Annotated in this window: 114 protein-coding genes and 2 riboswitches (2 of these 116 running past the window's edge); of the genes, 43 read left to right on the top strand and 71 right to left on the bottom strand. The window is 64.3% G+C overall.

Features of this window, described 5'->3' with window-relative positions; translation table 11 throughout:
• The 6 genes from ACFULT_RS12690 to ACFULT_RS12665 form a co-directional block, all read left to right on the top strand.
• A protein-coding gene (locus ACFULT_RS12690; protein WP_037113971.1) for a VOC family protein crosses the window boundary here: on the top strand, nt 1–113 show its final stretch. Its footprint begins 292 nt before the window's first position; 113 of the gene's 405 nt are visible here — the last part of the coding sequence; the start codon falls outside the window, past its left edge; it ends in the stop codon at nt 111–113.
• 119 nt (nt 114–232) lie between these two features.
• A complete protein-coding gene (locus ACFULT_RS12685; protein ID WP_037113969.1) occupies nt 233–691 on the top strand; it encodes an SRPBCC family protein in 459 nt (152 codons plus the stop codon).
• A 67-nt stretch (nt 692–758) separates the two neighbouring features.
• Nucleotides 759–1031 carry a GlsB/YeaQ/YmgE family stress response membrane protein gene (locus tag ACFULT_RS12680; RefSeq protein WP_037113967.1) on the top strand — a complete coding sequence of 91 codons (273 nt, stop codon included), beginning with the start codon at nt 759–761 and terminating at the stop codon, nt 1029–1031.
• A 103-nt stretch (nt 1032–1134) separates the two neighbouring features.
• On the top strand, nt 1135–1851 hold the full coding sequence (locus tag ACFULT_RS12675; protein WP_037113964.1) for a phosphatidylserine decarboxylase: 717 nt from the start codon (nt 1135–1137) through the stop codon (nt 1849–1851).
• A gap of 6 nt (nt 1852–1857) precedes the next feature.
• Nucleotides 1858–2718, top strand: a complete 861-nt coding sequence (pssA, locus tag ACFULT_RS12670; protein WP_037113963.1) for a CDP-diacylglycerol--serine O-phosphatidyltransferase — start codon at nt 1858–1860, stop codon at nt 2716–2718.
• Nucleotides 2719–2731: 13 nt separating this feature from the next.
• Nucleotides 2732–4900, top strand: coding sequence for an AAA family ATPase (locus tag ACFULT_RS12665; RefSeq protein WP_378481622.1), 2169 nt, complete (start codon nt 2732–2734; stop codon nt 4898–4900).
• Here the strand turns inward: ACFULT_RS12665 and ACFULT_RS12660 are convergent.
• The 5 genes from ACFULT_RS12660 to ACFULT_RS12640 all read right to left on the bottom strand — a co-directional run bounded on the left by ACFULT_RS12660 (nt 4897) and on the right by ACFULT_RS12640 (nt 7476).
• Entirely contained in the window at nt 4897–5649 is a 753-nt protein-coding gene (locus ACFULT_RS12660; RefSeq protein ID WP_378481621.1) for an isocitrate lyase/phosphoenolpyruvate mutase family protein, read from the bottom strand. The genes ACFULT_RS12665 and ACFULT_RS12660 overlap by 4 nt on opposite strands.
• A gap of 61 nt (nt 5650–5710) precedes the next feature.
• Entirely contained in the window at nt 5711–6064 is a 354-nt protein-coding gene (locus ACFULT_RS12655) for an NUDIX domain-containing protein (RefSeq protein WP_037114359.1), read from the bottom strand.
• Between the two features lie 38 nt (nt 6065–6102).
• On the bottom strand, nt 6103–6522 hold the full coding sequence (locus ACFULT_RS12650) for a VOC family protein (protein WP_037113957.1): 420 nt from the start codon (nt 6520–6522) through the stop codon (nt 6103–6105).
• 5 nt (nt 6523–6527) lie between these two features.
• On the bottom strand, nt 6528–7004 hold the full coding sequence (locus ACFULT_RS12645; protein ID WP_378481620.1) for an SRPBCC family protein: 477 nt from the start codon (nt 7002–7004) through the stop codon (nt 6528–6530).
• Between the two features lie 142 nt (nt 7005–7146).
• Nucleotides 7147–7476, bottom strand: a complete 330-nt coding sequence (locus tag ACFULT_RS12640) for a helix-turn-helix transcriptional regulator (RefSeq protein ID WP_037113953.1) — start codon at nt 7474–7476, stop codon at nt 7147–7149.
• A gap of 255 nt (nt 7477–7731) precedes the next feature.
• Between ACFULT_RS12640 and ACFULT_RS12635 the strand changes: the two genes are divergently transcribed.
• The 6 genes from ACFULT_RS12635 to mnhG are packed head-to-tail and all read left to right on the top strand — an operon-like array spanning nt 7732 to nt 14089.
• On the top strand, nt 7732–10575 hold the full coding sequence (locus tag ACFULT_RS12635; protein WP_170945247.1) for a Na+/H+ antiporter subunit A: 2844 nt from the start codon (nt 7732–7734) through the stop codon (nt 10573–10575).
• Complete coding sequence (locus tag ACFULT_RS12630) at nt 10572–11204, top strand: Na(+)/H(+) antiporter subunit C (protein WP_378481619.1); 633 nt, start codon at nt 10572–10574, stop codon at nt 11202–11204. Before ACFULT_RS12635 ends, ACFULT_RS12630 begins: the two co-directional genes overlap by 4 nt.
• Nucleotides 11201–12841, top strand: coding sequence for a Na+/H+ antiporter subunit D (locus tag ACFULT_RS12625; protein WP_037110821.1), 1641 nt, complete (start codon nt 11201–11203; stop codon nt 12839–12841). The genes ACFULT_RS12630 and ACFULT_RS12625 overlap by 4 nt, the downstream gene beginning before the upstream one ends.
• Entirely contained in the window at nt 12838–13494 is a 657-nt protein-coding gene (locus ACFULT_RS12620) for a Na+/H+ antiporter subunit E (protein ID WP_378481618.1), read from the top strand. Before ACFULT_RS12625 ends, ACFULT_RS12620 begins: the two co-directional genes overlap by 4 nt.
• A complete protein-coding gene (locus ACFULT_RS12615; protein WP_037110819.1) occupies nt 13491–13748 on the top strand; it encodes a monovalent cation/H+ antiporter complex subunit F in 258 nt (85 codons plus the stop codon). Before ACFULT_RS12620 ends, ACFULT_RS12615 begins: the two co-directional genes overlap by 4 nt.
• A complete protein-coding gene (mnhG, locus tag ACFULT_RS12610) occupies nt 13745–14089 on the top strand; it encodes a monovalent cation/H(+) antiporter subunit G (RefSeq protein WP_037110818.1) in 345 nt (114 codons plus the stop codon). Before ACFULT_RS12615 ends, mnhG begins: the two co-directional genes overlap by 4 nt.
• Here the strand turns inward: mnhG and ACFULT_RS12605 are convergent.
• From ACFULT_RS12605 to ACFULT_RS12585, 5 genes are all read right to left on the bottom strand, one after another.
• On the bottom strand, nt 14052–15371 hold the full coding sequence (locus ACFULT_RS12605) for a phosphatase PAP2 family protein (RefSeq protein WP_378481617.1): 1320 nt from the start codon (nt 15369–15371) through the stop codon (nt 14052–14054). The genes mnhG and ACFULT_RS12605 overlap by 38 nt on opposite strands.
• Nucleotides 15372–15426: 55 nt before the next feature.
• The gene (locus tag ACFULT_RS12600) at nt 15427–16653 is read right to left on the bottom strand and encodes a glutamate--cysteine ligase (RefSeq protein ID WP_378481616.1); all 1227 of its coding nucleotides are present in this window, start codon (nt 16651–16653) and stop codon (nt 15427–15429) included.
• 15 nt (nt 16654–16668) lie between these two features.
• Complete coding sequence (locus ACFULT_RS12595; RefSeq protein WP_170945245.1) at nt 16669–17364, bottom strand: superoxide dismutase family protein; 696 nt, start codon at nt 17362–17364, stop codon at nt 16669–16671.
• Nucleotides 17365–17485: 121 nt separating this feature from the next.
• Nucleotides 17486–17938 carry a LytR C-terminal domain-containing protein gene (locus ACFULT_RS12590; RefSeq protein WP_037107520.1) on the bottom strand — a complete coding sequence of 151 codons (453 nt, stop codon included), beginning with the start codon at nt 17936–17938 and terminating at the stop codon, nt 17486–17488.
• A gap of 73 nt (nt 17939–18011) precedes the next feature.
• On the bottom strand, nt 18012–18341 hold the full coding sequence (locus ACFULT_RS12585; RefSeq protein WP_019666644.1) for a DUF3263 domain-containing protein: 330 nt from the start codon (nt 18339–18341) through the stop codon (nt 18012–18014).
• A 279-nt stretch (nt 18342–18620) separates the two neighbouring features.
• Here ACFULT_RS12585 and ACFULT_RS12580 point away from each other — a divergent pair, with 279 nt between their 5' ends.
• From ACFULT_RS12580 to ACFULT_RS12570, 3 genes are read left to right on the top strand one after another with little or no spacing between them, the layout of a single operon-like run.
• Nucleotides 18621–19211, top strand: a complete 591-nt coding sequence (locus ACFULT_RS12580) for a peptide deformylase (RefSeq protein WP_019666645.1) — start codon at nt 18621–18623, stop codon at nt 19209–19211.
• Between the two features lie 19 nt (nt 19212–19230).
• Nucleotides 19231–20130, top strand: coding sequence for a GNAT family N-acetyltransferase (locus tag ACFULT_RS12575; RefSeq protein ID WP_378481688.1), 900 nt, complete (start codon nt 19231–19233; stop codon nt 20128–20130).
• A gap of 25 nt (nt 20131–20155) precedes the next feature.
• The gene (locus tag ACFULT_RS12570) at nt 20156–20956 is read left to right on the top strand and encodes an exodeoxyribonuclease III (RefSeq protein WP_378481615.1); all 801 of its coding nucleotides are present in this window, start codon (nt 20156–20158) and stop codon (nt 20954–20956) included.
• Here the strand turns inward: ACFULT_RS12570 and ACFULT_RS12565 are convergent.
• From ACFULT_RS12565 to ACFULT_RS12555, 3 genes are all read right to left on the bottom strand, one after another.
• On the bottom strand, nt 20926–21525 hold the full coding sequence (locus ACFULT_RS12565) for a hypothetical protein (protein WP_378481614.1): 600 nt from the start codon (nt 21523–21525) through the stop codon (nt 20926–20928). The genes ACFULT_RS12570 and ACFULT_RS12565 overlap by 31 nt on opposite strands.
• An 89-nt stretch (nt 21526–21614) precedes the next feature.
• The gene (locus ACFULT_RS12560; protein WP_037107527.1) at nt 21615–21932 is read right to left on the bottom strand and encodes a GNAT family N-acetyltransferase; all 318 of its coding nucleotides are present in this window, start codon (nt 21930–21932) and stop codon (nt 21615–21617) included.
• A gap of 97 nt (nt 21933–22029) precedes the next feature.
• Entirely contained in the window at nt 22030–22356 is a 327-nt protein-coding gene (locus ACFULT_RS12555) for a GNAT family N-acetyltransferase (protein WP_019666650.1), read from the bottom strand.
• A gap of 278 nt (nt 22357–22634) precedes the next feature.
• On the opposite strand from ACFULT_RS12555, the gene thiD reads away from it, so the two are divergent.
• Nucleotides 22635–23486 carry a bifunctional hydroxymethylpyrimidine kinase/phosphomethylpyrimidine kinase gene (thiD, locus tag ACFULT_RS12550; RefSeq protein ID WP_378481613.1) on the top strand — a complete coding sequence of 284 codons (852 nt, stop codon included), beginning with the start codon at nt 22635–22637 and terminating at the stop codon, nt 23484–23486.
• 15 nt (nt 23487–23501) lie between these two features.
• Here the strand turns inward: thiD and ACFULT_RS12545 are convergent, their stop codons facing one another.
• The 9 genes from ACFULT_RS12545 to thiO form a co-directional block, all read right to left on the bottom strand.
• On the bottom strand, nt 23502–24281 hold the full coding sequence (locus ACFULT_RS12545) for an adenylate/guanylate cyclase domain-containing protein (RefSeq protein WP_378481687.1): 780 nt from the start codon (nt 24279–24281) through the stop codon (nt 23502–23504).
• A gap of 76 nt (nt 24282–24357) precedes the next feature.
• Complete coding sequence (locus ACFULT_RS12540; protein ID WP_378481612.1) at nt 24358–25848, bottom strand: M28 family peptidase; 1491 nt, start codon at nt 25846–25848, stop codon at nt 24358–24360.
• A 25-nt stretch (nt 25849–25873) separates the two neighbouring features.
• Nucleotides 25874–26671, bottom strand: coding sequence for an ABC transporter permease (locus tag ACFULT_RS12535; protein WP_378481611.1), 798 nt, complete (start codon nt 26669–26671; stop codon nt 25874–25876).
• Nucleotides 26671–27645 carry an ABC transporter ATP-binding protein gene (locus tag ACFULT_RS12530; RefSeq protein ID WP_094653383.1) on the bottom strand — a complete coding sequence of 325 codons (975 nt, stop codon included), beginning with the start codon at nt 27643–27645 and terminating at the stop codon, nt 26671–26673. The genes ACFULT_RS12535 and ACFULT_RS12530 overlap by 1 nt, the downstream gene beginning before the upstream one ends.
• Before the next feature lie 170 nt (nt 27646–27815).
• The gene (locus ACFULT_RS12525; protein ID WP_037112662.1) at nt 27816–28613 is read right to left on the bottom strand and encodes an ABC transporter permease; all 798 of its coding nucleotides are present in this window, start codon (nt 28611–28613) and stop codon (nt 27816–27818) included.
• Nucleotides 28613–29587: an ABC transporter ATP-binding protein gene (locus tag ACFULT_RS12520; protein ID WP_094653382.1), complete on the bottom strand. Its 975-nt coding sequence runs from the start codon at nt 29585–29587 to the stop codon at nt 28613–28615. The genes ACFULT_RS12525 and ACFULT_RS12520 overlap by 1 nt, the downstream gene beginning before the upstream one ends.
• A gap of 79 nt (nt 29588–29666) precedes the next feature.
• A complete protein-coding gene (locus ACFULT_RS12515; RefSeq protein WP_094720684.1) occupies nt 29667–30419 on the bottom strand; it encodes a thiazole synthase in 753 nt (250 codons plus the stop codon).
• A complete protein-coding gene (thiS, locus tag ACFULT_RS12510; RefSeq protein ID WP_019663278.1) occupies nt 30412–30609 on the bottom strand; it encodes a sulfur carrier protein ThiS in 198 nt (65 codons plus the stop codon). Before thiS ends, ACFULT_RS12515 begins: the two co-directional genes overlap by 8 nt.
• Entirely contained in the window at nt 30606–31691 is a 1086-nt protein-coding gene (gene thiO / locus ACFULT_RS12505) for a glycine oxidase ThiO (protein WP_378481610.1), read from the bottom strand. The genes thiS and thiO overlap by 4 nt, the downstream gene beginning before the upstream one ends.
• A riboswitch (TPP riboswitch) is annotated at nt 31691–31803 on the bottom strand. Its footprint overlaps the gene before it by 1 nt.
• Before the next feature lie 29 nt (nt 31804–31832).
• Between thiO and thiE the strand changes: the two genes are divergently transcribed.
• A complete protein-coding gene (gene thiE, locus ACFULT_RS12500; protein ID WP_378481609.1) occupies nt 31833–32513 on the top strand; it encodes a thiamine phosphate synthase in 681 nt (226 codons plus the stop codon).
• On the opposite strand, the gene ACFULT_RS12495 is transcribed toward thiE, so the two are convergent.
• Nucleotides 32510–33349 carry an NUDIX hydrolase gene (locus tag ACFULT_RS12495; protein WP_094720682.1) on the bottom strand — a complete coding sequence of 280 codons (840 nt, stop codon included), beginning with the start codon at nt 33347–33349 and terminating at the stop codon, nt 32510–32512. The genes thiE and ACFULT_RS12495 overlap by 4 nt on opposite strands.
• Before the next feature lie 72 nt (nt 33350–33421).
• On the opposite strand from ACFULT_RS12495, the gene ACFULT_RS12490 reads away from it, so the two are divergent.
• From ACFULT_RS12490 to ACFULT_RS12480, 3 genes are read left to right on the top strand one after another with little or no spacing between them, the layout of a single operon-like run.
• Entirely contained in the window at nt 33422–34738 is a 1317-nt protein-coding gene (locus ACFULT_RS12490) for a hypothetical protein (protein WP_378481608.1), read from the top strand.
• Nucleotides 34735–35733 (top strand): glutamate ABC transporter substrate-binding protein, encoded by a 999-nt coding sequence (locus tag ACFULT_RS12485; protein WP_378481607.1) that lies wholly within the window; start codon nt 34735–34737, stop codon nt 35731–35733. The genes ACFULT_RS12490 and ACFULT_RS12485 overlap by 4 nt, the downstream gene beginning before the upstream one ends.
• Nucleotide 35734: 1 nt before the next feature.
• Nucleotides 35735–38131, top strand: coding sequence for a tetratricopeptide repeat protein (locus tag ACFULT_RS12480; protein WP_378481606.1), 2397 nt, complete (start codon nt 35735–35737; stop codon nt 38129–38131).
• Here ACFULT_RS12480 and ACFULT_RS12475 read toward each other — a convergent pair.
• A complete protein-coding gene (locus ACFULT_RS12475) occupies nt 38120–39346 on the bottom strand; it encodes an acetate kinase (RefSeq protein ID WP_378481605.1) in 1227 nt (408 codons plus the stop codon). The genes ACFULT_RS12480 and ACFULT_RS12475 overlap by 12 nt on opposite strands.
• The gene (pta, locus tag ACFULT_RS12470) at nt 39343–41418 is read right to left on the bottom strand and encodes a phosphate acetyltransferase (protein ID WP_378481604.1); all 2076 of its coding nucleotides are present in this window, start codon (nt 41416–41418) and stop codon (nt 39343–39345) included. The genes ACFULT_RS12475 and pta overlap by 4 nt, the downstream gene beginning before the upstream one ends.
• 60 nt (nt 41419–41478) lie before the next feature.
• On the opposite strand from pta, the gene ACFULT_RS12465 reads away from it, so the two are divergent.
• Nucleotides 41479–41994 carry a nitroreductase/quinone reductase family protein gene (locus ACFULT_RS12465; RefSeq protein ID WP_019663268.1) on the top strand — a complete coding sequence of 172 codons (516 nt, stop codon included), beginning with the start codon at nt 41479–41481 and terminating at the stop codon, nt 41992–41994.
• Nucleotides 41995–42063: 69 nt separating this feature from the next.
• On the opposite strand, the gene fgd is transcribed toward ACFULT_RS12465, so the two are convergent.
• From fgd to ACFULT_RS12410, 11 genes are all read right to left on the bottom strand, one after another.
• The gene (gene fgd / locus ACFULT_RS12460) at nt 42064–43077 is read right to left on the bottom strand and encodes a glucose-6-phosphate dehydrogenase (coenzyme-F420) (protein ID WP_037107569.1); all 1014 of its coding nucleotides are present in this window, start codon (nt 43075–43077) and stop codon (nt 42064–42066) included.
• A gap of 63 nt (nt 43078–43140) precedes the next feature.
• The gene (locus ACFULT_RS12455; protein ID WP_037107572.1) at nt 43141–43500 is read right to left on the bottom strand and encodes a YidH family protein; all 360 of its coding nucleotides are present in this window, start codon (nt 43498–43500) and stop codon (nt 43141–43143) included.
• A 31-nt stretch (nt 43501–43531) separates the two neighbouring features.
• Nucleotides 43532–44551 (bottom strand): aldo/keto reductase, encoded by a 1020-nt coding sequence (locus tag ACFULT_RS12450; protein ID WP_378481603.1) that lies wholly within the window; start codon nt 44549–44551, stop codon nt 43532–43534.
• On the bottom strand, nt 44548–45894 hold the full coding sequence (locus ACFULT_RS12445) for an LLM class flavin-dependent oxidoreductase (protein ID WP_378481602.1): 1347 nt from the start codon (nt 45892–45894) through the stop codon (nt 44548–44550). Before ACFULT_RS12445 ends, ACFULT_RS12450 begins: the two co-directional genes overlap by 4 nt.
• An 8-nt stretch (nt 45895–45902) precedes the next feature.
• On the bottom strand, nt 45903–46799 hold the full coding sequence (locus tag ACFULT_RS12440) for an LLM class flavin-dependent oxidoreductase (protein ID WP_019663263.1): 897 nt from the start codon (nt 46797–46799) through the stop codon (nt 45903–45905).
• Nucleotides 46800–46828: 29 nt separating this feature from the next.
• Nucleotides 46829–47149 (bottom strand): rhodanese-like domain-containing protein, encoded by a 321-nt coding sequence (locus ACFULT_RS12435; RefSeq protein WP_378481601.1) that lies wholly within the window; start codon nt 47147–47149, stop codon nt 46829–46831.
• 110 nt (nt 47150–47259) lie between these two features.
• Nucleotides 47260–47973, bottom strand: a complete 714-nt coding sequence (locus tag ACFULT_RS12430; RefSeq protein ID WP_378481686.1) for a GNAT family N-acetyltransferase — start codon at nt 47971–47973, stop codon at nt 47260–47262.
• A gap of 89 nt (nt 47974–48062) precedes the next feature.
• The gene (gene cysC, locus ACFULT_RS12425; RefSeq protein ID WP_378481600.1) at nt 48063–49916 is read right to left on the bottom strand and encodes an adenylyl-sulfate kinase; all 1854 of its coding nucleotides are present in this window, start codon (nt 49914–49916) and stop codon (nt 48063–48065) included.
• Nucleotides 49916–50848, bottom strand: a complete 933-nt coding sequence (gene cysD, locus ACFULT_RS12420; protein WP_378481599.1) for a sulfate adenylyltransferase subunit CysD — start codon at nt 50846–50848, stop codon at nt 49916–49918. Before cysD ends, cysC begins: the two co-directional genes overlap by 1 nt.
• Complete coding sequence (locus ACFULT_RS12415) at nt 50845–51651, bottom strand: Stf0 family sulfotransferase (RefSeq protein WP_378481598.1); 807 nt, start codon at nt 51649–51651, stop codon at nt 50845–50847. The genes cysD and ACFULT_RS12415 overlap by 4 nt, the downstream gene beginning before the upstream one ends.
• Nucleotides 51652–51733: 82 nt before the next feature.
• A complete protein-coding gene (locus ACFULT_RS12410) occupies nt 51734–53095 on the bottom strand; it encodes a sulfatase (RefSeq protein WP_037107591.1) in 1362 nt (453 codons plus the stop codon).
• Nucleotides 53096–53146: 51 nt separating this feature from the next.
• Here ACFULT_RS12410 and ACFULT_RS12405 point away from each other — a divergent pair, with 51 nt between their 5' ends.
• A complete protein-coding gene (locus ACFULT_RS12405) occupies nt 53147–54013 on the top strand; it encodes a formylglycine-generating enzyme family protein (protein ID WP_378481597.1) in 867 nt (288 codons plus the stop codon).
• On the opposite strand, the gene ACFULT_RS12400 is transcribed toward ACFULT_RS12405, so the two are convergent.
• Nucleotides 54003–54497 carry a GNAT family N-acetyltransferase gene (locus ACFULT_RS12400; protein ID WP_378481596.1) on the bottom strand — a complete coding sequence of 165 codons (495 nt, stop codon included), beginning with the start codon at nt 54495–54497 and terminating at the stop codon, nt 54003–54005. The two genes, ACFULT_RS12405 and ACFULT_RS12400, sit on opposite strands and share 11 nt — an antisense overlap.
• Nucleotides 54498–54662: 165 nt before the next feature.
• On the opposite strand from ACFULT_RS12400, the gene ACFULT_RS12395 reads away from it, so the two are divergent.
• Nucleotides 54663–55142 carry a winged helix-turn-helix domain-containing protein gene (locus ACFULT_RS12395; protein WP_037107599.1) on the top strand — a complete coding sequence of 160 codons (480 nt, stop codon included), beginning with the start codon at nt 54663–54665 and terminating at the stop codon, nt 55140–55142.
• Between the two features lie 458 nt (nt 55143–55600).
• On the top strand, nt 55601–55807 hold the full coding sequence (locus tag ACFULT_RS12390; protein ID WP_037107647.1) for a dodecin: 207 nt from the start codon (nt 55601–55603) through the stop codon (nt 55805–55807).
• A gap of 12 nt (nt 55808–55819) precedes the next feature.
• Here ACFULT_RS12390 and ACFULT_RS12385 read toward each other — a convergent pair whose 3' ends face one another.
• From ACFULT_RS12385 to ACFULT_RS12375, 3 genes are all read right to left on the bottom strand, one after another.
• Nucleotides 55820–55945, bottom strand: a complete 126-nt coding sequence (locus ACFULT_RS12385) for a hypothetical protein (RefSeq protein ID WP_255122867.1) — start codon at nt 55943–55945, stop codon at nt 55820–55822.
• Between the two features lie 36 nt (nt 55946–55981).
• A complete protein-coding gene (locus tag ACFULT_RS12380) occupies nt 55982–56800 on the bottom strand; it encodes an alpha/beta fold hydrolase (RefSeq protein ID WP_378481595.1) in 819 nt (272 codons plus the stop codon).
• 167 nt (nt 56801–56967) lie between these two features.
• Nucleotides 56968–57900 carry a sulfite exporter TauE/SafE family protein gene (locus tag ACFULT_RS12375; RefSeq protein ID WP_378481594.1) on the bottom strand — a complete coding sequence of 311 codons (933 nt, stop codon included), beginning with the start codon at nt 57898–57900 and terminating at the stop codon, nt 56968–56970.
• A 211-nt stretch (nt 57901–58111) separates the two neighbouring features.
• Between ACFULT_RS12375 and ACFULT_RS12370 the strand changes: the two genes are divergently transcribed.
• The 3 genes from ACFULT_RS12370 to ACFULT_RS12360 all read left to right on the top strand — a co-directional run bounded on the left by ACFULT_RS12370 (nt 58112) and on the right by ACFULT_RS12360 (nt 61422).
• A complete protein-coding gene (locus tag ACFULT_RS12370; RefSeq protein WP_037107609.1) occupies nt 58112–58582 on the top strand; it encodes a GNAT family N-acetyltransferase in 471 nt (156 codons plus the stop codon).
• A gap of 136 nt (nt 58583–58718) precedes the next feature.
• Nucleotides 58719–60401, top strand: a complete 1683-nt coding sequence (locus tag ACFULT_RS12365) for a DUF222 domain-containing protein (protein WP_378481593.1) — start codon at nt 58719–58721, stop codon at nt 60399–60401.
• 391 nt (nt 60402–60792) lie between these two features.
• A complete protein-coding gene (locus ACFULT_RS12360) occupies nt 60793–61422 on the top strand; it encodes a hypothetical protein (protein WP_094720665.1) in 630 nt (209 codons plus the stop codon).
• A gap of 285 nt (nt 61423–61707) precedes the next feature.
• On the opposite strand, the gene ACFULT_RS12355 is transcribed toward ACFULT_RS12360, so the two are convergent.
• A complete protein-coding gene (locus ACFULT_RS12355; protein WP_378481592.1) occupies nt 61708–62994 on the bottom strand; it encodes an NtaA/DmoA family FMN-dependent monooxygenase in 1287 nt (428 codons plus the stop codon).
• Nucleotides 62995–63210: 216 nt separating this feature from the next.
• Between ACFULT_RS12355 and ACFULT_RS12350 the strand changes: the two genes are divergently transcribed.
• From ACFULT_RS12350 to ACFULT_RS12330, 5 genes are all read left to right on the top strand, one after another.
• Nucleotides 63211–65070: an FAD/NAD(P)-binding protein gene (locus tag ACFULT_RS12350; protein ID WP_378481591.1), complete on the top strand. Its 1860-nt coding sequence runs from the start codon at nt 63211–63213 to the stop codon at nt 65068–65070.
• Nucleotides 65071–65214: 144 nt separating this feature from the next.
• On the top strand, nt 65215–66222 hold the full coding sequence (locus ACFULT_RS12345; RefSeq protein WP_378481685.1) for an ABC transporter substrate-binding protein: 1008 nt from the start codon (nt 65215–65217) through the stop codon (nt 66220–66222).
• On the top strand, nt 66222–67136 hold the full coding sequence (locus ACFULT_RS12340; RefSeq protein ID WP_378481590.1) for an ABC transporter permease: 915 nt from the start codon (nt 66222–66224) through the stop codon (nt 67134–67136). Before ACFULT_RS12345 ends, ACFULT_RS12340 begins: the two co-directional genes overlap by 1 nt.
• Nucleotides 67112–67867 (top strand): ABC transporter ATP-binding protein, encoded by a 756-nt coding sequence (locus tag ACFULT_RS12335; RefSeq protein WP_230621063.1) that lies wholly within the window; start codon nt 67112–67114, stop codon nt 67865–67867. Before ACFULT_RS12340 ends, ACFULT_RS12335 begins: the two co-directional genes overlap by 25 nt.
• Nucleotides 67864–69288: an LLM class flavin-dependent oxidoreductase gene (locus ACFULT_RS12330; RefSeq protein ID WP_378481589.1), complete on the top strand. Its 1425-nt coding sequence runs from the start codon at nt 67864–67866 to the stop codon at nt 69286–69288. Before ACFULT_RS12335 ends, ACFULT_RS12330 begins: the two co-directional genes overlap by 4 nt.
• Here ACFULT_RS12330 and ACFULT_RS12325 read toward each other — a convergent pair.
• From ACFULT_RS12325 to ACFULT_RS12305, 5 genes are all read right to left on the bottom strand, one after another.
• Complete coding sequence (locus tag ACFULT_RS12325) at nt 69191–70132, bottom strand: NADP-dependent oxidoreductase (RefSeq protein ID WP_378481588.1); 942 nt, start codon at nt 70130–70132, stop codon at nt 69191–69193. The two genes, ACFULT_RS12330 and ACFULT_RS12325, sit on opposite strands and share 98 nt — an antisense overlap.
• A 95-nt stretch (nt 70133–70227) precedes the next feature.
• On the bottom strand, nt 70228–70548 hold the full coding sequence (locus ACFULT_RS12320; RefSeq protein WP_378481587.1) for a DUF202 domain-containing protein: 321 nt from the start codon (nt 70546–70548) through the stop codon (nt 70228–70230).
• Nucleotides 70545–70928 carry a YidH family protein gene (locus ACFULT_RS12315; RefSeq protein WP_378481586.1) on the bottom strand — a complete coding sequence of 128 codons (384 nt, stop codon included), beginning with the start codon at nt 70926–70928 and terminating at the stop codon, nt 70545–70547. The genes ACFULT_RS12320 and ACFULT_RS12315 overlap by 4 nt, the downstream gene beginning before the upstream one ends.
• A 26-nt stretch (nt 70929–70954) precedes the next feature.
• Complete coding sequence (locus tag ACFULT_RS12310; RefSeq protein WP_378481585.1) at nt 70955–72148, bottom strand: acyl-CoA dehydrogenase family protein; 1194 nt, start codon at nt 72146–72148, stop codon at nt 70955–70957.
• On the bottom strand, nt 72145–73362 hold the full coding sequence (locus ACFULT_RS12305; RefSeq protein ID WP_378481584.1) for a CaiB/BaiF CoA transferase family protein: 1218 nt from the start codon (nt 73360–73362) through the stop codon (nt 72145–72147). The genes ACFULT_RS12310 and ACFULT_RS12305 overlap by 4 nt, the downstream gene beginning before the upstream one ends.
• Before the next feature lie 169 nt (nt 73363–73531).
• Here ACFULT_RS12305 and ACFULT_RS12300 point away from each other — a divergent pair, with 169 nt between their 5' ends.
• A complete protein-coding gene (locus ACFULT_RS12300; RefSeq protein ID WP_378481583.1) occupies nt 73532–74308 on the top strand; it encodes an SDR family NAD(P)-dependent oxidoreductase in 777 nt (258 codons plus the stop codon).
• 86 nt (nt 74309–74394) lie between these two features.
• Here ACFULT_RS12300 and ACFULT_RS12295 read toward each other — a convergent pair whose 3' ends face one another.
• The 5 genes from ACFULT_RS12295 to ACFULT_RS12275 are packed head-to-tail and all read right to left on the bottom strand — an operon-like array spanning nt 74395 to nt 80946.
• Nucleotides 74395–75984, bottom strand: a complete 1590-nt coding sequence (locus ACFULT_RS12295) for an NAD-dependent succinate-semialdehyde dehydrogenase (RefSeq protein ID WP_378481582.1) — start codon at nt 75982–75984, stop codon at nt 74395–74397.
• Complete coding sequence (locus ACFULT_RS12290) at nt 75981–78020, bottom strand: acetate--CoA ligase family protein (protein ID WP_378481581.1); 2040 nt, start codon at nt 78018–78020, stop codon at nt 75981–75983. The genes ACFULT_RS12295 and ACFULT_RS12290 overlap by 4 nt, the downstream gene beginning before the upstream one ends.
• Nucleotides 78021–78051: 31 nt before the next feature.
• Nucleotides 78052–78873 (bottom strand): enoyl-CoA hydratase/isomerase family protein, encoded by an 822-nt coding sequence (locus tag ACFULT_RS12285; RefSeq protein ID WP_378481580.1) that lies wholly within the window; start codon nt 78871–78873, stop codon nt 78052–78054.
• 43 nt (nt 78874–78916) lie between these two features.
• Entirely contained in the window at nt 78917–79903 is a 987-nt protein-coding gene (locus ACFULT_RS12280; RefSeq protein ID WP_378481579.1) for a 3,4-dihydroxy-2-butanone-4-phosphate synthase, read from the bottom strand.
• Between the two features lie 23 nt (nt 79904–79926).
• Entirely contained in the window at nt 79927–80946 is a 1020-nt protein-coding gene (locus ACFULT_RS12275; protein WP_378481578.1) for a phosphotriesterase, read from the bottom strand.
• A 250-nt stretch (nt 80947–81196) separates the two neighbouring features.
• On the opposite strand from ACFULT_RS12275, the gene ACFULT_RS12270 reads away from it, so the two are divergent.
• The 6 genes from ACFULT_RS12270 (at nt 81197) to ACFULT_RS12245 (ending at nt 87366) form a co-directional block, all read left to right on the top strand.
• Nucleotides 81197–82249, top strand: a complete 1053-nt coding sequence (locus ACFULT_RS12270; RefSeq protein WP_378481577.1) for an LLM class flavin-dependent oxidoreductase — start codon at nt 81197–81199, stop codon at nt 82247–82249.
• A gap of 60 nt (nt 82250–82309) precedes the next feature.
• Nucleotides 82310–83026 (top strand): TetR/AcrR family transcriptional regulator, encoded by a 717-nt coding sequence (locus ACFULT_RS12265; RefSeq protein ID WP_378481576.1) that lies wholly within the window; start codon nt 82310–82312, stop codon nt 83024–83026.
• A 4-nt stretch (nt 83027–83030) separates the two neighbouring features.
• Entirely contained in the window at nt 83031–84263 is a 1233-nt protein-coding gene (locus ACFULT_RS12260; RefSeq protein ID WP_378481575.1) for an acyl-CoA dehydrogenase family protein, read from the top strand.
• A gap of 11 nt (nt 84264–84274) precedes the next feature.
• Complete coding sequence (locus ACFULT_RS12255; RefSeq protein WP_378481574.1) at nt 84275–85240, top strand: cyclase family protein; 966 nt, start codon at nt 84275–84277, stop codon at nt 85238–85240.
• Nucleotides 85241–85290: 50 nt separating this feature from the next.
• Entirely contained in the window at nt 85291–85824 is a 534-nt protein-coding gene (locus tag ACFULT_RS12250) for a flavin reductase family protein (protein ID WP_378481573.1), read from the top strand.
• A gap of 234 nt (nt 85825–86058) precedes the next feature.
• Nucleotides 86059–87366: an MFS transporter gene (locus ACFULT_RS12245; protein WP_378481572.1), complete on the top strand. Its 1308-nt coding sequence runs from the start codon at nt 86059–86061 to the stop codon at nt 87364–87366.
• Nucleotides 87367–87488: 122 nt separating this feature from the next.
• Here ACFULT_RS12245 and ACFULT_RS12240 read toward each other — a convergent pair whose 3' ends face one another.
• From ACFULT_RS12240 to ACFULT_RS12145, 20 genes are all read right to left on the bottom strand, one after another.
• On the bottom strand, nt 87489–88283 hold the full coding sequence (locus ACFULT_RS12240) for an enoyl-CoA hydratase-related protein (protein WP_378481571.1): 795 nt from the start codon (nt 88281–88283) through the stop codon (nt 87489–87491).
• A 93-nt stretch (nt 88284–88376) separates the two neighbouring features.
• Nucleotides 88377–89429 (bottom strand): LysR family transcriptional regulator, encoded by a 1053-nt coding sequence (locus ACFULT_RS12235; RefSeq protein ID WP_378481570.1) that lies wholly within the window; start codon nt 89427–89429, stop codon nt 88377–88379.
• Nucleotides 89430–89495: 66 nt separating this feature from the next.
• Nucleotides 89496–90623 (bottom strand): LLM class flavin-dependent oxidoreductase, encoded by a 1128-nt coding sequence (locus ACFULT_RS12230; protein ID WP_020110838.1) that lies wholly within the window; start codon nt 90621–90623, stop codon nt 89496–89498.
• The gene (locus tag ACFULT_RS12225; protein WP_378481684.1) at nt 90620–91396 is read right to left on the bottom strand and encodes a DUF1684 domain-containing protein; all 777 of its coding nucleotides are present in this window, start codon (nt 91394–91396) and stop codon (nt 90620–90622) included. Before ACFULT_RS12225 ends, ACFULT_RS12230 begins: the two co-directional genes overlap by 4 nt.
• Nucleotides 91390–92769, bottom strand: a complete 1380-nt coding sequence (locus ACFULT_RS12220; protein WP_378481569.1) for an NtaA/DmoA family FMN-dependent monooxygenase — start codon at nt 92767–92769, stop codon at nt 91390–91392. Before ACFULT_RS12220 ends, ACFULT_RS12225 begins: the two co-directional genes overlap by 7 nt.
• Nucleotides 92766–93914, bottom strand: a complete 1149-nt coding sequence (locus ACFULT_RS12215) for an LLM class flavin-dependent oxidoreductase (protein ID WP_378481568.1) — start codon at nt 93912–93914, stop codon at nt 92766–92768. Before ACFULT_RS12215 ends, ACFULT_RS12220 begins: the two co-directional genes overlap by 4 nt.
• Complete coding sequence (locus tag ACFULT_RS12210) at nt 93904–95547, bottom strand: ABC transporter ATP-binding protein (protein WP_033190176.1); 1644 nt, start codon at nt 95545–95547, stop codon at nt 93904–93906. Before ACFULT_RS12210 ends, ACFULT_RS12215 begins: the two co-directional genes overlap by 11 nt.
• Nucleotides 95544–96434, bottom strand: a complete 891-nt coding sequence (locus tag ACFULT_RS12205) for an ABC transporter permease (protein WP_033190175.1) — start codon at nt 96432–96434, stop codon at nt 95544–95546. The genes ACFULT_RS12210 and ACFULT_RS12205 overlap by 4 nt, the downstream gene beginning before the upstream one ends.
• Nucleotides 96427–97401 (bottom strand): ABC transporter permease, encoded by a 975-nt coding sequence (locus tag ACFULT_RS12200; protein WP_037112284.1) that lies wholly within the window; start codon nt 97399–97401, stop codon nt 96427–96429. The genes ACFULT_RS12205 and ACFULT_RS12200 overlap by 8 nt, the downstream gene beginning before the upstream one ends.
• Before the next feature lie 2 nt (nt 97402–97403).
• Nucleotides 97404–99020 (bottom strand): ABC transporter substrate-binding protein, encoded by a 1617-nt coding sequence (locus ACFULT_RS12195; protein ID WP_378481567.1) that lies wholly within the window; start codon nt 99018–99020, stop codon nt 97404–97406.
• Between the two features lie 100 nt (nt 99021–99120).
• Nucleotides 99121–99216: a putative leader peptide gene (locus ACFULT_RS12190; protein WP_378481566.1), complete on the bottom strand. Its 96-nt coding sequence runs from the start codon at nt 99214–99216 to the stop codon at nt 99121–99123.
• A gap of 4 nt (nt 99217–99220) precedes the next feature.
• A riboswitch (SAM riboswitch) is annotated at nt 99221–99323 on the bottom strand.
• Nucleotides 99324–99388: 65 nt separating this feature from the next.
• Nucleotides 99389–100489, bottom strand: coding sequence for an LLM class flavin-dependent oxidoreductase (locus tag ACFULT_RS12185; RefSeq protein WP_217900764.1), 1101 nt, complete (start codon nt 100487–100489; stop codon nt 99389–99391).
• Between the two features lie 44 nt (nt 100490–100533).
• Nucleotides 100534–101973, bottom strand: a complete 1440-nt coding sequence (locus tag ACFULT_RS12180) for an MFS transporter (RefSeq protein ID WP_033190172.1) — start codon at nt 101971–101973, stop codon at nt 100534–100536.
• Entirely contained in the window at nt 101945–103336 is a 1392-nt protein-coding gene (locus tag ACFULT_RS12175; protein ID WP_019663208.1) for an NtaA/DmoA family FMN-dependent monooxygenase, read from the bottom strand. The genes ACFULT_RS12180 and ACFULT_RS12175 overlap by 29 nt, the downstream gene beginning before the upstream one ends.
• A gap of 1 nt (nt 103337) precedes the next feature.
• Nucleotides 103338–104375: an LLM class flavin-dependent oxidoreductase gene (locus ACFULT_RS12170; protein WP_378481565.1), complete on the bottom strand. Its 1038-nt coding sequence runs from the start codon at nt 104373–104375 to the stop codon at nt 103338–103340.
• Between the two features lie 84 nt (nt 104376–104459).
• Nucleotides 104460–104972 carry a GNAT family N-acetyltransferase gene (locus ACFULT_RS12165; protein ID WP_378481564.1) on the bottom strand — a complete coding sequence of 171 codons (513 nt, stop codon included), beginning with the start codon at nt 104970–104972 and terminating at the stop codon, nt 104460–104462.
• A 156-nt stretch (nt 104973–105128) separates the two neighbouring features.
• Nucleotides 105129–106205: an FAD-dependent oxidoreductase gene (locus ACFULT_RS12160; RefSeq protein WP_378481563.1), complete on the bottom strand. Its 1077-nt coding sequence runs from the start codon at nt 106203–106205 to the stop codon at nt 105129–105131.
• A 7-nt stretch (nt 106206–106212) separates the two neighbouring features.
• Nucleotides 106213–107187, bottom strand: a complete 975-nt coding sequence (locus ACFULT_RS12155; RefSeq protein WP_026347448.1) for an ABC transporter substrate-binding protein — start codon at nt 107185–107187, stop codon at nt 106213–106215.
• 32 nt (nt 107188–107219) lie between these two features.
• Entirely contained in the window at nt 107220–108017 is a 798-nt protein-coding gene (locus ACFULT_RS12150) for an amino acid ABC transporter ATP-binding protein (protein ID WP_378481562.1), read from the bottom strand.
• Nucleotides 108014–108979 (bottom strand): amino acid ABC transporter permease, encoded by a 966-nt coding sequence (locus ACFULT_RS12145; protein ID WP_019663201.1) that lies wholly within the window; start codon nt 108977–108979, stop codon nt 108014–108016. Before ACFULT_RS12145 ends, ACFULT_RS12150 begins: the two co-directional genes overlap by 4 nt.
• Nucleotides 108980–109439: 460 nt before the next feature.
• Here ACFULT_RS12145 and ACFULT_RS12140 point away from each other — a divergent pair, with 460 nt between their 5' ends.
• The 4 genes from ACFULT_RS12140 to ACFULT_RS12125 all read left to right on the top strand — a co-directional run.
• Nucleotides 109440–111320, top strand: coding sequence for a DUF222 domain-containing protein (locus ACFULT_RS12140; protein ID WP_378481561.1), 1881 nt, complete (start codon nt 109440–109442; stop codon nt 111318–111320).
• A 239-nt stretch (nt 111321–111559) separates the two neighbouring features.
• The gene (locus tag ACFULT_RS12135) at nt 111560–111859 is read left to right on the top strand and encodes a WhiB family transcriptional regulator (RefSeq protein ID WP_378481560.1); all 300 of its coding nucleotides are present in this window, start codon (nt 111560–111562) and stop codon (nt 111857–111859) included.
• An 87-nt stretch (nt 111860–111946) separates the two neighbouring features.
• Nucleotides 111947–112705, top strand: a complete 759-nt coding sequence (locus tag ACFULT_RS12130) for an HAD-IIA family hydrolase (RefSeq protein ID WP_371828087.1) — start codon at nt 111947–111949, stop codon at nt 112703–112705.
• Nucleotides 112705–113384, top strand: partial view of an isochorismate synthase MenF gene (locus ACFULT_RS12125; RefSeq protein WP_019663196.1) — the 5' portion only. The gene runs 412 nt beyond the window's last position; 680 of the gene's 1092 nt are visible here — the first part of the coding sequence; the start codon lies at nt 112705–112707; its stop codon lies off the right edge, out of view. The genes ACFULT_RS12130 and ACFULT_RS12125 overlap by 1 nt, the downstream gene beginning before the upstream one ends.

Raw genomic sequence — 113384 nt, 5'->3', positions numbered from 1 at the left:
AGATCCGAGCCCGCGGCGAAGGCTTCAACACTGCATCCGTGGTCGATCCCTTCGGCAACGTCCTCGGCATCATGAACAACCCCCACTACCTGGAGATGCTCGGGCGGACGTGATGTTCCACGTGCTCGGTTACTGTCGGGGATTCCCGCCCGAACGAGCGGAAGTGCTACGCCACGCACGGCCGGTCGGCTAGGTTTGTCTGTAACCGACAGTTGCATCTACGGAGGAACACGTGAGCAAGACCCTCGAAGCCAGCATCGACGTCGACGCCAGTCCCGAGCAGGTGTGGAAGGTCGTCTCGGATCTGAAGCGCATGGGTGAGTGGAGTCCCCAGTGCAAGAAGATGAAGGTCTTCGGTGGCGATGTTCGCAAGGGCACGACGACGCTGAACATCAACCGGAAGGGCCTGCTGGTCTGGCCGACCACGGCGAAGGTCGTCGAATTCGAGCCGAACAAGGCCATCGCGTTCCGCATCGTGGAGAACAAGACGATCTGGTCCTACACCCTCACCCCCTCGGAAACGGGAACCACGGTCGTGGAGAAGCGCGAGGCACCGACGGGCACGAGCGCCGTATCGGGCTTCCTCGTCAAGAACGTCCTCGGGGGCATCGAACAGTTCGACGTGGAACTCGTCGACGGAATGAACAAGACCCTGCAGCGCATCAAGTCGGAAAGCGAACGCACGCGGTAAATGTTTGACGAGTGAAGTTTCTGGGCAGCCCCAGTTGTCAAACGGCAACAAACAAAAGGGGCATGACATGACACCCGCACTCGGTTTCATCGGTTGGATCGTCATCGGCGGCTTGGCCGGATGGATCGGTAGCAAGATCATGAAGACGGATGCATCGATGGGCATCATCTTGAACATCGTCGTCGGCATCATCGGAGGTTTCCTCGGAGGCTGGTTGCTCAGCGTCTTCGGAGTCGATGTCGAGGGCGGCGGCCTCATCTTCAGCTTCCTCACCTGCCTGTTGGGCGCAGTGATCCTGCTGTTCATCGTCAAGGCTGTGACGGGTCGCTCGAGGGCCTGACGGTCACTGCTCGTTCCCGGCTGCCGGGGCTTCTCACGTACTGTGTGAAGCCCCGGCAGTGTCCGTTTCAGGCACTGCCCCCAGAGATGTTCTAAGGAGCGAAGTGGCCCGCCGTCCAGCCCCGATCGGTCAACCACCCAGCAGTGGCATAGCGCATGTCGCCGAGCTGGTGAAAAACACCGTTCCGCCGCTGCATCCAGCAGGCCTTCCCTTCGTCGCCGGGCCGCTGGCGGTCGCTGCGCTCGGCCGTCGGCACAAGTGGATCCGCCGCGCCGGTCTGACTGCAGCAGGCGCGTGCGCCACGTTCTTCCGCCACCCGAGCCGCGTTCCACCGAACCGCCAGGGCGTCGTCGTCGCACCTGCGGACGGGCTGATCACGCTCGTCGACACCGCGGTACCGCCCGCCGAGCTCGATCTCGGAACCGAGGCCGTTCCCCGCGTCAGCATCTTTCTCTCGGTCCTGGACGTACACGTGCAACGCGTGCCCGTCGCAGGTGAGGTCGTGGAGGTCGTGCACCGCAAGGGCCAGTTCAAGTCCGCGGATCTGGCCGAGGCCAGCGAGGTCAACGAACGCAACAGCATGCACATCCGCACCCCGTCGGGACACGACCTCGGAGTTGTCCAGATCGCCGGGTTGATCGCTCGACGCATCGTCAACAACGCAAAGGTCGGCGATACCTTGACCATCGGCGACACCTACGGCCTCATCCGATTCGGCTCCCGGGTGGACACGTACTTTCCGTCCGGTTCGACACTGCTGGTCGAGCCGGGTCAGCGGGCAGTCGGAGCCGAGACGGTGCTCGGCGAGCTTCCCCGATAGCCGGCGATGATCACCAGACGCGCCCGCCCGACCGCAGCCGTCCGATTGCTGCCGTCCGTCGTCACCATTCTGGCATTGTGCGCCGGTTTGTCCGCGGTCAAGTTCGCCCTGGACGGCGAGTTGGGAACCTCGCTCGCGATGATCGGCGCGGCCGCGATTCTCGACGCACTCGACGGCCGAATCGCCCGATTGCTCGACGCCACCAGCCGCATCGGTGCCGAACTCGATTCCCTCGCCGACGCCATCTCCTTCGGCGTGGCACCGGCTCTCGTGCTGTACGTGACGCTACTGGAGGGCTCGAGCAGCGGATGGATCATCGCGTTGGTGTACGCGGTAGCGATGGTGCTGCGTCTGGCACGGTTCAACACACTTCTCGACGAGGACGACTCTCCCGGTTACGCGAGTGAATTCTTCACCGGCGTTCCTGCGCCCGCCGGTGCGCTGATCGTGCTGGCCCCGATCGCGGCGTTCCAGGAATGGGGTGACGGCTGGTGGTCGTCCTTCTACGTCGTCGTCGGCTGGACTGTGTTCACCGCAGGCCTCGCCGTCAGTCGCATCCCGACTCTCGCTCTCAAAACGGTCTCGGTACCGCCGCGGATGGCGGCGGCGCTTCTGATTCTGGTAGCGCTGGCCGCTGCCGCGTTGATCACGTATCCGCTGGTTCTGCTGATGGTTCTCGTCGCGATGTACCTGGCGCACATTCCGTTCGCCGTTCGGTCGCAGCGCTGGGTCGCCGCGCGCCCGTACACCTGGGACGCCAAGCCTGCAGAGCGTAGAGCGGAGCGCCGGGCCATCCGCCGGGCTCCGGGCAACAACCGTAGGTCCGCAGCCAGGCTCGGCCTCCGTCGCCCGAAGAGCCCCCGATGAGCGAGAATTCACTATGACTGCACCGGAGTTGGTGCTGACCGCTCGGCTCAACACGTCGGCTGCGGATGCGCGCCGAGGAGTCGTACGACTTCACCCGGAGGTGTTGGCGGCCCTGGGGATTCGCGAATGGGACGCCGTTGCACTGATCGGCGCGCGCCGGACCTCGGCTGTCGCGGGCACGGCACCCGACGGCACCCCGCAGGGCACAGCACTGCTCGACGACGTCACGTTGTCCAACGCGGGGATCAAGGAGGACGGCTCCATCGCCGTCGCGCCCGTCACCGTCTACGGGGCCAGGACGGTGACGCTGTCCGGTTCGACGCTGGCCGTCGGATCCATTCCCGACGCCACGCTGCGTAAGGCGCTTCTCGGCAAGGTGCTGACGGCGGGTGACACCGTCTCGCTGCTGCCACGGGATCTCGGTCCCGGTACCAGTACGAGTGCTGCGACGCAGGCGTTGTCACGTTCGTTCGGGGTTGCGTGGACCAGCGAGCTGTTGACGGTCTCGGCCACCGATCCGAGCGGTGGGCCGGTCAGCGTGCAACCCAACTCGGCGGTGAGCTGGGGCAACGGAGTGCGGACACCCATGACGGACCGCAACCGACAACCACCCGCCGCAGCCGACCCCGCGCCGGTCGAGGTCAAGGAGCTGGTCGGGGTGGCGGCCCAGCAGTCCATGTTGACCGAGTGGCTTCGGTTGGCACTCGACGAGTCGGAGTTGCTTGCCACGTTGGGTGCGTCGCCGCATCTCGGAGTCCTGATCACCGGTCCGGCGGGAGTCGGAAAGTCGACGCTCGCTCGTGCGGTTCTCGCCGGGCGGACGGTCGTCGAACTGGACGGTCCGTCGATCGGCGCGCTCGACGCTTCCGAGCGGGTCGACGCCGTCGCGTCCGCGTTCGAGCGGTTGGGCGCCGGCGGAGTCCTGCTCGTCACCGACATCGACGCCCTGCTACCCGCGGCCGCTGAACCGGCGTCGACTCTGGTGCTCGAGAAATTGAAACGGGGTGTCGACACGCCCGGAATTGCGCTGGTGGCCACCACCGCGCACCCCGAGGGCACCGACGGACGCCTTCGGTCACAGGACCTGTGCGATCGAGAACTGACGCTCTCGCTACCCGACGGCGCAGGCCGAACTGCATTACTGGAACATCTGGTGCGGGCGTCGCCTACCGAGGGTCTGATCCTCGGCGACATCGCTCTGCGTACACCAGGATTCGTTGTCGCAGATCTAGCCGCTCTGGTGCGCGAGGCGGCTCTGCGCGCGGCATCGCGAGCCAGCGCCGACAAGTCGGATCCGAAGATCCTGCAGAGCGATCTGCTCGGCGCCCTCGACGTCATCCGTCCGCTGTCCCGCTCGGGTTCCGAGGAATTGGCGATCGGCAGCATCACGCTCGACGATGTCGGCGACATGGTGGAAACCAAACAGGCCCTCACCGAGGCCGTCCTGTGGCCCCTCCGACATCCGGACTCGTTCTCGCGGTTGGGAATCGAGCCTCCGCGCGGAGTTCTTCTCTACGGGCCGCCGGGATGCGGGAAGACATTCCTGGTTCGCGCTCTCGCCAGTTCCGGCCAGCTGAGCGTGCACGCCGTCAAAGGTGCCGAGCTGATGGACAAGTGGGTCGGTTCCTCGGAAAAGGCCGTGCGAGAGCTGTTTCAGCGCGCCCGAGACTCAGCGCCGTCGTTGATCTTCCTCGACGAGGTCGACGCGCTCGCACCCAGGCGCGGACAATCGTCGGACTCCGGCGTCGGAGATCGCGTCGTCGCAGCGTTGCTCACCGAACTCGACGGCGTCGAACCTCTGCGTGATGTCGTCGTACTCGGCGCAACCAACCGACCGGACCTGATCGACCCGGCACTTCTTCGTCCGGGCCGACTGGAACGTCTCGTGTTCGTGCCACCTCCGGATGCCGACGCACGCAAGGATATTCTGCGTGCAACCGGCAAAGCAGTCCCCCTCGCCGACGACGTCGATCTCGATGCTCTCGCGGAAGATCTGGACGGATATTCGGCGGCGGACTGCGCGGCGCTTCTGCGCGAGGCCGCTCTGACGGCCATGCGCCGGTCGATGGATGCAGCCGACGTCACCGCAGCAGATGTGGCCACCGCACGCGCGACGGTGCGCCCCTCGCTCGATCCCGAGCAAGTGGCGCACCTCGAGGCCTACGGCTCTCGCACTCACTAGCTCCAGCGCGCCAGGATCTTGCTCGCCTCTCCGGCCAGGGCACCCTGGAACAGCGGGCCGAAGCTGATGCGGCCGACACCGAGTGAGGCGAAGTGCTTCAGGTCGCCGTCCGCAGGGTTGGCGATGGCGTTGATGGGCAGAGGAAGCTCCTCGGCCAGACGCTTGTAGTCCGCGTCGTTGTGGAAGCCGACGGGGTAGAGCGAGTCTGCACCGGCCTCGGCAGCGAGCTTCAGCCGAGCGATCGCACGGTCGACGCGGTCGCTCTCGTCACCGATCTGCTTGACGAACAGGTCGGTCCGGGCGTTGAGAACGACGTGAACGTCGGTCGCGTCGGAGGCTGCACGCAGGGCGCCCACGAAATCGGCGTGCTCCTGCGCTTCACGCAGACGTCCGCCTTCGCTGTGCACGGTGTCCTCCACGTTGAGGCCGACGGCGCCCGCGGAGACGAGGCCGTCGATGAGGCGCTTGGGGTCCTCGCCGTATCCGGACTCGATGTCGACGGACAACGGAACGTCGACAGCGGAGGTGATCTGGGAGATGCGTGTAAGCAGCTCGTCGAAGGTGATGCCCTCGTTGTCGGGCTTGCCGATGGAGTCGGACACCGGGTGACTTCCGACGGTGAGTGCCGTGAATCCAGCCGAGACCGCGAGGTTGGCCGACCATGCGTCCCATACCGTCGGCAGCACGACGGGGTTTCCGGGCTGGTGGAGTTCGAGGAGGGTTGTTGCCTTCTGGGACAAGCTCGTCATTGAGACTCCTAATGCGTCGAGGCGGGAGAACGTGCGTTCTCCTACCGACAACGTAACAGCATCAGTCGATCAAATCGAGCGCTTGCATCCGGTCGAACACCATGAGCGACCCAGGAGCGACATCCCGCATCGACGCGTACTCGTCGCGAGTGAAGAAGCGAATTTCGGCAATCTCACTGGTCGGCGTCGGTTCCGACGCCAATCCCGCGATGAAGCAATGGATCTCGAGCTCGGTTCCCGCGGGATGCCCCCACGCCTCGCACTCGAACACATCCAGCAACCGGGCGTCGACCACCGCCGCGTCGAGCTCCTCGCGAATCTCACGGTGCAGCGCCTCGAGAGGCGTCTCTCCCGGATCGATCTTGCCTCCCGCCATGTAGAACGCCGACTTCCCCACCGAACGAGCCTGAATCATTCGTCGATCCCGCACGAACGCCAGCCCAGCAGTCCTGATCACTGGTTCCGCGGGATCGGCGGGATCAGCGGCTTGTCCGCCCGCACCTTCAACTGCTGCACCGCCCAGGTGTTGCCGTCGGGATCGGCGAACCCGAAGAAGGTGCCCCCGTCCCTGTCGTCGAACACAGTGATCTCGCCTGCCTCGACGCCGCGGGACAGCAACTCCTCACGGGCGGCATGCGCGTCGGACACGACGAGTTGCAACCCCTTCAACGAACCGGGTTCCATCTCACGCTGCGACGCCAGCGACCCGACGACGATCGAGCATCCCGACCCCCGCGGCGTCAGCTGCGCAATGTGCATGTGCTCGTTGCGGGTGTCGTGGTCGAGATCGAATCCGACCTTGTCCCGGTAGAACTCGATCGACCGATCGAGATCCGACACTGGTACGACGACCACTTCCAAAGTCCAATCCACGACGGTCAGCTCCTTCCGAGGATTGCGTCGAGACGCTCGTACCCCTCGGAGACGCCTCTCTCCATTCCACTCTGTGCCATTCCGTCGCGCGATTCGACGGACGGATAGGCCGACTCGATCTCGAGCCGAGTGCGACCGTCACCGAGGTCGACGAAGGTCAACGCCTCCAGGCTGACGACGTCGGGAAAATCCTCGTACTCGAACGTCTGAATGGCGAACTCGTTCTCCCGCACGACATGGAAGACGCCACGGAACGCAAATGTCGCTCCCTCCGGATTGGTGTGCACGTATCGGTAACTGCCCCCGGTCACGAACTCGTAGCGCTCGATCGCCATGTCGTATCCGTTGGGCCCGAGCCATTGCTCGACCAGCTCGGGTTCCTTGTGCGCCCGGAACACCGCCTCGACGGGAGCGTCGAATTCCCGGGCGATGGTGATGAACGGCAGGCCGTCGGGGACGGTGATGGCAACTGGATTCGTCATGACTTCTCCTTCTCGAAGTGTTCTTTCGACTCACTGCCAAGCAGCTTGTGTTGGATTCATTCCGCAGGCTCCACTCACTCCTGCCTGGATTCATTCCGCAGGCTCCACTCACTCCTGCCTGGATTCATTCCGCAGGCTCCACTCACTCTGCGAGCAGCTGGTCGAGCTTTCGGAACTGCTGTTCGTGGACGATGCGGTACCTGTCGATCCATGCGGTGAGCTGTTCGAGCCGGTCGGGGTTCAGATGGACCGGCCGACGCTGTGCGTCTCGGGTCCGCGTCACCAGACCCGCATTCTCGAGGACCTGGATGTGCCTGGACACCGCTTGCTTGCTGATCTCGAACGGCTCGGCGAGATCGTTGACCGTCTGCGGGCCGCGACTGAGACGGGCGACGAGTGCTCGACGGACCGGGTCGGCGAGGGCCATGAAGGCATCGTCGAGTCGATCGTCGTCACCGGGTCGAGCGCCCATTGTCAACCACTTCCTTTATCAACCGATCTGTTGATTACAGTAGAATGCAAACGCCTCCAAGTCAACGAAAAGGTGCAAACAGTACCGAATGGCAGCGCGTCGACCACGCAAAGTAGGATGGAGTGAACTTATACTCGCCGGCCGAGCACACGGCTCGCGAGCATATTTTCCGTTTGTTCGCCTACTCGACGCCGCCCCACGACCACCGCGTGATCCGCGCCAGGATGACGCGACCCGAGACGACGGAGTACGTTTTTGCTCGCTATTTTGCTCGCGCACACGGTTGCGGCCGTGTTCGCGCCCTTGTTGGTCCGCTGGTGGGGCCGTAACGCATTCTTTCCGCTTGCACTGGTGCCACTCGTCAGCCTGGTATGGGTGTTCGCCAATTGGAACACCGAACAGTCTCTGAACATCGAGTGGGTCCCCGGCCTGTCGATGGACCTGGACATGCGGTTCGATTCACTGGCCGCAATCATGTCGCTGCTCGTGCTCGGTATCGGTGCGCTGATCCTCGTCTACTGCGCCCGCTACTTCGAGGACGACGAACCACGACTCGGCATCTTCGCCGCCGAAATGGTCGCGTTCGCCGGTGCGATGTTCGGGCTCATCACTGCCGACAACATGCTGGTGCTCTACATCTTCTGGGAAATCACGACCGTCCTGTCGTTCCTGCTCGTCGGGCACTACGCCGAGCGCGCGTCCTCGAGACGCGCCGCCACCCAGGCTCTGTTGGTCACCACCGCGGGCGGCCTCGCGATGCTCGTCGGAATCATCGTCCTCGGTCAGGTGGCGGGCAGTTACAACCTGTCCGACGTGGTCGCCGACGCCCCGTCGGGGTGGCTTGCCGGCGTTGCAATCGTGCTGATCCTGATCGGTGCGCTGTCGAAGTCCGCGATCGTGCCGCTGCACTTCTGGCTTCCGGGCGCGATGGCCGCACCGACACCCGTCAGTGGGTATCTGCACGCGGCGGCGATGGTGAAGGCAGGCATCTACCTCGTCGCGCGCCTCGCCCCGGGCTTCGCCGATTCCGGCCCCTGGCGTGCGACGGTCATCACCCTCGGTCTGTTGTCGATGATTCTGGCGGGGTGGCGTGCACTGCGCGCGTTCGACCTCAAGCTGATCCTCGCGTTCGGCACGGTCAGTCAGCTCGGCTTCCTGATGGTCCTGGTGGGCATCGGCTCCGAGAAGGCGATGCTTGCCGGTCTGACCATGGTCATCGCCCACGCGATGTTCAAGGCCGCACTGTTCATGGTGGTCGGCATCATCGACCACACGACGCACACGCGCGACATCCGCAAGCTCGCACACCTGGGCAAGAAGGCACCGCTGTTGGGTGCCATCGCCGCACTCGCCGCGGCGAGCATGGCGGGCCTGCCCCCGTTCCTCGGGTTCGTCGGCAAGGAAACTGCACTGTCGGCGGTCATCGACACCCCGACCCTCAATCCTGCCGTGGCCTGGATCGTCGTGGCGGGCATGGTCGTCGGGTCCATTCTGACCGTCACCTACAGCATCAGGTTCGTGTGGGGAGCGTTCGGGCGCAAGCAACTCAAGCGACCGAGCCCCGCGGTGAAGAACATGCACGAGCCGACGGCGCTGTTCCTCGCAGCACCGGCGTTCCTCGCACTTCTGGGTGCGGCCGCAGGCATCTTCTCGCCCGTCGTCGACGCCATCGTCAGCCCGTACGCGAGCACCGTCGATTCCTACGGCCAGGCGCCCTACCACCTGGCCCTGTGGCACGGCGTCAACCTGCCACTCGGGTTGACGGTCGTCGTCGTCACCGGCGGTGTCGGTCTCTTCATCGCGCACCGCATGGTCAACCGCCTCAAGTTCGAGCATCCACCACTCGGCAACGCGGACCGGGTCTACGACGCGGTGCTCAAGTCGATGGACACCATCTCGCTCCGCCTGACCGGCACCACCCAGCGAGGATCGCTGCCGCTCACCCAGGGAACGATCCTGCTGACGCTGGTGCTGCTTCCGATGGCCGTACTGGCGTTCGGCCGCGAACCCGGACTGGACTTCGTCCTGTTCGACACACCACTTCAGGTCATCATCTCGCTCATCATGATCTCCGGAGCGCTCGGTGCGACGGTGATGCGTAACCGCCTGGCCAGCGTCATCCTCGTCGGGCTTACCGGCTACGGCTGCGGTGTGATCTTCGCTGTGCACGGCGCACCGGATCTGGCATTGACTCAGTTCCTGGTGGAAACGCTGACATTGGTGGTCTTCGTTCTCGTGCTGCGGAAGCTACCTGCCGAGGTCGACGACCGAGGCGCAGCCGGCTCGCGGTTGCCACGCGCAGCCCTCGCGATCGCCGTCGGCGCGACGGTCACAGTCCTCGGTGCATTCGCGATGAACGCGCGCAGTACCGCCCCCATCTCACTGCAGCTTCCGGACGCGGCGTACCTGTTGGGTGACGGCAAGAACATCGTCAACGTGCTCCTGGTGGACATTCGCGCGTGGGACACCCTCGGCGAGATCTCGGTGCTGCTCGTAGCAGCCACCGGCGTCGCATCGCTGGTCTTCCGTAACCGACGCTTCGGGAGCGCACCTCGCGTCTCGGATGCGCCTGCAACGGATTCCGACAGCCCGTCCGGCACCGACACGACGTGGTTGCTGGGCGGAGACCTGATCGACCCGCGGCATCGGTCGCTCATCCTCGAAGTCACGACTCGTCTGATCTTCCCGACGATCATGGTGCTGTCGGTGTACTTCTTCTTCTCCGGACACAACGCTCCGGGCGGTGGTTTCGCCGGCGGACTGACCGCGGGACTCGCGCTGGTGCTGAGGTACCTGGCAGGCGGTCGATACGAGCTCGGCGAAGCCGTTCCTATCGACGCGGGCAAGATCCTCGGTCTCGGCCTGATCCTCGCGTCGGGCACCGCGATCGCGTCGATGTTCCTCGGCGCCCCGGCGTTGTCGTCGGCGACGCTCGAGGTGACCCTGCCGATACTCGGTGACATCAAGTTGGTCACCGCGTTGTTCTTCGACCTCGGTGTCTACCTCATCGTGGTCGGTCTCGTACTCGACGTTCTCCGAAGTCTCGGCGCACGTCTCGACGCACAGGTGGAGATGCAGAGCCAGGTGAAGGCCCGATGACCGCGAACCTCGGCATGCTGATAGTCGTCGGCATCCTCGTCGCGACGGGGGTGTACCTACTCCTGGAACGCTCGATCACGAAGATGCTGCTCGGACTCCTGTTGTTCGGCAACGGAATCAACATTCTGCTGCTGACCGTCGGTGGACCGACGGGCAATCCCCCGATCGTCGGCCGAACGACGTCGATTCACGAGACCATGGCGGATCCGTTGGCGCAGGCCATGATTCTGACCGCCATCGTCATCACGATGGGTATCGCGGCGTTCGTGCTGGCACTCGCGTACCGCTCGTTCACGCTCAACACCAAGGACGACGTCGAGAACGACCCGGAGGACACCAAGGTCTCCAAGCGCCGGTCCATGGCCGACATGCCGGACCGCGACCGGTCCGACGACCCGGTCACCGGCGAGCCGAGTTTCAGTGGCGACGCCTTCGACAGCCAGGGCAACCCGATTCCCATCGAGGACCTCAAGAACATCGAGGACCTCGGGTGCTACGAGGACCTGCACGAAGGTGACTTCGACGACGACGACGAACCGGACTTGAAGGGCCTCGACGGCATCGACAGCGCAGTGAAGGACACATCCAAACCCAGCGCCAAGAAGCGCAAGAAGGGAGGCTCCGAATGAGCATCCCCGCAAGCACCATCAGCGCTCTCACGCCCCTACCCGTCCTGATCCCCCTGTTCGCTGCGGCGTTGACACTCGTCGCAGGCAGGAGGCCACGGGCACAGCGCCTCATCACGATGGTCGCTCTGACGTCGATCGTCGTCGTATCCGCATTCCTGCTGTACCTGGCCGACCGCGACGGAACGTTCGCACTACAGGTCGGCGGGTGGGACTCACCGATCGGTATCTCACTCGTCGTCGACCGTCTGTCCGCGCTGATGCTGCTGGTCAGCGCGATCGTGTTGCTGGCGGTCATGGTGTACTCGATCGGTCAGGGTATTCGCGACGGAAACGAGAACCAGCCCGTCTCGATTTTTCTTCCGACGTATCTGGCTCTGAGCGCGGGCGTGTGCAACGCGTTCCTCGCCGGCGACTTGTTCAATCTGTTCGTCGGATTCGAGGTTCTGCTCGCCGCGTCGTTCGTGCTGCTGACTCTGGGAGCAAGCGCGGACCGGGTGCGTGCAGGTGTCTCCTACGTCATGGTGTCGATGGTCTCGTCGCTGATCTTCCTGTTCGGTATCGCGCTGGTCTACGGTGCGACCGGCACGTTGAATCTGGCTCACATCGCCACGCGCCTCGACGACGTACCGTCGGGCACCAGGACGGCGATCTTCGCGGTTCTGCTCGTCGCATTCGGTATCAAGGCCGCCGTGTTCCCGCTGTCCACGTGGCTTCCGGACTCCTACCCCACCGCACCGGCCCCGGTCACCGCGGTGTTCGCCGGTCTGCTCACCAAGGTCGGTGTGTACGCGATCATCCGCGCGCACACGCTGCTGTTCCCCGACGGGGGCCTGGACAACGTACTGCTCGTGTGTGGTCTGCTCACGATGCTCGTCGGCATCTTCGGTTCCATCGCGCAGAGCGACATCAAACGACTGCTGTCGTTCACTCTCGTCAGCCACATCGGGTACATGGTGTTCGGTGTCGCTCTGTCCACGCAGTCCGGATTGTCGGGAGCGATCTACTACGTCGCGCACCACATCATCGTGCAAACGACGCTGTTCCTGGTCGTCGGTCTGATCGAGCGCCAGGCCGGGTCGTCCTCGCTGCGCCGTCTCGGCGGTCTCGCCGCGGCAAGCCCCGTACTGGCGATCATCTTCCTCGTACCTGCACTGAATCTCGGTGGAATTCCTCCGTTCTCGGGCTTCATCGGCAAGGTGGCGCTGTTGCAGGCCGGTAGCGCCGAGGGCAGTGTCCTCGCGTGGATCCTCGTCGCAGGCGGCACCATCACCAGCTTGCTGACGCTGTACGTGATGGCTCGCGTGTGGACGAAGGCGTTCTGGCGTGCTCGTGCCGATGCCCCCGAGGGTGACCTCGCGGACAACAGCCCGTCGGCTCTGCTGGACGATTCCAGTGACATCCAGCTCGCCGACCGCGAGGACGTGGGCCGGATGCCTGCCTTCATGCTCATTCCGACGGTCGGGCTCGTCGCCGTCGGGTTGGCGTTGACCGTCTTCGCCGGCCGCATCATCGACATCAGCGACCGTGCCGCCGCCGATCTTCGTGATCGGTCGGTCTACATCGACGCCGTGCGCGGTGCGGAGTTCCTCGGAGACAAATCCATGGACCAGGTCGCCGGAGAAGAGGCTGGACGATGAAATATCTCAATCGCTTCGTCCTTCTGCGCCTGTGGATCCTCGGCTGGCTCACTGCCGTGTGGGTGTTGTTGTGGGGCAACGTCAGTGCGGCCAACGTACTGGGCGGAATCGTCGTGGGCCTCGGCATCATGATCCTGCTTCCGTTGCCGAAGGTACCCGTCGAGGGTCGAATTCACCTGTGGTCGTTGCTGAAACTGACCTATTGGTTCTTCTACTACGCCGCCGAGTCCTCGGTGAACGTCGCCTGGCTTGCGGTGCGCCCCAAAGCTCCGCCGGTCACCGGTGTTCTCCGGTGCCGTATCGCCATCAAGTCCGATCTGGTTCTCACACTGTTCGTCGACGCCATGAATCTCGTTCCGGGAACCATGGTTCTGGAGATCGACCAGACCAGGCGCCTGCTCTACGTACACGTGCTGGACATGGGCAGCCAGAAGGCAGTCGATTCCTTCTACGCCTACGTACGCCACCTGGAGAAACTGTTCATCGCCGCGTTCGAACGTGATTCGGACTGGAAGCCGAGTCCGCTTCACTTCCAGGAATACGAGCGATACCACGGAGTCCTGGGCGACGACATCACGCCGGCACCGGGTATGGACGGCACTTTCCGGGACGACAAGAAGACCGACGACGAACGAAAGGGTGAGTGGAAGTGACTGTCGTACTTGCTGTTTCGGGCATCCTTCTCGTCGCTGCAGCCGTCGTGACCGCCTACCGTCTACTCGACGGGCCGAGCACACTCGACCGCCTCGTCGCCATGGATACCATCCTCGCGGTGTCGATGTGCGGGCTGGCGGTGTGGGCTGTCTACAGCGCCGACACCACGATCGTGCCCGCGATCGTCGCCCTGTCGCTGGTGAGTTTCATCGGATCCGTCAGTGTCGCGAGGTTCAGGGTGAGGGACGAATGAACACGGTATTGGAAGTAATCTCGGGCATTCTGATTCTGCTCGGCGCCACTCTTGCGTTCACCGCGGCCGTCGGGATCGTGCGCTTCCCGGACACGCTGTCACGCATGCACGCCGCGACGAAGCCTCAGGTCGTCGGCCTTCTGCTGGTCCTGGCGGGCGCCGTGATCCAACTGCGAGGCAACGTCGACATCTGGATGCTCGTACTCGTCGGGGTGTTCACCCTGGTGACGGCACCGGTCATCGCACACACCGTCGGTCGCGTCGCCTACCGCGAGCAGCGTGGGCGCGACGGACTGCTGATCGTCAACGAGATGGAGACGAACGAAGGGGACGATCGCTGACCTCGCTGTTCGCGAAGAACGTCGTGTAGAACATCCCGATCACCGATCCCATCGCGATCAGGATCAGCGGCCCGAACAGCTCCGGGTACGTGCCCATGGGGACGGCGAGGTAGCGGTAGCAGAGCAACAACGCCACCATCGTCGCAGCGCCGTATGCGATCATCCGGATCCGAGCGGGATCCTTCAGGCCGCGCTCGGGGTTGCGCAGTACCGACTCGAGGGTCAGGCACAGTACGACGCCTGCGACCAGGTCGACGCCGTAGTGGTATCCGAAGCCGAGCGTGGCGGCCAGGGTGCACACCAACCAGACCGTGCCACCCCATCGGAGCCACCACGGCCCGCGCCTGGAGTGGATGAACAAGCTCAGCGCCCAGGCTGTGTGTAGCGACGGCATGCAGTTGCGCGGAGTGAGTTCGTCGAAACCGATCGCCGACGGCGAGGCATCGAACGGCACCAGCGTCGGCCAGTAGTTTCCGAGCTGGAACCCGTCGCCGGCAGAACCGAACGCGAAAACCGGGCCGACGACGGGGAAGAGTACGTAGAAGACGGGTCCGACGAGGCCGATGAGGAGAAACGTTCTGACGAGGTAGTGCGACGGCCACAGCCCGGTGCGCGAGACGCCACGGAGTTGGTAGATCGCGATGGCGATCGCGGCGACCGGAAGCTGGATGTAGACCCAATGCAGGACCGCGAAGACGACCGGACCGAGCGCATCGAGCCAGCTTCCGACGATCCACGACGGGTTGCCGAGCGCATGGTCGGCGAGTTGCGCGTACTCGTCCAGGACGTAGGGCCGGACGATGGTGGTGATCTGCAACCATGCGTCCCCGCCCTTGGTGGCGAGGATGAGAAGTCCGCCGAGACACACTGCTCGGATGCCTCCGACGTCGCGGCGCCAGATCGTGAACACCGCCAGTCCGGCCAGCGCGATCACGGCTCCGTTGCCGACGGCGAACGGATGCCCGGCTTCCAACCGAGCGAGCGCGCCCACTGCGTCGATCAGTACGGCGATTCCGAGTGCCCACAGTCGAATCGGCATGCGCACTCCGACGAGGGCCAACGCCAGACCGCCCCACGGCACGGCCATGGATTTGGGAGTACCGACGACGTCGTTCCAGATGCTCGGGAGCGGACCCGGGAAACCCTTCCACAACGCGACCGCCTGCAGCGATGCGAGGAAAATCAGAACGACGACGGCGCCCACACCGTAGATGCGTAACGCGCCCGGCGCCGCTCTTTCGACGTGTGAAGTTCGCTCATCCCCCTGAAGCACGTCGTTCATAGTAAACGGAGCATGAACAGAGAATTACATGCAGAAGGTCACGATCGAAGGTCGATCACCGGCGCAGCTCGTCGACCAGCGACTGCACCACTGTGCGGAGATTTCCATCGGAGTCCAACGCCACCTTGCGTTGGCGTTGATACGACGCGCCCCGCCGGGGAATGTCGGCAACCGAGGCCAACTCGTCGGCGCATCCGAGCCGCACCGCAGTAGGCGCGAGGCGTTCCAGAAGATCGTTCAGGTCGTCCGTGACGAGGCGTTCGTTGCTGTCCGCGTCGAGGATGATCTCGGCGTCGAGCCCGTACCTAGCTGCGCGCCATTTGTTTTCCTGAACATGCCACGGGGGCATGCTCGGCAGCGTCTCCCCTGCTTCGAGGCGCTGGTCGAGGTCGACGATCAGGCAATGTGTCAACGCCACGAGCGCGGCGAGCTCACGCTTGGTGGATGCGCCGTCGCAGACCCGCACCTCGATGGTTCCCCACTTCGGAGCCGGCCTGATGTCCCAGTGCATTCCGCCGAGCTGTTCGATGACGCCGGTCTTCATCTGGTCTCGGACGAAGCCTTCGAACTGACTCCAGTCCTCGAACTGAAACGGCAGGCCTGCGGTCGGGAGCTGCTGGAACATCAGTGCGCGGTTGCTGGCGTATCCGGTGTCGTTGCCGGACCAGATAGGCGACGACGCGGACAGTGCAAGCAGGTGCGGGTACTGCAGCAGAAGCGAGTTGAGAATGGGAAAAACTTTGTCCGGAGAGGACACGCCGACGTGGACGTGCACGCCCCAGATGAGCATCTGCCTGCCCCACCACTGTGTGCGGGCGATCAACTCGTCGTAGCTGGGGGTGCTGGTGAGCACCTGCGTCGACCATTCCGCGAAGGGGTGAGTGCCTGCACTGAACAGGTCGATGTTCAGCGGGGCCGCGGCGCGCCTCACCAGGTCGAGCGACTCGCCCAGGTCGTCCATCGCTTCACCGACGTTCTCGCACACTCCGGTGACGAGCTCGACGGTGTTGCGCAGCAGCTCTTTCGTCACCCGCGGGGTTTCCGCGCCCGCCAGCTCGGTCACGCCGTCCATGACCTCGGCGGCCGAGTTGACGAGATCCAGCGAATCCTTGTCCACCAACGCGATCTCCCACTCCACGCCGAGGGTCGGGCGCGGGGAGGAATTGAACGCTATGGCGGGAGCGGAGCCTGCGGAGTGACCCGATGCAGCGGGAGCGGAGCCTGCGGAGTGACCCGATGCAGCAGGAGCGGAGCCTGCGGAGTGGGTGGGGCGGCCCGGCATGTGTGCGGGAACCGCTTATTCCAGGACCGCGCAGGCGGCGCGGCCACCCGCGTCGCCGGTCATGAGGGTATTCATGTCGGGAACGGCTGCGCCGTCGGGCAGGGTGTAGCGCGGCGGGATGTTGGCGAAGTTGTCCGGGCCCTCGTGGATGATGACGGCGCGTCCGCCGTCGGCGCGGAGGTCGTCCATGGTGACGGCGTCGGTGGTCGTCACGAGCATCGCTGTTCCGTCTTCGCCGACCTGCAGCGACGTCAGGTCACCGCTGGCCGGGTGTTCGGTGCGGCCGTCGACCTGCAGGTGCCCTCCGGCGGACAGGAAGTTGCCGGGCTCGCCGCCTGCGGGTGCCACGGAGTTGGGCTCGCAGAGGCCTGCGGTGTGGATGTGCAGACCGTGGAATCCGGGGGTGAGGCCTTCTGCTTCGACGGTGACGACGAGGTGGTCGCCTTCTTCGACGAACGAGACGGTGCCGACGGTGGTGCCTGCTGCGTTCTCGAACTCGGCTTCGACGGTGCCCTCGGGGCTGTCGGCGGCGACGCCGTGACCGGACGGATCTTCGTGGCCGGTCCAGACGGGAGGCGTCGTGCCCGCTACGTCGGACGGGGTTTCCGGGGCCGTACACGCGACCAGTCCGAATGCGGCGACAGCGACGACGGGAGTAGCGATGCGCCACGACCTGATCGTCCGGGATCGGGCTGTGCTGGTCGATGCCATGGAAAATGCTCCTTCGTCGGACAGGCTGGGCGTTGCGTAGATCATAACTATCCCCGGTAGTAGTCCAGTCGGCAGTAGTCCGGTCGGGTGTAGTCCGGTCGTCACCGGGCAGGCCATGCTTCTACTGAGTGACCATCACGACGACGCTGTCTCCGAAGCCGGTCAGTGTGGCCGGCATGGCTTCGGCGGTGGCGCCCAATTGCTGGGCTATCTCCTGCGCCGCGGCCTCCGCGCCGGAGGCGTCTCCGTAGTACACCGTGGTCGCGGCGACCTGGGTCTGGGCGTAGTTGCCCGTTTCGGCGATCGTCCAGCCCTGGGCGGTGAGCGTATCCGCCGTCGTGGCTGCCAGGCCGGATACGTCGCTGTTGTTCAGCACGCGGACCTCGACCTCGGCCGGTGCGACGGACGTCGTCGGGGCGCTGGTGGTCGGGGCCGGTGCCTGAGCTGCCGGGGAGGTCGCTTCCGCGACTTCGCTGGTGGCCTCGGGGGCGGCCGCTTCTTCACTGTCTCCGGAACCGGTCAACGACAGTGCACCGATCGCCGCGAACAGAATCGCAAGCGAAATGAGAACCATTGCCAAGGCGCGGAGCGGAGGGCCGGACGATTCCGGGTTGGGACTGCTCACACTGGAAGACACTAGTTGACGGCTAGACCTCGAAGCCGAGTCGCCTCGCAGCCCTTGCCTTCTGACGGCTCGCACGGAGCCTGCGCAGACGCTTCACCAGCATCGGATCGGCTGCCAGTGATTCCGGGCGGTCGACGAGTGCGTTCAACACCTGGTAGTAGCGAGTCGCGGACATCGAGAAGAGTTCCTTGATGGCTTCTTCCTTTGCGCCTGCGTACTTCCACCACTGGCGCTCGAAGGACAGGATGTCGTGTTCACGACGGGTCAGGCCGTCTGCTCCGACCTCGTTGATGTCCCCCGTGTTTCCCGGTTGCTGAGACTGGTTCGAGTCACGCGCTGCTGCGCCGTCCATCTCACTCCTCGACTTCGCGGATCCGTGTCGCCGGATCCCGATCCTGTGCCGTGATGCTGTCCTGTGCCGTCATGCCGGTCCCCACCTTTTGCCACGAGCCCCAGACCCGCGTCGACGCACCCGAGGGGCGGGCAGTCGGCACGAAATTACACACGTGTGTTTCGGTAGTTATTGAACCACGGTGCGCAGTGCTTGGGCACAGCTCGCAGGACGTGCGGCGAGTCGCGCCCCCTCACCGTGTGCACGGCGAGGGGCTTCACGCCAGTATTCTTGTCGACCATGGCAATTCTCCCGATCCGGATCGTCGGCGACCCGGTACTGCACACCCCCACCCGGCCCGTCACCGAGACGCCCGCCGAACTCGCCGACCTTATCGCGAACATGTACGACACGCTCGCCGCCGCCAACGGCGTCGGACTCGCCGCCAATCAGGTCGGCGAACCCCTTCGGCTCTTCATCTACGACTGCCCCGACGAGGGCGAGGACGGCAAAGTCGTCCGTCGCCGCGGCGAGGTGATCAACCCCGTCCTGGAGACGTCCGAGATCCCCGAGACGATGCCGGATCCCGAGGACGACGACGAAGGCTGTCTCTCGGTTCCCGGCGAGCAGTACCCCACCGGACGTGCGGACTGGGCACGCGTCACGGGCACCGACGCCGCGGGCGAGCCCGTCGACATCGAAGGAACGGGTTTCTTCGCTCGCATGCTGCAGCACGAGGTTGGGCATCTCGACGGTTTCCTGTACGTCGACGTCCTCATCGGCCGCAATGCGCGTGCCGCGAAGAAGGCGATCAAACGCGCTGGTTGGGGCAAGCCGGGCCTGTCCTGGGTCCCCGGCACCGTCGAAGATCCGTTCGGCCACGAGGACTGACGCGGTGGGACCGCGGGTCATGCTGCGCTACCGGCTGCCACCCGGCCACAGCCACCCGATGACGGACGTCATCGGCGAACTGATCGAGCACAGCCGGTCGGTGGTCGCGGTGCAGTCCGCGGACGGTCGCGAAGTGAGAGTCGCGCCCGATCGTGTCGTCGCGCTGAAGGAGCTCGGCCCGCGTCCGATTCGCACGTCGGAGATTCGGTCGCTGGAACGTGCGGCCGCGGACGGCTGGCCCGGCGTCGAACAGGCCTGGATCGACGGGTGGCTCCTGCGCGCCGGGCACGGGTTCACCGGCCGGGCGAACTCCGCGTTGCCGTTGGAGCCGTCGGCCGGTCTTGCGTCCCTCGACGACATCGTCCGATGGTTCTCCGAGCGAGGCCTGCCTGCAGTGTTGCTCCTCCCCGACCGGCTCGGTTCACCGCCCGCCGGGTGGGTGACGCGGGACGAAACACAGGTCATGGCCGCGGACATCTCCAGGCTGGAGCTGCCCACCGAAACCCTGTCGGTCTTCTCCGACGTGCCGGACGCAGACTGGCTCGGCCTGTACCGCTACCGCGGACAACCCCTGCCCGACGGTGCGCTCGAGGTCATTTCGTCGGTGCGTGACGGTGTGGCGGCGTTCGGCCGAATCGGCTCGGCGTCCAGCGAGATGCTCGCGATCGGGCGCGCAGCGGTGACGGACGCCCCCGACGGTCGACGCTGGGTCGGACTAACGGCCATCGAGGTCGCGGAAGTGCATCGTCGTCACGGCCTGGGGACGAGAGTGTGCGGCGAGCTGGTCGCCTGGGGTCGCACGCAGGGTGCGACGCACGCGTACCTACAGGTGTCGGCGGCCAATACAGGCGCCGTGGCGATGTACGAGGGCCTCGGCTTCACCGACCATCATCGTTATCGCTACGCCGACCCTGTGTGAGTGGGCACCCGTTAGTCTGATCGCCGTGCGATTGGCTACGTGGAATGTGAACTCCGTCCGCTCTCGTCAGGATCGGATCGTGGACTGGCTCCAACGATCCGACGTCGATGTGCTGGCAATGCAGGAAACCAAGTGCAAGGACGCGCAGTTTCCGTACGAGCGATTCACCGAGATCGGGTACGAGGTCGCCCATGTCGGCCTCAGCCAATGGAACGGTGTTGCATTGCTGTCGCGGGTCGGGTTGGACGACGTACGGATCGGCTTCGAGGATCAGCCCGGGTTCAGCAAGGACCCTGAGGTCGAGGCGGTACGCGAGGCGCGGGCCATCGGAGCCACGTGCGACGGGGTTCGTGTGTGGAGCCTGTACGTACCCAACGGACGCGAGCTGGCGGATCCGCACTACACGTACAAGCTCGAGTGGCTCGCCAAGCTGCGGGCCGACGCTCAGGCCTGGGTGTCGGCGGACCCGGACGCGCAGATCGCGCTCGTCGGGGATTGGAACATCGCGCCTACCGACGACGATGTCTGGGATCCGGCGTTGTTCGAGGGCAAGACCCACACGTCGCAGCCGGAGCGGGATGCGTTCGAGTCGTTCGCGGAGGTCGGATTCACCGAGGTGACTCGGCAGTTCACGCCCGAGCCGCGGACGTTCACCTACTGGGACTACACGCAGCTTCGCTTCCCGAAGAAGCAGGGACTTCGTATCGACATGGCTCTGGCTTCCCCGGCTCTTGCGTCCCGGGTGACGGGCGCTTCGATCGATCGTGAGGAGCGCAAGGGCAAGGGCGCCAGCGATCACGCGCCCGTCGTCGTCGATATTTCCTGACGATCACGGCCCGCAGCGAAGTACACCGCCAGCGCTGCTGCGCCGGCGAGAACGAGCAGCCCGTGCGCAACACGTAGCCACGGCGGCGCGAAGAACTGCGGAAGGAACAGGACGAATCCCGACGCGAACAGCGCGGACTGCCAGCCAGGCAGGCACCGTGCAACCGCAACGGTGCCGACGGTCACGAGAATCAGTCCGGCACCGAACATCACCGTCTGTGTCGGGCCGTAGCGGATGGGTTCGGCGAGGTCGATCAGCCGAACATCGCCGGTGTTCCGCGCGTCGGATCCCAGCACGTGGAGCGCGAACGTCTCGGCGCCGTAGTACGGCAGTGTCAGTCCGACACCGACCCACGTCGTTACTTCGGCGACGGCGCCGACGTTCATCGTGCGTACGGCGAGAGCGAGCGTGATGAAGCCGAGCATCGCGCTGACGTGCGCCGCTACCCACAGTCCGGACGCGAACGCGTCGGCGCCGGCCTGCCCTGCCTCGGAGGAGTAGGGCCTCAGTATCGGATAGATCGCGAACAGGACGCCCGTGGCGACCAGAAGCCCGACAGTCGATCGCATGCGTGCTCTCCCTCAGGATGCGAGAGCGGTGCTCTCGTTCTGAAGTGAGTATTCACGAGGGGTACGAAGAAAACAAGAGCACCGCTCTCTCAGTCCGGTGCGACGAGATCGAGGAATTCCGGGTTCCGGGCCAGATAGCGCTGGACGTAGGTGCACACCGGACGAATGGACCAGCCCCGGTCGCGTGCGGTGTTGAGTGCACCCCTGACAAGCACCCCCGCCCAGCCGCGGTCACCGAAATCTTCCGTGACGACCGTGTGCATGAACGCCACGGAGGCGTCACTTCCCGACTGGCGATATCCCAGGATGCCGATGAGATCGTCCCCGACGAAGAGGTCGAATCGGTGATGCTCGGCGTTGTCCACTATGCGAACCGACGCTGCCAGCGTGCTCGACGTGTGATCCATCCCCCGAGTAGAGCGGAGGTCGGCCCTTCACAAGGGACAGTCGGCTACTTGGATAGCAATTCGACGTCGCGCCGAACCCGGACCGTTACCGGAAGACTCAGAGTGGAACGACCACGTCGGAGTAATCCGGATTGGCGGCGAGGAACCGCTGTACGTACGTACACACCGGCTTCACCTTCCATCCATACGAGCGCGCACTGTCGAGGGATCGGCGAACGAGGATAGCCGCGAGGCCCTGATGGCCGAAGTCCTCGGTGACGACGGTGTGCATGAACGACACGACGTGCGTACGGGCGCCGCGCTTCTGCGTGTTCTCGACTTCGAAATAGCCGACAATTCCCACCAGATCACCGTTGAGCCGCAACTCGAAACGATTCTGGTCGGTGTTGATGGAGACATCAGCACTGGGAGTACTGGCAAGCATGGGTCACCTCCTTTACATTTCCGGGATGTGCAGTGAAGCAATTACATGTGACGTGCACCACTATTAAACATGCGATGAGATAGCTTGTCACCCGTTTGTAGCAACAAACCTTCGGTTCCGTAGGTATGCAACCTCCATGCAACACAGACCCTGGTATCGGTCATACAGAGTTTCCATCGCCGTTGTGATGCAACAACATTCATGCACTATCGTGCATCTCCCGAAGGTGCGGTAAAACCCGGCGTCCTCCACACGAGCCGTGCCGGTACTGTCGCGATGTGAAGTTCCTACCGCTGACCCCCAACGGCTCCACGCCTGTTCGCGCTCTGACCATTGCTGGGACCGATTCCGGCGGCGGTGCGGGCATTCAGGCGGACAGCCGCACCATGGCGATGTGCGGCGTACACGCCTGTGTCGCCGTGGCCGCGGTAACCGTGCAGAACACCGTCGGCGTCAGCGGCTTCCACGAGATCCCCCCGGCCGTCGTCGCCGACCAGGTCCGCACCGTCGTCGGCGACATCGGAATCAGCGCCGCCAAGACCGGCATGCTCGCGTCGACAGCCATCATCGAGGCGGTCACCGACGTATGCACCGAGGTCGGCATCGGAAAGAACGGCACGATTCCGCTCGTCGTCGATCCGGTGTGCGCGTCGATGCACGGTGATCCGCTTCTGCACGCGGAGGCGCTGGACGCCATCCGGAACGTTCTGATCCCGATCGCGACGGTTGTCACTCCCAATCTCGACGAGATTCGCCTCATCACCGGTATCGACGTGATCGACGACGCCACCGCCCGCCGTGCGGCCGAGGCTCTCCATGCGTTGGGCGCGGGGTGGGCGATCGTGAAGGGCGGTCACCTACGCACGTCGACGACCAGCACGGACATCCTGTTCGACGGCGATACCTTCACCGAGTTCTCCCGGCCGCGAATCGACACGGGCAACGATCACGGAGGTGGAGACACCTTGGCTGCCGCCATCGCCAGCGCGCTCGCCAACGGATATTCGGTGCCGGATGCGGTCGAGTTCGGCAAGGACTGGGTCACCGAGTGCCTCGCAGCGTCGTACGACCTGGGCGCAGGCCACGGGCCCGTCTCTCCGCTGTGGCGACTCCACGTCCAGAATTCGTAGGGCGCCGAATCCCGGTCAGCGCTGGGGTACCAGCCGGAGAATCTTCAGGTCCTCGGGTACGCCGGTGAGTTTGGGGGCGAAGAATCCGCGACGGTAGGGCCGCGGAGCCAATCCGAGTGCGTCGACCGTGTCGGGGTGTATTGCGTCGAACGCGTTCCTGGAGATCATCAGGTTGCCGTTACCGCCGGTCTGCATGACACGGGCGGCGATGGTGACGTCGACGCCGAGCCAGTCGGATCCGATCTGCCGAGGGTTTCCGGTGTGAATGCCGACTCTCATGGTCGGTGTGTATCCGTCGACGTCGACGTCCGAGAGCGCCGTTCGTGCCGCGACCACCGCTTCGAGCGCCTGGTCCGGCCGGTAGAAGACCGCCATTATGCCGTCGCCCAGCCTCTTGACGACGTGTCCACCGCCCGCGGCGACGGCCGGCTCGACTGCCTGGGATACCTTCCTCAGCAGCGTCAGAGTTGCGGTGTCGCCTGCGACGAGGGACCACGACGAGAACCCCACCAGATCGGTGAAGACGATGGTCACGTCGCGTTCACCCCGGCCGCGGCCGGTCCGCTCGAGCACTGCCTGCCACACCTGCAGCGCTCCGAGACCGATTTCACGGGTGGCACCCGGCTCATCACCACGGAACTTGTCGGCGACACGGGCCACGGCGAGTGCCGAGCCTTCACCTGCCAGGGACAGCGGATCACCGAACGTAGGGTCGCCCGGCAGAACACGCCGGAACCTCCGCACCACGTCGACGATCCCTGGGCTGCGGTTGACATCCTGCACCCAGCCGACCATCGACGACAGTTTCACGACACGAAGCGTAACCGAGGGTTACAGACACTCCTCAGCCCGAAGGTCCCCGGTTCGTGGGTCACTGGCCCGAACGCGCCTGGGTGCGTGCGTCACCGACAGGAACGCCGTTCGGTCCCTCGACCGACTGCGCGTACGTTCCGATTCCGAAGCCGATCGCCGACGCGTTCTTCGCCAGCGCTTCGCGGTCGATGTTCGCCAGCGTGTCCTCGGCCGTGTGGTAATTCTCGTCGTACGTCTCCCCTGCCGTGCCGCCCCACTTCTCTGCCTGTTCGGGTGTTTTCTCGTCGTCTGCGCCGCTGAACACGCCGCCTGCCGGGATACCGGCGGCGATGAACGGGCCGTAGTCGGACCGGCCGTCGAAATCGGTTCCGTCGACCGCTATGCCCTCACCACCGAGGTAATCCACGAATACGCGCTCGATGGCGTCGGAGCCCGCCGGTCCCGCGGGTTCACCGACTTTGTCGGAGTCGTCTCCGTCGTAGGCGAGGTACCCGGCATTGTGCGATCCGATCATGTCGAAGTTGAGATACAACGCGATGTTCGCCTTGTCCTCGTCGCTCAGCCCGTCAACGTAGGCGGTCGATCCGACGAGACCGTTCTCTTCCGCGCCCCAGAACGTGAAGCGTACGGCGTTGGTCACCTCCGGTTCACTGCCGAGTTGCAGTGCGGATTCCAACACGGCCGCGGTGCCACTTCCGTTGTCGTTGATGCCTGGGCCATCCTCGACGCTGTCCAGGTGGGCGCCCGCGACCACGACGTTCGAGGTGTCTCCCGTCGAGGTCTGCGCGATGATGTTGCGACTCTTGGTCGTTGTGGTGACCGTGTCCAGTGTGAGCGTCAGTTCCGGCGCCGACGCGACGGCCGCGCCGTCCTCCTGCGAGACGCCGCCCGTCGGAATCCTCGCGTCTTCCTTACCACCGAGAGTGCCGTTGTCCACCGGCCCGGGAACATTGTTGACGACGACGACCGCCACGGCGCCCAGGTCCGCCGCGATGGTTTGCTTCGCCGCGAACGGGCACACGCCCCGGTTCACCACGACGATGGCGCCGCCGACGTCCAGTCCGTCGTAATCGGTTGCCTCGCAACCGGGTGACTCGTCGGCGGGAGCTGCGACGACCCGCGCGGTGATGCCGTCCTCGGGCGTGGCCGGTGAGTACTCGAGCGCTCCGACCGGGATCTGCTCGTCTCCGGCCGTCAGCAACTCGGTGTCCACGGTGAATTGGTCGAAGTCGAATTCCGGTGTCTCGACCTCGAATCCGGCTGCCTGCAGTTTTCCGCTGACGTAGTCGACGCTGGCGTCGTATCCGGAGGTGCCGGCGGCGCGGTTGCCGTTGTTCTCCGACGCGATCCGTTCGAGCTCCTCGAGGTGAGCGACCACGGCGTCGCCGGTGACGGCGTCCGCGAGCCCTGGGCCGTCGGGACTGGAGATCGGCGTCGGAACCGACACGGCCGGCTGCTCCTCGGCCCCGGAGTTGTCCGAGGACGTGGAGCAACCGGCCAGGACGAGCGCGCCGACTGCGAAACTTGCAAGCAAGGTCTTCCGTGGCATGGAAGCACCCTAGCTTCTCCGGCCGTCAGGCGTCTCGATGATCGGTGACGAACACTGCGGCGCCGAACACGATGGCGGTGAAGACCACGAAGTAGACCAGGCTCCCCCACGGTCCCCAGTGGAAGTCGACTCCGCCGTCGGATCCGAGGAAGTGAGAGGCATTGAGCCAGGGCAGGAACGGTTGTACCGCGCGGCCGAAGGATCCGAACAAGCCGAAGAGGTTCTCGACCACCAGCGGCCACAGCAACAGCAGTGCGATGGCGCCTGCGGACTGGCGCAGCAGGGCACCGATTCCGACGGCGACGACGATCTGCAGGAAGGCCAGGATCGCGGTTCCGTAGATGACGCGCCAGGTGCCGTCGAGATCGAAGCTCAGCAGTTCGCCTGCCTCGGCCCCTGCGAACACCTTGGCGATGTAGAACGCGCCGAGACCGAGGACGAAGCTCAGCACCAGCCCCAGAACACCGATCAGAAATGCCTTGGCGACGAGAACCGATGCGCGATTGGGCATTGCCTGGAACGTCGTACGGATGACGCCGAAGCGGTATTCGCTGGTGACCGTCAAGGCGGCCAGGATCATCAAGACCATGACTCCGAAACCTCCGACGCCGCTGCCGACTGCGTCGTAGACGGTGGGGAGGTACGGATCGTAGTCCGGCGTGTCACCCTGAGCCACTTGATCTTTGTAGGATTCGAGGCCGAGTTTGGAGGTGAATCCGACGACTGCCGCGAGGCCCAATCCGAGTACGATCACCGCGATCGTGCACCACCAGGGTGATTTCGTCGAGGTGATCTTGATACGTTCCGCAGCCAACACACCCATCAGAGAGCACCACCCATCGCCTTGTAATCCGACCCCTGACCATCCACACCATCAGCACCCGCACCGTGATACTGAACATCCTCACCCGTCAGCTTCATGAACGCCTCCTCCAAAGACCCACGCTGCGAGGACAACTCATGCAACACGATCTGATGCCGAGCAGCGATATCACCGATCACCTCGGTCGACGAATCCGTCACCACGATCGCCGGCTGCAACTGATCCACCCCCGCAGGCTCACGCACCGTCAACCCCGCCGACGTCAACGCACTCCGCAACGCATCCAACTGAGGACTACGCACCTTCACCGACGCCTCCGACGCATGATCGATGAAATCCTGCACCGACGTATCCGACACCAACCGACCCCGACCGATCACCACCAGATGCTCCGCCGTCTGCGCCATCTCCGACAACAAATGACTCGACACCAACACCGTCCGACCCTCCGCCGCCAAACGCTGCATGAACTTACGAATCCACACAATGCCCTCAGGATCGAGACCATTCACCGGCTCATCGAACAACAACACCTTCGGATCCCCCAACAACGCCCCCGCCAGACCCAACCGCTGCGACATACCGAGCGAAAAACCACCCGCATTCTTCTTCGCAACCTCACTCAACCCCACCAACCGAAGCACCTCGTCCACACGAGACCTCGGAATACCGTTCGACGCAGCCATCCACTCCAAATGCGCACGCGCAGAACGATTCGGATGCACCCACTTCGCATCCAACAACGCACCCACACTCCGCAACGGCTGCTTCAACTCGCCATACGGCTTACCCTCGATCAACGCCTGACCACTCGTCGGACGATCCAGACCCAAAATCATCCGCATCGTCGTCGACTTCCCCGCACCATTAGGCCCGAGAAACCCCGTCACAATCCCCGGCTTCACAGAAAAAGACAGATCATCGACCGCCTTCACCGCACCGTACTGCTTCGTCAACCCCGTCACTTCGATCATGAACGGAAATGCTGCCCTGTTCCGGTTCGTACCGCATCGCTCGGAAGTATTCTTTCGAGTCGTTCTCACGGATGACGGAAGGCGGGATTTCGTCAGGGTTTACCCTGAGATGCGAAGAACCTCCGAAGGAATACCTTCGGAGGTTCTTTGCGGTTTGTACTACTTTACACTTACGCGTCCCGACGGTTGACGACCAACAGCGCTGCACCGAAGACGACCGCGGTGAAGATCACGAAGTAGACCAGGCTCCCCCACGGTCCCCAGTGATAGTCGACGCCTCCGGCTTCGCCGAGGAAGTGGCTGGCATTTCCGAAGGGCAGGAACGGCTGGATCGCGCGGCCGAAGGATCCGAACAGGCCGAACAGCGACTCGACCAGCAGCGGCCAGAGCAGCAGCAGTGCGATGGCGCCTGCGGACTGGCGCAGCAGAGCACCGACTCCGACGGCGATGAACACCTGCAGGAAGGCCAGGATGGCGGTTCCGTAGATCGCTCGCCACGTGCCGTCGATGTCGAAGCTCAGCAGAGCGCCTGCATCCGGTCCGGCGACTGCCTTACCGATGTAGAACGCCAGCAATCCGAGAACGAACGTCAGCACGAAACCGAAGACACCGATGAGCGACGCTTTCGCGACCAGCACTGCGGCGCGGTTCGGGACCGCCTGGAACGTGGTTCTGATGATGCCGAAGCGGTATTCGCTGGTCACCGTCAGCGCAGCCAGGATCATGAGGACCATGAGCCCCATGCCGCCGACGCCACTGCCGACCACTTCGAAGACCGACGGTAGGTAGGGCTCGAATTCGGGTTTGTTGCCCTCGGCGATCTGGTTGTTGTAGGACTGCAGACCCAGTTTGGCCGCCAGTCCCACTGCGAATGCGAGCCCCAGTCCGAGGGCGATGATGGCGAATGTGCACCACCAGGGTGATTTCGTCGAGGTGATCTTGATACGTTCCGCAGCCAACACACCCATCAGAGAGCACCACCCATCGCCTTGTAATCCGACCCCTGACCATCCACACCATCAGCACCCGCACCGTGATACTGAACATCCTCACCCGTCAGCTTCATGAACGCCTCCTCCAAAGACCCACGCTGCGAGGACAACTCATGCAACACGATCTGATGCCGAGCAGCGATATCACCGATCACCTCGGTCGACGAATCCGTCACCACGATCGCCGGCTGCAACTGATCCACCCCCGCAGGCTCACGCACCGTCAACCCCGCCGACGTCAACGCACTCCGCAACGCATCCAACTGAGGACTACGCACCTTCACCGACGCCTCCGACGCATGATCGATGAAATCCTGCACCGACGTATCCGACACCAACCGACCCCGACCGATCACCACCAGATGCTCCGCCGTCTGCGCCATCTCCGACAACAAATGACTCGACACCAACACCGTCCGACCCTCCGCCGCCAAACGCTGCATGAACTTACGAATCCACACAATGCCCTCAGGATCGAGACCATTCACCGGCTCATCGAACAACAACACCTTCGGATCCCCCAACAACGCCCCCGCCAGACCCAACCGCTGCGACATACCGAGCGAAAAACCACCCGCATTCTTCTTCGCAACCTCACTCAACCCCACCAACCGAAGCACCTCGTCCACACGAGACCTCGGAATACCGTTCGACGCAGCCATCCACTCCAAATGCGCACGCGCAGAACGATTCGGATGCACCCACTTCGCATCCAACAACGCACCCACACTCCGCAACGGCTGCTTCAACTCGCCATACGGCTTACCCTCGATCAACGCCTGACCACTCGTCGGACGATCCAGACCCAAAATCATCCGCATCGTCGTCGACTTCCCCGCACCATTAGGCCCGAGAAACCCCGTCACAATCCCCGGCTTCACAGAAAAAGACAGATCATCGACCGCCTTCACCGCACCGTACTGCTTCGTCAACCCCGTCACTTGAATCATGGGATCCACTGTGTCAGGCCGAGGGGTGCTCGCACATCGCCCGCGAGTCTCGACTCGACTCATCCTTTCGGATGACCACTCACATAGGGGAGCTGGCCTGAGCCCAGAAACGCTTGGGAATGCGGCCCGCGCGGCGGGCCTCGAAGCCGGCGCTCACCGCGTGCCGCATCGCCGACGCCATCAGTGCGGGATCCTTGGCGCGGGTCACGGCGGTGGCGAGAAGGACTGCGTCGCACCCGAGTTCCATCGCCAAGGCTGCGTCGCTCGCGGTGCCGATGCCTGCGTCGAGGATGACGGGCACGCCTGCCGCGTCGACGATCATCTCGATGTTGTGCGGGTTGGAGATGCCGAGTCCGGTGCCGATCGGTGCTCCGAGTGGCATGACGGCGACGCAGCCGATGTCTTCGAGTCTGCGTGCCAGGACGGGGTCGTCGGTGGTGTACGGGAGTACGTTGAACCCGTCGTCGACGAGTTGCTCTGCGGCCTTGACCAATTCGATGGCGTCGGGCAGCAGTGTTCGCTCGTCGGCGATGACTTCGAGCTTCACCCAGTCGGTTTCGAGCGCTTCACGTCCGAGCTGTGCGGTGAGAACGGCTTCGGAGGCGCCGCGACAACCGGCGGTGTTGGGCAGGGGTGCGATGTCGAGCTTGCGCAGTAGATCGAGGACACCGGTGCCGCCTGCGGCATCGACGCGTCGCATGGCCACGGTGGTCAGCTCGGTGCCCGACGCCACCAGCGCCTCTTCCAGGACGGTCAGGTTCGCTGCTCCTCCGGTTCCCATGATGAGTCGGGATTCGAAGGTTCTGTCCGCGATCGTCAGCACGTCAGCCACCCTGCACCGCGGTGAGGATTTCGATGGTCCAGCCGGGTTCGACGGTGGTGGCGTCCCATCGACTCTTCGGCAGGACTGTTCCGTCGACGGCGACGGCGATGCCCGTGTCCGGCATGGACAGATCGGCGAGGAGTCGACGCATCGTCAGCCCCTCGGAAAGTGCGTGTTCTTCGCCGTTGACGGTGATCATCGGTGCCTTCCTGTCTCGAATCGGGCTGGATCTGCAGCCTTGGCTTCGGGGAGTGTGTCGCCGGTGAGTAGTGCGGCGACAGCGTCTGTGGTGATGGGTGTCAGCAGGATTCCGTTGCGTCCGTGCCCGGCGGCGACGATGACGCGTTCGGAGATGCGGCCGATGAGCGGTAGGCCGTCGGGGCTCATGGGGCGCAGTCCGGCGGCGGCTTCGTGTAGTTCGTATTCGCCGATGCTGGGCATCAGGCGTTCGGCGTCGGCGATGAGGTCTCGGACTCCGGCAACGGTGACCTGGGTGTCGTGGCCGGATTCGTACTGGGTGGCGCCGACGACGAGGCCGTCGCCTCGTGGCACGAGGTAGATGGGGCGGCCGTGGACGCTGCCTCGGATGGTCCGGCTGGGCGGTGCCGTCGCGCTGGGTCGTCGTCTGAGTCGGAGTATTTCGCCTTTGACGGGTCGGACAGGGATGTCCGGGAGAAGGGCGGAGACTTGCGCTCCGGCGGCGACGACGATTCGGTCGGCGGTCAGGGCGTCGAGGTCGGTCACCCGTTCGGCAACGAAGTCGACGCCTGCTGCGGATGCTGTCAGCGCGTCGACGAGGGCGCGGTTGTCGACGGCCAGTTCCGTCGGCGCCAGAAGCCCGAGGCGGATGTTCTGCGCGAGCGATGGTTCGAGTTCGCGGATCTCCGCTCGGTTCAGGATGTCCAGCTGATGCCCGTGTGCGCCGACGAATTCTGCGATGGTCCGCAGGTCCTGGGCGTCGGCGGCGTCGAGTGCGACGGTCAGGGAGCCCGATGCTGTGAACACGTCGACTCCGAGCTCGTGTGCGAATTCAGGCCAACGGGCAAGCGAGTGCGCTCCGAGGTGCAGAAGTTCGTGTTCGCCCGGCCATCCCTCGGACAGCGGCGCGAGCATTCCGCCTGCCACCCAGGACGCGCCCGACCCGATGTTCGGGTCGTAGAGCTGCACCGACCACCCGTCGCGCTGCGCCCTGGCTGCGACGGCCAGGCCGATGACACCGCCTCCGACGACAGCGAGCGTTCCGAGCTGCGACTTGCCGAACTGCGACTGTTCGAACTTCACCGAGAACCACCCTCACTCCCTGCGCCGGCATGATCCGGTTCAGGTATTGACGGTAAGGACGGGCGTGTCCACTCTCAGCCCCGCGTACCTCGGGACTCCCGTGTATCTGTCTTTCCGACGAGAAGACTACCGTCTGGAGACGTGCATCCCACTCAGAGCTCCCGTGAACGCTTGAACTCTGCCCGCCTGTACCTGTGCACCGACGCCAGGCGCGAGCTCGGCGATCTGGCCCAGTTCGCCGAGGCGGCACTGTCCGGCGGCGTCGACATCATTCAGCTTCGCGACAAGAACTCCGCCGGTGAGCGCGAGTTCGGTCCGCTGGAGGCCAAGGACGAACTGGCTGCGCTGGCCGTTCTGTCCGCGGCGACACGGCGTCATGGCGCGCTGCTGGCCGTCAACGACCGGGCGGACCTGGCGCTGGCATCCAACGCCGATGTCCTGCATCTGGGCCAAGGCGACCTGCCGGTGCATTACGCGCGGCAGATTCTGGGACCCGACGTGGTGATCGGGCGCTCGACGCAGAACCGTAGCCAGGCGAGTCTTGCCGCCATCGAGGACGGTGTGGACTACTTCGCGACCGGGCCCGTGTGGGCGACGCCGACGAAACCGAATCGCAAGGCTGCGGGTCTGGAACTTCTGCGCAGCACGGCCGACTCGGCTCCGTCTCGGCCATGGTTCGCCATCGGCGGAATCGACGCCGACAACGTCGACGAGGTTCTTGCGGCCGGCGCGGACCGTGTTGTCGTCGTCCGCGCCATCACACAGGCCCGCGACCCGCAGGCTGCAGCTCAGGCGCTGGCGGAGAAGCTGAAGAGCAACTAGCTCAACCAGCCGAGGACAGTCGACGGCGGGAGCACCTGCACCGCCGTCGGAAGCCGTTCTTTCAGGCCGCGATCTGCGGTGACGAGCGCGGTCAACGCGCTGCCGTCGTGTGCGCGCCTGGCGAGTTCGTCGTCGCCGCTGCCCGACGCATGGATGACGGGGACTCTGGCGTCGTCGAATCGGGCTGCGCGCGCGTCGCCTTCGAGGACGGCTTCGATGGTGGTGAGCCACCCGTAGGTGCCGCCCGGAAGTTCGACGGTGCGTGGCAGCGCGTCGGCGAGAGAGGTCAGCAGGTCTCCTGTTGCGCCGCTGCGGTCTTTCCACCAGCCGTTGGGGCGGGAGCCGAGCACGTTTGCGGTGTCCAGAAGGACGCGCAGGGGTTCGGTCCGCAAGGTGGGCCAGCTCGCCGCGAAGCCGGGGTGCAGCGGTAGGGCGTCGACCATGCTTTCAGGAACCCAACGCAGTTCGGTGCTTTCACCGTTCGGGGTGGTGAGCAGCTGTGCGTCGGTGTCGGCGACGACGGTGGTGTACGTCCAGCCACTGGGAGCCGTCGCGGTGAGCTTCTCTCCGCGGACGTTCAGCCGAGCCGCGCCGATTCCTGCTTCTTCGTCGGCTTCGCGTACGGCGGCCGTCACTGCGCTCTCGTGCGAGTCCTTCGCGCCGCCGGGAAGCGCCCACGTTCCGCCCTGGTGGCTCCAGAGGGCGCGGTGTTGAAGCAGTACTGTCGGCTCGCCGTCCGCGGACGGTGCACGAAGGAGCAGACCTGCGGCTCCGTACCTTCCCCAGTGCCGCGTGCCGTTCTCCCCGACTACCCACCCGTCACCGTCGCCGCGCATACCTCCACACCTTAGGGGACTGGACCTTCGGTGTGTTCGCCGTCCACGTACGCACCGCGGGCGGAAACTTATATGCTCGAACCTGTGAACGTGGTCGGCACTACACCTACTGCTGCCGTACCTCCCACGACGGCCACCACGGCCTCGGAGAGCGACTCGCGGCGCGAGTTGCGGCGCCTGGCACGGTCGACGCCTGCGCGCATGATCGCCATGGGCGGTCTGCTCATCGTGTTGCTGGTCGCGACGGGGTTCGTGACGAGCGAGGCTGTGTCCGATCGCGAGTCCACTCTCGATTCGTTGTTGGTGCGCACCGAGCCGCTGGCCAATTCCGCGCAGAATCTGTACGGCGCCCTGTCGGTCGCGGATGCCGCGGCGTCGACGGCATTCATCTCGGGTGGCCTGGAACCTCAGGCGGTGCGTGACCGGTATGCGCAGGCCATCGGTGACGCAGGCACCGAGCTGATCCGTGCGTCCGGTGGCCTCGGCGAGTCCGACACCGAGGCCAGGGAAGCTCTCACGGAGATCGGTGCGGCACTGCCGGTATACACGGGCCTCGTCGAGACCGCCCGATCCAACAATCGAAGTGGCAACCCCGTCGGATCGTCGTATCTCGGTGAGGCGTCCACGCTGATGCAGACCTCGCTGCTCCCGCGAGCCGAAGGGCTGTACACGGCACAGGCGTCGCGGGTGTCGGCCGATCAGGAAAGATTCGTGCACCCACCGGTGTTCGCGATCGCGACGATCATCGTCGTCCTCGGATTGCTGGTGTTGGCACAGATGTACTTGTCGCGGCGCACGCACCGGACGCTGAACTGGGGGTTTCTCACGGCGTCCGGTCTGGTGACGGTGCTCCTCGGGTGGATGCTCGTGGCCGGGCTCATCTCCGCGACCGCGACCGATCGTGCGCTCGACCGTGGTGTCACCCCGTTGCAGAAGCTCACCACGGGGTTCATCCTCGCTCAGCAGGCGAGGTCCGACGAGACGCTCAACCTCGTGCGCCGCGGCAGCACACGCGAGTACGACGCCGAATTCAACGACAACACGCAGCAACTGGCCGATCTGTTCCACGGTGACGCGGCGATGACGGAGTCGCTGGCCAAGTGGAAGACCGCGCACCAACGGATCGACGACGCGTTGGCCGTCGGCGATTTCAACACCGCCGTCACCATCGCGACGGGAAGCGGCGTCGCGGATTCCGCGGTTCAGTTCAAGGCTCTCGACGACATGCTGATCGCCGGTATCGAGCAGGGCCGTACCGAGCTTCGAGGCAACGTCGAGCGGGCCAAGACCTCTCTCGTCGCGTTGAGCTCCGGAGCCATCGTCCTCACGATCGCCGCTGCGGCGGGTGTCGCAGGCGGTCTCGTTCCAAGGTTGCGTGAGTACCTGTGAACCGAACCCTTCTCGTCGTCGCTGCGATCCTCGTGGGTCTGCTCACCACCAGTTGCGTTGCACCGGAGGCGCTGCCGCCCGAGCCGGACATCAGCTACACCGAACCGCCCATGCCCGACGGAGCGGGGCCCGCCACGGATGCACCGCAAGTCGACTCTCCCGACCCGCAGTGCGCGCGCCCGACGGCCAGTCTTCGTCCCCTGCAGTTCGGACCGGGACAGGCCGGTCTTGCCCCGGAGAACACGCCACCGTCTCCGACCGTCGACCAGATCAGAGAGCGCGGTCGACTGATCGTCGGGCTGGACACCGGCAGCAACCTTTTCAGCTTTCGTGATCCGATGACCGGCAAACTCGTCGGCTTCGACGTCGACATCGCGCGCGAGATCTCCCGCGACCTGTTCGGCGATCCGGATCGAGTGGACTTCCGCATCCTGACCTCGGCGGAACGCATCGAGGCACTGCAGAACTCGACGGTCGACGTCGTAGTCAAGACAATGACCATCACCTGCGCGCGCAAACAGGAAGTGTCGTTCTCGACGGTGTACTTCCAGGCGCAGCACAGGGTGCTCGCGGTCAAGAATTCCGGCATCAACGGCGTTGCGGACCTGGCGAACCGGAGAGTGTGCGCGGTGGACGGAACGACGTCGCTGCGACGGCTGCAACGCATCGTCCCGACAGCGCAGATCACCACGGCAGCGATGTGGTCGGATTGCCTCGTCGTCCTCCAACAGCGCCAGGTCGACGCCATCAGCACCGACGACACCATCCTCGCCGGCCTCGCCGCCCAGGACCCGTACCTGGAACTCGTCGGCGAGAGCCTGAGCCCCGAACCGTACGGTGTCGGAATCAAGAAGGAGAGTGAGGATCTGGTGCGGTTCGTCAACGGCACCCTGGAGCGAATCCGCGGTGACGGAACCTGGAACCGCCTCTACAACCGTTGGCTTTCCGTCCTGGGCAGCTCGCCCGGCCCGCCGTTTCCCCAGTACGTGGACTGACATGAGCACCAGAGACCCCGAGACCCCGACCGGTCGAGCCACCGCACCCTCACAGCGGACCGAAGCCGTGTCCCGAACCGAAGCCGTGTCCCGAACAGAAGCAGTCGCCCGAACCGAAGCAGTCGCCCGAACCGAAGCATCCGAGCGCACCCAGGCCGCCGACCGAACCCAGGCCGCCGACCGAACCCAGGCTTCTCCTGTATCGCAGGTTCGTTCGTCGCGCACGTCCGGGAGGACGAGGCCGAGTCGGTCGAATCGAACGGATCCTCGCCGACGCCTCGGCGCAGGCCTGGTGGACATTCCTCGCGTCGATCCCGTCGACCCGGCGACGGCGGTGATGTCCGATCCCACTGTTCCGCAACGCAAACGGTTCTGCTGGAAATGCAATTCACCGGTAGGCCGCAGCGCCGATGGCGAGCCGGACATGCCGTCGGGCATCTGTCCTCACTGCGGTTCGACGTACGATTTCACGCCGTTGCTCGAGCCGGGCGATCTCGTCGTCGGGCAGTACGAGGTGCAGGGGTGCATCGCTCACGGTGGTCTCGGTTGGATCTACCTGGCCATCGACCGCAATGTCAGCGATCGCTGGGTGGTGTTGAAGGGTCTGTTGCACTTCGGCGACGACGAAGCCCACGCGGTCGCCGTAGCCGAGCGTCAATTCCTCGCGGAGGTGGCGCATCCGGGTGTCGTGAAGATCTACAACTTCGTCGAGCAGCCACGCACCGACGGCACCCGCATCGGGTTCATCGTCATGGAGTACGTGGGTGGGCGTTCGCTGCGCGACATCCTGTCCTCGCGCAAGGACGCGGAGTCGGGTGCGCGGGTTCGGATGCCGGTGGAACAAGCCATCGCCTACGTTCTGGAAGTACTGCCCGCGCTGTCCTACCTCCACTCCATCGGGTTGGTGTACAACGATCTCAAGCCCGAGAACATCATGGTCACCGACGATCAGATCAAGCTCATCGACCTCGGCGCGGTCGCGGGTATCGAGGATTTCGGGTATCTCTACGGCACCGCCGGGTATCAGGCACCGGAGATCGTCGAGACCGGCCCGACGGTCGCATCGGACATCTACACCGTCGGGCGCACGCTGGCGGTTCTCACTCTGGACATGCCTCAGACGAAGGGGAAGTACGACCCGGGCATACCGTCGCCGGACGATCACGAACTGCTCCGCAAGTACCCCTCGTTCCATCGATTGCTGCTGCGTGCCACTAATCCCGATCCAGCACAGCGTTTCTCCACCGCGGATGTGCTGGCCAGCCAAGCCACCGGTGTGCTCCGGGAAATTCTGTCTCTGCAGACCGGAACGGAACGTCCAGGCCTGTCGACGGCGTTCAGTCCGCCGCGCACCACGTTCGGCACCGAGGAGTCCGTCGGGCGCACCGACACGTACGTCGACGGCAAGGTGCGCGGCGACAGGATAAGCGCCCGCGACGTCGTCTCCGCCCTTCCTGTTCCACTGGTCGATCCACTCGATCCGAGTGCGCCTCTGCTGGCGGCGGCGGTGCACAGCGAACCGCAGCAGACGCTGGATTCCCTTGCGCACGCGCGCCGTAACGGTATCGAGAGGTTCGCCGACGGATCGCCGGGCGGGCTCGAGATCACGCTCGCGGAGGTGAAGGCACACATCGACCTCGGAGATACCGGGACCGCGCAGTCGGTGCTGAACCAGGTGATCACCGACGGCCCCGATCCGTGGCGCGTCGAGTGGTACTCCGGCCTTCTCGACCTGTTGCGCAACGAGTTCTCGGATGCATCCACACATTTCGAGAACGTTCTGGATGCGATGCCGGGTGAGCTGGCGCCCAAGATTGCCCTGGCGGCGAGCGCCGAGCTGATCATGGAGGGCACGTCGGTCCAGGATCCGGAAGAGCGCGAGAAGTGGCGGGCCTGCGCCGAGTCGTACTATCTCTCGGTGTGGCGCACCAACCGCGCCGTCGTCAGCTCCGCCTTCGGCCTTGCGCGCCAGATGATGTACCGCAGCGACCCCACCGCGGCTGTCGGAGTGCTGGATCAGGTTCCCATCAGCTCGCGGCACTACGCCGTCGCTCGTATGACGAGTGTGCTGACGCTGTTGATGGATCGGCCGTCCCCCGACCTCGAGGAGGACGATTTCCGCGAGGCCGCGAGACGTGTCGCCATGCTCCCGCGGCGAGAACCACGAGCGTTGCAGATGCGCACACTGGTGTTGGCGATGGCAATGGACTGGGTTCGGTCCGGCCATGCTGTCGAAGCCGAACGTGAGCCGATTCTCGGCGCTCCGTTCACCGAGACGGGCCTGCGCTCGGGCACCGAGACCGGGCTACGCGCCCTTGCCCGGAACGCGACCGACCGCGCGCACCGCTACACGCTCGTCGACCTCGCCAACGCCATCAGGCCACAGTCACTCTTCTGACACGTTCTGCTCTGACACGTTCTGCTCTGACACGTTCTGCTCCGACACGACCTGTTCGGTGGCGCGGGCGATGGCGAGCTCTTCGTCGGTCGGGACGACGAGGACGGTCACCGCCGAGTCATCGGCCGAGATCACGCGAGCGTCTTTGCTGCGTACGGCATTTCGCTCGGGGTCGACGACGATGCCGAACCCTTCCAAGGATGCCAGTGCGTCCGCGCGCACAGCGGAGGCGTTTTCGCCGACGCCTGCCGTGAACGTGATGGCGTCGAGACGGCCCAGATTCACCATGTACGCGCCGATGTACTTGCGGAGTCGGTGAATGTAGACGTCGTAGGCAAGTGCGGCATTGTCGTCACCTTCGTCGATCTTCTGAGCGAGCACTCGAAAGTCGTTGACACCTGCCAGTCCTTTGAGCCCGGAATGCCTGTTCAGCAATTCATCGATCGCGTCGACGTCCATGTCCGCGTTGCGCCGCAGGTGCATGACGACGCCGGGGTCGATGTCACCGCTGCGAGTGCCCATGACCAAGCCTTCCAGGGGTGTCAGACCCATCGACGTGTCGATCGGAACGCCGCTGCGGACAGCCGACACCGACGCTCCGTTGCCCAGGTGCAACACGATCTGGTTCAGGTCGTCTCGGCCGAGGAACTCCGACACCCGACCGGAGACGTACTCGTGCGACGTGCCGTGGAAGCCGTAGCGCCTGATCCCGTTCTTCCTGGCCACCTCTCGGTCGATCGCATACGTGGCCGCGGCGGCGGGCAGCGAATGGAAGAACGCGGTGTCGAACACGGCGACGTGCGGGATCGACGGCAGTTGCTCGCGGGCAACCTCGATACCGAGCACGTTCGGTGGATTGTGCAGCGGCGCAAGCGCACTGAGGTCGGAAATCTGCTTCACCACTTCGTCGTCGATCAGTGTCGGCCGATAGAAGATCTCACCGCCGTGTACGACGCGGTGACCCACCGCCGTCACGTCGGAACCCAGCTCCACTCCCGCGTTCTCCAGCATGTCGAACGCGACGGCGAGACCGACACCGTGATCCGCTATTTCCCGGCGGTTCTCGGTCTCCTCGCCGTGGAACTCGAGGACGACGCGGCCTTCCGGCTCCCCTATCTGCTCGACCAGCCCGGAGGCGACGGACCGGCCGGTCTCGGGTTCGACCAGTTGGAACTTCACCGACGACGAGCCGGAGTTGACGACGAGAACGCTCATGCCTGCTGCCCCTGTGCTTGGATAGCCGTGATGGCAACGGTGTTCACGATGTCCTCGACGAGTGCGCCGCGAGAGAGATCGTTGACAGGTTTGCGTAGACCCTGCAGGACCGGCCCGACCGCGACGGCACCCGCGCTCCGCTGCACCGCCTTGTAGGTGTTGTTTCCCGTGTTGAGGTCCGGGAAGATGAACACCGTTGCGCGGCCGGCGACGTCGGAATCGGGCAGCTTGGACTTCGCGACGGACGGCTCGATCGCTGCGTCGTACTGAATCGGACCCTCCACGAGCAGTTCCGGGTTTCGTTCACGCACGAGCCTGGTGGCCTCGCGCACCTTGTCGACGTCGGCGCCGGTTCCCGAGTCCCCGGTGGAGTAGGACAGCATCGCGATGCGGGGCTCGATACCGAACTGAGCCGATGTCGTCGCCGACGAGATCGCGATGTCAGCGAGCTGTTCGGCCGTCGGGTCCGGCACGATAGCGCAGTCGCCGTAGGCGAGAACGCGGTCGGACAAGCACATCAGAAAGATGCTCGAGACGGTGTCGACGCCGTCAGCCGTCTTGATGATCTCGAACGACGGACGGATCGTGTGAGCTGTGGTGTGGGCGGCACCCGACACCATGCCGTCGGCAATTCCCTTGTACACCATCATGGTTCCGAAGTACGAGATGTCGGTCATGATCTCGCGTGCCCGCTCGATGCGCATGCCCTTGTGCTTGCGTAGTTCGGTGTACTCGGCGGCGAAGTCCTCGGCGTAATCCGACGTCTTGGGGTCGAGCACCTGCGCGTCACCGAGGTCGACGCCGAGTTCCGCAGCACGACGCCGGATGGGGCCTTCCTCGCCGAGGATCGTCAACGTGGCCACCTGCCGCTGCAGCAGCCTGCCCGCCGCACGCAGGATACGGTCGTCTCCGCCCTCGGGGAGCACGATGTGTTTCTGATCGGCACGAGCCCGGTGAATCAGCTGATATTCGAACATCTGCGGGGTGGTGATCGACGGGATGCTCAGCTCCAGCCGATCCAGCAGGGCCCGTGCGTCGACGCGCTGTTCCATCAGGCTCAGTGCGGTGTCCACCTTGCGCTGCGAGCCGACGGCCACCCGGCCACGTGCTTTCGCGGCCGCGGAGGCGGTGTCGAACGTACCGAGATCGGTCGTCAGGATCGGCAGTTTGGGTCCGAGACCGGACACGAGCCTTGCGATCGCCGGGTGCGGCTCGATGCCCCCGTTCATGATGATGCCGGCGAGCGAGGGAAAGCCCTCTGCTTCATGGGCGTTGACCAGTGCCAGCAGCACGTCCGAGCGGTCGGCCGGGGCGATGACGACCACCGAATCCGTCAGACGCTCGAGGATGTGCTCGGCCGTCATACCGCCGACCATGACCCGAAGCGCTTCGCGCTGCATGAGCTCGGGGTCTCCGCTGTAGAGCTTTCCATCGACGGCCTCGAGCAGCTCGGCCATCGTCGGAGCGATCAGCAGCGGGATCTCCGGCAGGCTCCACGCCGGCACTCCGAGCGGTGCCAACGCTTCGGTCACCTCGTCGAGCTTGTCGGGGTCGCATCGATTGGCGACGATCGCGGCGAGGTGCGCGTGGTGCTGGCGAAGCTCGGCCTGACACAACTGTGCCAACTGGACGATCTCCCCCGTCGACCGTTCCGAACCTCGAAGTGCAAGCAGCACAGGCGCACCGAGATTGGCAGCGACACGGGCGTTGAAGCTCAGCTCCGACGGGCTGCCGACGTCCGTGAAATCGCTGCCGACGATCACCACGGCATCGCATTGCGCGGCGACGTCGTGGAAGCGTGCGACGATTTCACCGAGAGCGGCGTCGGGATCGGCGTGCACGGCCTCGTAGGTGACGCCGAGTGACTGCTCGTAGGACAGATCCGCCGTCGTGTGATCGACGAGAAGTTCCAGAATGTAGTCGGTTTCCGTCGTCGACCTCGCGATGGGCCGAAAGACACCGACCCGCGCCGCAGACGCACACAGCATCTGGAGCACTCCGAGTGCAATGGTCGACTTACCGGTGTCGCCCTCGGGTGAGGCGATGTAGATGCTCGATGCAGGCTCGGCCATGGGAGTCAGCGTACTGGTTCCGCTGTTGACAGAAGGTGACCTGCGGTAGTCAGATCGGTCATGGCCGAATCACCGTTTCCCGATGTGCGCTGGGGCAGCGAAACGAGCTTCATCCGCACACCCGCCGTCGCGTTCGCCGCGACCAAACCAGGATCGTGGGTGATCCGGAACCTCGCAGGCGTCGACCGCAGGCTGCTCGAGCGAACGAACGGCCGGTTCACGATCCTCGGTCCCATCGCCGCGCCGGTGGTGCTCCTGACGACGACCGGCCGCAAATCCGGTCGACCCAGAACGTCCCCGCTGCTGTACTACCGCGAGAGCGACAAGCTGTACGTCGTCGGCAGCAACTTCGGGCAACAGCACCACCCGGCATGGACGTCGAACCTCCTCGCCGACCCCAACGCCACCGTCGCCATCGGGGGCAAGAAGATCCCCGTCACCGCCACCCCCGTCGTCGGCGCGGAGAAAGCTCGCATCTACGCGGCGTTCAACGACATGGTCCGCGTCTACGGGGAGTACAAGAACCGCACCGACCGGGACATGCGCATGTTCGAACTGGCGGCCGTGCAGCCCTGACCACCCGCATGGACGTGCCACCGCCTACGCGTTGCGGTGGCACATCCATGCCGGCGGGGAGCGGTCGAACTAACCCAACTTGCGCAGCCGCGGCGACAGGTCGCGCTCGAAGAGTTCGAGGAAGCGCTTCTGGTCGTGTCCGGGGGCGTGGAAGACGAGGTGGTTCAGGCCCGCGTCGGTGTACTGCTTGACCTTCTCCACGGCCTCGTCGGGGTCGGAGGCGACGATCCACCGCTTGGCGACCTGCTCGATGGGCAGTTCGTCGGCTGCTTTCTCCATTTCGATCGGGTCGTCGATGGAGTGCTTCTGCTCCGGGGTCAGTGACAGTGGCGCCCAGAATCGGGTGTTCTCCAGCGCGAGGTCCGGGTCGGTGTCGTAGGAGATCTTGATTTCGATCATCTTGTCGATGTCGCCTGCGTCGCGTTCGGCTTTGCCTGCGCCCTCTTCGACGGCGGGAAGCAGCTTGTCGGTGTAGAGCTCCATGCCCTTGCCGGAAGTGCAGATGAAGCCGTCGCCTGCGCGGCCTGCGTACCGGGCGACGACGGGTCCGCCTGCGGCGATGTAGACGGGGATTCCGCCTTCGGGGACGTCGTAGATCGACGCGCCCTTGGTCGTGTAGTACTCGCCGTCGAAGTCGACGCGATCACCGAGCCACAGTTCTCGCATCAGACGAACGGACTCGCGGAGGCGCGCGAAGCGTTCCTTGAATTCGGGCCATTCTCCGGTGAACCCGGTGGCGATCTCGTTGAGTGCTTCTCCGGTGCCGACGCCGAGCATGATGCGTCCCGGGTACAGGCAGCCCATCGTGGCGAATGCCTGGGCGATGACGGACGGGTTGTAGCGGAAGGTCGGGGTGAGGACCGAGGTGCCGAGCTGGATGGTCGTGGTTCGCTCGCCGACGGCCGTCATCCATGCGAGCGAGAACGGTGCGTGTCCGCCTTCGTGACGCCACGGCTGGAAGTGGTCGCTGACCGTCGCCGAGTCCATGCCGTGCTGCTCGGCGAGTACGCCCAGTTCCACGAGTTCACGTGGACCGAACTGCTCTGCCGACGCCTTGTATCCGAGTTTCAAAGCCTGTGCCACGCGCTACTCCCTCGTCGAAAGTCACTAGTACCTCGATTGTGCACTCCCGATGGAAACGGTGGGCTAGCGGATCCCCAGCACCGTGACAATTCCGGCCAGGACGGCAACTGCACCGATTCCGACGGCGAACACCCAGAGTTCCTTGGCGTCGGGCATCGGCGCTCCGGCTTCGAGTGCCCGGCGGACTTTCGACCAACGTCGCAATCCGACGGCCGCGGCCGAGGCCGCCAACCCGATCAACACCAGTCCGAGTGTCGTTCTCACCCACCCCGTGCTGAAGTCGGGAACGAGGTGGACGATGGCGATACCGCCTGCGAGCAAGCCGAGCGACGTGCGCATCCACGCCAGGAAGGTGCGTTCGCTGGCCAGGGTGAATCGTTCGTCCGGACGGGTAGCGGGTCCAGCAGGCGGCTCGTCGGTCACACTTCACATGATGCACCATCGGGTGGACGCGCTATTTCTTCGGGCGCAGCACCGTTCCGTGCACTCCGTGCTCGTCGACGGCGGCGAGCTCGGCGTCGTCCAGATCGGCGAAAGTGGTTGCTGCCAGGTTGTGTTCGAGTTGAGCGGTCGAGCTCGCACCGATGAGCGCAGTGGTGATCTCCGGACGGCGAAGAACCCACTGCAACGCCAGCTGAGGTAACGACTGACCACGTGCTTGTGCGATCTTGTTCAGCGCGGCGGCTCGCGCGAGGTAGACGTCGGAGATGTCGTCGGCGTTCAGGAAAGCACTGTCGGCGGCGCGTGAATCCGCCGGCACGGTGCCCTGCAGGTACTTGTCGGTGAGCAGTCCCTGTGCCAGCGGCGAGTAGGCGACCACACCGGTGCCGTCCTGAGCTGCAGTGTCCAGGTGACCACTCCGTTCGACGGTCCGATCGAAGATGGAGTACCTGGATTGGTGCACGAGCAGAGGTGTGCCCAGCTTCTCCGCGATGATCGCCGCGTCGTGAGCGCGCTCGGCGGTGTAGTTGGAGATGCCGATGTAGTGGGCTTTGCCCTGCGCCACGATGGAGGCCAGGGCTCCGATGGTCTCTTCCAGCGGCGTGTCGAGGTCCGGGCTGTGCGAGTAGAAGATGTCGACGTGATCTACCCCCAGGTCACGCAGGGTGATGTCGATGGAATCGAGCAGTGTCTTCCGTCCGCCACCGGCCAGGTACGGGCTCGCGCCGATGGGGTTGCCTGCCTTCGATGCGATGACGATCTCGTCGCGGTACTTCCCGAGATCGCTACCGAGTACGCGACCGAACACTTTCTCCGCGGCACGGAACGGTGGACCGTAGCGGTTGGCGAGATCGAAGTGCGTGATTCCCAGATCGAAGGCATGGAGGATGATCTCGCGCTGGGTCTCGAAATTGCGGTTGTCGCCGAAGTTCTGCCACAGACCGAGCGAGAACTCGGGAAGCGTCAATCCGCTTCTGCCGCTTCGGCGGAACTGCGCGTTGCCGTAGCGGTTCTCCGCTGCTGAGTAGGTCACGACGCTTTTCGGTCCGATGCGGCGTGCTCGTCGTCCAGACCGAGGTGGCCACGCAATGTGGTGGATGTGTATTCGGTGCGGTGGACGCCACGTTCCTGAAGGGCAGGAACGAGTTTGTCGACGAGGTCGTCGATACCGTCGCGCAGGTGGTAGGGGTTGATGTTGAATCCGTCGACGACGCGGTGGCGCACCAGCTCGGTCCAGCGGTCGGCAACCTGGGCCGGCGTACCCGAGTGGAAACGCGACGCGGGCGATACTTCGAGAACGAGCTCTCTGATGGACAACCCCTTGTCCGACGCCAGCTTTCGCCACCGCTCGATCTGGTCCAACTTCCCGGTGCGCGCGTCGATCGACAGCGTGCCCCTGGACGGATCGAGCTCGGTGTCCACCGGATCGATGTCCGGGAGCGGACCCTCCGGGTCGTACGCGGACAGGTCTTTGCCCCAGTAGTGTTCGAGGAACGCGATGGCGCGAACACCGTTGTGCGCGTTGGATCGCAGCCAGCGTACCTTCTCTTCGGCCTCGTCGGGAGTGTCCCCGAGGACGACTGTCACGCCGGGCAGAATCCTCACGGCATCCGCCGCCCGCCCGAACGCCGCGGTTCTGGTACGGAGATCGCGGGCGTAGGCGACGGCGTCGTCGTAGGCGTTGTTGGCCGAGAACACGACGTCGGCGTGACGCGCGGCGAGATCGCGGCCGCCCGTCGAGTCGCCGGCCTGGAACAGTATCGGTCGACCTTGCGCGCTGGCTGGGACGTTCGGCGTCGCGTGCGCTGTCAGAAGGTCGGTGTCCGAGCCGATCTTCTCACCGGCCCAGTACTGCTTGGCGAGTTCGACGACCTGTGTTGCGCGCTCGTATCGACGTTCGTGGGCGAGCCACCCGCCACGCCGGAAGTTCTCACCGGTCCAGGCATTGTCGGTGGTGACGATGTTCCAGCCTGCGCGCCCCTCGGAGAGCGCGTCGAGGCTCGCGAGGCGCCGAGCAAGTTCGACCGGCAGGCTGTACGTGGTGTTCTGCGTTGCGACGAGCCCGATGCGCTCGGTGACGCTCGCGAGTGCCGCGAGTTGGGTGATGGCGTCGGGCCGGCCCGCGATGTCGGTGGACAGGATGGCGCCGCGGTTCTCGCGAACGCGCTGGCCGTCACCGAGGAAGAAGGCGTCGAACAGTCCGCGTTCGAGCTTCTGCGCGACCTCGACGAACGTGTCCGTGGCGACCTGGTCGGGGGCGTTCGGGTCCTCCCACACGGTCTGGGCACCGATGCCGGGGTAGAAGACTCCGAGGTGGATCTGCGCGTTCTCGTCGTAGGCGGCACCGGTGTCGGGATGGCTGTCGATGGTCGACAAGAGTTCTCCTAGTTCTGTGCCGTCACGGCGTAGCGGCTGACGGGACGGTCGAGTCCGAGGTTCTCTCGGAGTGTGCGGCCCGGTTCCGGGCGGCGCAGTACCCCTGCCTCGGCCAGTGCGGGCGCGACCCTGTCGATAAGGTCACCGAGCTCCTCGGCGGATGCCGGCGTGAACCGCACTCCGTCGACGACACCGACGAGCGGCGAAACATCGTCCGTCACGGACACATCCGCGAACACCAGCCGGTCGTGCTCGGCGGCCGAGGTCGGATCGTCGACGAGGACGATGTCGAGCAGATCGGCGATACCGAGGTCCGCGCGACCGATGACGACGATCTGACCCTGCGGCGAGCGCGGAGTGATGAGTGGTCCGACGACGTCGAAGAACTCTCCTTCGAATCGAACGTGGTGAACCTTGTCCGGGTCGAGGTACCTGCCGGTCGCGGTGTCGCGGATGACAGCGTCGTCCTCCCACGAATCCCACAGTCGCCGTGCGAGATCGACGACGTCGCGTACTTCCCGCGTGATCGCGTCGGCGTCGCGCACGTCGGTCCCCACTGCATCGTGGGCTGCGCTGCGATTGTCGGCGCCGACGACCCAGGCACCGCGTCCGTGCGAGGTGTGATCGAGGCTCGCCAGCTGGGTGGCGAGGAAGAACGGCTCGGTGGTGAGCGTGTGGACCGTCGGCCCCAGTCCGATCGTCGACGTCGTGGACGAGACGAACGCGGCACGAGTGCCTGCGTCGATGCGGTATTCCTCGTCGGCTTCGGGAACGAGCGCATCCCCGAACGTGACGAGTGTGAACCCGGCGCGTTCGGCGGCTGTCACCGCTTCCTTCAGTGCCCTCGGCGATTCGTTGCGGCCGTCCAGTTCGACAGCCAGAAGTAGTCCGTTTCCTGTGCTCACTGCGTGTGCACCCTTCTCTGCTGATGGACTCAGTCGACCGTGGGGACGCCGTGCTCTTTCAGTGCAGGAAACCCACCGTCCACGTGCGAGACGTCGGTGTAGCCGAGCCCCTTCAGTTCGTCGACGACGGGGCCGGAGCCCTGGACGGATCCGCAGAACACGACGATCGGCTCGTCACGATCACGGTCGGCGGCGCCGAACTCGGCCTCGACGGCAGCCTTGTCGACGACGATGGCTCCGGCGACGGTGCCGAACTCGATTCGCGACTTCTCACTTCGGACGTCGATCAATGTCGCGGTGGCGGAAGCTGCCTCGGCGGGAGAGATCAGTGATGCGTCGTTCGAGCTCATGGTCCTTCTTTCACGAAAAGGTGGCGTTACTTGCCTGAATCAACCAACTATCTTTCCCCACGGACCGGGTAGGAAAAAGGATTGGGATCAGCCTGAGTCGAATGGACACCTCAGGCCGGAGTGCGTACCAACGTCAGTTCCGAACGCTGGCGCAGCTCGAACCCGATGGACAGGTACAACCGAATGGCGTTCTCGTTCGACGCCGACGCGTGCAGAAACGGCTTCTCGCCGCGTTCCCGGATACCGTGCCCGACGGCACGCACGAGTTCGGTGGCCAGGCCACGACCACGGTAGGCCGAATCGGTGCAGACAGCGCTGATCTCGGTCCACCCCTCCGGGTGCATCCGCTCCCCCGCCATCGCGATCAGCGCACCCCCGGCATCGGCGTCACGGATCCCGAGGTAGGTTCCGAGCTCGAACGTCCTCGGCAGGAACGGTCCCGGCTTGGTGCGGTCGACGAGATCCAGCATCTCCGGAACATCGGATGCACCGAGTTCGACGGCATCCGCATACGGCCGCGTCTCGAGATGAGTCCCGATGAGCTGGACGAGGCCGAACTGGTCGATCAGCTCCCAGCCGTCGGGAATCACGTGCCCGGTGCCGCGCAGCGACACGATCTCACCGTGGCCGAACAGTTCGACGATGTCGTTCCAATCGGACTGCTCGAGAACTGGCGGGTGCCCGAGGAACGGCGCGACCTCCGGGTCGAAGCGGAAACTGCGGCCCACCGTGCGCGCGAACCTGGCGTGCGCTCCCAGCAGTGAACTGCGAATCGGATCGTCGAGCGGGTGACCCGCCTGCTCGTCGAGGAAGTTGATGCTCACCGTGTGCCTTTCGAGAACTCTCTGCCCTTCATCACATCGATCCAACGCAGCACCTGCTCCACCGATTCCTGCGAGGACGACGAGTGTGCTCATCCCCGGTCCAGCACGGCCAGGACCTGGGTCACGAGGTCGTCGATGTCGGCGCCGGTGGTGTCGATGGTCAGGTCGGGCGACGACGGCGGCTCGTAGGGTGCGTCGATCCCGGTGAGTCCCTCGAGCTCGCCGGCGCGGGCACGCTTGTACAGACCCTTGGGGTCGCGGCGCTCGCATTCTTCCAGCGGCGTGCTGACGGCGACCTCGACGAAGGTGAGACCTGCAGCGTCGTTGAGGGCGCGCGCGACGGCCCGATCGGATTCGAGAGGCGAGACGAGGGATGCGATGGCCACGACGCCTGCGTCGGCGAGCAGCCTCGTCAGATGCCCGACGCGTCGGATGTTCTCGGCTCGGTCGCCTGGGGTGAATCCGAGGTCGTCGGACAGTCCGTGCCGGACGTTGTCGCCGTCGAGAAGATATGCAGCGCGGCCCGATTCGACGAGCGCGCGCTCCAGTGCGACGGCGACGGTCGATTTGCCCGACGCCGGCAACCCGGTGAACCACACCGTCGCTCCGTGTTGACCGGTGGACGACCATCGGTGGGCGCGGTCGAGAGCCGACGGGTGCCATTTGATGTCGTTGCGGGTCTGTTCGCCGGGTTTGACCTCGCGGGCCTCGGAGATCGTGCCTGCGCCGACGGTGTCGTTCGACGTCTCGTCGATGAGGATGAAGGCACCGGCGTCGCGGTTGTCCGTGTACGGGTCGGCGAGGATCACCGAGGACGTTCGCAGTGTCACGGTGCCGATGTCGTTGAGCGTCAGTTCGACCGGTTTATCCTGCTCGTCGAGAGTTTCGGGATCGAGCCGGGAGTGCAGTGCCTGCACGGTCGCACGCACGGTCGACGCCGTGTGCTTGAGCGCGACGCGATCACCGGCGCGCAGCGGGGTGTCGCCGAACCAGCAGACGGTTGCCTCGATCTCGCGGGCGAGGACCGGAACGTGTGCGGCCTCGGCGCCGCTGACGACGACGTCGCCGCGACCGATGTCGATGTCGTCGGCGAGGGAGATGGACACCGAGAGCGGTGCCACCGCGGTGGAGCGGTTGTCGTCGAGTGTGTCGAGCGCGGTGACGGTACTGCGCGCTCCGGACGGGAGAGCCACCACGGCGTCACCGACCTGCAGCGTTCCGGCGGACAGGCGACCGGTGTAGCGTCGCCGCTCGTTCGCCGTGGGTCGCGACGCCCATTGGATGGGAAGGCGCAGTTCCTCCGGACGTGTTGCAGGAGCGACGAGTTCGACGGATTCGAGGTACTGGAGCAAGGTGGGGCCGGTGTACCACGGGGTGTTGGTCGATCGGTGGACGACGTTGTCGCCGTCCTTGGCCGCGAGTGGGATCACCGTCAGATCGGTGGCGCCGAGACGGCCGGCGAGCGTGTGCAGCTCGGCTTCGACGTCGCGGAACTTGTCTTCCGCATAGTCGATCAGATCGATCTTGTTGACGGCGGCGACCAGGTGCCGGACGCCGAGCAGCGACGAGATCCGTGCGTGCCGTCTGGTCTGCCGCAGCACGCCTGCCCGGGCGTCGACGAGGAGAACGGCGACGTGAGCGGTCGATGCGCCGGTGAACATGTTGCGGGTGTACCGCTCGTGACCCGGTGTGTCGGCGAGGATGTAGCTGCGGTTCTCGGTGGAGAAGAACCGGTAGGCGACGTCGATGGTGATGCCTTGTTCCTGTTCGGCGCGCAATCCGTCGGACAGGGCCGCGAGGTCGGGGACACCGTCGTCGCGCGTCACTGCTTCGAGGTGATCGAGGGGCAGGCTGTCGGTGTCGAACATGAGCCGTCCGATGAGCGTGCTCTTGCCGTCGTCGACCGAGCCCGCGGTTGCCAGTCGCAGTAGTTGCCGTGTCATCAGAAGTACCCCTCGCGCTTGCGATCTTCCATCGCGGCCACCGAAGTCCGGTCGTCGGCGCGCGTCTCTCCCCGTTCGGATACCGTCGCGGCCGAGATCTCCCCGATCACTCCGGCGATGTCGGTTGCATGGCTACGGACGGCGCCGGTGATGGTGAGATCACCGACGGTGCGGTATCGAACCCATTCCGTCGCGGCCTGTTCGGTCTCGGCCGGAGATGTGAATTCCGAGGTGGCGAGCAGAATTCCGTCTCGGACGAACACCTCGCGCTCGTGCGCGAAGTAGATCGACGGGAGCTCGAGGCCTTCGAGTTCGATGTACCGCCAGATGTCGAGTTCGGTCCAGTTGCTGAGCGGGAACACGCGCACCTGCTCGCCGCGTCTGATTCGGCCGTTGTACAGCGACCACGGCTCGGGCCGCTGCGCACGAGGATCCCACTGCCCGAATGCATCTCGGAAACTCAGTACGCGCTCTTTGGCACGTGCCCGTTCCTCGTCGCGTCGCGCACCGCCGAAGGCAGCATCGAACCGGCCCGCCTCGAGGGCGTCGAGCAGCGTTCTGGTCTGCAGTCGGTTCCGCGAGCCGTTGGGGCCACCGATCTCGCTCGCACGCCCGGAGTCGATGGATTCCTGCACGGAGGCGACGATCAGTCTGTGTCCCGCCGTTTCGAGCCTGCGATCACGGAACTCGATGACCTCGGGGAAGTTGTGCCCGGTGTCCACGTGCATCACCGGGAACGGAAGCGGTGACGGACGAAACGCTTTCTCCGCCAAACGAAGGAGAACGATCGAGTCCTTGCCCGCGGAGAAGAGGAGAACAGGACGTTCGAGTTCGGCCACCACCTCGCGGATGATGTGCACGGCCTCGGCTTCGAGAACGCGGAGCTCGTCCACGTGAGTGACGTCGGGGGTCACCTCGTCGGTGGTCGTCATACTGAAATCCTTTCTGCGCGGTAACGCTCGATCCAGTCGTTCGACCTGTCGTTGCCCTGCCGCTGCAGGGCGGGCGGCGGCGCCAACTCCGGATCGAGCCCCAAGGCGACGAGCACCCTGGCGACCTGTCCGGTCGTGTCCGATGCCAGCTCGTGGTAGTCGATGTCGAGGGGTTCGACACCGGCCTCGCCGAACCATCGCGCCCACTGCCGCTCCTGATCCTCCAGAATGGCGTGGAGATGAGCGATGCCGTCGGCGTTGTACTCGGCGCGAGCGTCCACCTCCGGGTCGGCACGGCCACGCCACACCTGGGTCTGCACGGCACGCCACATCGACACCGCCTGCGCCACAGTGTCTTTCCGTGCGACATGCACCAGAAGAACGTCCGGGCCCAGTACGTCCTCGATGGCGGTCTTCAGGTCGCCGGCGTCCGGATCGTCGGCCTGCCGGCCTGCCACTCCGTCGGCCCATGCGGTGAGCAGCGGCGTCTGGTTCCACATGAGCTTGCCGCCCCACACTCCGTTCGGGGTGCGCCCGGCGTCGAGAATTCGGGCGCGCCACTCCTGCGGCGTCTCCATCGACGGTGTTCCGGGCTTCCACGGCGCGAGCAATCGAAGGATGTTCTCGTCGTCGACGCCGGCGAACCACTCACGCGGCTGAGGCGCCAGCGACGTGCTCGGGAGGTACTGGAAGAACTCCTGTGGCTCGCCCGCCTGTCCGGTTGCACGAAGCGATTCGACGAGCAGGGTGCTTCCGCTTCGCTGTGACGCGAGGACGAGGTACGAACGCGGCTGATCGCTCATGCCGGGAATACTAGACACACGCGAAACACTTTGCACAACAGGATTTTCGATCCTGTTGCGTCAAATCATTGCCAAACCGAACTCAGTGTGCAGCGGTACCGTCCTGCGTGCCCTCCGCTATTCCGCGCTCGGACGACAGCGGAGATCGCGACGGTAGTTTCAGGCCTTTGGTGACGAGGTAGTCGTGGGTGTAGCGGTCGGAAATGCGCGACCCGACGAAGTCCGACGGAATCACGTCTCGCGTGGTTTCACGCCACGTGTGCAACCTCAGAGCCAGGTCCTCGGCGATGGCACGGTACTCAGTGTCCTCGTGCAGATTCACTGTCTCCCCCGGGTCGCTCCGCAGATCGTAGAGCTCGTTGCGTGCACGCGGTGAACGCACCGATTCGGCCACGGCCTGGCCCGACGGGCTCTCCTCGATGTCCCACGGCAGATCGAGTTCGGGACGTTCGGCGTAGTTCTCGATATAGCTGAAATCCTTCGTCCGCACGGCGCGGATGGGATCGAAGGAGTCGTGGTACGTCTTCGAGGTGAACACCTCGTCGCGCACCGGCGCGCGGCCCGAGGCGAGATTGTCTGCGTGCGAGAGCCCTTCCACCTCGTCGGGCACGGGTGCACCCAAGAGGTCGAGCAGGGTGGGCACCAGGTCGACGCCGCTGAAGAGGTCGTCGTAGACCCGGGGCGCCAGGCCGCGATCGGTCGGCGGCCTGACGATCAACGCAATCCCCGTCCCCGCCTCGTACAGGGTCGACTTCGCTCGGGGAAACGCCGGACCGTGATCGGTCATGAACACGACCCACGTCGAACGGTCGAGACCGGTCTCCGCGAGCGTGTCCAGCAACTCCCCCACCGCGGCGTCGGCGACGGTGATCGATCCGTGGAATTCGGCGAGGTCCTCGCGGACCTCCGGGGTGTCGGGCAGGTAGTCGGGAAGCTCCACGGCATCGGCGTCGTCCGGGGTGTACCGCTCGGCGGGGTACGGACGGTGTGTCTCGAAGAATCCTGCGGTCAGGAAGAACGGCTCGGTGCGATCCTCGCGCAACCAGGCGTCGGCCTTCTCCACGACGTATTCGCAGTACGAGTTGGAGACGTCGTAGGAATCGAAGCCCAGCCGGGACGGAAACGAGGACTCGTGTTGCATGCCGAACAGGGCGGTCTGCCAACCGCATTCGGCGAGCAGCGAGGGCAACGTCTGCACCCCCGGGCGATACTCCCACCCATGGTGGGCCAATCCGACCAGTCCGTTGCTGTGCGGATAACGGCCGGTGAAGAGCGATCCTCGCGACGGTGAGCACAGCGGCGCCGTCGCGTGCGCGTGAGTGAAGAGAAAGCCTTCTGCGGCAAGCGCGTCGACTCGCGGGCTCGATACCGAACGGTGCCCGTACGCGCCGAGATGCCGCCCCAGATCGTGCCAGTGGATCAGCAGGACGTTCTCTTTCGTCATTCCTATTGCCTAGCACATGTCCGGCCCTCACTCAGGGGCACAGGTGGCAGCATGGTGAGCATGAGCGGTGGATGCTGTGCGCCCGATCGCAACGAATCGAGTAGGCGTCGGGACCTTCCCGGGCACGGCGCGGACCCGGGCACCCTGGTCGACGTGCCCGGTGGAACGTTTCTGATGGGGTCGGAGGATCCCCTGGCGTATCCGGCCGATCTGGAGGGTCCGGTCCGCCGCGTTCAGGTCGCGTCGTTCTCGATCGCGCCGACGACGGTCACCGTCGCCGAGTTCGACGCGTTCGTGTCCGCGACCGGATACGTCACCGACGCCGAGCAGTTCGGTGATTCCCTCGTCTTCGCCGGATCGCTCCCCGCCGAGGACTCGTCGCCCGCGGTCACCGCGACGCCGTGGTTCCGCGTCGTCTCCGGGGCGTCGTGGCGGCGGCCGTCGGGCCCGGCGTCGTCGATCAGCCCCATGGCCGATCACCCCGTCACCCACGTGTCCCGGCGCGACGCCGACGCGTACTGCGCGTGGGTCGGGGCGTCGTTGCCCAGCGAGGAGCAGTGGGAGTACGCGGCGCGCGGCGGGTTGGAACAGCAACCGTTCCCCTGGGGGGCGGACGAATCGCTCGACCGGATGAACACGTGGCGCGGTGAGTTCCCCGGCGAGCACGTCGACACGGTGTTCACCGCACCCGCGACATCGTTCGAGCCGAACGGCTACGGCCTCTACAACACCACCGGCAACGTCTGGGAATGGACCACCGGAACGTTCGACGCCGCCCGCCGCGACACCCGGGCCGTCATCCGCGGTGGGTCGCACCTGTGCCACGCCAGTTATTGCCGGCGATACCGAACCTCGGCGCGATCGGGCGTCACCGAGGACACCTCCAGCAGTCACATCGGATTCAGGCTCAGCCGGTGAAGACTTTCTCGAAGGTGTTCGAGAACGGCATGGCCTCGTAAGGCGGGAAGATCGGGATGCGCGTGTAGCCGCTCTTCTCGTACAGGCGCACGGCGTCGGGCTGGCGGTCGCCGGTCTGCAGGATCAGGCGCGGCAGTCCGAGCTCGCGGGCCGCGTGCTCCGATGCGGTGAGCAAGGCCGCGGACACTCCGGTTCCGCGGTGATCCGGATGGACGTACATGCGCTTGAGTTCCAGGTCGCCGGCGTTCCATCGGACGGCCGCGTGCCCGACGGGTGTGTCTCCCGCGTAGACGACGATGGTGCGGTGCACGGTGTCCGGGTCGACGGCATTCGCCTGCGTGCGGGCCAGGTCCGCGGTCCTATCGGCGTACCGCGGCCCGACCTCCGCGGCCATCGCCGCGCGCAAGGCTTCGGCATCGGTGTGGTCCCACGGGACCTCCTCGATCCGGAGGGCCACTGCCACCAGGTCGTTCTCGACGTTCACGCCGAAAAGTCCATCACCGCCGGCCGTTGCACGTCAACGGTTTCGATCACACAGATCCTCTCGATTTCGATCACCTCGAGCGAATATCTTCCCAAGTGCGCATCGAGAAGTTTCCATGGACCGACGTCGGGACTTACCCGTCTTACCCAACATGCCGGGGAGAGAATGACTGTCGAAGACACCGTGGTGCTGCACATCTCCGACACGGGTACGCCCTCCCTGGAGGGCCTGTCCAGGGCGCAGCTGCACGCGCTTGCGGATGCACTGCGTCGGACCACCGAGACATTCGCTCCGGGCGCACGGATCCTGACGAGGTTCGACGTTCGGTTCAACGACCGCAATTCACCGCTGGTGATCGATCTACCTGCACGAGACGTCGTGCTCGGCGGCAAGAGTGTGCCGTTGAGTCACACCGAGTTCGAGATCTTTTCACGTCTGGTGCGCAACCCTCGGGTCGTCGTCGGACGCGACGAACTGACAGGCAGCGGGCTGGGCCGCAGTGTGGACGTTCATCTTTCGAGAGTGCGTACCAAGCTCGGATCGTTCGGTCGGCTCGTGACCACGGTGCGCGGTACCGGATACCGATTCGACCCGGAACCAGGCGTGCGCGTGGTGACCGAACCCACATCACTACGCAGTGCGTGAACACGGCTGTCAGCGGCCGATCCACGTGCTTGACGATGTGTTCTGGGGCGACGGTGTTCCTGGTTGCACACAAATCGGCTCGGCAGGGTACATCCGATCCGGCCGTGACGAAGCGGTCGGTGTGCAATCAGAAGCATTCACGAGGATCGTGCGAACGAGCGTGCCGTGTGATCGACCAGCACTCTGCCTGGACCCAAGCACTCGAATGAAAGACCCTGCAGTTTCGGAGAACTCGGCCTCGTCGACCGAGGTCCGGACGCTGTTCACTTCATGCCGATGCCCGAGTGTGGTCCGCCGTCGAACGAGAAACCGCCCTTCGAATCACGGTGATTCTTCCTCGCACGGCCTCGACCAGCGCCGACAGCACACTATTTCCCAATTCTGTTTCGAAGTCGGCATCGCAGGAGAAGTATCAGCAGTCGGAAAGTTCACCAGACCACAGAGGAGCGAAAGAACCCATGAGCGACAACATCTACCGTGTCACCGAGATCGTCGGAACCTCCACCGAGAGCACGGACGACGCCATCCGAAAGGCGATCGCGCGCGCGAACACCACCCTCCACAACCTCGACTGGTTCGAGGTCCTCGAAACCCGCGGTCACATCGAAAATGGATCGATCGCTCACTTCCAGGTGACGATCAAGGTCGGGTTCAAACTGGAGTGAGGTGCAGCGTCCTCACCACCCGCGCCGGGCATGCTCGGCGTGGGTGCGCAGGTACGCCCCCGGGGCGAAGTGAGTGTCGTAGAAATCCAGGTCGATGTTCTGGGCCTGCAGATACATCAGCACGTGGACGGTGGGCACGGTCGGCGAGGGCGGCCCGTCACGCGTCGGTGATCATCAGCCTCGCCATGACGGTTCCTCCTCGTGGACGACAAGTGATGCGGCACCGGCACGTTCGAGAACGAAATCGGCGACGATGGCAGCGGTTCGACGATGCCCGGTCTCGTTCAACACGTCGTGCCTGGCGCCCGCGATCTCGCGGAGTTCGAGTTCACGAGCTCGTCCCGCCCAGGTCCGGACGTTGTCGATCGGCGACACCGTGTCGGCGTCGCCGTGCACTGCGAGCGTCGGCACCCGCACCGATGCCAGGTCGAGGTCGAACCTGTCCCACGCCCTCTGCAGCTCGGTGCCCAACAGCCGACCCGAATCTGCACTGACGAATGCGAGGGGGTCGTTGATCAACGCGTCGAGGTAGAACGGGTCGGCCGACAGTTCACTCGGATCGAGATCGAATCGAGCGTTGTCTGGGTCCAACCACGGGATGGGAGCCAGCGTCGCACCGGAGATCACAGCGGCGACGTAGCGATCCGGCTCGTCCAGGACCGACAGCGTCGCGACAACCGAACCGAGCGAGTGCCCGATCACGACGGCAGGCACGTCGGGCACACTCACCCTGGCGAGCGAGGTGAGAGTGCCCGCGTCCGATTGCAGATCACGCAGCGACCCGAAGTCCCCGCGGTCCCCCGACGACAGCCCGTGGCCGATCAGATCCAACGCCCACACGTCGATACCGTCGGCGCTGAGAGAATCCGCGAACCGGTGATAGAGACCGGAATGTTCTCCGTAGCCGTGGAGGAACACTACGTTCGCGCGCGGCACCTCCGCGGCCCAGTGCCTGTAGTAGGTCGGTCCCCGCGCCCCGTCGAAGAATGGCATCCTCGAAGTCCACCACCAGCGCAGAACCTCGTCAATGGTTCGAATCGGGCACGTTCGTAATTCCGGTGTGTCAGCGCGAGCCGAGGTGGTACTCGCCGTACGTGGTGAGCCCCGCGAACATGGTCGATCCGAACCCGATCAGGGCCGATCTGGTGGACAACGCGAGCTCAGACAGCAACTTCCTCCTGCGCATTGGTCTTCGCCTCCTCCGAGATCTTGTCCGCCGATTCGTTCTCGCGGTCCTGCAGGTACGCCTTCAGTGAGAATGCGAAGCACCCCACCCAGGCCACGACGATGGTGACGTACGCAGTGGCCTGGACTGCGCCGCTGAGCTCGAACCAACCACTCCGGAACAGGCTCCGCGTGTTGGTGAGCACGATGATGCCGCCCACCGAAGCCCCCAACAAACGAGGCGGAACGTGACGGACCAGCCACGCCGCGAGAGGAGCCGCGACAACGCCACCGGCAAGGATCGCCAAGACCCAGCCGATGTTGATTCCCTGCGAGCCGAGGCTGAACAGGAAGCCCAGGCTCGCGGCGAGCGCGATCACGAACTCGCTCGTGTCGATCGAACCGATGACCTTCCGAGGCTCGAGCCGTCCGCTGGCGAGAATGGCCGGGGTTCCCACCGGCCCCCACCCGCCTCCGCCGGTGGCGTCGACGAAGCCCGCGAGCAACCCGAGGGGCGCCAGGAACCGCTTGCGCAGCGGCTTTCCGAGATTTCCCCGAGGAATCCCCTGGACGGTGAACCTGATCAGGATGTACAACCCCAGGCCCAGAAGGATCAACGCCATGACGGGTGCTGCGGCTTCGGTGGACAGGTTGGACAGAACCGTCGCTCCGACGAATGCACCCACTGCACCGGGCAGGGCGATCCGCCGAACGACCGTCCAGTCGACGTTACCGAACTTCCAGTGCGACAGACCGGAGATGAACGTGGTTCCGATCTCCGCCAAGTGCACGGTGGCCGATGCGGCCGCGGGATTGGTGCCGATGGCGAGCAGAAGCGTCGTCGTCGTGACGCCGTACGCCATACCGAGAGCGCCGTCGACGAGTTGGGCCGCAAGCCCCACGATGCCGATAAGAATGATTGTTTTCACTGCGTGTGCTCCATGAGTCGAGTGAATAATGTTCGGGTGCAGGTCAGATCGACCCACAACACCTCGGCAACAGCGCGTTCGACATCCGCCCATGCAACCCATCGACGCGTATTACGTCAAGGGTTGAAATCACCCTGGATTTCGGCGAATTCGTTGGATCCGATGACCATCGCTGTATTACTTGCTCGAACCGTCGATCTACAGTGACTTCATGACTCCTGTAGTGCGAAGACCGGGTCGAGACGAATCCGAGGCGATCGCTCGGATGCACACTGAGGCCTGGCGCACTACATACGGAGGGTCGGTTCCCGACACCTACCTCGACGAGGGTTCGATCACACGGCGAACTCAGCACTGGCGGACAGTACTCGAACCGAAGGAAGAGGGCCAGGATGTTGCAGTTGCAGTGGAGGATTCCGGCATCATCGGGATTGCACACTGCGGCCTCGAAGACGGCCGACGCAAGCTGTTTGCACTCTACGTTCTGGAAGCGTTCCACGGCACCGGCGTCGGGCAGCTACTGCTCGATGCTGTATTGACCGACGAACCGACCGAACTCTGGGTCGCCCAGACGAACCGACGTGCCATGAAGTTCTATCGACGCAACGGCTTCGAGCCCGACGGTGCAGCCCAGGACCTCCTTGGGATCGACGGTTACGTCACCATCCGGATGGTGCGCTGAGCACCGCTGTGTCGGTGGCATGTGGTAGCAGCCCCACCTACGAAATCGATTGCCCCGCAGCATTACAACCCTTGCACGCGGTTGGGTGTCACGGTATATTCGAACATACGTTCCCATGAGCCGGGGGGTTCACCGTATGCCACGCACCGCACCACGCAGCACATTCGCCCGATGCGCAGGACCACAACCACAACCCACCATCGACCCCACCCTGCTGACCCAACTTGCCGACGCAGCACGTGAGGAAAACCAAGCCTGCGCCCGCAAAATCGCACTTGCCGCGCAGATCTGGGACTCCTGCATAAACCAGACCGTCCAGATCGGCGACTTCATCACCGACGCCGGAAACTACGCCGCCTCCGAAACAGCCGCGACCCTCGGCTGCTCCAAAACCGTCGCCGACACCCTCGCCGAGATCGGCATGGACCTACGCCTGCGCCTACCCGCCATCGCCGCCGCATTCGCCGACGGCGACATCGACGTCGCACGCATCCGCGCCATCTACCGCACCACCGCCGGCCTCACCGCAGACGCCGCCCACCGCATCGAAACCGAAACCCTCACCGCAGCCCGACACCTCTCCCCGGGCCCCCTCGCCACTGAAATCAACGCCATCATCACTCGAACCGCACCCGACGAAGCCGCAGCCAACCGCAAAGACGTCACCGACAAACTCACCTCACTGCGCTACCGCGACAAAGACCTCATCGCCACACTCGAAGCCAACCTCCCCGCAGCCCAAGCCGCCGCCTGCTGGCAACTGATCACCGAAATGGCCGCCACCCTCTGCCCCCGCGACCCACGCACCCGGAGTCAACGCCTCGCCGCAGCATTCGTCACACTCATCCACCGCGACACCCACCTCACCTGCACCTGCACACCCGACGACGACAAACCCTGCACCGCCAACCCCCAACTCCCCGACCGCCGCACCCCACTGACCAGCATCACCATCGACGTCGACACCCTCCTCGGACTCCGCGACCTCCCCGCCTACCTCGCAGGCCACGGCATCATCGACCCTGAATACGCCCGAGAACTGGCAGCCAACAGTCACTTCAACATCATCCTCACCGACGCCACAAACCTCGCCGACCGCACAGGCATCACCACTGCCCCGGCACAACCACGACCGACGCACATCAGTTTCAACCCACTCGGCCGCGGTCGACGTCGCAGCGGACTCGCACTCCCCACTCCATCCACACCGCCGACCCCAACACCTCGACAGTGCAACGAAAACTACAGCGGCACCTATCAACTCATCGATGCACTCGAAGCCGCCATCAAAACCAACCCCGCACTCGCCGTCCCGCTCTACCCCGACGGCCACGGCGGACTCACCACCCCACCACCCGGCGCACTGACCTACCGACCCGGCACCGCGCTCGCAGACCTCGTCCGACACCGCGACCGCACCTGCCGCCACCCCGGATGCGACGTCCCCGCAGCCGGCTGCGAGATCGACCACATCATCGCCTTCGACCACCACAACCCCACCCGCGGCGGCTGGACCATCCTCACCAACCTCCACTGCCTCTGCAGGTACCACCACTCCCTCAAAACCATGGGCGCCTGGACACCCACCATGCTCGCCGGAGCCGCCGAATACTGGAAGTCGACTTCCGGCACCACCGCAGTCACCCTCCCCGGAAACACCACCGGCCGAACCGACCTGGCCCCGAGCTCACTCCTACCCCACATACCGAAGAAACGACGACAACCCCACCACCGCACCGACAAACCCGAATCCGATCCCGACAACACCACCGCCCCGCCGTCCTACGCAGAGGACACCGATGACCCCGCACCGTTCTGACAGGCGCAGCACAGTCGTCGAGAAACAAACCTGTGCGGACTGCAGCACTGTGGTGGAATGGCAGGGTGACCCGTCCGGATTCCTCGGTGTCGATTCCGCCTGTGGTGCGGCGCCACGCGGGCAGCTCCGAGATAGAGCCGGTCTGGCTGAACGAGTTAGGTGGACTGACCTTCCGTGCCGGACAGGTGTTCGTGAAATGGTGTCGACTGGACGTGCAGATCGACCTTGCTGTCGAGGCCGACAAGATGGGTACCCACCATCATGAGTACGGAGTGGAACTACGGCCATCGGTTCACCAGCGAAGTTCTGGACGGCTACGGCATCGAACTGGACCGCCGGAAACTGGATTTCTACTGCCGACTCTAGGACGAGACATGAATGCGGGGAGAACATGAGAAACGATCTCAGCAGCGTTGTCGATCACGTGTCCGGCCAGAATCCCGGCCACACGGTGAGAGTGGCCGTCGACGGGATCACTGCATCGGGAAAGACCACTACTGCGGCCGCACTCGTCTCTGCTCTTCGCGATCGAGGTCGTCCTGTGATCGCGTTGTCCATGGACGGTTTTCACCACCCTCGAGTCCACAGGCATCGACGCGGACGACTCTCCCCAGACGGGTATTACCTGGACGCCTACGACTTCGATGCGTTGATCGAGCACGTACTGATGCCGCTCGGGCCGAATGGTTCGGGGTACTACCGGGAAGCAGTCATAGACCTTGCGACGGATACACCGTTGGAGGCGCCCAGGTCGAAGGCCCCGTCACAGGCAGTACTCGTCGTCGACGGCACTTTTCTACAGCGACCGGGGCCGAACTTGCATTGGGACAGCACTGTGTTCGTGGACACCGATTTCGACACCGCCCGTGCCCGCGGCATTACTCGCGACGCAGAATCGTTCGGCGGCGCCGACGCGGCGGGACAAGCGTTCGACCTGCGTTACCACGCGGCCTGCCGTCGTTACCTCGACGAAGTCGATCCGAAATCGGCGAGCGACTTCGTCGTGCACAACAACACGTAATCTGGAAGCTCCGGCGCTGGAACCGAGCACACCGAGGAACGAGAGCCGCCGATCAGCTGGTCGCAATTCAGCCGTGAACCGACAAGTCGACTGCAGCCTGCGCACAGCCGACTCCGCACGCGGTGTGACTGTCGAACCATCGCAGGTCGAACAAGCGCCTCAGCCAGGTCATCACTGCAACCTAGACCGATGGACGCCCCTGCGGGACCCTTCGAATCACGATGATTCTTACCCAACGCGGTGACACCCTGCGCGGGATCCGAGCCGACCGTCTCGAGCTTGCTCCTAAAAGCGCGCGAGAGGAGGGAGTTCGAGATTCTCCCTGAATGTGCCGCCGAGATAGTCATTTCCGACGATCCCGCGGCGTCGAAGCTCCGGCAGCAATCCGTTCTCGACGAAATCGCGTGTGCGTGGATCACCGAGACCGCCAAGACTGATCACGTCGAGGACCCCGGCGTCGTACCGTTGCGCGATCACGTCGGCCAGCTGCTCGGGTGTCCCGGACTCGGCCCAATGTCCGGTGTCCTTCGAGGCGATGATCAACTCGCGCAGCGTCTTTCCCTCCGCGGCGAGCTTGCCGAATATCTCCACTCGTCCACGACGGCGGTTGACTGTCTTCGGGTCGGGCAGCAACTCCACCGGGATCGGCTTGTCCAACGACAGCTCCGACAGGTCGATTCCGCCTCCGAGCATGTCCTCCAACCGTGCGCGTCCGGCGACGAAGTCCAGAGTGCCGATCGACTCCTCGACCCGCTGTCGGGCCTCGGCTTCCGTCGCACCGTACGTTGCGTGGAACGAACTGAAGATCAACGGAAGTTCGTCACCGCGCCCCAACTCGGCAGCGCGGGCTCGGATGGTCTTGGTGTAAGTGATGGCATCCTCGAGGGTCGCCAGCGACGTGAAGACGACTTCGGCGAAACGCGCTCCGAGTTCGATTCCTCCGGCAGACTGTCCGGCCTGAAATTGAACGGGCCTGCCCTGAGGAAGCGACGGAATGTTCAGCGGCCCTTGGACGGTGTAGTACGTGCCGCGATACTCGATGGGTCGCACCAACGACGCATCCAACACCGCGCCGTCGGAACCCGGCACCAGCGCGCCCGGCTTCCAGCTGTCGAAGAGTGCGTTCACCACTTCGAGCGACTCGGTGGCACGTGCGTACCGTTCTTCGGGACTCGGCAGGTCCTGATCTCCGTAGTTCTCCTCCCCCAGCGAGGACGTCACCGCGTTCCAGGCGGCCCGTCCGTTGCTGACGTGATCCAGCGTCCCGAACAGTCGCGCCAGGTTGTACGGGTGATGGAACGTCGTGGTCACGGTCGCGATCAACCCGATGTCCGTGGTCACACCCGCCAGCGCCGCAAGGTAGATCAGTGGCTCCTGGGCCCCGATCGCCCCCTGTGCACCGAAACTCAACAGGTCCGCGGCGAACAACGCGTCGATCTTGTTGTTCTCGGCGATCTTCGCGATCTCGATCGACGACGCGAGGGTGGACCGCGTCGGGTCGACCGCGGCGTCGTACACGTCGAGGCCGCCGCTGACCCCGGTGACCGTCTTGAGTGTTCGACGTCTGCTCATCGGGTAAACACCATGGACATCTGCACCTCACCAACGAACGAGAACGAACAGGAAAGCCGCCGTGGACACAGCACACGCGGCAGAGCAACACGCAAGTTTAAGGAGCTTCGACGGCCCTGAACAGAAATAGAATCAGCGTGATTCTGCGTTGACTCTTCAATGCGACTCCCGCAACAATCAGGCGGTACTACCAGGGTCGACGGAGGCACCAGAACTATGAGCACCACCCCCGCGCACCGTATTGCGATCGTCGGTGCGGGACCGCGCGGTACCGGTGTCCTCGAGCGACTGCTCGCCCATCTCGACGCGACGCCGGGGCGCCGCGTCACCGTCGACGTCTTCGATCCTTTTCCGGCCGGCGCCGGCCGCATCTGGCGAGGCTCGCAACCGCCGCTGCTGTGGATGAACTCGGTCGCCGCCGACGTCACCATGTTCACCGACGACACCACCGTGGTCGCCGGGCCGGTCTCGACCGGCCCGACTCTCGCCGAATGGGTCGAGAGCAACCTCGAATCCCTCCGCGACGACCCGGCGCTCACCGCCGAGCTTGCCGATTTCACACCCAGGTCGTTCGCTTCGCGGACACTGCAGAGCCGCTACCTGGAGTGGGTCTTCGCGCGAGCCGTGACGGACGCTCCTGTGGATGTCACGGTGCATCGCAACACCGTCGTCGACATCGTCGACGACGAGCCCGGGCAGCGCCTGATTCTCGACGACGGTTCGGTGGTCGGGGTCGATGTCGTGCTGTTGTCCCAGGGCCATCCGGACGCCCTGCCGTCGTCCGCCGAGAAGTATCTGCACACGTTCGCCGATACCCACGGACTGACGTACGTCGGGCCCGGATACACGGCCGACCTGGATCCGGACGTCGTCCCGGAGTCGGAACCCATCCTGGTGGCAGGCCTGGGGCTCGCGTTCGTCGACTGGATGGTGTTGCTCGCCGAAAGCCGCGGTGGAACGTTCTCGCGGCTACCGGACGGAACTTTGACCTACCGGCCGTCGGGCCGTGAGCCGACAATCTATGCAGGCTCGCGCCGCGGCGTGCCGTACCACTCGAAGATCGGCTACGACATCGCCGCCGCCCGGCCACCGCTCCCGAAGTACTTCACCGCCGACGGCTTCCCCGGGGACGGGTTTCTCGACTTCCGGCGCGACGTGTGGCCGACCGCAGCGAAAGAGCTTGCCGGCGCTCACTATCACGAGCTGTTCGCCTCGCACGCCGACCGCACCACCGGCACGTGGCAGGATTTCGAGATCGAGTTCGACGCTGTCGCCTGGGGTTCCAAGGAGTCGGCAGCCCTGGTCGAGCGGTTCGTACCCAAAGACGACGACCGTATCGATCTCGCTCTGATCGATCGCCCTCTCACCGGTGAGACGTACGACAGCGTCGACGACGCCACCGCGCGCATCATCGGATACATCGAATCGGACCTGGCCCGACGCGCCGATCATCACTACAGTAGCGACGCAGCGGTGTTCAACGCGCTGCTGTCGGTGTACATGACCACGGGAGAATTGCTGAGACGCGGTCGAATTCCTGCCGAGTCGGTAGCGCAGGACATCGAAGGGTGGCTGCACTCGTTCTTCAGTTTCATCGCCAGCGGCCCTCCTCCACAACGTCTCGAACAGCTGCGCGCGCTCGCGTCGAGCGGGATCGTTCGGTTCCTCGGCCCCGACACCACGTTCAGTGCCGATACCAACGCCGGCGTGTTCACGGCTCGGAGCGCGTCACACGACGACACCGTCACCGCGCGAACGCTCGTCGACGCCAGACTTCCCGTCGCGTCCATCCGATCCAGCGGGGACGCACTGCTTCGCTCCCTGCACGAACGTGGACAGATGGTGGAGGTGCGCGCCAACGAACGCAGTGCCGCCAAGATCTCCGTCGACGGACGGTCCCGAATCCTGCACTCCGACGACAGCGTTCACCCCGCTCGATTCGCGGTCGGTCCTTGGGTCGCGGGTCACACCTGGTCCTCTGCCTTCCCGCGACCTCGGACCAACGCCGGATTCTTTCGCCACAACGATGCGCTCGCCGTGGAACTTCTCGCGTCGAACGCCGACGAATCACGCTGATCCATACTTATATTCACGGAAACGTAAACTGTTGTCAGGGCTTCACGGTGCATGTTGGCTGAGCGGATGCGCACATTCCTGACAGGCCGAAGATCGACCCGCAGGGCAGCGGTCGCCCTCACCTCGTTTGTTCTCGCGGTCGGAATGGCCGCCGGCTGCGCGAGCAGCGACACTCCCGAGAACGCACTCGCGTCCGACGCAGCACTTCCGACCGAGATCCCGGCCGGCACCACGCTCGTGATCGCCGACCAGTCCGAGTTCCAGCAATCCGTCCTCCGCGCCTCGGGTGAGCTGGACAAGCTGCCGTTCGACTACGAGTTCGCGAACTTCGTCGGTGGCCCGGCCATTCTCGAAGCGTTCCGGGCAGGCGCAGCCGATACTGCGAGAGTGGGTGACACCCCACCGATTCAGGCGCTCATCGCAGGCCAGGACGTCCCGATCATCCACGCCACTCAATCCGAGCCGAACAACACCCGGTTGGCTGTGGCTGCGGATCGAGACATCACGACCCTGGCCGATCTGAAGGACAAGAAGATCGCCTACGCCGAGGGCACAGCGCAGCAGGCCATCGTGTTGCGCGCACTCGCCAAGGCCGGACTGAGCACCGACGACGTCGAGCTGGTCCGTCTGCAACTCTCGGAGTTTCCCGACGCCATCAGGACCGGCCAGGTGGACGTCGCTCCATTGAACGAGCCGAACCTGACTCGTTTTCTGAACAATCCGGGGACCACGCTGATCGACACGTCGGAGTCCGGCGGCACGTCCACGGGCCTGTCCTACCTCTACGCCCGTCGTGAGGCCATTCAGGATCCCGCCAAAGCCGCTGCGCTGCAGGCGTACATCGCCGGTTTCACGCGTGCCGTCCAGTGGGCCAACGAGCATCCCGACGAGTGGCTGCAGAAGTACTACGTCGAGGGCCAGGGTTTGACACCCGAGGACGGTCAGCGCATCGTCGACTCGCTCGGCGCGTACGCATTTCCCAAGCTGGACACTCTCGTGGAGCAGCAGCAGTCGACCATCGACGTCATCGACGACGCCGGCGAGCTACCCGAGTCCGTTCAGGCCTCGGACGGATTCGACCTCCGGTTCGGCGACGTCGGCGCCCGTACCGCCCTGGAAGTCGGCGGATCGTTCACCAGGAGTGAGAGCTGATGGCTATCGCAACCCCGGTAGGAGACAAGAGAAAATCCAGGACCACCAGTACCTCGAAGAACACGGGCACATCGAACAACACGGGCACATCGAACAACACGGCGTCGTCGACGGTTCTGCGACCCCGGAAGATCGCGCGTCGCAGGCTGGGTCCTGGTAAGGCCATTCCGTACGGTCTCGCGATCGGTCCACTCATCCTGGTCGTGGCCTGGATAGCCTCCTCGGCGGCAGGGATACTCGATCCTCAGACCTTGCCCGCACCGCTGACCATCGTCGAGGCCGCGCGAGACCTGATCGACGACGGCCGACTCCAGAGCAACCTGATCACTTCGCTGCAGAGGGCAGTGATCTCGCTCGTTCTCGGTGTGGCGATCGGTGTCGTACTCGCACTCGTGTCGGGTCTGTCGAGGCTCGGAGAATCGATCATCGACGGCCCGGTCCAGATCAAACGAGCGATCCCGACACTTGCGCTCATTCCGCTGTTCATCGTGTGGTTCGGCATCGGCGAGTCGATGAAGATCATCGTCATCACCACCAGCGTGCTGATCCCCGTCTACATCAACACCCATGCACAGTTGCGCAGTGTCGACAATCGTTACGTCGAACTCGCCGAGACGGTCGGTCTGTCCAGGTGGCAGTTCGTCCGGCGAATCGCCCTCCCGGGCGCGTTGCCTGGTTTCTTCACCGGACTTCGCATGGCCGTGACCATTTCATGGCTCGCCCTCGTCGTCGTCGAGCAAGTCAACGCCACCAGCGGTATCGGCTACCTGATGACCCAGGCGCGAACGTACGGACAGATCGACATCATCGTCGTCGGCCTGGTCGTCTACGCCATCTTCGGACTCGTGGGCGACTTCCTGGTCAGGCGAGTGGAAAGGAGAGCATTGTCATGGCGCCAGACACTGGGCGGGTAGGAACGGGCGGGGATCAGGCCGGTCGGGTGGTGAGTGCGAGGTCGTTGAGCCGGGGGTTCGGTGATCGGGTGGTGCTCGATGCCATCGATCTCGATATCGCACGCGGTGAGTTCGTGGCGCTGCTGGGACGCAGTGGGTCCGGCAAGAGCACGCTGCTCCGGGCGTTGGCGGAGTTGGACTACGACGTGCTCGGTTCGGGTGAACTCCAGGTGCCGGCGAATCGGTCCGTGGTGTTCCAGGATTCACGCCTGCTTCCGTGGTCCCGAGTGCTGGACAACGTGATCCTCGGTCTTCCCGGCCGCGATGCAGCGGAGCGAGGTCAGGCAGCGTTGGCCGAAGTCGGGTTGGCCGGCCGCGAGAAGGCCTGGCCCAAGGAGCTTTCCGGTGGCGAGCAGCAGCGCGTTGCACTGGCGCGTTCGTTGGTGCGTGAGCCCGAACTCCTGTTGGCGGACGAGCCGTTCGGTGCCCTCGATGCACTCACTCGAATCCGCATGCACGCTCTGTTGCGCGAGTTGTGCGCCAAGCACACGCCTGCAGTTCTGTTCATCACCCACGACGTCGACGAGGCTCTTCTGCTCGCAGATCGTGTACTCGTCCTTCAGGACGGTCGCATCGTCTCCGATCGGACAGTCGAACTCGACACGCCCCGTACACACAGTGATCCGAAGTTCGCCGCTCAGCGTGAAGATCTGCTGACCGCGCTCGGCGCTTTCGAGAAAGTGACGGCATGACAAGGCAATTGCACTTCAACGCTTTTCTGATGACGACCGGGCATCACGAGTCGTCCTGGCGTCTACCTCAGTCCGACCCGCTCGCCGGTGTCGACATCAAGCATTACCAGCGGCTCGCGCAGATCGCGGAACGGGGGAAGTTCGATTCGATCTTCTTCGCCGACAGCCCCCAGCTCGTCGCCGACGTCGGTCGTCGGCCGTCGGGATATCTCGAACCTCTTCAGATCCTGACCGCGGTGTCGACGGTCACCGAGCGAATCGGCCTCGTAGCCACAGCGACGACGAGCTACAACGAGCCGTACAACCTGGCCCGAGCGTTCGCGTCGCTCGATCACATCTCCGGTGGCCGCGCGGGATGGAACATCGTCACCACAGCGGGGCTCGATGCGGCCCAGAACTTCAATCTCGACGCGTTACCTGCGCACGGCGATCGGTATGCCCGAGCGGCCGAGTTCGTCGACGTCGCCCAGAAACTCTGGGACAGTTGGGACGACGACGCCGTCCTCGCGGACAAGGATGCCGGAGTGTGGGGTGACAACGACCGGGTTCGCACCGTCGACCATCGAGGTGACTACTTCACCGTGCGCGGCCCGTTGAACGTTCCGCGTCCGGTACAGGGATATCCGCTTCTGGTTCAGGCGGGTTCGTCCGACGACGGCAAGGTCCTCGCGTCGAAGTACGCCGAAGCGGTGTTCACCGCGCAGCAGACCATCGAGGACGCGAGGGCGTTCTACTCGGACCTCAAAGCGCGCACCATCGCCGTCGGCCGGGACCCGGACCACATCAAGATTCTGCCCGGTATCGTTCCGGTGATCGGTTCCACCGAGGCCGAGGCTCGCGCGCTCGACGCCGAACTGGACCGCCTCATCGTTCCGCAATACGCACTGCTGCAGCTCGCGAAAACGTTGAAGGTGGATCCGTCGGTGCTGTCGCTCGACGAGCAGCTACCGGAGAACCTGTTGGCGGAAGACGACATCGAGGAAGCCAAGAGTCGCTACACGCTGATCGTCGAGCTTGCGCGACGGGAGTCGCTCACCGTGCGCGAACTCATCGGCAGACTCGGCGGCGGGCGTGGACACCACACGTTCACCGGCACGCCCGAGCAAGTCGCCGACGCCATCGAAGAATGGTTCCTCGGCGGTGCAGCCGACGGCTTCAACATCATGCCGCCGGCATTGCCGTCGGGACTGGAGATCTTCGTCGACGAAGTAGTGCCCATTCTGCGGGCCCGTGGGCTGTTCCGCAGCGAGTACACCGGGACCACATTGCGCGAGCACTACGGTCTACCGCGTCCCGCGAATCGTTTTGCGACTGCGACGCCGCTCACGGGATCAACACGAATTTCCCGCGCGGGTGGCCGCCCGCAAGCTCTCGGTGTGCCTGCGCGGCGTCCGCGAGTGGAAACGTCTTCGCAACGGTAACGGTGAAGTCACCCGCGCCGGCGGAATTCACCAGATCCAGGCGAGCGGCCTTCCGTCGCTTCGCACTCTCCTGGTTTCCGCCACCGACGGATGCAAAGCCCTCCTCGGCGGCGCGCTCGAAAGCGGCGATGGTGACGATGCGCGCACGGTCGGGCACCAAGGCCAACGACACGTCGACAGCCTCGTCGGTCCCGACGGTGTCGATTGCCGCATCGACACCGTTCGGGGCGAGCGCCTTCACTCGGTCCAGCAGACCGTCGCCGTACTCGACGGGTTCGGCCCCCCACGCACGCAGAGCGTCGTGATTGACGGCGCGTGCGGTGCCGATGACGCGGGCGCCTCGCGCTGTCGCCTGCTGGACGACGATGGAGCCGACCCCTCCTGCTGCGCCGTGGACCAGGACCGTGTCACCGTTGCCGACACCGGTCACCTCGAGTGTGTCGTAGGACGTGCCTGCGACGACAAGTAGGCCTGCGGCGGCTTCCCAGCCGAGCGAGGCAGGTTTGGGAAGCACCGCATCGGCTGGCACCAGCACCGTCTCGGCGTACGCACTCGTCGCGCCGGACACGATGACCTCGTCGCCGACGGAGACGGGTCCGCCCGGGCCTTCTGCCGCGGCGCCGACGGCACGGACGATGCCGCTGGCTTCGCTTCCGAGGTGGAGGGGAAGCGTGCTCTCGTCGGACCCGAAAGCTCCGCTGTAGAGCTTGTAGTCGAACGGGTTGACCCCGATGGCCTTGACCTCGACGAGCACTTGACCGGCCGCAGGCTTGGCCAGTGCCTCGTCGACGATCTCCACGACCTCGGGTCCACCGAATGCTGTTGCCACCGCTACTCGTGTCATGCCCACCCTCAACATTCGTCCACCGCGCATTGTTCCTCGGACAACCTACGTCCGCGTGGCCCGAACATCCGTCGACTCGATCGGGTCGGGCTCCGTCAACCGAGAAGCAACCACGCACAGCTCGCACCCAGCAGCAGGACGCCGGCAGCCAGAAGCGCACCGACTACAAGTGCCGGATGAGCGTGTTCCTCCGCGAATCGTGCCGCTCGCACTGACCTCGAGCGATATTCACAGGTTGCCGCTGCGGCCACGAGGATCCCGGCGACGACAGGGCCGACGAGTGCAATCGCGTCGTGAGTCGGAAAGAAACGGAGGCAGAGGATGGTCACCCCGAACATCGACAAACAGGTCCGAACGAAGGACAACGAAGTACGTTCGAGTTGCAGGCCGGTGTCCTGCACTCCGAGCTTCGTCATTGCACTATTTCTACGATCAGAACCAATGCGCACACGACGAGGACCACGCCGACGACAGGTGCCATCCACGGCATCGGCAGACTACGACCGAGACGTAGTGCGCGCTCTGCTCGAATCCAGTGAACGAACGCAACTGTTGCTGTCACTGCACCGGTGAGGAGGAGCAGAGCGGCCAAAGCGATCCGGACCGACGAGGCGAGTACATCTCCGCCGAAGGCCTCCACTCCAAGACCCGATGCGATGAATGCGGTGCTCGTTCGCATCCAGGCCAAGAAGGTGCGTTCGTTGGCGAGAGTGAAGCGTGGGTCGGGATCGACCCCCGAACGTAACCACGTCCAGAGTGCACGCGTTCGAACAGTCCCCGTCTCACTTCGATTCATCGACTACTACTCTCTGCTTCCGCGAATCAGACCCGATAGGAGTCCGGCAGCGTTCCGTCCGAACGAACTTGCTTGGTCATGGCCCGGGCGAGGTTCCGTTCGTGAATCGGTGATGATCCTTCGTAGATTCGCAGTGCGCGAACATCGCGCCACATTCGCGGAATCGGGTGCGGACCGACGATGCCTTCACCGCCGAGTAGTTGAACGCACCTGTCAGCGACTCGACTGGCCATTTCCGAGCTGTACAGCTTTGCCGCGGCGATGCGATGACGCGGAATCTCGCCGGCATCGAAAGCACGCGCACTTTCCATCGTCAGCGCACGCCCGGCCTCGAGTTCGGCAAAGCTGGCTCCGAGAGATGCCTGGACAGCACCGAGGTCGGCCAGCGGGGCACCGAACTGGTTGCGTCCGTTCACATGCGACGACGCTTCTTCCAACATCCGTGTCGCCTGGCCGACGCAGGTCGCCGCGACGTGTAGCCGTGCATGGTTGATTCCGCGCAAAGCCATTGTGAGCCCGGCTCCTTCGACGCCTCCGAGGAGGTTCCGCGCAGGCACTTCCACTCGGTCGAAATGGATCTCCCCTACCGGGGCTTCGGCGTGTCCGTTCATGATCGTGGGCAGGACGGTACGCACGCCCGGCGAATCAGCATCGACCAGAAGTGCTGATACTCCTCCTGCTCCGTCGTCGGATTCGTCCGTTCGTGCGAAGACAAGGAACGCATCGGCCCATGCCGCGTTCGTTATGTAGCGCTTGCTTCCGTCCAGAATGTACGTGTCCCCTGTGCGACGGGCTGTGCTACGCAGGTGTGCAGCGTCGGAACCTGCCTCCTCCTCTGTCAACGCGAAGGCGGTGATCAACTCACCTGCTGCCATCTTGGGCAGCATCCTCGTGCGCTGCTCCTCGGTACCGTGATCGAGAATTGCCTGCGAGCACAACCCGATCACTGTGGAAAAGCGAGACCGATAGACACACGACGCGCGCGTGAACTCGAGTGTGAGCTGAACTTGCTGTTCCATCGACCATTCGAGACCGCCGTACGAGCGCGGTATGGAAATTCCGAAAAGACCGAGTGCCGCCATCCGATCCACGATCCGAGAGGGAACCTCACCCGCCTCCACCATCTCGTTCTCGGATGGAATCAGTTCGTTCGCGGTGAAGTCGGCGATTACCTCGAGATAGGTAGGGAAATCGTAGTCCAGTACTTCCGGAGCAATCAACGGGACACCTTTCGTGCGTAACGGTCGGCTGTAGAGGTTCCGACGATGTGGTCGGCAAGCAATTGGTCCACTTCGGTCTCGGTGTATCCGAGTTCGGACAGAACATCCGAGGTGTGCTGCCCCGTTTCCGGTGCAGCTGTCGACTCCGTGCGCCGCCGCCCGTCGACCGTGAATGCCAGTCCTGGACTCGTGAATGCCGAACCACTCTGTCCCCGAACGTCCACGAGCACACCCGACGCCATCACATCCTTGTCCTCGGCCAATCCGTGCAGAGAACGTATTGCCCCACACACGATCCCGGCGGATACGAGTGCGTCGACCGCCTGGTCTCGTGTCATCGTGCCGAAGGCCTCCGACAGTGTGGACATGAGCTCGGCGCGGTGCGCGACACGCGCCGGATTGTCCACGAAACGTGGATCGGCAATCATGTCCTCGCGGCCGATGAGACGGCACAGTGCCGACCACTTGTCGTCGGTGTATGCCGACAGCACGATCTGACCGTCGATCAGATTCACGACATCGGCGGCGGGCGCTGCGTGCGCCTGCCCATTGCCCTTACGCTTCGGAGCCTCCCCCGTCAGCGTGTACTCCCCCCAGTTGGACGCCTGCATCGCGAGTGTCGCTTCGAGGAGCGAAGTTTGGACGTGCGCACCACGACCAGTGGTGGATCGTCGATAGAGCGCCGCAAGGATCCCCGTCGCAAGAGCATTGGCCGCAGTGACGTCGGCGACGGGCAGACCCAGCCGCTGAGGATCTCCGTCCGCCTCGCCCGTGACGTGCATCAGCCCGAACTCTGCCTGTGCGGCGATGTCGAGGCCCGGCCGACTGCTCGACGGCCCGTCTGCCCCGAACCCGGTCACGCTCCCGTGGACCAGTCTCGGATAGCGGCGCGTCAGCTCGTCGGGACCGATGCCCAACCTCTCGGCAGACCCGGTGCGGAAATTCTGAACCAGGACATCGCTTTCCGCCAGCAACCGATGAAGGATCTCTCGGGCCTTCTCCTGACGCAGATCCAGTGCGATGCTCCGCTTGTCCCTGTTGTATGCCTGCAACATCGAGTCGCCGAACATTCCTATACTTCGGGCCTGTTCACCGCGCAAACTTTCGACCTTGAGCACATCTGCACCCAGGTCTGCGAGAGTCTGACAGGCGCTCGGTCCTGCGATGTACTGGCCGAGATCGAGTACCCGGATACCTGCTAGAGGCTCACTCATTCTGCCCTCTGTCCCTCGCGCTGAGCAATTGCGGATGCGTTGCCGTCATTGACAATGACGCACACGTCATGTTTGAGTCAAGTCCACACCGGTCCACGTCAGGGAGAAACCGCATGTTCCCACTCGGATTGATCGCCAACGCATTTCAGCGAACTGCTACAGGGTTGCGATGACGACCCCTCAGGCAAGGGTGGCGGTGGTGACCGGTGCAGCCTCGGGAATCGGTGCCGCGATCGCAGACCAACTCATCGCGGCCGGTGTGCACGTCGCGCTGCTCGACAAGAACGTCCCGGCGTCGCCTGCTGCAGTCCGCCGTTCCGACGTCAGCGGACACGGCGACGCGATGCTGGTGCCATGCGACGTCCGGGACGACCTGGGCGTGGCCTCGGCGATCGATCGCGTCGGTACGTGGCGAAACCGCATCGACGTAGTGGTCAATGCGGCGGGCGTGCTGGTGCGGTCGGACATCGCGGCCACGACACCGCAGACCTGGCAGGATGTGCTCGACATCAACCTGACCGGCACGTTTCGGGTCGTGCAAGCGACGCTCCCGTACCTCGTCGACCCGGCGACCGCAGGGACGAAGAGGCTCATCAACATCGGATCGGGCGCTGCCGACCGTGGGTACGCCTATCCCGCATACACCGCGTCGAAGGGCGGCGTCGTGGCAATGACGCGACAGATGGCTGCCGAGTTGGCGCCTCACGGTGTGACGGTGAACGCCATCAATCCCGGATTCGTCAGAACGGCCATCAACGACGATGCCTGGTCCGACAGCGAAGTCCGGACCCGGTGGGAAAAAACCATCCCTTTGGGACGAATGGGCCGCGCCGAAGAAGTCGCAGCCGTGGCATGCTTCCTGGCATCCCCATCTGCGAGTTACGTGACAGGGCAGACAATTGCGGTGGACGGCGGACGTGGATCCAGTGCCGCTACTCCCGTGTGACGAAGCATCATCTGGTCGAAGCGCTGAATCGGCGGCGGCTCCGCAAGATGTGAGCCGCCGCCGAGGCCGACGGACTACGTGCCGCTTCAGCTCATTCCACCGACGCAGATGTATTTCAGCTCCGTGTAGTCCACGATTCCGTGGCGCGAGCCCTCGCGCCCGAAACCGGAGGCCTTGATACCTCCGAAAGGCGCCACTGCCGTCGCGAGGGCAGCCTCGTTCACACCGACCATTCCATACTCGAGAGCCTCGGCCATCAGCCATCCGCGGCGGTAGTTCTCGGTGTAAATGTAGGCCGCGAGACCATGTTCGGTCGCATTCGCCAACCGAACGACCTCGTCGACCGTATCGAAGCGGTACACCGGTGCGACCGGTCCGAAGATCTCGGTGGAACCCAGCGACGTCGTATCGGCGAGGTCAGCCACCACGGTGGGCTCGAAATACAAGCCGCCCTGAGGATGACGAGAGCCGCCGGTCACCACCCGCGCTCCCGAGCCGACAGCGTCGGCAAGCAGACTCTCGACCTTGGCGATGGCTTCGTCACCGATCAGCGGTCCGACCTCCGTGGCGGGCGCGAGCCCGTGGCCGACCTTCATTTGTGCGGCCCGGGCAGCCAGACGATCGACGAACTGCTCGTAGATACCGCTCTGGACGTAGATGCGATTCGCGGATATACACGTCTGACCGGCGTTACGGAACTTCGTTGCGACGGCGCCGTCGACCGCGAGGTCGAGATCGGCGTCATCGAGAACGATGAACGGGGCGTTGCCGCCCAATTCCATCGAGACACGCTTCAGCGTGTCTGCGGACTCACGAATCAGATGTCTGCCGGTCTCCGTCGAACCGGTGAAGGTGAGCTTCCGCACCAGGTCACTGGCAACCAGTACTTCTCCGACGACGTCCGGTTCACCGGTGACGACGTTCAGAACTCCGGGAGGCAATCCTGCGAGGTCCGCTACATACCCCAGAATCAGCGCTGAAAGCGGTGTCAGCTCGGCCGGTTTGACGACTATCGTGCATCCCGCAGCAAGGGCAGGGGCAATCTTCCGCAAGATCATCGAGCTGGGAAAATTCCATGGCGTGATCGCTGCGACCACGCCGACCGGCTGCCGGATCACGACGATTCTACGGTCGGTGCGATCGGTAGGAATGACGTCTCCGTACGTCCGCTTCCCTTCTTCGGCGTAGAACTCCAGGAAGCCTGCACCGGATCGGATTTCGGCAACAGCCTCCGCAAGCGGTTTACCTTGTTCGCGTGTGAGCAGTCGAGCGAGGCTGTCCGTGTGGTCGAGCATCAGGTCATGCATGCGCATGAGGACTGCTGCGCGACCCGCAGCGGTCGTGTTGCGCCAGTCGTCCAGCGCGGATGCCGCGGCTTCCACAGCGCGCCTGGTCTCGGACCTTCCCAACGCCGGCACAGTCCCCACCAGTTCGCCATTGCCAGGATCGAGGACTGCGATGGTGTCCCCGGAGTCCGCTTCTATCCATTTCCCACCGACGTAACATCGGTCGGGAACGGGGAGCACCGACGCCGCCGTCTCCGAAACCGCCGTCTCCGAGTCGGCCGTCTCCGAGTCGGTAGTCTTCGAAACCGTCGTCTCCGAGACCGTTGTCCTGAACATCGTGTTCCCTTCGTCGGCGACTCCGCTTGCGCGCGTGTCCGCTCCGGTGGTCATTCGACCCTCGTGACGACGGCGTCGGCGGCCCAGCAGTCGGATGCGGCCACGATCAACGGGTTGATCTCCACCGTCTGATACTCGGCAAGCTCAGAATTCAGGAAGGACTCGCTCAAACGGTTCAGAGCTTCGATCGCGGCTTTGTGGCCGGTTATTCCGACCTTGTCGAGCAAGTGCTCGGCCTCTCCTGGACCGAGAGGAAGGAGGCGCGTGGTGGACCGGTTGGCGATCTCGGTGGACGTGCCGCCCAGACCGACGACGATGTAGCGACCCAGAACCGGGTCGGTGTTGAGACCGACCAGTATCTCGTTTCCGAAGACCATCTCTTCGACGAGGTAACCCTCGATCTCGTCGGCAGAGAGACCTGCTGCGACCACGTTCGACTCGATCTGTTCGATCGTCGCAGGAAGTTCGCCGACTTGACTGATTCCCAGTGCGACGCCGCCGATCCGCGACTTGTGGCTGATCGGAGCGATGACCTTCACAGCGAAAGGTGGCGTCAGATCTGCTGCCACGTGCGCAATGTCGTCGTCGGGCCCGGACCGTACCCCACGCACGACGGGAACTCCCGCTGCCTCTACGAGGATTCGCGAATCTGCCTCACTGAGTACCCGCGAGTCGGTCTCGCCGAGGGCTTTCGAGTCCGCGGCCTCTGCTCCACCGGACTCCGATACTGGAAACAGCTTGGCCAGAGCGGAGAAGGTCAGCCGAAGATTCTGTACGACTGCGACGTGCGGATGCCGGTGTCGATAGCCGTCGACCCATTCGGTCAGCGGCGCAGGGGCAATCGAGGTGAGGACGAACGGCATCTCATGCTCCGCCGACAACCGCGCAAGGTCGTTCCAGTTCCAGGTGTGCACCGATTCATGATCGGTCTCGGAGGGAAACTGAACACTCCACGGCAACAGGACCAACCCGGTGTTCGGGTCGGCGAACACCGTTCCGTTGATGCTCTCCTCTCCCTCCCGACGCTTGACGCCGATCACGTCGAGCGGATTGTCGATGAACGATCCTGGCCCTGCCAACGAACGAATCCGTTCCACGGTGGAGTCGGCGAACACCGTGAGATCGACCCCGTAGCGATCGGCAAGATCGCTGCACAGCGCGGCGGCTCCGCCGGATCCACCGAGGATCGACACTGTGCGTGGCCTGCCCGTCTTGACACCGAGCAGGTTCAGCGTCGCCAAACGCATCAGCTCGTCGACCCCGTCGGCTCGCAGCACGCCGTGTTGCCGAAACAACTCCGACAACACCGTGTCGGTACCGGAGATACTGGCGGTGTGGGACAGAACTGCACGGCGACCACGTTCGGACACACCGGACTTGATGACGATGATTTGTTTTCCCACTTCGCGGGCGCACTCGAAGGCGTGAACGAACGCCTGTAATTGCTGCTCGGAGACGCCTTCGATGTAGGCGCACACGACCTGAGTCGTAGAACGCCGCAAAGCCGACTCGATAGCTTCGGGTACGCCGAGCATCGTCCCGTTTCCAGTCGACGCGCAGAAGTCGACACCCAGGTTCTCTTCGGCAGCGGCCGCGATCAGCGCGGAAAGCAGAGCGCCGCTCTGCGAGACGATGGACACCGGACCCGACCGCGTATCCAACCACGCTGGTTCCGCGATGGCCGCAATCTTCTCGGTGAAGTCCACGAATCCAACACAATTCGGTCCCCACAGTCGCGTGTCCGTGCCGGTGACGATCTCGACCAATTCTGCCTGAAGTCGGTTGCCGACCTCGTCTCCGCGCTCACCGAACCCGTCGGACACGAGGACGATGTCACGCGTGCCCGCCTCCGTGAGTTGGCGGACCGCGTCGACACTGGCCTCCCGGCGGATGGCGACGATGGCAGCGCGAGGAGTGGACGGCAACGATGCAATATCGGGAACTGCATTGATTCCGGCGACGACCTGGTGGTTCGGTGTCACCGGTACCACGTCGACGTCGGGGTTCAACGTTCGCAGATTGTGGATCGCGCAGTTGGTCCAGAAATTTCGGGGTGAAGCACCGATGACGGCGATGACAGAGCGAGGCACAGCGATGAATCTCCTTGTTAGAAAATACGAATCAGTGAGTGAGCGAGCCGCCCTCGGCGTACCACGCAGTTGCTCGAGCAATCCCCAGATCGGCCAGGGCGGCGCCCATTCGACGGTTTCCTTCACTGGTATGGATGAGGGCATCCCACCCTGCGCAGTTGTCCAAGGTCTGCCGGAAGCCCTGTCGAACGAGAACATCGTTCGCCGCTCTCTTCTTGATCTCCAGCATGTCCAGAGGAGTCTTGGCGATGTCGGCAGCGAGTGCGCGTGCTTTGCCCAGTACCTCGGACTCGGGCACCGAGTAGTTCGCCCAGCCGCGGGCAGCCGCTTCCGGCCCCATCATGCCGCTACCGGCTGTGTAGGACAGCTCCTTCGCCTTTTTCGGGCCGATCGAGTACATCGCCATCGGACCGAGCATTCCACCGCCGATCGGAAGGACCGGCCATGCGATCCTCGTGTCGTCGCCCACTACGGCAAGATCGGAGCACGCGGGGATCAAGGTTGCCCCGCCCATGCAGTAACCGTGCACGCAGGCCACAACCGGTTTCGGAACGTCGAAGACGGCAGAGAAGGCTCCGATGTGCGAGCGCAACCGCACCCAGTCCTCATGTGCAGTTCGGTGCACGTAGCCGTTCTCCGCTGCGCGCGGTTTGCGGCTCACATCCCAGCCGACGCTGAATGCGCGACCTTCGCCGCGCACGATGATCACGGACACCCCCGCGTCCGCCCCCAGTTCGGCCAGAGCATCGCTGTACTCGCTGAACAGTCGATCGTCGAAGGCATTCAATTTGTCCGGGCGATCGAGGATCACCTCCGCGACCCTTCCTTCTCGCTCGATTCGAACTACGCTCATACTTTCTACCTCTCGGAATCCAACGATCAAGTGATACTTCGATTTACGTGTGCGGCGAATCCACTTCGACGCGAGCCCGCATGTCTGCCCGGGAGCCGAAGCCGGAGGACGAAGTCAGTGCGCGGCGGTACAACAGCACTCCCTCTCCACGATCGGCGATCGCCCGAGTGGCTTCGACGAGCCTTGCACGGCAGTGACACCCCTCGGCGTCGAAGACACTGTGCAGGCACTCGGTATGAATGTCGGGAGTTCCGTGGTGGGGGGCCGGGCCCAATACCAGGGCTGTCGTCTCGATGTCCCCGTCGTCCCACCGGGCGGCCTCGAAGACAGCTCCGTGCACGCGGATTTCGAATCGTTTCAGGTCGTCTCCACCGAAATCTCCGCACCGTAGACGGTAGGCCACCAGAGCCGACACCGTCACGATTTCACACCCATGCACTCGCGCCCAGTCCTCGATCTCAGGCAGACGGGCTGCCTCCGCCGGAAAGCGCTCGGACATCAGAGTTGCGCGCGCGGCTGCGAAACCTGCTCCCGCTAGCTGCACGAGGTCGCAGGAGGCTTCGGCGAGCGTCATCTCGGCGAACACACCGGCTTCGTGGGCACGATAAGTCACGACGTGACCCGGCCGTGTCAACTGCGATGCAACAGTGCCACTTTCACCCAGTAGCGCGATAGTACGGGATCTGTCGACGGCCGAGATGCCCGTCCCGACGCCGATCGCATCCACCGCTACGCCATGAGAGGTGGCACTTCCTCGTCCGGACACCATCGCGGGAATGTCGAGCCTGTCGGCCTCGGCCGCCGGAAGCGACACTTCGAGGAAACCGGAGGTGTGTCGCACGGCGAACGACACCATGTCCGGCGTGGCATCGCGTGCAGCGAATACCAGCTCACAGTCCGCGTGGGGATTGTGGTCGTCGACGAGCACCACAGCCCTGCCACTCCGCAGAGCGACCAGGGCGGGACCGACGGACGCACTACGTGCGTCCACGGTCTCGTCGGCCGTCCGGCCGGGTCGACTCGAAGTCATCGGTCGAGGCCCGCTCACGACGGTCACGAGCCGGCCACCGGTGCGGGCCGGGACAGCTGGCGGTCCCCGACCGACTGTGACCGTCCTGCCAAGATCGCACGAGGATTGTCGACGAGCATGATGTCGATGTCGCGCTGCGTGACCCCGGCGTCGAGCAGCGCAGGCAGAACATCCTCCGATATGTGCGTGAGCTTCCAGTTCGGCAAGTGCTGCGCGCGGTAGTCGTCGGGGAAGTTATGACTGTGACAGGACGCGTCGTGGGACAACACCATTCGTTCTGCGTAACCGCGACGCACCAGTTCGGCAACGGTTGCCACGCGCTTGTCGAAGGCGAGCTTGCTGTCCAGTCCGAAACGATCCATTCCAAGGTAGGAACCGTTGTCGAGCAGTCTCTGCAAATAGTCGAAATCGTCGGAATCACCACTGTGCCCGATGATCACCGCGCCGAGGTCGACTCCCTCCTCGACGAAGATCTTCTGCTGGTCCAATCCTCGCTGGGTGGACGCGTCGGTGTGCGTGGATATCGGAACGCCGGTCTCGAGGTGAGCCCGGGCCACCGACCGCAGTACGCGTTCGACGTCAGGCGTGACTCCGGGAGCGTCGGTGGCGCATTTGAGAATCCCCGCACGAATACCGGTGTCGCCGATACCCTCGGTGATGTCCCGAACGAACATCTCGACCATGGGCTCGTCTCCGCCGATCAACCGGCCGGGCCCCTTCAGCCGAAGATACGTCGGCAACTCGGTGAAGGTGTAGAAACCGGTAGCGGCAACGATCGTGACCGGAGACCTGTCGGCAACGGCACGAACACGGCGAATGTCTCGACCCAGGCCGAGCACGGTCAGATCGACGATCGTGTCGATCCCCGCTTCTTTCAGCGCCACGAGCTTGGCGATCGCGTCGGCCGTTCGGAGCTCGTCGTCCCACGTCCGAGGGTAGTTGACCTGGTACTCGTGGTTGATCACGAAGACATGCTCGTGCATGAGCACGCGCCCTAGATGCCGGCTGTCGATTTCGCCGGTCACGGTGTTGATATTTGCCATCGGTTTGAACATCTCCCTCGTCGAGGACAGCTTGATCGAGCGCACGGAAGCAGGCCGCATGGGCTGCTGGCAGCAGTGCTGAGCTGCGGCTACCGCATCTGCGGGCAACCTTGCACTCGTTGACAATGACGCGTGCGTCATGTTTAGTCAAGTGTGTCTTCGCCCCAAGATTCACAGGGGCATCCACACCCCACGATGTAGTGACTCGGCGCGGTCGAACACCTACCGGGCCGGGTCGGACAGGAGTCCGATGAGCACCATGACTACCCCCCACTACGGCATCTTCAGCTTGTCGAACGTGCCACCGTGGAATACACACAACGAAGTGGTACACAAGGCTCTCGAGCAGATCCAGCACGCCGACCGACTTGGATTCGAAGAAGCCTGGGTGGCCGAGCACAACGGCCGGCGTTACGGCATTCTCGCGTCCGCGCAGCTGTTGCTTGCCGCGGCCGCAGCCTCGACCACCCGAATTCGACTCGGATCGGGAGTGTCGCGTCTGCCGATGCATCATCCGCTCAGGCTCGCCGAGGACTACGCCTACGTGGACCAGCTCAGTGACGGACGATTGAACTTCGGAATCGGCAAGGCCTACGACCGCTTGGAGTTCCAGGCGTACGGAATCCCGGAATCCGAGCGCGACGAGCGCTACGAAGAAGTCTTCGACATCGTGATGCAAGCGTGGAAGACCGGCAAGGTGAAGTACAAGGGCAAGCATTACCAGGTGCCTGCCGAGGGCGAGGTCGCCGACGAAATCGAGCTGTTCCCCGAGGTCCTGCAGAAGCCGACGCCACCCGTCTTCGTGATGGTCTCGTCGAGCGAGGAGTCGCTTCGGTCAGCCGCGCAACGAGGCTTTTCCTTCGTACTGGGACAGCGCCCGTCGCGAGACGACGTGCGGCGCCTGGTCACGGTGTACCGCGAGGCCGCGCGGGAGGCGGGTCATTCCTTCGACACCATCGACGAGAACATCGCGCGCGCCGGACAACTCAAGGCAATCCACATCGCGGACACCTTCGAACAGGCCAAGAAGGAGTACGAGGAGGGCTACATGTGGTACGTGGGACTTCTGAGCAACCGCGCCAAAGTCGGCCTCGGCATCGACGAACTGACCTACGACGAGTACATCGAACGCAAGACACTGCTTCTCGGATCCCCCGACCAGATCGCCGAAGAGCTGGCTTCGTTCCACAGCTACACCGGACTCGGCGGAATGGTCGCATGGTTCGACGCGGGCAGCCAACCACAAGAGCAGGTCCTGCGATCGATGACCGCGTTCGCAGAGAAGGTACGCCCACAACTTTGAGACACAGCAGTGTGAGAGAAGTCGAGATCCCGGCCGAGCAAGACAAAGATGGGTGAAATGATGGCAACCAACACCTCGAGCGCCGCATCCTCGGACCACGCCTCGGCTCTGTCACAACCGACGACCGAGCCGCGCACCGCGCGCGGCCGCAAGACTCGAGAACGGTTACTCACTGCGGCGCGCATCGTGTTCGAGACCAAGGGATTCCTCGACACTCGCGTCTCCGACATATGCGGTGAGGCCAGTCTTGCCCAGGGCACCTTCTACATCTACTTTCAGACCAAAGAAGACATCTTCTACAACCTGGTGGATTCGGTTGTCGCAGACCGCTACCTCCTGACGTCCGTACCGGACGACTTCGATGGAACGGTTGCCGACAGATTCGCGTACACGCTGCGCCAGTACTTCATCGAGGTGCAACGCGCCAAGAAATTCAGCCGAATCGTCGAACAAGTAGCGACTTTCGACGAACACATGAGAGAAAGCCGCATGAAGATCCGGCGGGAGTTCAGCCGACGGATCCAACACGGTATCGAACGCCTACAGCGTCAGAGTGCCGCTGACCAGGACATCTCCGCCGAGCTCACTGCCGAGGCGATTGTCGCGATGATCAACAACTTCGCCTACATCAATCTCGTCCTGGGCGAACGTGACGATCTCGACATCGATCAGGTCGTCTCCACACTCACCAACATCTGGGCACGGTCGATCGCCCTCGACGTCGAGAAGGCCACGGCAAACGAAGCGAATCGCACATTCAACACGAAAGCGAATTAGGTCAATGGATTTCACCATCTCCGACGAAGCCCGAGAAACCGCAGACGGCGTACTGGGCTTCATACGACGGTACGTAGAACCCATCGAGAAAGAGCATGCCGAACTGCTCGGGGACGAGCGTGCGCAGTACGACAATCGCGGATTGTTGATGCCGGACGTGCTCAAACTGAAAACTCAAGTACGCATGGCGGCGGCCGAGGCCGGTTTCTACACGATGTTCGGACACGAGGCTCTCGGCGGCGGTGGACTCGGTGAACTGTCACTCGTTCACATCCAGGAGGAGCTCAACCGAGTTTGTGGCCCGAGCCGAGTACTGATCCATGAAAACGTCATACCGTCCGTCTTCACCAACGGGCTCAGCCCTATCTTGCTCCAACTCGAGCAGAGCGTCCGCGACAAGTACGTTGCGGGCATAGCGTCCGGCGAGAAGACACTTTGTTTCGGCCTGTCGGAGTCGGGTGCGGGTTCGGACGTTCAACGCATCCGCACTCGGGCAGTCAGGGACGGCGACGAGTGGGTCATCAACGGTTCGAAACAGTGGATCAGCAACGCCCCCTACGCGGATTACTGCATTCTGTTCGCGGTGACCGACCCAGAACTGAACAGCCAGCGGCGCGGAGGGATCACCGCTTTCTTCGTGGACACCAGCAGCGAAGGATTCGACTGCAGCAGTGTGATTCCGATTCTCGGTCATGTCGGTTCACGGATAGGCATCGTGAATGTGGACAACCTCCGGGTCCCCCACGATCACATCATCGGTGAGGTCGACGAGGGCCTCAAACTCGCTCTACTCGGCATCAGCAAGGGACGCCTTTCCATGTCGGCGATGTGCGTCGGACTTGCCCGGTGGGCACTCGGCATGGCCGTGGACTACGCCCAGCAGCGGGAGACCTTCGGCAGCAAGATCGGCGAGCATCAAGCAATTCAGATCAAACTGGCGGAGATGGCAATGGACATCTACGCAAGCAAATCCGCCTTGGTTCGAACCGCCTGGCTGGTCGAGCAGAAACAGCGAGCGATCAAAGAGACGTCCATGACCAAGGCCATGTGTACCGAGATGCTCAGCAGGGTCACCGATACTGCAATGCAGGTGCACGGAGCGATGGGACTGACCAACGAACTCCGTCTCGAAGAGGCATGGCGCCATGCCCGTACCCTCCGCATTCCGGACGGTACCTCCGAGATCCAACGACGCACCATCGCCGGCCGGTTGCTCTCCGGCGATTCCGAGTTGTGATGAGCAGGATCATGCCTGCCGATTCCGCTCCGGTGAATTCCGATGCTCTACCTCGATACTCGGATTTACCTCGTATGGAAGACGTCGCAGCCAACCATGCCTGGGGTGTCTTCGGGACCGACGACGAACTGGGCACACTGAATCACATCGACGCGGCCGCGGTGCGTTGTGCGACGTCCCTCGTCCGCACCGGCGAGCGGGTAGGCCTGAGCCTTCCTCTGGATCAACCCGACCCCCCGCTGTTTCGACGAGAACCTTTCCAGCACACCATGAGGAACGTAGGGAGCATGTGGGACGACAGGCTCGACTCGTTCTTTCCTCAGGGCTCGACACAGTGGGACGGATTCCGGCATCACCGTGTACGTCAGCACGGGTTCTACGGTGGCGTGGTGGACGATCCGTCGGCCGGCAACGACCGGTTGAGCATCCACCATTGGGCTCGGGCAGGCATCCTCGGCCGTGGCGTGCTCCTGGACGTGGCCGCGTATCTCGCACCGGCGGGTTACGACCCGTTGACCGAGCGCTCGATCACGGCCGACGACCTGAAGGCGACCGCCGAGGCGCAGGGCGTCGAGATCCGATCGGGAGACATCCTGTGTGTCCGCACAGGATGGCTCGAGGCATACCGCACGTTGAGTTACAGCGACCGTGCGGCGATCTCCGCCCAGAGGAGTGGTCTCGAATCCACAGGACTTGCGGCCGACGAAGCAACCGCGGAGCTGTTGTGGAACTGGCGAATCTCAGCCGTCAGCGTGGACAATCCGGCCGTGGAGGTCACGCCAGGCGACCCGGCGACAGGCAGTCTGCACCGCAGACTCCTCGCCTTGCTGGGGATCCCGCTGGGCGAGTTGTTCGACTTCGAACAGGTGACCTCACGGCTTCGCGCTCGGCAGAACTGGGAGTTTCTGTTCGTGTCGGTACCTCTGTCCCTCGTCGGCGGACTGGGCTCGCCCGCCAACGCGGTTGCAGTCCTGTAGTCACTGCACGAATACCGATCTCGACCCTGAAGGCAACAGGAATGAACTCTATGACGACGTACGACAGCGGGGGCCCCTTCGGCACCTCGATCGACGCAAAGACTCTGCGCAACACTCTGGGCTCTTTCGGTTCCGGAGTGATCGTGGTGACGGCAGCCGGGGCCGAACCGCACGGAATGACGTGTCAATCGTTCGCGTCCTTGTCCCTCGAGCCACCCCTTGTGATGTTCGCCCCTTCACGAAATTCGCAGTCTTGGCCGCGAATTCGAGAGTCAGGCACGCTCGGGATCAACATTCTGGCCTCGGACCAGCAGTGGATCAGTGATCAATTCGCGCGATCGGGGACCGAAAAGTTCACCGGAATTCGTTGGAAGCCAAGCCCCTTGGGTGCTCCGATCCTCGACGGCGTGACCGCGTGGCTGGAATGCACGATCGTCGACGAACTCGACGGTGGCGACCACACGATCGTCATCGGAAGGGTCAATTCCGTCAAAAGCCATACACAGCGTGCCCCTTTGCTGTTTCATCGTGGGCAGTACCTTCGAACCGAGCGCGACGCCGAACTCCGAGTCATTGTTCCGTGACGTGAACCTCTCCGACCCAACGGATGTCGAACTCTCGTTGAGCACTACTTCCCCCATCCGATATGCCCGCGAGCACAGAGAATCCGATGTGACGAACATCGTTCTCCCCCATCTTCTTTCGATCGAATAGTCGCGGTGGATGTGTTTCCCACCACCGGTTCGCCGAACACGGCCGAACGATCGAGATGAATTCGTAGCTCTCGGACGTACACAATCCCAACCAAGGAGCAATCAATGCCGTCTCTGATGCAGACACGACGTGCATCCATCGCGAGTTCCATTGGCACGACGATCGAGTACTACGATTTCTTCATCTACGGGATCTCCGCCGCATTCGTCTTCAACAAGGTGTTCTTCTCCGCGCTCAGTCCGGCGGTGGCCACGATGGTGTCGTTCGGGACCTTCGCGATCGCCTTCGCAGCACGTCCTCTCGGAGCAATCGTCATCGGCCACTTCGGTGACCGCGTCGGTCGCAAGAAGATGCTGATCTTCACACTGATGGCAATGGGTATCGCGACCGCGATGATCGGCTTCCTGCCCACCTACGATCAGATCGGCGTCGCTGCTCCGATAATGCTCGTCGTACTTCGACTCGTCCAAGGGTTCGCGCTCGGCGGCGAGTACGGTGGTGCAGTTCTGATGGCGATGGAACACACACCGGAGGTCAAGCGCAGCTTCTACGGCAGTTGGGTCCAGGTCGGTGCACCCATCGGAACCATCCTCGCAAATTTCGTGTTCATGCTTCTGGCGTTCCTTCCCGACGCGGCCTTCCAGTCCTGGGGTTGGCGAATTCCTTTCTTCCTGAGCGTCGCACTGATCATCCTCGGATACTTCATCCGGAACTCGCTCCACGAAAGTCCTTCTTTCGAGAAGGTGCAGAACTCACAGCAGGTCGTTCGCAAGCCCATCGTCGAAGTGCTGCAGAATCATTGGGTGCCCGTCTTGAAGATCGCGGGTTCGAGTCTCGGTGGCGGAGTGATCTTCTATGTGCTTACCGTGTACGCACTGTCCCACGGAGAGGACCATCTCGGCTTCAGTCGATCGAACATGCTGGCGGCTGTCATTGCGATGCTCGGTCTGGCAATCCCACTCATGTTCGTCTCGGGTGCATTGGCGGACCGGTACGGGCGACGTAATATCAACGTGATCGGGCACATCGGGATCACCGCGCTTGTCCTTCCCTGGGCACTGTTCTTCGAAACCCGCGCTCTACCGTTGATGCTGGCAGGATACCTGTGCATCGCAGTTCCCTATTCGATGCTGCAGGGCACTTCCGGGGTGTTCTACGCAGAGGCCTTCCCCCCGGCGGTTCGGTACTCGGGAATCTCGCTCGGGTACACAGTGGGGATGGTGTTCGGCAGTTCCATCGCGCCGATGATCGCGACGTTCCTGTACGACCGAGTCGGTTCGCTCAACGCCATAGTCATCTACATGCTGGTCATCGGCGTCATCTCCACAGCGTCGGCGGCATCGATCAGGCCTGCGAAGGCAGTTGTGGCAGCAGCAACGACGGCAAAGGACGATCGCCAACTCGCGCCATAAGCGTGCCGCGGTCGAGCAGCGGGGTTCCGGGCGTCGGCCCCGCTCTTCGAGAAGAGAAGTCCGGTCGGTCGGGAGAACTTCCCGACCGACCGGACTCTTGTGTTCGACGTCCCCCACGATCCCTATCGACCGGAGAACATCGGTGGACGCTTCGCCAGGAATGCCGCGGCCGCCTCAGCGGCATCCTCCGTATGGAAACTATGGACCATACGGTCGACTTCGGTTGTGATGTAGTCACTCAACGAAGACGATTGGGCAAGTTGAAGATTCTGCTTCATGGCCCTCAGCGCGATCGGCGCCGACGCCGCGAGAGTACCGCTCAATTCTGCAGTGGCCTCGGCCAACGATGCCGGCGGCACGACCTGGCTGACAAGCCCGAGTTCCTGTGCGCGGGCCGCATCGAACTTGTGCGGCGTGAGGAACAGCTCGCGGGCGCGCGCTCCACCCAGTGTCCGAGTCAGGTACCAAATTCCGGCGAGATCGCCGGATAGTCCGGCAGAGAGGAATGCGGTGTTGAACACCGCCTTCTCGGACGCGATCCTGAAGTCGGCCGCGGCAGCCAGTGAAAGACCTGCACCTGCGCAGGCTCCCCCGATCGCGGCGACCGTCGGCTGCGGTAGACGAAAGAACTGTTCGACGATCCGGGACGCCCACTGAAGTCTGGCTGCGTCTTCCGAGACAGATATGCCACGAAGTAGTCGCTTCTCCGGCGCCGCAGCCAGGTCGGCCCCGACGCAGAACGACAACCCGGAACCGGTCAGCACTACTGCATGAACGGTCTGTGACGCTTCGAGTTCGTCGAGGATGGCGCCGAGTTCTTCGTACATCGAAATCGACAGCGCATTACGGCGTTCCGGATTGACAAGCGTGATCGTTGCGGTTGCTCCGGTGATCGAGCAATCGACTCGTGCCGACATCGAACCTCCTGTGTTCGGCCGAGTCGCTGTTCGCTCGGCGTTACTTCACATTGAAGGTGGCCGAACGGACCTACGTCCATGACACGAAACCGATCATTCCGACTGCAATCGCCTATCGGTCGCGTTCGATCCGTCACGCCGGTGCAGCAACGGCGACCGGGCCCGGAAGCCCTCCTGGTTGCGACGCTCCACAGCTTCAGCAGTGAGCACCGCAGATTCGACCGAGCCGTGTCCCTGCTTCATGTGACGATCGATTGCGGCTTCCCACTGCTGGACGAGCTTCTCCGATTTCGCCATGAATTCCGTTGCGGCCTCGGTCATCCGCCCCGGTCGGTGGATCACGCCGACCTCCCTGGAAGCCGCCGGGCCGATTTCCATGACCACCGCACCCCGTTGGTGAGCTTCGAGCGCAACTCGAAGCGGCAGTATTGCGGCACCGGCGCCGGAAAGAACCATCGGTACTACCGCACCACGTTGCGGAACCTCCACCGCTACGCGTGGCTCGACCCCATGACCACGGAGCATTCGCTCGATGTGATCACGATTGGCGGTTCGGCGCTCTCCCATTATCAGCGGTAGCTCACTCAACACTGCAATCGGAACCGGATCGGGCAGTTCGGACTCCGTTCCCGGAGGCAGAACCAGAACGAACGTCTGCGTCACCACTGGATGCCCGACGATGTCGCGTTGTGCTTGGGGAAGGGTGGTCACTCCTAGCTCGCACGCACCGGACTTGACCAACTCCACGACACCCGCGACGTCCTCTCGCTCCTCCACGCGAACGAACATGTCGGGGTATTCGACCCGGAACCGTGCCACCCAGACGGACAAAGGGTCGGTCGACATGTCCGAGAGCGCCGCGATGTCCACCCGTCCGCGTCTGAGGTCTCGGACGTCGCGAACAGCAGCATTCGCCGACTCGATGTCACGAAGGACTTGCCGCGCAGGGCCCACCAAGGCCTCCCCCGCCTGCGCGAGGACCAGTCCCCTACCGACCCGGTGAAACAATTCAGTGTCGAGCTCGCTCTCGAGTCTGCGTATCGACTGCGACAACGACGGCTGGGCGACGTGGAGAGCCAACGCAGCTCGGTTCACGCCACCGTTGTCGACGACTGCGAGAAAGTACTCCAGCTGCCGCACGTCCATGAGGGAAAGGTATCGCATCCCGAGGCCGCCGGCGCTACCTCGATCTGGACAACGGTGCAGGGATCTTCAGACGCGCAGCCGTGGCAGTCCCCATTCCTTCCCGAGCAGTTCGAAGGACCGCAGCCGGTCTCCGTGTCCGTGCGTCGCGGTGGTCACGACGAGTTCGTTGGCTCCCGTGGCTCGTTGCAGACCGTCGAGCTTCTCCGCCACCGTGACGGCGGAACCGACGAACTGAGTGGCGACTCGGTCCGACACCAACTCCGCCTGCTCCGCGGTCAGCGGCGCCGCCGTCTTGGGATCCGGATACGCAATGGCACCGTGTCCACTACGGATGCTGTGGACCCACTGGCCGAACGACGAGGCCAGGTACTGCGCGTCCGCATCCGTGTCCGCTACGACGACGTCCGCCGACACGACGACGTACGGCTCCTTCACGGTGTCCGAGGGCACGAACGCCGCACGGTAGGCCTCGACGGCGTCGAGCGTCGTACCGGGACTGACATGGTAGTTGGCGACGAAGGGCAATCCTCGTGCTCCGGCGACCTGTGCGCTCTGGCCACCGCTGCTACCGAAGAGCCAAACTTCGACCTGCGCACCGAGTCCGGGTGTGGCCGTCAGTTCCACACCACCGGACGTGGAGAATCGCCCACCGAGGAAGTCGAGGACGTCCTGCAGTTGGGTGTCGAAATCCGGGGCGACTGCATGTGGTTGCTGCAGCACCTCACCCGATGCGAGCACCCGCTCGGAGAGAACGAGCTTGCCGGAACGGAACGGCTTCGGGAACAGAATGCCGTCGACGACCCTTTCCTCGTGCTCGGGCTCCGGAACGTCCTTACCCGCCAGCGCTTCCTGCCTGCGCTGACCCGATCGTCCGATACCCAGGTCGATTCGACCGGGATACACGGCGTCGACGGTGCCGAACGATTCCACGACCGATGCAGCCGTGTGATGACCGATCTGTACGGCCGCCGACCCGACGCGAATCCTGTTTGTGGCGGCCGCGATCAACCCGACGAGCACGGCCGGGGACGAACTGGCGGCCGCGACGAAGTGATGCTCGGCGACCCAGTAGCGCTCGTACCCCCATTCCTCTGCCTGACGCGCCAGGTCGAGAGTGTTGCGCAATGCCTCGGCGGCGGTCGAACCTTCGCTGATCGGCGACAGATCCAGTACCGACAGCGGAACCCTGCTCACGACGCGCTGCCGAACGGACGCGGATTCTTCTCGCCCGCCTCGACCGCAACGGCGAGCTTGTTCTCCGCCGGCGCCACGGGGCACGTCGCGTAATCGGTGAACGAGCACGGCAGGTTCGACGCACGGTTGAAGTCCAGGATCACCTCGCCGCTGTCGGTCGGATCGGTCACGACGAGCGTCCTCGCGGCCGGGTACGTCGTCACACCCGACGTCGCATCGGTGAACATCACCCGCAGCCCACCGTCCTTGCCGCCGAAAGCTACGAACTGCTGCTTGTCTCCGCCCAGTTCGAAGTCGATGACACCGACCGCGGCGTGGTGGTGCTCCAGTCCCTCGACGACAGCACCGGTGGTGACGATCTTCGCCTCGGGATACGGCGTGAACGTGCCAGTGACACTCCACTTCTCGTCGGGATCGTAGGTCGGAATTCCGGAGAATTCCTGAAGGTGGGGTGATGCGGGGTCGTGCACTCGCAGCGCCACCGAACCGGTACGACGGATGACCTCGATGCGTCGGTCACCGTCCTCGACCAGAATGCCCGGTGCGCCCTCGACCGGTTCGAGCGTGGTGACCGACAATCCGTCGACATGAACGACATCCTCGTCGGCGCGCCAGCGGCCGGGAAGATCTCCGACGGTCTCGAATTCGTCCGTCAGCCAGTACAGCCCGGTGAGCGACACCCATCCGAGTGGGTCGCTGTAGTAACTCTCACGCTCGCTGTGCCACTGGTTCCACGATGCTTCGAACGTCTCGTTCACGGTGGCGGTCACGATGCTCGCACTCCTTCTCGCTCGGTGTCCGGATGGTTCAGCGCGGCGGAATCGGATCCGAAGAGGTGGCTGCGCAGCGTCGTACCGGAGTATTCGGTACGGAAGCTGCCGCGGTCCTGCAGAATCGGAACCACCTTGTCCACGAACTCGTCCAGCCCCGCCGGGGTGATGTGCGGGACGAGGATGAACCCGTCGCTCGCGTCGTTCTGTACGTAACTGTCGATCTCCTCGGCCACCTGTGCAGGCGTGCCGACGAACTGCTGACGCGTGGTGACCTCGATGATCAGTTCGCGGATGCTCAGACCCTTCGACTCGGCCCGCTCACGCCAGTCGCGCGCAACCTGCACCGGATCGGCGTGGCGGACCCGGCCTCGGGTGATGTTGACGTCGTCCGTCGGGTCTTCGTCGGGAAGCGGACCGTCGGGATCGTATTCCGACAGGTCACGCCCCCACACCTGCTCCAGGAACGAAATCGCTGTCTGCGGACCGACCTGCTGGTGGCGGATGGCGTCGGCTCGCTCCTCCGCGTCCTCGGCGGTGTCGCCGAGGACGAACGTCGCAGCAGGAAGGACCTTCAGATCGTCACGCTCCCGGCCGTACTTCGCCAGCCTGCCCTTGACGTCGGAGTAGAACGCCTGCCCCGCCTCGAGCGTGCCGTGGACGGTGAAGATGGCGTCGGCCTTCGCGGCACCGAACTCGCGTCCCTCGTCGGAATCGCCCGCCTGCAGAAGCACCGGGTGACCCTGCGGGCTACGTGGCACCGTGAACGCCGCATCGATGTCGAACTGCGGTCCGGTGTGGCGGACCTGTGCGATGTGCTCGCGACGTGCGAACACCCCGTTCTCTCGATCGACGACGAGCGCGTCGGGTGACCAGCTGTCCCAGAGCTCTCGGGCCGTGTCGATGATCTCGCGAGCACGGACGTACCGATCCGCTCGGTCCAGATATCCACCGCGGCGGAAGTTCTCGCCGGTGAACGCATCCGACGAGGTCACCATGTTCCACGCCGCGCGGCCACCGGACAGGTGATCGAGCGTCGCGAACTGCTTCGCCAGCTCGAACGGCTCGTTGAACGTCGTGTTGATGGTGCCGGCCAGCCCGAGATGCGTGGTGACGGCGGCCAACGCGTTGAGCACGATCAACGTGTCGGGACGACCGACGACGTCGAGGTCGTGGATACGGCCCCGATGCTCGCGCAGCCGCAACCCCTCGGCCAGGAAGAAGAAGTCGAACAACCCGCGCTCCGCGGTCTCCGCGAGGTGGACGAACGAGTCGAACTCGATCTGGCTCTTCGATTCCGGGTCCTGCCACACCGTCGTGTTGTTGACACCCGGGAAGTGCGCTCCCAGGTGGATTTGCTTCTTGATCGCGCTCATTTCGACGCTCCCTGTGCTGCCTGACGGCGTACTGCGTATCGGTTCTCCGGTCGTGCAAGGCCGAGCCTGCTGCGCAGCAGCAGACCGGGGCGCAGACGGGGCGTTGCACCGTCGTGCCAGGCCAAGCCGGGTACGACATCGGTCGTGATGGCCTTCACCGACTGCGCGAGCGCCAACGGTCGCAGGGTCACGCCGTCGACGACGCCGGATGCGGCGAGGCCGTCGAGCAACTCCTGCAGTTCCGCGGCGTTCCCCCGGAAGCTCACCGAGTCCGGCACGTACGGCGACCAGCTGTTCAGCTGATCGACGTCGGCCGCCGCGGTATCCGAGACGTGCACTTCGAGATCGAGCACCACGTGAACCTCGGCAGGGTCACGTCCCTCGGCCACGACGGCACGACGCACCCGCGCGGCCACGACGGCTGCGTCGTCGATCGTCGGCGCGGAGATTCGCGCGATGTCCGCGCGCTTGGCGGCAACGGCCGTGGACGGGTCGTCCTCGGCCCGGACGACGACGATCGGCTGCCCTTGCGGCGGGCGCGGCGTGATGGACGGGCCCTTCACCGAGAAGTAGTCGCCCTCGAAGTCGATGTAGTGCAGTTTGTCTCGGTCGATGAAGCGTCCGGTGGACGCGTCGCGAATCTCCGCGTCGTCCTCCCAGCTGTCCCACAACCGGGTGACGACCTCGGCGGCGTCGTCGGCCTCATTCCAGAGTTCGTCGACGGTCTGCGGGCCCTTGCGCCCGAACAGCGTCGCTTCGTCGGCGTCCTGCGAGACAGCGACTTCCCAGCCTGCGCGACCCGACGATGCGTAGTCGATGCTCGCGATCTGCTTCGACACGTGGAACGGCTCGGTGTGCGTGACGGTCACCGTCGGGACGAGGCCGATCGAGCGGGTGCCCGCGGCAGCCCGTGCGGCGATCGCCGCCGCCTCGATCCTGCCCAGTTCGACGCCATCACCGCTCTGAAGCGCGAATGCGTCGGGGAGGAACGCGATGTCGATCCCTGCGCGGTCGGCCGCCTCGATGTGATCGGTCCAGTACTGCGCGGTGAACAGTTCCTCGGCGCGAGAATCCTCCCGCCGCCAGGCATGCGGGTGAATTCCGGCTCCGCGCAGTTCGACGGCGATCAAGAACTTATCGGGCACCTGCGGTCTCCTTGTCGTGACTTCTCGGGCGCGAGTTGCCGGGAATGGCCGCCAGCAACTCACGGGTGTACTCACGCTGTGGCGAATCGAATATCTGTGCCGTCGGCCCGTATTCGACGATCGTCCCGGATTGCATCACCGCGACGGTGTCGCTGATCTGCCGCACGACGGCGAGGTCGTGCGAGATGAACAGGTAGCTCAGGTCCAGTCCGGTCTGCAACTCGTCGAGAAGGTCCAGAATCTGAGCCTGCACCGAGACGTCGAGTGCGGACACCGGTTCGTCCAGAACCACCAGGTCCGGCCTGAGTGCCAGCGCTCGCGCGATCGCAACGCGCTGGCGTTGCCCGCCGGACAGTTCCGCGGGTTTGCGCCGGGAGTAGTCGGCAGGCAACGCGACTCGATTCAACAGCTCCGCGGTCCGCGCCGAACGCTCGGCACTCGTCCCGACCTTGAACGCGTCGAGTGGTTCCTCGATGATCTGCTCGACGGTCAGTTTCGGGTTGAGCGAGGCGTAGGGGTTCTGGTACACGATCTGAACGCGTCGGCGAAGATCACGAAGCCGCGAGCCACGCAAGCCCGTCACCTCGGTCCCGTCGAACTCGACGCGCCCGGACGTCGGCTTCTCCAACCCGATGGTGATGCGCGCCAACGTCGACTTGCCGGATCCGGACTCCCCCACGAGCGACAGTGTCCGCCCACGTTCGACCGTCAACGACGCAGCCTTCACCGCATCGAGGTGCACACCGCCTTTCGGGTCGTTCCGCAGGCTCCACTCCTGCCGTCCGATTCGGAACGTCTTGGACACCTCGGTGGCCGTCAGAATCGGTGTCGTCGACGGCCTGGCCGGCCGCAGTGCCGTCCCCAGGCTGGGTGCGGCTGCCAGCAGCGACCTCGTGTACTCGTGCTTCGGGTTCGCGAGAACTTCGGAGGTACGCCCGGTCTCGACGATGTCACCCTTGCTCATGACGACGAGCCGGTCGGCGCGGTCGGCAGCGACCCCGAGGTCGTGCGTGATGAGCAGAACGGCCGTCCCCGTCTCGGCGATACGGGCGTCCAGGTGGTCGAGGATGCGGCGCTGCACGGTGACGTCGAGCGCGGACGTGGGCTCGTCGGCGATCACGAGCTCGGGCGTGCATGCCAGTGCGATGCCGATGAGAACGCGTTGACGCTGACCGCCCGAGAGATCCTGCGGGTACTGCTGGGCCCGCACCTCGGGGTTGTCGATCCCGGCCTCGGTGAGGATCCTGATCGCTTCGAGCTTCGCCGACCGCTTGGTGGCCAGCCCGTGCACGCGGAGCACCTCGGCCACCTGCTCACCGACTCGGATGACCGGGTTGAGCGACGTCGTCGGGTCCTGGGGAACCAGACCGATGTGAGCCCCGCGCAGGCGGTCCAGCACCTTCTCGGAGGCATCGTCGATCCGCTTGCCGTCGAAGCGGACTTCGCCGGAAGTGATGCGACCCGCGCCGGGAAGCAGACCGATGATCGCGTGTGCCGTCGTCGATTTGCCCGATCCGGACTCACCCACCACCGCCACCACTTCGCCGCGCTCGACTGTCAGCGACACTCCTCGGACCGCGGCACCGTTGCCGTAGTCCACCTGGAGGTTCTCGACTTCCAGAATGGGGCTCATCGTGTGCCTCCCTCGATTGCGTGGCCGACGCGGTGCGCCGACAGGACGACGGCCACGATCACCAGGCCGGGCAGTGTGGTCATCCACCATGCGGTGGCCAGGAAACTCCGGCCCTCGGAGATCAACGATCCCCACTCGGGTGTCGGTGGAACAGCGCCGAATCCGAGGAAACTGAGGGCGGACACCGCCAGCACCGCCTGGCCGAATTCCACTGCGGCAAGGGCGATGACCGGTCCGTAGGAGTTGCGGAGAATGTGGCGCCCGAACACGTCGTACCACCGGACGCCGGAGGCGTAGGCGGCTTCGACGTACAGCGACTGCCGCACACGCAGCACTTCGGAGCGCATGACGCGCGCGAAGTTCGCGACGAGGGAGACACCGACAGCGATGGCGACGTTGCGTGTACCGAACCCGAGCGCCGTGACCAACGCCAGCGAGAGAAGAAGTGCTGGAATCGACAGCAACACGTCGACGATGCGCATCAGGATCGCGTCGACGACGCCGCCGACGGCGCCTGCGAGCAGACCGATCAGCGATCCGGCCACGAGTGCAATCGCGACCGCGAACAACGTTGCGGTGAGCGACAACCCGGCACCGTGGACGACGCGGGTGTAGAGGTCACGTCCGATGTTGTCGGTTCCGAACCAGTGCGCCGCGCTCGGCCCTTGCAATTTGTCCGCAGGCGTTCCCTTCAGAGGGTCCCCACTGGCGAAGAGCGAGGGAAACAATGCGAAGCCGACGGCGAGAACCAGTACGACGACCGACAGCGCCAGCCAGATGTTCTTCACCAGTGACCGCACACGCGGTCTACGACGAACAGGGTTCGGCTTCGGGACGACGGGTTCAGCGGTGGCGACCGTCTCGACGCGGGTCAGGATGTCAGACATGTGCCTTCTCCTTCGCGGGAGCGGACTGCTTGTACTCGGACACGATCCGAGGGTCGATCAACGGATAGAACAGGTCGACCAGCAGGTTGACCAGAACGAACACCAGCGACGTCAGAACGACGATGCCCTGTACCACAGGAATGTCCTGCGCCAGAACGGACGTCTGAGTCAACCTGCCGACACCGGCCCTGGAGAAGACCGTCTCCACGACGACCGATCCGGCGAGCAGGTTGCCGACGAGTACACCCGCGATGGTGAAGGCCGGAATCGAGGACAGCCGCACGACGTGCTTGGTCTGTACTCGCAGACGTGACACTCCCTTGGCGCGGGCAGATTCGACGAACGGTTGCTTCCAGGTCGTGGTCATCGATGTGGCGAGAACCTGAGCGATCACGGCACCCGTCGGCAACGCGAGCGTGATCGCAGGCAGCACGAGCGACGACGCTCCCTGGTCACCGAACGCGGGGAAGATCCTGAGTTGGAACGAGAACACCTGCAGCAGAAGCAGCCCGACCCAGAAGGTCGGCACCGCGACGCCCAACGGCGGGATGGAGAACAGAAGGGTACGCAGCCACTGGACACGCGTGTAGGTGGCCAGGAAGGCAACCGATCCGCCGAAGATCAGCGACAGCACCAGCGCGGTCGTCGCCAACGCCAGGGTGCTCGGCAGTGCGTCGAGGATGGCCGTCGTGACCTTCTGACCGGTGGCGATGGAAAACCCGAAGTCACCTCGCACTGCACCGCTCAGAGAGTTCCAGTACTGCACCCACACCGGCTGATCCAGTCCGTATCGCGCCTGCAACTCGGCGATGGCCGCCGCGTCGACGGGCGTACCGGACCCCGCCGAGTCGGCGGCGATGCTGACGGGGTCCGACGGCAGAAGGAACAGCACGATGAACGAGATCGTGAACGCCGCCCAGAGAACGAGGACGGCCTGCACGACGCGCAGTGCGAGATAACGAATCATGGTTATTGTCCGCTCAGCCAGGTGTCGAAGAACTGCAGCCGGGCCGACGCCTCGAACTTCAGGTCCTGCACGTTCGGTCCGGCACCGATGGCCTGCGACAGTTCGATCGTCGGAATCCACAGTCCGTTGTCGAGAACCTGCTGCTGCGCGGTAGCGATGATCTCGTTCCTGGCAGCGGTGTCGGTGGTGGCCAACTCCTCGTCGAGCGAGGCGTCGAGGTCGGGAATCGGTCCGCGGGCGTTGAGGTTTCGCCCGTCCACGGCGAAGGACGTACGCAGGATGTCGCCGTCGGCGCGGGTGCTGTTGTAGTACGTCGAGTCGTAGTCCTTCGTCCCCTGACGCGCCGTGGCCTCGGAATTGGAAACGAGCTCGAGCTGCAGATCCACTCCGACGTCGCGAAGCTGCTGCTGCGTCAGTTCGAGGATCGCCTGATTACCGGCGAACACCGCGCTGAACATGACCTTGAACGAGAGCTTCTGGCCGTCCTTCTCGCGGATTCCGTCGGCACCGGGCACCCAGCCTGCTGCGTCGAGAATCGATTTCGCCTTCTCCGGGTCGTACGTGACGTCCGCCAACTCCGTGTAACCGGGGGTCTTGCTGGCCAGCGTGCTCGTCGCGACCTTGAAGTCGGGTCCGAGAATGGTGTCGATCAGTTCCTGACGGTTGATCGCCGGCACCAGCGCCTTACGGACCTCGGGATCCTGCAGCACCCCGCGAGTGACGTTGGGTTGGAAGCCGAACGGTGTGCCCGGGTTGGACGTCGTCAGAATCTGCCCTCCGGTGGCCTCGATCTGCGGCGCGTCCTGAGGAAGCGCGTCGGAGATGGCGTCGAGCTGGTTGGAGGACAAGCTGCCGGTACGCACACCCGACTCGGGTACGACGGTGAACTCGATCGTGTCGAGGTATGCCTCGCCCTCGTGTCCGAACACGTCCGAGCCCCAGTCGTACCCGGTGCGCTTGGCCAACGTGACCGACCTGTCCTGCTGATAATCGGCGTAGGTGAACGGCCCGCTGCCGACGTTGGAGCCGTCGCACCGTTCCTCGGCAGGCTTGGCGACGGTGGACAGCGCCTGAAGGCCCAACTGCGCCGTCGACGTCGCCTGCAGGAACTGTGCGTTCGGGCCGTCGAAGTCGACCTGCGCAGTGAGCGGGTCGACGACAGTGGTGCCCTGGTAACCCGACAGGTAGCTACCACCGAGCGGCGACTTGGCCGTGGTCAGGATGTTCACGATCGAGTCGAAATTGGCCTTCACCGCCTCCGCGTCGACCGGTGTGCCGTCGCTGAACGTGACACCGTCCTTCAGCGTGAACGTGAACGACGACGCGTCGGGTGCGACTTCCCAGCTCTCTGCGAGCCAGGGAGTGATCTCGCCCGTCTCCGGGTCCTGATCCGTCAGCGAGTCGACGACCTGCCTGACTACGTAGATCGTCTGGTTGGTTCCCGACTGAGCGGGGTCCGAGCAGGTGGGAGCCCCCGACAGTCCGTAGCGCAGAGTGCCACCGGCGGTGGGCTCACCGGCGTCGGCCGCGGTGGATGCCCCGCCACCGCCACAAGCTGTGAGCACGATACTCAGGGCAGCGACAGCGCTGACACCTGCAAAAACTGAACGTGAAGACACCGAGATACTCCGGATCTTGATAGGACGCCATCGACGCGCGCGAGATCGCCGCGCCGAACCAGGCGGAAAGGGATGAAGAGCGTGCAGTCCGAGTTGAAACTCAGCGGCGACAGATCGAGCCGGACAACCGGCACAGATCCACGTGAATACGGCCCCAGGCCGTGACGAAGCCCTCGCTGTGCTGCGTGCTGTTCATCGTTCCTCCATCGGTCCCGGCGGTAGCACCCTCACCCGCGTGTTTCACCCCGCGGGGGGTTGCTGCGACGTCATGGAGCCAGGTCTCTCGGTCGCTCTGGATGGTGTTTCGCCGACGAGTCTACGACGACGCAGGCGGGTCACGCCAATTGGGTAGGTTTCCTACCGGCAAACTAGGTGAAGTTCTTGCGCAGTACTTCCCCGAAGTGCTCGGCCTCCTCGAGGTGCGGATAGCCGGAGAAGATGAACTCCTCGATCCCGACGCCGACGTACTCGCGGATTCGCTCGGCCACCTCGTCGTGGCTCCCGACGAGGGCCGTGCCCGCTCCGCCGCGGACCAGCCCGAAACCGGCCCACAGATTGGGTCCGACCACAAGCTTCGTTCGGTCCCCACCGTGCAGATCCAGCATTCGCCGCTGCCCTTCGGATCCGATGCTGCGCAACGCTTTCTGGCGCCGCGCAACGAGTTCGTCGTCGACACCCGAGATCAGATTCTCCGCGACCTGCCACGCCTCCTCACTGGTTTCCCTCGTCACCACGTGCAGGCGAATCCCGCCGCGAATGCTCCGCCCCTTCTCCCTCGCGGCGGCCTTGACCGCGGCGAGCTTGTCCGCGACCTGCGCGGGCGGTTCTCCCCAGGTGAGAAACACGTCCGCCTCGGAGGCTGCGACGTCGATCGCCTCCGGCGAGGACCCGCCCAGGTACACCTCGGGCAGCGGAGTAGATGCGTACCCGCCGAATCCACCTGCAGGCCGGTCCACCTCGTAGAACTCACTGTGCACCGAGACTGCCTCGCCGTCGCCCACGGCTCGCGCGATCTGGAGGAACTCCTGCGCTCGACGGTACCGCGACTGCTTGTCCAGCGTGTCGCCGTACGCTCGCTGCTCGGCGTCGTCTCCACCGACGACGACATTCAACAACGCACGTCCGGCCGACAATCGTTGGAACGTGCTCACCATCTGCGCGGACAGGACAGGCGCCACGGCACCGGGACGAAAAGCCACCAGGAACTTCAGATTCTTCGTCGCCGAAATCAGCGCTGACGTCACCAGCCACGCGTCCTCGCAGTGCGCACCCGTCGGCGTCAGAACCGCGTGAAAACCCAGCCGATCGACGGTCTGCGCGACCTGCGTGAGGTAGTCGAGCGACGCCTCCCGGTGGCCGGTGTCCGCAACGACGACTCCGGTGGCCCCGATGCCGACTCCGTGCGACGCGCCACCCAGACGTTCGTCGTCACCGCCCGTCGGGAGAAACCACGAGAACTTCGGTGTCACCGAGGCCTTCTGGCTCACTTCAGTTCGTGTCGCTTCTGTTCGTGTCACTGCTGTCTCCGATCAGCTCTACGCCTGCTGTCCGTCACTGCACATACGAGAGACCCGATCAGCATCATGCCACTGACCCCGAGTCCGAGGCCTGCCGCACGCCCGAAGTCGGTGTCGTCGGCCGCGAGCACCCCCAGGTAGATACCCGGCACCGCGGCGAGGGAAATTGTTGCCGAAAGTCGTTGGGACAGTTGCAGAAATCCGGCCGCGACGCCGTTGGCCTGGGGAGGCGAGTACTCGAGCGTCATCGCGCGATTCGGTGCGTCCACGAATCCACTTGCCACGCCGGACAACACCGCGAGCACGACGAACGCCGGTACCGTCGCACCCCGGGGCAGGTATGCGATCACGCCGATGTAGCCGGCCACCACGAACAGTTCGAGCACGATCGCACCGACCACGGCACTCCGGCCGAACTTCGCTACGACCCTCCATCCGAACGCAGACGTCACCGCCATCAGAATCGAACTGCCGACCATGATCAGAGCGGCCTGCAGCGCGGGGTATCCCAGGCCCTCGATGAGGTAGAGACTCAGCACCGCCTGCAGCGCCAGCACGGCGCCGAACCAGAACATCGCAACGGCCGTCCCCAGCGTGTATCCCTTGGCGGCCAGCAGTGCAGGCAGGAGAACGGGTGTGCCGCCCCTCGACGCGAAACGCTTCTCCCAGAACCAGAAGCCCACCAGCAGTCCCACGGATCCGACCACCGACAGGGTCGAGAACACCGCGCCGAGCGAAGACACCATGGGCAGCAACAGCAGCAGCGTCGCGACACCGAGTGCGAGGAGGCCGAGCACGTCGATGCTGGCGCCGGAGCGTCTACTGGAATCCCTGCGTAGCCACAGGGAACCCGCGATCAGGGTCGCTACGGCGAACGGGACGTTGAGCAGCAACAGCAGGCGCCAGCCGACGTCTGGATCGGCAACGCCGAGAAGCGTTCCGCCGAGGATCGGACCACAGAGGCCTGCCAGGCCGCCCGCCGTGCTGTAGACACCGAGTGCCTTCGCGCGTTCGCGGCCACTGTACCGATCGGTGATGATGCCCAGAACCTGCGAGCTGACGGTGCCGGCACCTATCCCCTGTCCCAGCCGCGCTGCGACGATCATCCACGGCTCGGCCGCACCTGCCCCGATCAGGCCCATGACGGAGAACACACCGAGTCCTGCGAGGAACAACCGTCGTCGCCCGATGACGTCGCCCAGCCTGCCCGCCGGTACCAGCGCGAGACCGAACGTCAGGGAGTAACTCGCCAGAATCCATTGAACCTCGGACGTGCCCGCATCCAGTGACGACCGGATCGCGGGCACGCCGATACTCAGAACCGCGGAGTCCAGAAGGGTGGTGAACCCCGCTGCCGCGCAGACGTATACGTCCTTTCGCGAGACACCGGTTCGTTGCTGCTCGAGATCAGCCTGCAGCGCTGCTATCGGTCTCACCGGTCTTTCTCCACGTCAACGGTTCGCGAAGACCGAGATGACCACGCAACGTGGTCTCCGTGTACTCGGTCCGGTACGCACCGCGCTCCTGCAGTTCCGGAACCAGCCAGTCGACGATCTCGTCGAGGCCACCGGGGACGATGTACGGCGAGATGTTGAATCCGTCCGTCGCTCCTTCGCGGACCCATTTCGTGAGCTCGTCGGCGACCTGCCCTGGCGTACCGGCGAACCCGGAGCGCGCCGTCGTCTCGATGGCGACCTCGCGTAGCGAGAGGTTCTTGGCCTCGGCCAATGCGCGCCACTCCTTGGCGATGGCGTTGGGATCCTTGCCGTCGCGGAACGCACCCCGGGTTCCGGAGATCGGCGCCGATACCGGATCCTCGGAGGGCAACGGCCCGTCCGGGTCGCGATCGGACAGATCCTTGCCCCAGACGAGGCCGACGAGCGACAGCGCGGTCGGACCGGTGAACTGTCCCTCCCGAACCCACCGCTCCTTCTCCTCCACCTCGGACGCGTTCTCCGCCAACACGATCTGAGTACCGGGAAGAATCTTGATGTCGTCCTCCGGACGACCCGCGGCGCGGAGCCGGGCGCGGATGTCGTCGGCGAAGGTCAGTGCCTCGTCGAAATCGGTTCCGTGTCGAGAGAAGATGACGTCGGCGTTCGCAGCAGCGAAATCGCGACCGGTCGACGAGTCACCGGCTTGGAAGATGACGGGATGCCCCTGCGCGCTGCGTGGCAGAGTCGCATCGAGCTCGAGGTCGAACTGGGACGTCGTTCTCGACACCCGCTGGACGGCGTTCTTCTCGGCCCAGTACTGGCTGTCACGCGAGGTCGCGAGTGCGTTGTCCGACCAGGAATCCCAGATGGCACGGGCAGTCCGGATGAACTGTCCGGCTCGCTCGTAACGCAGTTCGTGGTCGAGAAAGCCGCCGCGCCGGAAGTTCTCACCCGTCCACGCATTGTCGGTGGTGACGGCATTCCATCCCGCCCGGCCGTCGGACAGAACATCCAGGCCGGCCAGACGACGCGCGAGATCACCCGGCTCGTTGTACGTCGTGTTCTGAGTCGCGACCAGGCCGATCCGAGACGTGATGCCGGCCAACGCGGACAATTGCGCGATCGCGTCGGGACGGCCCGCGATGTCCAGGTCGAGTATCTTGCCTTCCTGCTCGCGCAGGCGCAGGCCTTCACCGAGGAAGAACGCGTCGAACAGTCCCCGTTCCGCGGTCGTGATCATCCGACGGAACGTCTCGAAGTCGATCTGCGAACCGCTGGCCGAATCCGACCAGATGGTGGTGTGATTGACGCCTTGGAAGAAGACACCGAAGTGAACCTGGGCGTCGGGGCGGTACGGGCTCATGTCAGACCCTTTCGTAGCGGTTGGCGGGCCGAGTCAGTCCGAGGTTGGCGCGCAACGTCGATCCGGGTACGGGTCGATGTGCAACACCTGACTTCAACAGCGGCGGTATGACGTAGCGCGCGAGGGCCGGAAGGTCCTCGTCGACGACGGTCGGAAACAGGCGAACGCCGTCGTATCGCGTTGCGATGTCGGTCAGAAGGTTCACCAATCCGGCCGCGTCACCGACGTATTCGCGCCGTCCGCTCGTCGGCGCACTCCCCTGCGAATTCAACAGCTCCGTACGTTCGGACGCCGTGACGCCGGACGCGTCGAGCGTGACGTCCAGTTCGAGGAACGTGAGCCCGTCGCCGCGGTGTGTGCTCTCGTTCGACTCGAGCACGACGTCGACCTGATCCCGGTCGTCTTCGGTACCGAAGACGACCAACTGCCCCTGCGGCGGCCTCGGCACGATCGCCGGGCCCTTCACCGAGAAGCTCTCGCCCTCGAAGTCCACGTAGTGCAGCTTGTCTCGGTCCAGGAAGCGTCCGGTCGCGACGTCACGCACAACGGCATCGTCCTCCCACGAATCCCACAACTGCCGTACGACGGTGATGGTGTCCGCCTGTTCGCGGTCCAGGTCCACCGCAGACTCGACGAGGGGACGGCCCCACGCCCGCGCCGCAGCAGCGTCGTCGACCCGCACCGGAATCCATCCGCCGCGGCCACGGGACGCGTAGTCCAGCGTGGCGAGCTGCGAGGCGGTGTGGAACGGCTCTGCGTAGGTGGTCCCGACGACGGGAACCAACCCGATCGTCGACGTGGTCGCAGCAACGAACGACGCGCGGTTGACGGCGTCGACCCGGGCGCTCACGTCCCCGGTGGGAGCCACGATGGAGTCGTCGAACGTCGCGAACGTGAATCCTGCGTTCTCCGCGGCAGCGACGCGGCGGCCGAGCACTCGACCGGACAGGGATTCGCTCGGTACGTGCGCCGCCCGACGCCATGCCGCTGGATGCGTTCCCTCCCCGTCCAGTTCGATACCGAGGGCGAAAATGCTCATATCAGAACCTCTTTCGGAGAACTGTCGGAAACCAGCGGCCGACGGGGGTCCGGCGGTGAGTCATCGGGCTCATCGGCAGAAAGTTCATTCTGCGCCCTCACAGCCCAAGGACTTCTCGAACGGATGAACGCCGACGTCCGCCGAGGGCAGCGACCGATCGTAGAGGGCTGTGTACCCGGTGGACAGGTACAGCGCAACAGCCTCGGGCTGATTCCAACCAGTGGTCAGGTAGACACGGCGGTAGCCCCGCTCGGACGCGATACGCTCGAGTTCCGCAACGACGAGTTTCCCGTAACCCCTCTTACGATGCGAGGCCGACGTCCAGATGCGTTTCAATTCCGCAGTGGTGGCGTCGTACTGACGAAAAGCTCCCCCGGCCACCGGAACACCTTCGGCGATCGCCACCACCAGCGCACCGCCCGGTGGCTCGAACTCGTCGGCCGGATACGACGTCAACTCGCTGTACATCTGCCCCGGCGTGGTGTCGTACCGGCTCGAATACTCGAGTGCCAGCTCCTCGATCAGCGGCGCCGCCAGCGGATCGGTCTGGTGGACGGCAACGAACTGCAGTGCTGTGGTTCCCAGCGAGGTTGTCATGTTTCTCCTCCATCGGTCCTGGCGGGAGCACCCGCACGCACACGGCGTGATGGTTGCTGCGACGTCGTCGAGCCAAGGTCTCTCGGTCGCTCTGGATGGTCTGGATGGTGTTTTCAGTTGTACGAACCGGGACCGGTGCTGTTCCATTCCCGATTGCTAGGAAATCTGTCGAGCTCCCAGCCGGAACAAGGGTGTCTCGGACGTCCCACCGTCGACCAGGTCCGCGACGAGCTCGCCGATCGCAGGCGCGAATTTGAAGCCGTGTCCGGAGAATCCACCGGCGACGGTCAGGTTCCCGACACGGTCGACGACGAAATTGGAGTCGGGCGTTGTGGTGTACAGGCAGGTCAGAGGGTCGGCTGATTCGGCGTCGACGCCGGGCAGCCAGGTGCGGGCATACGTCTGCAGTCGGTCGACACCGTCCTCGCGAGCGACGAAATCTCGCGTGTCGGGATCGACGATCGGTCCGGTTCCGTGTTCGCCGATCTTGACGCCCTCTTCGCCCTGCAGACCGTAGATCCCCTCACCGTCGAGTTCGGCGCCGGGGTGGTGGATGAAGCTCGGCCAGTCGGCCGAGATGGTCGGTAGGAAGTGTGCGGGTTGTTCCTGTGTGGTGACCAGTTCGGGCAGGGTGACGTGCGAGTCGACTACCTTCGACGTCCAGGCACCTGCGGCGACCACGATGTGGTCGGCCACGTAGGTGTGCGCGTCGGTGGACACCTCGCTCGCGGAGATGCTGCGCACCGGACTGCCGTACTCGATTCTCGCCCCGAGGGCGGCAGCCGCAGCGGTGAACGCGGCCACACTACGGTCGGCGTGCAACCGCCCGGCGTCCGGGTGATAAAGCACGGTTGTGTCGAATTTCAGCCCTGCCCAACGCTTCTGTGCCTCACGCGGTTCGAGGACCTCGCTCGCCAGCCCGGCCTTCGCGAGCGCCTCGACGCGCGGAGTCACGATGACGGGTGCACCGTGATCGACGGCGCCCGTGAGCGTCAGTAGCTCTGTAGCGGTGTCGTTTTCGAGCTTTCGCCACAGTGTGTACGCACGCGCGGCGAGGTCGACGTAGTAGTCGTCGGCGTAGGCATGACGGAAGATGCGGGAAGTTCCGTGTGACGCGCCGTTACGATGGCCCGGCGCGAATTGTTCCAGCAGGGTGACACGGTGGCCACGCCGTGCGAGCACCCAGGCGGACGCCGCACCGATCACTCCGCCACCGACGACTACTACGTTCATGTACCGATTATCCAGCCTTGCGCGGCAGACCCGGCGGGTTGACGACCGATTCGGTGACTGCCTCGTCCTTCAGGCCCCACCGGTCGATGACCTTCTGGTAATCACCGGTCTCGATCGCATGGTCGATCGCCTCCTGCACGGCCTCGATGAGCCCGTTGTCCTTCTTCGTCGTCACGGCGATCTCCCCCTGCAAAGCGTCGCCTGCTCCGGAGACCGTGCCGATGATCTTGCTCTCGCCACTGGTGGCAGCGTGATAGACAGCGCTCGGGTTCGGCCCGACGTAGCCGTCGATGCGACCGGAAGACAGTGCGAGGTAATAGTCGGACGTGTTCTGGTAGTAGGCGATCTCGGCCGGAGCCAACCCGTCGGCGATGTTGGCCTCGTTCCACTCCACCAGCAGCTGCTCCTGGTTGGTACCCGATCCGACACCGATCTTTTTGCCCGCGATGTCCTCTCGCTTGTCGACAGTCCAGTCCGTGTCCTTCTGCGTCTCGAACGCGAGGTTGTCCAGACGGTACGTCGCGAAGTCGTACTTGTCCTTGCGCTCCTCGGTGACCGTGACGTTCGAGATGAAGACATCGTTCTCGCCCGAGTCGATCTTGACGAAGTTCTGCGCCCAGTCGGCGACGGTGATCTCGGGCTTCAATCCCAGGATGTCGGCAATGAGGATGCCGAAGTCGACCTCGGATCCGACGACGGTGGTGTCGTCGGTGGCGTAGAAGCGCAGCGGCGGGGCAGTTCCGGATGTTCCGGCGATGGTCAGCACGCCGCTGTCACGGATCGCCTGCGGAACCTTGGCTGCGATGTCGTCCACCTTGTCGGCGTGGACGCGGCCTTCCTGCTCCGGCGAGAGATCGAAGGTCTGACCTGTCTCGGTCACCACCTCGGATTCCGCCGCCGGCTCGCTGCATGCGGTGAGGGTCACGGCCGCAGCAGAGAGTGCAGACGCGAGGACAATAAGTCCCCGGTTGAATCTGGGCATGGTTGTTCCTTGTGTTGTGTGGGTGTGGAGGTCTAGAGAACGTGCGCGAGAAAAGCTTTGGTGCGCGGTTCCTGTGGATTGTCGAGCAGTTCGGAAGGAGTGCCTTGTTCGACGACCTGCCCGGCATCCATGAAGACGACGGTGTCGGCGATTTCCTTGGCGAATCCGACCTCGTGGGTCACGATCACCAGGGTCGCGCCTTCACGGGCCAGTCCTCGGATGACTTCGAGTACCTCTCCGACCAGCTCGGGGTCGAGGGCCGACGTCGGTTCGTCGAACAGAATCACTTTGGGACGCAGAGCAAGTGCGCGTGCGATCGCCACACGCTGCTGCTGCCCGCCCGACAGGCGTCGTGGATAGTCGTGTGCCTTGTCCTTCAACCCGACGCGCTCGAGAAGGGCGAGCGCCTCGGGTTCCACGTCGACACGCTTGCGCTTCTGCGCGGACACCGGAGCTTCGAGCACGTTCTCGAGAACGGTCAGGTGCGGAAACAGATTGAAGTTCTGGAACACGAAACCGATCTGCGAGCGCTGCTTCAGGATGTCCTTGTTGCTGAGCTCGTGCAGTTTGTTGCCCCGACGACGGTATCCGACGAGGTCGCCGTCGACACGGACCGTTCCCTGATCGACCTTCTCGAGGTGGTTGAGGCTGCGTAACAGCGTCGACTTGCCCGATCCGGAGGGACCGATGATCACCGTCACCTCACCGGGCCGGACGACGAGGTCGACACCCTTGAGGACCTCGAGTGGTCCGTAGGACTTGTGCACGCCCCGGACCTCGACGGCGTACTTGCTGTTCTCGGTGGGCGTGGTGGCGTCGAGCGTCGTCATCGCGTAGCTCCTCCGCGCGGCGGTGCGGTGATCTCGGCAACCCGCTTGCGAATCTTCTGGATCGGCGTCAGGGGAATGGTCCGCACCGCGCCTTTGGCGTAGTGCCGTTCGACGTAGAACTGCACTACGGACAGAACCGAGGTCAAGATGATGTACCAGACCGTCGCGACCATGAGCAGCGGAACGACGCGGCCGTTACGGCCGTAGATGACCTGCACCTGATAGAACAGCTCGGCGATCGCCATGACGGACACGATCGAGGTCCCCTTGAAGAGGCTGATCACCTCGTTGGCGGCATTCGGCAGGATGCCCCGCATCGCCTGTGGCAGAACGATCTTGAAGAACTCGCGCCGCTTCGGAATACCCAGCGCGGCAGCGGCTTCGAGTTGACCCTGGTCCACCGAGATGATGCCGGCACGGACGATCTCGGCCGAGTACGCAGCCTGATGAAGAGCAAGACCGATGATCGCGGCCGTCGATCCACTGATGACGTTGTTGACGTTGAACTCGAAGAACGCAGGACCGAAGGGAATTCCGAGCGTCAATGTCTGATACAGGTACGCGATGTTGAACCAGAACAGAAGCTGCACGATCAGCGGAATGGACCTGAACGCCCAGATGTAGAACCACGAAATGACCTGCAGAACAGGGTTGTTGGACAACCGAGCGACAGCAAGACCGATACCGATCGCGAACCCGATCAGCGTGCCCCAGAACGTCAGCTGAATCGTCAACCACAGCGCGGACATGACCGACGCCGCCGTGAAGTACTGAGCGAACGTCGTCCAATCCCAGCCCGGGTTGGTGGCCAGACCGTGGACGAACTGCGCCACGAGTACGAGAACCACCACGCTGACGATCCAGCGCCACGGGTGCCATTTCTTGGCGACGATCAGATCTTCGTCGTCGACGGTCGGTTCTGCGGCGGCGGGCCGCGCGTCCAATTGAGTCACCGGATCCACCGGGTGTGAGCATGCATGATCGAAACCTTTGCCGAGGTAAGTAGAGCGAGGGGTGGTGCGATGCGGGTAGCGCGCTAGCTACAGCAGTACGTCGCGATACGGCACAGGTCGACGTGCAGACGACGCCACTCGGTCCGGTACAGCGGTGCGCTGTTCATGTGTCCTCCATCGGTCCTGGCGGTAGCACCCACACCTGCCGGAGGCAGGGGGCTGCTGCGACGTCGTAGAGCCAAGACGGGAGTGGAGCCTGCGGAACGACCAATGGCCCAGTCTCGGTCGCTCTGGATGGTGACAGGAATGTATGCGCTCGACAGTGCAACCGTCAAGTCAGTACAACCCATTTATGTAGCGGCGCTTGATGTTCGGGTTCGAATCACCCTGATTACAAATCTTGCATCCAGGAAGACGGATTGTTCGGAGTGTATTGCAATCGAACAAATGTTCGAGTACATTCGAAGCCATGGGGAAGCCGGGGGGCATCGAAGAGCGGGTACGGAGTGAGGCCGACGCGTCTGCGGCGGATATTCTCGATGGCCTTGCGGAGTCACGCAGGGCAGAAAACCGAGCTTCGGCCGAACTGATCCGCACCCTGTACGCACTCGGAGAGTTCAGGCTGGCCACCGAGGCGGACATCCACAGCCAGGGCGGCGAAGCGGACGTGACACTCGCGCAGCGAGCCGTCGAATGCGAGGCCTCGGTGGCTCTTGCACTGTCGCGCACAGCGACTCGCGAGAGACTGATCGTGGGCAGGGAATTGGAGGAGCGACTCCCGGCCATCCTCGACGCATTCAGAGTGGGCGACATCGACTATCAGCGGGTTCGCACCGTCGCGCTCGTGCTGTCGAAAGCGAGCGACAACACCGTCCGCGGGATCGAAGCAGATGTTCTGGCCTCCGCACTTCGGTGCAGTATCCGTCGATTGCGCGAGCGCATCTGGGCGCACTGGTTCGACTACAACGAGGCGGAAGCACTGGCGGCACGCAAGGCAGCAGAATCGGAAGAACGATGCGCGTCGATCAAGCACGGCGCCGACGGAATGGCCACTCTGTTCGCGAAGATGACCGCTCTCGAAGGCGTGGAATGCAATTCGGTTCTCGACGAGATCGCAGGCACGGTCTGCGCGCACGACCCGCGTTCCACGAGACAGCTGCGCGGACATGCTCTGGTTGCCTTGATCCACCGAGAGGAGGCCATCGCGTGCCTGTGCGGCAGGGAGGATTGCCCTGTCCGCGGATCGGGCGACCTCGGTCGGAGGCGTCGCCCACACCTCCTGCAGATACTGATCAGCGCGGAAACACTGCTCGGTTTGGCCAGCGAACCCGCGACCCTCGGTGACGGTACCGTACTGGACCCCGACACGGCACGCCTCATCGCAGGCGACGCCCGCTGGCAGATACTTCTCACCGAATTCCTCGACGCCGCCAAGGCACAGAAAGCTGCTGCCGACGACAGTTCAGGTGACACGACACCCGAACCCGAGCCTGACACCATTACCGGATCACCAGGTGAGCCGAGAGCCTTCCGCATCGTTGCACGGGGCCGAACCCGTTCAGCCGCCACACTTCCCGATCCGAATCAGGCGAGGACCGGCCGCAACGGCGCCGGACGAGATGTTCGTCTGTCGGCTGCCATCGACGCATTTCTGGCCGCCGTCGACGAAAACCCCTCGCTTGCCTCCGGGATACACCCGGACGGTCACGGAGGGTTCAGCGAACCCCCTGCCGGTGCACTGACGTACCGGCCGTCGGCCGAGCTGGCCGCGCTGACGCGTGCAACCCATTGCACCTGTACGTTCCCTGGGTGCAGTGTGCCTGCCGCGCAGTGCGAGATCGACCATGTCGTTCCGTTCGATCACACCGACCCGCTGGCCGGTGGGTGGACCGTTGCGTCGAATCTGCAGCCGCTGTGCGCGTTTCACCATCAAGCCAAAACCATGAAGCTCTGGGCTGCCGCGAAACTGGACGGCGACAGTGTGTTCTGGACATCGCGCTCCGGTCTGCGAAGAATTACACCGTCCTCCTTCGGCACGGTGATGGTCCCGGGCAACGGTGTACCCACGCGAAAGAACAAACGCACACGCACACCCCGACCGACCACCCCCACCGGCGATCCGCCCGACGAGCTGTATGCACCCACGTGGTGGGAAACGTACATCGGTGAGTACAGCGAATACGGCGACGTGGCCGACACCGATCGGGCTGCCTACGTGCCGTCGCTCGGTGACATCGCGCGACTGACAGACCCCACGGCACGTGCCGACGCGATTTTCCTCCGAGAACGATTCCTCGAACATCGCGCAGTCGTGACCGCGCGTGAACGCTACCGGCCGCCGCCGTTCTGATGAACAGCCGTTCTGACGAACATGCGTTCCGATGAACAGCCGTTCTGACGAACATGCGTTCCGATGAGCCGGCGGCATCACCGAATTCAATGCTGCGCCAGCATTATGAGATGGACGGTCTTGTAGACCGGCAGCATGTCCACCGTCCCGCACATCGGTAACCAGATGCTCACTTCATCATTAGACGCTCGATGATTCGAAACCTTCTCAGTGGTCTGTGGGAACGTCATCATCGGTTCATGGCCCCAACGACAACAGCATGGCAGTGGCAGTTGGACGCGGTTTGCCGTGGGCACGGCACCACTGAAGACTCCGCAGGCTCCGATCCGATCTCCGATGTGTTCTTCTCCCCGTCAGGCGAAGGCAGGACCGCACGGCGCCAGCGCGAGAACAGGGCGAAGATGTTGTGCGAACAATGCCCGGTCATCGTTCAGTGCCGTCAGTTCGCCCTCGCGACCAACGAGCCGTTCGGAGTGTGGGGAGGAATGACCGCCCGCGAACGGGCCCTGCGGCGCACGGCCCTGAAGAAAGCCGGCTAGATCGCACTTCCCTCGAGTGAAAGACCACGCAAGTGGAAGACTGTAGGGGTGAGCGACAAGGACGAGCCCCAGCGTTGGACCTATCTGATGGACATGGACGGTGTGCTCGTCCACGAGGATCACCTCATACCCGGCGCCGACGCGTTCGTCGCGGAGCTGCAGGCGAACGAGATTCCGTTCATCGTGCTCACCAACAACTCGATCCGCACACCCCGCGACCTGCGCGCGAGGCTCGAACGCACCGGCCTGAACATCCCCGAGAAGTCCATCTGGACGTCGGCACTGGCGACGGCCAACTTCCTGGGGAACCAACGTCCCCGCGGCAGCGCGTACGTCGTCGGCGAATCAGGTCTGACGACGGCGCTGCACGACATCGGATACGTGCTCACCGACTCCAACCCGGACTACGTCGTGCTCGGTGAGACCCGCACCTACTCGTTCGAGGCCATCACCACCGCCATTCGCCTCGTCGAGAAGGGCGCTCGGTTCATCGCCACCAATCCCGACGCCACCGGGCCGTCGCGAGAAGGCTCCCTGCCCGCGACGGGGTCCGTCGCAGCCCTCATCACCAAGGCAACCGGCAAAGAGCCATACTACGTCGGGAAGCCGAACGCGCTGATGATGCGCTCGGCGCTGCGCGCCATCGGCGGTCACTCCGAAAGCACGCTGATGATCGGTGACCGCATGGACACCGACGTTCTCTCCGGACTCGAAGCAGGCCTGCAGACCATTCTGGTACTCACCGGAATCTCCACGAAGACGTCCGTCGAGAACTACCCGTTCCGCCCGACGAAGGTGATCAACTCGGTCGCCGATCTCGTCGGCCGGACCCAGTCGCCGTTCTGATGGCGCCCTCGCCCACCGGTACACCGACCTTCGTTCTGTCACGCAGCACCTACAACGTCGAAGCAGACGGAGTGGAGAACGCGTACGCGTCGACGGACGACGCCGTCGCAGCCGTCCGCAGTGGAACGCCCGTCGTCGGTGCCCTGCCGTTCGACGACGCCGACCCGGTGGCCCTGACACACCCGACATCACTGCGTCGAACCGACGGTCCCTGGCGAGCGTTCACGACTGCGCTGCCCCGGGTCCGCGTCGGAGAACAGATCCCTTCTGCGGAGGAACACGTCGCGCGCGTGCGCGCACTGGTGAACAGCATGCGCGACGGGTCGGTGCAGAAAGTGGTGCTGGCGCGATCGCTCCGATTGTTTGCCGACTCCCCGATCGACCCCATGGCCCTGCTCGGCACCCTCGTCGAGAAGGACGTCCTGGGAAACGGCTATGCCGTCGACCTCTCCGCAGCGGGGGCAGAGCATGCGGGCTCGTACCTCGTCGGGTCGAGCCCGGAGCTGTTGATTCGGCGCCACGGCCGCGCCGTGACATGCCATCCATTCGCCGGAACCGCTGCGCGCAGCGACATCCCCGACGAGGACGCCGCCATCGCCGCTCGCCTCGCAGCCAGCGCCAAGGACCAAGCCGAACACCGATTCGTCGTCGACGAGATCAGGTCCGCACTGGAACCGCT

The organism is Rhodococcus sp. NPDC057297 (assembly GCF_042667435.1).
GTDB lineage: Bacteria > Actinomycetota > Actinomycetes > Mycobacteriales > Mycobacteriaceae > Rhodococcoides.
The sequence above is the reverse complement of the archived record's forward strand: the minus strand, read 5'-3'. Positions and strand labels throughout refer to the sequence as shown.

What these genes read in the sequence shown, in the direction of transcription:
- ACFULT_RS12680 (WP_037113967.1), top strand. Translation starts at nt 759, where the DNA reads ATGACACCCGCACTCGGTTTCATCGGTTGGATCGTCATCGGCGGCTTG.
- pssA (WP_037113963.1), top strand. Translation starts at nt 1,858, where the DNA reads ATGATCACCAGACGCGCCCGCCCGACCGCAGCCGTCCGATTGCTGCCG.
- ACFULT_RS12665 (WP_378481622.1), top strand. Translation starts at nt 2,732, where the DNA reads ATGACTGCACCGGAGTTGGTGCTGACCGCTCGGCTCAACACGTCGGCT.
- ACFULT_RS12660 (WP_378481621.1), bottom strand. Translation starts at nt 5,649, where the DNA reads ATGACGAGCTTGTCCCAGAAGGCAACAACCCTCCTCGAACTCCACCAG.
- ACFULT_RS12655 (WP_037114359.1), bottom strand. Translation starts at nt 6,064, where the DNA reads ATGATTCAGGCTCGTTCGGTGGGGAAGTCGGCGTTCTACATGGCGGGA.
- ACFULT_RS12645 (WP_378481620.1), bottom strand. Translation starts at nt 7,004, where the DNA reads ATGACGAATCCAGTTGCCATCACCGTCCCCGACGGCCTGCCGTTCATC.
- ACFULT_RS12640 (WP_037113953.1), bottom strand. Translation starts at nt 7,476, where the DNA reads ATGGGCGCTCGACCCGGTGACGACGATCGACTCGACGATGCCTTCATG.
- ACFULT_RS12630 (WP_378481619.1), top strand. Translation starts at nt 10,572, where the DNA reads ATGACCGCGAACCTCGGCATGCTGATAGTCGTCGGCATCCTCGTCGCG.
- ACFULT_RS12625 (WP_037110821.1), top strand. Translation starts at nt 11,201, where the DNA reads ATGAGCATCCCCGCAAGCACCATCAGCGCTCTCACGCCCCTACCCGTC.
- ACFULT_RS12620 (WP_378481618.1), top strand. Translation starts at nt 12,838, where the DNA reads ATGAAATATCTCAATCGCTTCGTCCTTCTGCGCCTGTGGATCCTCGGC.
- mnhG (WP_037110818.1), top strand. Translation starts at nt 13,745, where the DNA reads ATGAACACGGTATTGGAAGTAATCTCGGGCATTCTGATTCTGCTCGGC.
- ACFULT_RS12605 (WP_378481617.1), bottom strand. Translation starts at nt 15,371, where the DNA reads ATGAACGACGTGCTTCAGGGGGATGAGCGAACTTCACACGTCGAAAGA.
- ACFULT_RS12600 (WP_378481616.1), bottom strand. Translation starts at nt 16,653, where the DNA reads ATGCCGGGCCGCCCCACCCACTCCGCAGGCTCCGCTCCTGCTGCATCG.
- ACFULT_RS12595 (WP_170945245.1), bottom strand. Translation starts at nt 17,364, where the DNA reads ATGGCATCGACCAGCACAGCCCGATCCCGGACGATCAGGTCGTGGCGC.
- ACFULT_RS12590 (WP_037107520.1), bottom strand. Translation starts at nt 17,938, where the DNA reads ATGGTTCTCATTTCGCTTGCGATTCTGTTCGCGGCGATCGGTGCACTG.
- ACFULT_RS12585 (WP_019666644.1), bottom strand. Translation starts at nt 18,341, where the DNA reads ATGGACGGCGCAGCAGCGCGTGACTCGAACCAGTCTCAGCAACCGGGA.
- ACFULT_RS12580 (WP_019666645.1), top strand. Translation starts at nt 18,621, where the DNA reads ATGGCAATTCTCCCGATCCGGATCGTCGGCGACCCGGTACTGCACACC.
- ACFULT_RS12575 (WP_378481688.1), top strand. Translation starts at nt 19,231, where the DNA reads ATGCTGCGCTACCGGCTGCCACCCGGCCACAGCCACCCGATGACGGAC.
- ACFULT_RS12565 (WP_378481614.1), bottom strand. Translation starts at nt 21,525, where the DNA reads ATGCGATCGACTGTCGGGCTTCTGGTCGCCACGGGCGTCCTGTTCGCG.
- ACFULT_RS12560 (WP_037107527.1), bottom strand. Translation starts at nt 21,932, where the DNA reads ATGGATCACACGTCGAGCACGCTGGCAGCGTCGGTTCGCATAGTGGAC.
- ACFULT_RS12555 (WP_019666650.1), bottom strand. Translation starts at nt 22,356, where the DNA reads ATGCTTGCCAGTACTCCCAGTGCTGATGTCTCCATCAACACCGACCAG.
- ACFULT_RS12545 (WP_378481687.1), bottom strand. Translation starts at nt 24,281, where the DNA reads ATGGTCGGCTGGGTGCAGGATGTCAACCGCAGCCCAGGGATCGTCGAC.
- ACFULT_RS12540 (WP_378481612.1), bottom strand. Translation starts at nt 25,848, where the DNA reads ATGCCACGGAAGACCTTGCTTGCAAGTTTCGCAGTCGGCGCGCTCGTC.
- ACFULT_RS12535 (WP_378481611.1), bottom strand. Translation starts at nt 26,671, where the DNA reads ATGGGTGTGTTGGCTGCGGAACGTATCAAGATCACCTCGACGAAATCA.
- ACFULT_RS12530 (WP_094653383.1), bottom strand. Translation starts at nt 27,645, where the DNA reads ATGATCGAAGTGACGGGGTTGACGAAGCAGTACGGTGCGGTGAAGGCG.
- ACFULT_RS12525 (WP_037112662.1), bottom strand. Translation starts at nt 28,613, where the DNA reads ATGGGTGTGTTGGCTGCGGAACGTATCAAGATCACCTCGACGAAATCA.
- ACFULT_RS12520 (WP_094653382.1), bottom strand. Translation starts at nt 29,587, where the DNA reads ATGATTCAAGTGACGGGGTTGACGAAGCAGTACGGTGCGGTGAAGGCG.
- thiS (WP_019663278.1), bottom strand. Translation starts at nt 30,609, where the DNA reads ATGATCACCGTCAACGGCGAAGAACACGCACTTTCCGAGGGGCTGACG.
- ACFULT_RS12495 (WP_094720682.1), bottom strand. Translation starts at nt 33,349, where the DNA reads ATGCGCGGCGACGGTGACGGGTGGGTAGTCGGGGAGAACGGCACGCGG.
- ACFULT_RS12490 (WP_378481608.1), top strand. Translation starts at nt 33,422, where the DNA reads ATGCTCGAACCTGTGAACGTGGTCGGCACTACACCTACTGCTGCCGTA.
- ACFULT_RS12480 (WP_378481606.1), top strand. Translation starts at nt 35,735, where the DNA reads ATGAGCACCAGAGACCCCGAGACCCCGACCGGTCGAGCCACCGCACCC.
- ACFULT_RS12475 (WP_378481605.1), bottom strand. Translation starts at nt 39,346, where the DNA reads ATGAGCGTTCTCGTCGTCAACTCCGGCTCGTCGTCGGTGAAGTTCCAA.
- pta (WP_378481604.1), bottom strand. Translation starts at nt 41,418, where the DNA reads ATGGCCGAGCCTGCATCGAGCATCTACATCGCCTCACCCGAGGGCGAC.
- ACFULT_RS12465 (WP_019663268.1), top strand. Translation starts at nt 41,479, where the DNA reads ATGGCCGAATCACCGTTTCCCGATGTGCGCTGGGGCAGCGAAACGAGC.
- ACFULT_RS12435 (WP_378481601.1), bottom strand. Translation starts at nt 47,149, where the DNA reads ATGAGCTCGAACGACGCATCACTGATCTCTCCCGCCGAGGCAGCTTCC.
- cysC (WP_378481600.1), bottom strand. Translation starts at nt 49,916, where the DNA reads ATGACACGGCAACTACTGCGACTGGCAACCGCGGGCTCGGTCGACGAC.
- cysD (WP_378481599.1), bottom strand. Translation starts at nt 50,848, where the DNA reads ATGACGACCACCGACGAGGTGACCCCCGACGTCACTCACGTGGACGAG.
- ACFULT_RS12415 (WP_378481598.1), bottom strand. Translation starts at nt 51,651, where the DNA reads ATGAGCGATCAGCCGCGTTCGTACCTCGTCCTCGCGTCACAGCGAAGC.
- ACFULT_RS12410 (WP_037107591.1), bottom strand. Translation starts at nt 53,095, where the DNA reads ATGACGAAAGAGAACGTCCTGCTGATCCACTGGCACGATCTGGGGCGG.
- ACFULT_RS12405 (WP_378481597.1), top strand. Translation starts at nt 53,147, where the DNA reads ATGGTGAGCATGAGCGGTGGATGCTGTGCGCCCGATCGCAACGAATCG.
- ACFULT_RS12395 (WP_037107599.1), top strand. Translation starts at nt 54,663, where the DNA reads ATGACTGTCGAAGACACCGTGGTGCTGCACATCTCCGACACGGGTACG.
- ACFULT_RS12390 (WP_037107647.1), top strand. Translation starts at nt 55,601, where the DNA reads ATGAGCGACAACATCTACCGTGTCACCGAGATCGTCGGAACCTCCACC.
- ACFULT_RS12380 (WP_378481595.1), bottom strand. Translation starts at nt 56,800, where the DNA reads ATGCCATTCTTCGACGGGGCGCGGGGACCGACCTACTACAGGCACTGG.
- ACFULT_RS12370 (WP_037107609.1), top strand. Translation starts at nt 58,112, where the DNA reads ATGACTCCTGTAGTGCGAAGACCGGGTCGAGACGAATCCGAGGCGATC.
- ACFULT_RS12365 (WP_378481593.1), top strand. Translation starts at nt 58,719, where the DNA reads ATGCCACGCACCGCACCACGCAGCACATTCGCCCGATGCGCAGGACCA.
- ACFULT_RS12360 (WP_094720665.1), top strand. Translation starts at nt 60,793, where the DNA reads ATGAGAAACGATCTCAGCAGCGTTGTCGATCACGTGTCCGGCCAGAAT.
- ACFULT_RS12355 (WP_378481592.1), bottom strand. Translation starts at nt 62,994, where the DNA reads ATGAGCAGACGTCGAACACTCAAGACGGTCACCGGGGTCAGCGGCGGC.
- ACFULT_RS12350 (WP_378481591.1), top strand. Translation starts at nt 63,211, where the DNA reads ATGAGCACCACCCCCGCGCACCGTATTGCGATCGTCGGTGCGGGACCG.
- ACFULT_RS12345 (WP_378481685.1), top strand. Translation starts at nt 65,215, where the DNA reads ATGGCCGCCGGCTGCGCGAGCAGCGACACTCCCGAGAACGCACTCGCG.
- ACFULT_RS12340 (WP_378481590.1), top strand. Translation starts at nt 66,222, where the DNA reads ATGGCTATCGCAACCCCGGTAGGAGACAAGAGAAAATCCAGGACCACC.
- ACFULT_RS12335 (WP_230621063.1), top strand. Translation starts at nt 67,112, where the DNA reads ATGGCGCCAGACACTGGGCGGGTAGGAACGGGCGGGGATCAGGCCGGT.
- ACFULT_RS12330 (WP_378481589.1), top strand. Translation starts at nt 67,864, where the DNA reads ATGACAAGGCAATTGCACTTCAACGCTTTTCTGATGACGACCGGGCAT.
- ACFULT_RS12325 (WP_378481588.1), bottom strand. Translation starts at nt 70,132, where the DNA reads ATGACACGAGTAGCGGTGGCAACAGCATTCGGTGGACCCGAGGTCGTG.
- ACFULT_RS12320 (WP_378481587.1), bottom strand. Translation starts at nt 70,548, where the DNA reads ATGACGAAGCTCGGAGTGCAGGACACCGGCCTGCAACTCGAACGTACT.
- ACFULT_RS12315 (WP_378481586.1), bottom strand. Translation starts at nt 70,928, where the DNA reads ATGAATCGAAGTGAGACGGGGACTGTTCGAACGCGTGCACTCTGGACG.
- ACFULT_RS12305 (WP_378481584.1), bottom strand. Translation starts at nt 73,362, where the DNA reads ATGAGTGAGCCTCTAGCAGGTATCCGGGTACTCGATCTCGGCCAGTAC.
- ACFULT_RS12300 (WP_378481583.1), top strand. Translation starts at nt 73,532, where the DNA reads ATGACGACCCCTCAGGCAAGGGTGGCGGTGGTGACCGGTGCAGCCTCG.
- ACFULT_RS12295 (WP_378481582.1), bottom strand. Translation starts at nt 75,984, where the DNA reads ATGACCACCGGAGCGGACACGCGCGCAAGCGGAGTCGCCGACGAAGGG.
- ACFULT_RS12285 (WP_378481580.1), bottom strand. Translation starts at nt 78,873, where the DNA reads ATGAGCGTAGTTCGAATCGAGCGAGAAGGAAGGGTCGCGGAGGTGATC.
- ACFULT_RS12280 (WP_378481579.1), bottom strand. Translation starts at nt 79,903, where the DNA reads ATGACTTCGAGTCGACCCGGCCGGACGGCCGACGAGACCGTGGACGCA.
- ACFULT_RS12275 (WP_378481578.1), bottom strand. Translation starts at nt 80,946, where the DNA reads ATGGCAAATATCAACACCGTGACCGGCGAAATCGACAGCCGGCATCTA.
- ACFULT_RS12270 (WP_378481577.1), top strand. Translation starts at nt 81,197, where the DNA reads ATGAGCACCATGACTACCCCCCACTACGGCATCTTCAGCTTGTCGAAC.
- ACFULT_RS12265 (WP_378481576.1), top strand. Translation starts at nt 82,310, where the DNA reads ATGGCAACCAACACCTCGAGCGCCGCATCCTCGGACCACGCCTCGGCT.
- ACFULT_RS12260 (WP_378481575.1), top strand. Translation starts at nt 83,031, where the DNA reads ATGGATTTCACCATCTCCGACGAAGCCCGAGAAACCGCAGACGGCGTA.
- ACFULT_RS12255 (WP_378481574.1), top strand. Translation starts at nt 84,275, where the DNA reads ATGCCTGCCGATTCCGCTCCGGTGAATTCCGATGCTCTACCTCGATAC.
- ACFULT_RS12250 (WP_378481573.1), top strand. Translation starts at nt 85,291, where the DNA reads ATGACGACGTACGACAGCGGGGGCCCCTTCGGCACCTCGATCGACGCA.
- ACFULT_RS12245 (WP_378481572.1), top strand. Translation starts at nt 86,059, where the DNA reads ATGCCGTCTCTGATGCAGACACGACGTGCATCCATCGCGAGTTCCATT.
- ACFULT_RS12240 (WP_378481571.1), bottom strand. Translation starts at nt 88,283, where the DNA reads ATGTCGGCACGAGTCGATTGCTCGATCACCGGAGCAACCGCAACGATC.
- ACFULT_RS12235 (WP_378481570.1), bottom strand. Translation starts at nt 89,429, where the DNA reads ATGGACGTGCGGCAGCTGGAGTACTTTCTCGCAGTCGTCGACAACGGT.
- ACFULT_RS12220 (WP_378481569.1), bottom strand. Translation starts at nt 92,769, where the DNA reads ATGAGCGCGATCAAGAAGCAAATCCACCTGGGAGCGCACTTCCCGGGT.
- ACFULT_RS12210 (WP_033190176.1), bottom strand. Translation starts at nt 95,547, where the DNA reads ATGAGCCCCATTCTGGAAGTCGAGAACCTCCAGGTGGACTACGGCAAC.
- ACFULT_RS12205 (WP_033190175.1), bottom strand. Translation starts at nt 96,434, where the DNA reads ATGTCTGACATCCTGACCCGCGTCGAGACGGTCGCCACCGCTGAACCC.
- ACFULT_RS12200 (WP_037112284.1), bottom strand. Translation starts at nt 97,401, where the DNA reads ATGATTCGTTATCTCGCACTGCGCGTCGTGCAGGCCGTCCTCGTTCTC.
- ACFULT_RS12190 (WP_378481566.1), bottom strand. Translation starts at nt 99,216, where the DNA reads ATGAACAGCACGCAGCACAGCGAGGGCTTCGTCACGGCCTGGGGCCGT.
- ACFULT_RS12175 (WP_019663208.1), bottom strand. Translation starts at nt 103,336, where the DNA reads ATGAGCCCGTACCGCCCCGACGCCCAGGTTCACTTCGGTGTCTTCTTC.
- ACFULT_RS12170 (WP_378481565.1), bottom strand. Translation starts at nt 104,375, where the DNA reads ATGAGCATTTTCGCCCTCGGTATCGAACTGGACGGGGAGGGAACGCAT.
- ACFULT_RS12165 (WP_378481564.1), bottom strand. Translation starts at nt 104,972, where the DNA reads ATGACAACCTCGCTGGGAACCACAGCACTGCAGTTCGTTGCCGTCCAC.
- ACFULT_RS12160 (WP_378481563.1), bottom strand. Translation starts at nt 106,205, where the DNA reads ATGAACGTAGTAGTCGTCGGTGGCGGAGTGATCGGTGCGGCGTCCGCC.
- ACFULT_RS12155 (WP_026347448.1), bottom strand. Translation starts at nt 107,187, where the DNA reads ATGCCCAGATTCAACCGGGGACTTATTGTCCTCGCGTCTGCACTCTCT.
- ACFULT_RS12150 (WP_378481562.1), bottom strand. Translation starts at nt 108,017, where the DNA reads ATGACGACGCTCGACGCCACCACGCCCACCGAGAACAGCAAGTACGCC.
- ACFULT_RS12140 (WP_378481561.1), top strand. Translation starts at nt 109,440, where the DNA reads ATGGGGAAGCCGGGGGGCATCGAAGAGCGGGTACGGAGTGAGGCCGAC.
- ACFULT_RS12135 (WP_378481560.1), top strand. Translation starts at nt 111,560, where the DNA reads ATGGCCCCAACGACAACAGCATGGCAGTGGCAGTTGGACGCGGTTTGC.
- ACFULT_RS12130 (WP_371828087.1), top strand. Translation starts at nt 111,947, where the DNA reads ATGGACATGGACGGTGTGCTCGTCCACGAGGATCACCTCATACCCGGC.